115 protein-coding genes, 1 tRNA gene and 2 pseudogenes (1 of these 118 running past the window's edge) are annotated in these 111179 nt (G+C 60.7%); 52 read left to right on the forward strand and 66 right to left on the reverse strand.

What is annotated here, in order from left to right:
* Positions 1-118 precede the first annotated feature (118 nt).
* From SynNOUM97013_RS11885 to SynNOUM97013_RS11900, 4 genes are all read left to right on the forward strand, one after another.
* On the forward strand, positions 119-382 hold the full coding sequence (locus tag SynNOUM97013_RS11885) for a hypothetical protein (protein WP_186471197.1): 264 nt from the start codon (positions 119-121) through the stop codon (positions 380-382).
* Complete coding sequence (locus SynNOUM97013_RS11890; protein WP_186479965.1) at positions 383-1081, forward strand: ABC transporter ATP-binding protein; 699 nt, start codon at positions 383-385, stop codon at positions 1079-1081.
* A gap of 23 nt (positions 1082-1104) precedes the next feature.
* Positions 1105-1176, forward strand: a tRNA-Asn gene (locus tag SynNOUM97013_RS11895).
* 368 nt (positions 1177-1544) lie between these two features.
* A complete protein-coding gene (locus tag SynNOUM97013_RS11900; protein WP_186481621.1) occupies positions 1545-2342 on the forward strand; it encodes a response regulator transcription factor in 798 nt (265 codons plus the stop codon).
* 14 nt (positions 2343-2356) lie between these two features.
* Here SynNOUM97013_RS11900 and SynNOUM97013_RS11905 read toward each other — a convergent pair whose 3' ends face one another.
* Genes SynNOUM97013_RS11905 through SynNOUM97013_RS11915 form a run of 3 tightly spaced genes read right to left on the reverse strand, consistent with a single transcriptional unit; the run spans position 2357 to position 6317 of the window.
* Positions 2357-3319 carry a DNA polymerase III subunit delta' gene (locus tag SynNOUM97013_RS11905; RefSeq protein WP_186481622.1) on the reverse strand — a complete coding sequence of 321 codons (963 nt, stop codon included), beginning with the start codon at positions 3317-3319 and terminating at the stop codon, positions 2357-2359.
* The gene (gene tmk / locus SynNOUM97013_RS11910) at positions 3319-3960 is read right to left on the reverse strand and encodes a dTMP kinase (RefSeq protein WP_186479966.1); all 642 of its coding nucleotides are present in this window, start codon (positions 3958-3960) and stop codon (positions 3319-3321) included. The genes SynNOUM97013_RS11905 and tmk overlap by 1 nt, the downstream gene beginning before the upstream one ends.
* Before the next feature lie 2 nt (positions 3961-3962).
* On the reverse strand, positions 3963-6317 hold the full coding sequence (locus SynNOUM97013_RS11915) for a cation-translocating P-type ATPase (RefSeq protein ID WP_255442787.1): 2355 nt from the start codon (positions 6315-6317) through the stop codon (positions 3963-3965).
* A gap of 73 nt (positions 6318-6390) precedes the next feature.
* Here SynNOUM97013_RS11915 and SynNOUM97013_RS11920 point away from each other — a divergent pair, with 73 nt between their 5' ends.
* A complete protein-coding gene (locus tag SynNOUM97013_RS11920) occupies positions 6391-6912 on the forward strand; it encodes a photosystem I assembly protein Ycf3 (protein ID WP_186469458.1) in 522 nt (173 codons plus the stop codon).
* A gap of 5 nt (positions 6913-6917) precedes the next feature.
* Here SynNOUM97013_RS11920 and radA read toward each other — a convergent pair whose 3' ends face one another.
* Positions 6918-8315 (reverse strand): DNA repair protein RadA, encoded by a 1398-nt coding sequence (gene radA / locus SynNOUM97013_RS11925; protein WP_186479967.1) that lies wholly within the window; start codon positions 8313-8315, stop codon positions 6918-6920.
* A gap of 90 nt (positions 8316-8405) precedes the next feature.
* On the opposite strand from radA, the gene rpaB reads away from it, so the two are divergent.
* The 5 genes from rpaB to SynNOUM97013_RS11950 all read left to right on the forward strand — a co-directional run bounded on the left by rpaB (position 8406) and on the right by SynNOUM97013_RS11950 (position 13163).
* Positions 8406-9152: a response regulator transcription factor RpaB gene (rpaB, locus tag SynNOUM97013_RS11930; RefSeq protein ID WP_186479968.1), complete on the forward strand. Its 747-nt coding sequence runs from the start codon at positions 8406-8408 to the stop codon at positions 9150-9152.
* Positions 9133-10473 carry a phosphate acyltransferase PlsX gene (plsX, locus tag SynNOUM97013_RS11935; protein WP_186479969.1) on the forward strand — a complete coding sequence of 447 codons (1341 nt, stop codon included), beginning with the start codon at positions 9133-9135 and terminating at the stop codon, positions 10471-10473. Before rpaB ends, plsX begins: the two co-directional genes overlap by 20 nt.
* Positions 10474-10539: 66 nt before the next feature.
* Complete coding sequence (locus SynNOUM97013_RS11940) at positions 10540-11553, forward strand: beta-ketoacyl-ACP synthase III (protein ID WP_186481624.1); 1014 nt, start codon at positions 10540-10542, stop codon at positions 11551-11553.
* 27 nt (positions 11554-11580) lie between these two features.
* Complete coding sequence (fabD, locus tag SynNOUM97013_RS11945; RefSeq protein ID WP_186479970.1) at positions 11581-12477, forward strand: ACP S-malonyltransferase; 897 nt, start codon at positions 11581-11583, stop codon at positions 12475-12477.
* Between the two features lie 17 nt (positions 12478-12494).
* On the forward strand, positions 12495-13163 hold the full coding sequence (locus SynNOUM97013_RS11950) for a lysophospholipid acyltransferase family protein (protein ID WP_186481625.1): 669 nt from the start codon (positions 12495-12497) through the stop codon (positions 13161-13163).
* On the opposite strand, the gene SynNOUM97013_RS11955 is transcribed toward SynNOUM97013_RS11950, so the two are convergent.
* The 3 genes and pseudogenes from SynNOUM97013_RS11955 to SynNOUM97013_RS11965 all read right to left on the reverse strand — a co-directional run bounded on the left by SynNOUM97013_RS11955 (position 13142) and on the right by SynNOUM97013_RS11965 (position 14594).
* Positions 13142-13648 (reverse strand): YdcF family protein, encoded by a 507-nt coding sequence (locus SynNOUM97013_RS11955; protein WP_370586477.1) that lies wholly within the window; start codon positions 13646-13648, stop codon positions 13142-13144. The genes SynNOUM97013_RS11950 and SynNOUM97013_RS11955 overlap by 22 nt on opposite strands.
* Positions 13649-13890: 242 nt before the next feature.
* Positions 13891-14346 (reverse strand): annotated as a pseudogene (tsaB, locus tag SynNOUM97013_RS11960) (tRNA (adenosine(37)-N6)-threonylcarbamoyltransferase complex dimerization subunit type 1 TsaB); the annotation flags it as partial.
* Entirely contained in the window at positions 14343-14594 is a 252-nt protein-coding gene (locus tag SynNOUM97013_RS11965; protein WP_186479973.1) for a Ycf34 family protein, read from the reverse strand. The gene SynNOUM97013_RS11965 and the pseudogene tsaB, both read right to left, overlap by 4 nt.
* 49 nt (positions 14595-14643) lie before the next feature.
* Here SynNOUM97013_RS11965 and SynNOUM97013_RS11970 point away from each other — a divergent pair, with 49 nt between their 5' ends.
* Complete coding sequence (locus SynNOUM97013_RS11970) at positions 14644-15873, forward strand: CCA tRNA nucleotidyltransferase (RefSeq protein WP_255442788.1); 1230 nt, start codon at positions 14644-14646, stop codon at positions 15871-15873.
* Positions 15874-15937: 64 nt separating this feature from the next.
* Positions 15938-16366, forward strand: a pseudogene (locus SynNOUM97013_RS11975) (RNA recognition motif domain-containing protein).
* A gap of 70 nt (positions 16367-16436) precedes the next feature.
* Here the strand turns inward: SynNOUM97013_RS11975 and SynNOUM97013_RS11980 are convergent.
* Both SynNOUM97013_RS11980 and SynNOUM97013_RS11985 read right to left on the reverse strand, forming a co-directional pair.
* Positions 16437-16616, reverse strand: a complete 180-nt coding sequence (locus SynNOUM97013_RS11980) for a hypothetical protein (RefSeq protein WP_186479974.1) — start codon at positions 16614-16616, stop codon at positions 16437-16439.
* Between the two features lie 35 nt (positions 16617-16651).
* Positions 16652-17170 (reverse strand): cyclic nucleotide-binding domain-containing protein, encoded by a 519-nt coding sequence (locus tag SynNOUM97013_RS11985; protein ID WP_186479975.1) that lies wholly within the window; start codon positions 17168-17170, stop codon positions 16652-16654.
* Between the two features lie 77 nt (positions 17171-17247).
* On the opposite strand from SynNOUM97013_RS11985, the gene SynNOUM97013_RS11990 reads away from it, so the two are divergent.
* The 5 genes from SynNOUM97013_RS11990 to SynNOUM97013_RS12010 are packed head-to-tail and all read left to right on the forward strand — an operon-like array spanning position 17248 to position 22263.
* Positions 17248-18150, forward strand: coding sequence for an HlyD family efflux transporter periplasmic adaptor subunit (locus tag SynNOUM97013_RS11990; RefSeq protein WP_186479976.1), 903 nt, complete (start codon positions 17248-17250; stop codon positions 18148-18150).
* Positions 18147-19346, forward strand: coding sequence for an ABC transporter permease DevC (gene devC, locus SynNOUM97013_RS11995; protein ID WP_186479977.1), 1200 nt, complete (start codon positions 18147-18149; stop codon positions 19344-19346). Before SynNOUM97013_RS11990 ends, devC begins: the two co-directional genes overlap by 4 nt.
* Before the next feature lie 24 nt (positions 19347-19370).
* Positions 19371-20072, forward strand: a complete 702-nt coding sequence (locus SynNOUM97013_RS12000; protein WP_186479978.1) for an ATP-binding cassette domain-containing protein — start codon at positions 19371-19373, stop codon at positions 20070-20072.
* 11 nt (positions 20073-20083) lie between these two features.
* The gene (locus SynNOUM97013_RS12005; RefSeq protein ID WP_186479979.1) at positions 20084-21064 is read left to right on the forward strand and encodes an alpha/beta fold hydrolase; all 981 of its coding nucleotides are present in this window, start codon (positions 20084-20086) and stop codon (positions 21062-21064) included.
* Positions 21061-22263 (forward strand): MFS transporter, encoded by a 1203-nt coding sequence (locus tag SynNOUM97013_RS12010; protein ID WP_186479980.1) that lies wholly within the window; start codon positions 21061-21063, stop codon positions 22261-22263. The genes SynNOUM97013_RS12005 and SynNOUM97013_RS12010 overlap by 4 nt, the downstream gene beginning before the upstream one ends.
* Here SynNOUM97013_RS12010 and SynNOUM97013_RS12015 read toward each other — a convergent pair.
* The 10 genes from SynNOUM97013_RS12015 to pds all read right to left on the reverse strand — a co-directional run bounded on the left by SynNOUM97013_RS12015 (position 22236) and on the right by pds (position 32956).
* Positions 22236-22652, reverse strand: a complete 417-nt coding sequence (locus SynNOUM97013_RS12015) for a VOC family protein (RefSeq protein WP_186479981.1) — start codon at positions 22650-22652, stop codon at positions 22236-22238. The genes SynNOUM97013_RS12010 and SynNOUM97013_RS12015 overlap by 28 nt on opposite strands.
* 42 nt (positions 22653-22694) lie before the next feature.
* Positions 22695-23744, reverse strand: a complete 1050-nt coding sequence (locus SynNOUM97013_RS12020; protein ID WP_186479982.1) for an aromatic ring-hydroxylating dioxygenase subunit alpha — start codon at positions 23742-23744, stop codon at positions 22695-22697.
* A gap of 15 nt (positions 23745-23759) precedes the next feature.
* Positions 23760-24029, reverse strand: coding sequence for a hypothetical protein (locus SynNOUM97013_RS12025; protein ID WP_186479983.1), 270 nt, complete (start codon positions 24027-24029; stop codon positions 23760-23762).
* 5 nt (positions 24030-24034) lie between these two features.
* Entirely contained in the window at positions 24035-24802 is a 768-nt protein-coding gene (locus SynNOUM97013_RS12030; protein WP_186479984.1) for a MinD/ParA family protein, read from the reverse strand.
* A gap of 100 nt (positions 24803-24902) precedes the next feature.
* Positions 24903-26378 carry a TolC family protein gene (locus tag SynNOUM97013_RS12035; protein WP_186479985.1) on the reverse strand — a complete coding sequence of 492 codons (1476 nt, stop codon included), beginning with the start codon at positions 26376-26378 and terminating at the stop codon, positions 24903-24905.
* Positions 26379-26526: 148 nt separating this feature from the next.
* A complete protein-coding gene (locus SynNOUM97013_RS12040) occupies positions 26527-27468 on the reverse strand; it encodes a phytoene synthase (RefSeq protein WP_186481627.1) in 942 nt (313 codons plus the stop codon).
* A 2-nt stretch (positions 27469-27470) separates the two neighbouring features.
* Complete coding sequence (locus SynNOUM97013_RS12045) at positions 27471-28505, reverse strand: response regulator (RefSeq protein ID WP_186479986.1); 1035 nt, start codon at positions 28503-28505, stop codon at positions 27471-27473.
* On the reverse strand, positions 28505-28876 hold the full coding sequence (locus SynNOUM97013_RS12050) for a response regulator (protein ID WP_186479987.1): 372 nt from the start codon (positions 28874-28876) through the stop codon (positions 28505-28507). The genes SynNOUM97013_RS12045 and SynNOUM97013_RS12050 overlap by 1 nt, the downstream gene beginning before the upstream one ends.
* A 5-nt stretch (positions 28877-28881) precedes the next feature.
* Positions 28882-31506: an ATP-binding protein gene (locus tag SynNOUM97013_RS12055; RefSeq protein ID WP_186479988.1), complete on the reverse strand. Its 2625-nt coding sequence runs from the start codon at positions 31504-31506 to the stop codon at positions 28882-28884.
* Positions 31507-31534: 28 nt separating this feature from the next.
* Positions 31535-32956 carry a 15-cis-phytoene desaturase gene (pds, locus tag SynNOUM97013_RS12060; protein ID WP_186479989.1) on the reverse strand — a complete coding sequence of 474 codons (1422 nt, stop codon included), beginning with the start codon at positions 32954-32956 and terminating at the stop codon, positions 31535-31537.
* 109 nt (positions 32957-33065) lie between these two features.
* Between pds and SynNOUM97013_RS12065 the strand changes: the two genes are divergently transcribed.
* The gene (locus SynNOUM97013_RS12065) at positions 33066-33413 is read left to right on the forward strand and encodes an NAD(P)H-quinone oxidoreductase subunit M (RefSeq protein ID WP_186479990.1); all 348 of its coding nucleotides are present in this window, start codon (positions 33066-33068) and stop codon (positions 33411-33413) included.
* Positions 33410-34033, forward strand: a complete 624-nt coding sequence (locus tag SynNOUM97013_RS12070; protein WP_186479991.1) for a DUF3172 domain-containing protein — start codon at positions 33410-33412, stop codon at positions 34031-34033. Before SynNOUM97013_RS12065 ends, SynNOUM97013_RS12070 begins: the two co-directional genes overlap by 4 nt.
* On the opposite strand, the gene SynNOUM97013_RS12075 is transcribed toward SynNOUM97013_RS12070, so the two are convergent.
* Positions 34024-35025: a LysR family transcriptional regulator gene (locus SynNOUM97013_RS12075; RefSeq protein ID WP_186479992.1), complete on the reverse strand. Its 1002-nt coding sequence runs from the start codon at positions 35023-35025 to the stop codon at positions 34024-34026. The genes SynNOUM97013_RS12070 and SynNOUM97013_RS12075 overlap by 10 nt on opposite strands.
* Before the next feature lie 133 nt (positions 35026-35158).
* Here SynNOUM97013_RS12075 and SynNOUM97013_RS12080 point away from each other — a divergent pair, with 133 nt between their 5' ends.
* The 6 genes from SynNOUM97013_RS12080 (at position 35159) to SynNOUM97013_RS12105 (ending at position 42327) form a co-directional block, all read left to right on the forward strand.
* The gene (locus tag SynNOUM97013_RS12080; RefSeq protein WP_186481628.1) at positions 35159-35860 is read left to right on the forward strand and encodes an NnrU family protein; all 702 of its coding nucleotides are present in this window, start codon (positions 35159-35161) and stop codon (positions 35858-35860) included.
* Positions 35861-35894: 34 nt separating this feature from the next.
* Positions 35895-37907 carry an NAD(P)H-quinone oxidoreductase subunit 5 gene (locus SynNOUM97013_RS12085; protein WP_186479993.1) on the forward strand — a complete coding sequence of 671 codons (2013 nt, stop codon included), beginning with the start codon at positions 35895-35897 and terminating at the stop codon, positions 37905-37907.
* A gap of 103 nt (positions 37908-38010) precedes the next feature.
* The gene (locus tag SynNOUM97013_RS12090) at positions 38011-39678 is read left to right on the forward strand and encodes an NAD(P)H-quinone oxidoreductase subunit 4 (protein WP_186479994.1); all 1668 of its coding nucleotides are present in this window, start codon (positions 38011-38013) and stop codon (positions 39676-39678) included.
* 92 nt (positions 39679-39770) lie between these two features.
* Positions 39771-40145, forward strand: coding sequence for a lipopolysaccharide assembly protein LapA domain-containing protein (locus SynNOUM97013_RS12095; RefSeq protein WP_186479995.1), 375 nt, complete (start codon positions 39771-39773; stop codon positions 40143-40145).
* 56 nt (positions 40146-40201) lie between these two features.
* Positions 40202-41104, forward strand: coding sequence for a segregation/condensation protein A (locus SynNOUM97013_RS12100; RefSeq protein WP_186479996.1), 903 nt, complete (start codon positions 40202-40204; stop codon positions 41102-41104).
* Positions 41105-41148: 44 nt separating this feature from the next.
* Complete coding sequence (locus SynNOUM97013_RS12105) at positions 41149-42327, forward strand: NDP-sugar synthase (RefSeq protein WP_186479997.1); 1179 nt, start codon at positions 41149-41151, stop codon at positions 42325-42327.
* Here SynNOUM97013_RS12105 and SynNOUM97013_RS12110 read toward each other — a convergent pair.
* A complete protein-coding gene (locus SynNOUM97013_RS12110; protein ID WP_186479998.1) occupies positions 42308-43201 on the reverse strand; it encodes a methylenetetrahydrofolate reductase in 894 nt (297 codons plus the stop codon). The genes SynNOUM97013_RS12105 and SynNOUM97013_RS12110 overlap by 20 nt on opposite strands.
* Before the next feature lie 92 nt (positions 43202-43293).
* Between SynNOUM97013_RS12110 and SynNOUM97013_RS12115 the strand changes: the two genes are divergently transcribed.
* Positions 43294-43572, forward strand: a complete 279-nt coding sequence (locus SynNOUM97013_RS12115) for a response regulator transcription factor (protein ID WP_186479999.1) — start codon at positions 43294-43296, stop codon at positions 43570-43572.
* A gap of 218 nt (positions 43573-43790) precedes the next feature.
* Here SynNOUM97013_RS12115 and SynNOUM97013_RS12120 read toward each other — a convergent pair whose 3' ends face one another.
* The 9 genes from SynNOUM97013_RS12120 to SynNOUM97013_RS12160 are packed head-to-tail and all read right to left on the reverse strand — an operon-like array spanning position 43791 to position 51435.
* A complete protein-coding gene (locus SynNOUM97013_RS12120; protein ID WP_186480000.1) occupies positions 43791-44297 on the reverse strand; it encodes a CYTH domain-containing protein in 507 nt (168 codons plus the stop codon).
* A gap of 10 nt (positions 44298-44307) precedes the next feature.
* Positions 44308-45249: an NAD(+) kinase gene (locus SynNOUM97013_RS12125; protein ID WP_186480001.1), complete on the reverse strand. Its 942-nt coding sequence runs from the start codon at positions 45247-45249 to the stop codon at positions 44308-44310.
* 15 nt (positions 45250-45264) lie between these two features.
* Positions 45265-45597: an NADH-quinone oxidoreductase subunit NuoK gene (nuoK, locus tag SynNOUM97013_RS12130; protein ID WP_186480002.1), complete on the reverse strand. Its 333-nt coding sequence runs from the start codon at positions 45595-45597 to the stop codon at positions 45265-45267.
* A 19-nt stretch (positions 45598-45616) separates the two neighbouring features.
* Complete coding sequence (locus tag SynNOUM97013_RS12135) at positions 45617-46216, reverse strand: NADH-quinone oxidoreductase subunit J (RefSeq protein WP_186480003.1); 600 nt, start codon at positions 46214-46216, stop codon at positions 45617-45619.
* A complete protein-coding gene (gene ndhI / locus SynNOUM97013_RS12140; protein ID WP_186480004.1) occupies positions 46213-46866 on the reverse strand; it encodes an NAD(P)H-quinone oxidoreductase subunit I in 654 nt (217 codons plus the stop codon). Before ndhI ends, SynNOUM97013_RS12135 begins: the two co-directional genes overlap by 4 nt.
* A 56-nt stretch (positions 46867-46922) precedes the next feature.
* Positions 46923-48077 (reverse strand): NADH-quinone oxidoreductase subunit NuoH, encoded by a 1155-nt coding sequence (nuoH, locus tag SynNOUM97013_RS12145; protein WP_186480005.1) that lies wholly within the window; start codon positions 48075-48077, stop codon positions 46923-46925.
* Between the two features lie 24 nt (positions 48078-48101).
* The gene (locus tag SynNOUM97013_RS12150; protein ID WP_186480006.1) at positions 48102-49292 is read right to left on the reverse strand and encodes a citrate synthase; all 1191 of its coding nucleotides are present in this window, start codon (positions 49290-49292) and stop codon (positions 48102-48104) included.
* Positions 49293-49319: 27 nt separating this feature from the next.
* Positions 49320-49820: a histidine phosphatase family protein gene (locus SynNOUM97013_RS12155; RefSeq protein WP_186480007.1), complete on the reverse strand. Its 501-nt coding sequence runs from the start codon at positions 49818-49820 to the stop codon at positions 49320-49322.
* A complete protein-coding gene (locus SynNOUM97013_RS12160; RefSeq protein WP_186480008.1) occupies positions 49798-51435 on the reverse strand; it encodes a DUF3352 domain-containing protein in 1638 nt (545 codons plus the stop codon). The genes SynNOUM97013_RS12155 and SynNOUM97013_RS12160 overlap by 23 nt, the downstream gene beginning before the upstream one ends.
* Before the next feature lie 75 nt (positions 51436-51510).
* On the opposite strand from SynNOUM97013_RS12160, the gene SynNOUM97013_RS12165 reads away from it, so the two are divergent.
* Positions 51511-51861, forward strand: coding sequence for a rhodanese-like domain-containing protein (locus tag SynNOUM97013_RS12165; protein ID WP_186480009.1), 351 nt, complete (start codon positions 51511-51513; stop codon positions 51859-51861).
* Positions 51862-51956: 95 nt separating this feature from the next.
* Entirely contained in the window at positions 51957-52949 is a 993-nt protein-coding gene (gene hrcA, locus SynNOUM97013_RS12170; protein WP_186480010.1) for a heat-inducible transcriptional repressor HrcA, read from the forward strand.
* 87 nt (positions 52950-53036) lie between these two features.
* On the opposite strand, the gene trpB is transcribed toward hrcA, so the two are convergent.
* Positions 53037-54287, reverse strand: a complete 1251-nt coding sequence (gene trpB / locus SynNOUM97013_RS12175) for a tryptophan synthase subunit beta (protein WP_186480011.1) — start codon at positions 54285-54287, stop codon at positions 53037-53039.
* A 39-nt stretch (positions 54288-54326) separates the two neighbouring features.
* Complete coding sequence (locus tag SynNOUM97013_RS12180) at positions 54327-55286, reverse strand: class I SAM-dependent methyltransferase (protein WP_186480012.1); 960 nt, start codon at positions 55284-55286, stop codon at positions 54327-54329.
* Positions 55287-55325: 39 nt separating this feature from the next.
* Here SynNOUM97013_RS12180 and SynNOUM97013_RS12185 point away from each other — a divergent pair, with 39 nt between their 5' ends.
* On the forward strand, positions 55326-55652 hold the full coding sequence (locus SynNOUM97013_RS12185; RefSeq protein ID WP_186480013.1) for a translation initiation factor: 327 nt from the start codon (positions 55326-55328) through the stop codon (positions 55650-55652).
* 45 nt (positions 55653-55697) lie between these two features.
* Positions 55698-56345: an adenylyl-sulfate kinase gene (gene cysC / locus SynNOUM97013_RS12190; RefSeq protein ID WP_186480014.1), complete on the forward strand. Its 648-nt coding sequence runs from the start codon at positions 55698-55700 to the stop codon at positions 56343-56345.
* Here the strand turns inward: cysC and SynNOUM97013_RS12195 are convergent.
* The 3 genes from SynNOUM97013_RS12195 to purE are packed head-to-tail and all read right to left on the reverse strand — an operon-like array spanning position 56326 to position 58635.
* On the reverse strand, positions 56326-57408 hold the full coding sequence (locus SynNOUM97013_RS12195; protein ID WP_186480015.1) for an AI-2E family transporter: 1083 nt from the start codon (positions 57406-57408) through the stop codon (positions 56326-56328). The two genes, cysC and SynNOUM97013_RS12195, sit on opposite strands and share 20 nt — an antisense overlap.
* A 19-nt stretch (positions 57409-57427) precedes the next feature.
* Positions 57428-58048 carry an oxidoreductase gene (locus tag SynNOUM97013_RS12200; protein ID WP_186480016.1) on the reverse strand — a complete coding sequence of 207 codons (621 nt, stop codon included), beginning with the start codon at positions 58046-58048 and terminating at the stop codon, positions 57428-57430.
* Positions 58048-58635 carry a 5-(carboxyamino)imidazole ribonucleotide mutase gene (gene purE, locus SynNOUM97013_RS12205; RefSeq protein ID WP_255442790.1) on the reverse strand — a complete coding sequence of 196 codons (588 nt, stop codon included), beginning with the start codon at positions 58633-58635 and terminating at the stop codon, positions 58048-58050. Before purE ends, SynNOUM97013_RS12200 begins: the two co-directional genes overlap by 1 nt.
* A gap of 32 nt (positions 58636-58667) precedes the next feature.
* Here purE and SynNOUM97013_RS12210 point away from each other — a divergent pair, with 32 nt between their 5' ends.
* Together SynNOUM97013_RS12210 and bchM are read left to right on the forward strand one after the other, a co-directional pair.
* Positions 58668-59822, forward strand: a complete 1155-nt coding sequence (locus SynNOUM97013_RS12210) for an N-acetylglucosamine-6-phosphate deacetylase (protein ID WP_186480017.1) — start codon at positions 58668-58670, stop codon at positions 59820-59822.
* A 95-nt stretch (positions 59823-59917) separates the two neighbouring features.
* Positions 59918-60631, forward strand: a complete 714-nt coding sequence (gene bchM, locus SynNOUM97013_RS12215) for a magnesium protoporphyrin IX methyltransferase (protein ID WP_186480018.1) — start codon at positions 59918-59920, stop codon at positions 60629-60631.
* A 21-nt stretch (positions 60632-60652) separates the two neighbouring features.
* Here the strand turns inward: bchM and SynNOUM97013_RS12220 are convergent, their stop codons facing one another.
* From SynNOUM97013_RS12220 to SynNOUM97013_RS12230, 3 genes are read right to left on the reverse strand one after another with little or no spacing between them, the layout of a single operon-like run.
* Entirely contained in the window at positions 60653-61615 is a 963-nt protein-coding gene (locus tag SynNOUM97013_RS12220; RefSeq protein WP_255442791.1) for an RNA pseudouridine synthase, read from the reverse strand.
* A complete protein-coding gene (locus SynNOUM97013_RS12225; protein ID WP_186480019.1) occupies positions 61612-62325 on the reverse strand; it encodes a response regulator transcription factor in 714 nt (237 codons plus the stop codon). Before SynNOUM97013_RS12225 ends, SynNOUM97013_RS12220 begins: the two co-directional genes overlap by 4 nt.
* Positions 62326-62358: 33 nt before the next feature.
* Positions 62359-62868: a hypothetical protein gene (locus SynNOUM97013_RS12230; RefSeq protein ID WP_186480020.1), complete on the reverse strand. Its 510-nt coding sequence runs from the start codon at positions 62866-62868 to the stop codon at positions 62359-62361.
* A gap of 23 nt (positions 62869-62891) precedes the next feature.
* On the opposite strand from SynNOUM97013_RS12230, the gene SynNOUM97013_RS12235 reads away from it, so the two are divergent.
* Entirely contained in the window at positions 62892-64076 is a 1185-nt protein-coding gene (locus SynNOUM97013_RS12235; RefSeq protein ID WP_186480021.1) for a cysteine desulfurase family protein, read from the forward strand.
* A 69-nt stretch (positions 64077-64145) separates the two neighbouring features.
* Positions 64146-64895: a hypothetical protein gene (locus tag SynNOUM97013_RS12240; RefSeq protein WP_186480022.1), complete on the forward strand. Its 750-nt coding sequence runs from the start codon at positions 64146-64148 to the stop codon at positions 64893-64895.
* 8 nt (positions 64896-64903) lie between these two features.
* Here SynNOUM97013_RS12240 and rsmH read toward each other — a convergent pair whose 3' ends face one another.
* Entirely contained in the window at positions 64904-65821 is a 918-nt protein-coding gene (gene rsmH, locus SynNOUM97013_RS12245; RefSeq protein ID WP_186480023.1) for a 16S rRNA (cytosine(1402)-N(4))-methyltransferase RsmH, read from the reverse strand.
* Between the two features lie 44 nt (positions 65822-65865).
* On the opposite strand from rsmH, the gene SynNOUM97013_RS12250 reads away from it, so the two are divergent.
* Together SynNOUM97013_RS12250 and SynNOUM97013_RS12255 are read left to right on the forward strand one after the other, a co-directional pair.
* Positions 65866-67050 carry an NAD(P)H-quinone oxidoreductase subunit H gene (locus tag SynNOUM97013_RS12250; protein WP_186480024.1) on the forward strand — a complete coding sequence of 395 codons (1185 nt, stop codon included), beginning with the start codon at positions 65866-65868 and terminating at the stop codon, positions 67048-67050.
* Between the two features lie 181 nt (positions 67051-67231).
* Complete coding sequence (locus SynNOUM97013_RS12255; RefSeq protein WP_186480025.1) at positions 67232-69097, forward strand: hypothetical protein; 1866 nt, start codon at positions 67232-67234, stop codon at positions 69095-69097.
* Positions 69098-69121: 24 nt separating this feature from the next.
* On the opposite strand, the gene SynNOUM97013_RS12260 is transcribed toward SynNOUM97013_RS12255, so the two are convergent.
* Entirely contained in the window at positions 69122-69628 is a 507-nt protein-coding gene (locus SynNOUM97013_RS12260; protein WP_186480026.1) for a DUF6790 family protein, read from the reverse strand.
* 60 nt (positions 69629-69688) lie between these two features.
* Here SynNOUM97013_RS12260 and SynNOUM97013_RS12265 point away from each other — a divergent pair, with 60 nt between their 5' ends.
* A complete protein-coding gene (locus SynNOUM97013_RS12265; RefSeq protein WP_186480027.1) occupies positions 69689-70144 on the forward strand; it encodes a thioesterase family protein in 456 nt (151 codons plus the stop codon).
* On the opposite strand, the gene SynNOUM97013_RS12270 is transcribed toward SynNOUM97013_RS12265, so the two are convergent.
* The 5 genes from SynNOUM97013_RS12270 to menA are packed head-to-tail and all read right to left on the reverse strand — an operon-like array spanning position 70131 to position 73867.
* Positions 70131-70346, reverse strand: coding sequence for a hypothetical protein (locus SynNOUM97013_RS12270; RefSeq protein WP_186480028.1), 216 nt, complete (start codon positions 70344-70346; stop codon positions 70131-70133). The genes SynNOUM97013_RS12265 and SynNOUM97013_RS12270 overlap by 14 nt on opposite strands.
* 7 nt (positions 70347-70353) lie before the next feature.
* Positions 70354-70632 (reverse strand): TM2 domain-containing protein, encoded by a 279-nt coding sequence (locus SynNOUM97013_RS12275; RefSeq protein ID WP_186480029.1) that lies wholly within the window; start codon positions 70630-70632, stop codon positions 70354-70356.
* On the reverse strand, positions 70616-71905 hold the full coding sequence (locus SynNOUM97013_RS12280; protein ID WP_186480030.1) for an AMP-binding protein: 1290 nt from the start codon (positions 71903-71905) through the stop codon (positions 70616-70618). The genes SynNOUM97013_RS12275 and SynNOUM97013_RS12280 overlap by 17 nt, the downstream gene beginning before the upstream one ends.
* Positions 71905-72882, reverse strand: a complete 978-nt coding sequence (gene menC / locus SynNOUM97013_RS12285; protein WP_186480031.1) for an o-succinylbenzoate synthase — start codon at positions 72880-72882, stop codon at positions 71905-71907. The genes SynNOUM97013_RS12280 and menC overlap by 1 nt, the downstream gene beginning before the upstream one ends.
* 4 nt (positions 72883-72886) lie before the next feature.
* Positions 72887-73867 (reverse strand): 2-carboxy-1,4-naphthoquinone phytyltransferase, encoded by a 981-nt coding sequence (gene menA / locus SynNOUM97013_RS12290; RefSeq protein ID WP_186480032.1) that lies wholly within the window; start codon positions 73865-73867, stop codon positions 72887-72889.
* Positions 73868-73937: 70 nt separating this feature from the next.
* On the opposite strand from menA, the gene SynNOUM97013_RS12295 reads away from it, so the two are divergent.
* Positions 73938-75371 (forward strand): isochorismate synthase MenF, encoded by a 1434-nt coding sequence (locus SynNOUM97013_RS12295; protein ID WP_186480033.1) that lies wholly within the window; start codon positions 73938-73940, stop codon positions 75369-75371.
* Here the strand turns inward: SynNOUM97013_RS12295 and SynNOUM97013_RS12300 are convergent.
* From SynNOUM97013_RS12300 to grxC, 3 genes are read right to left on the reverse strand one after another with little or no spacing between them, the layout of a single operon-like run.
* The gene (locus SynNOUM97013_RS12300) at positions 75330-77348 is read right to left on the reverse strand and encodes a S9 family peptidase (protein WP_186480034.1); all 2019 of its coding nucleotides are present in this window, start codon (positions 77346-77348) and stop codon (positions 75330-75332) included. The two genes, SynNOUM97013_RS12295 and SynNOUM97013_RS12300, sit on opposite strands and share 42 nt — an antisense overlap.
* A gap of 36 nt (positions 77349-77384) precedes the next feature.
* The gene (gene gshB / locus SynNOUM97013_RS12305; RefSeq protein ID WP_186480035.1) at positions 77385-78308 is read right to left on the reverse strand and encodes a glutathione synthase; all 924 of its coding nucleotides are present in this window, start codon (positions 78306-78308) and stop codon (positions 77385-77387) included.
* Positions 78309-78344: 36 nt separating this feature from the next.
* Positions 78345-78599 carry a glutaredoxin 3 gene (gene grxC, locus SynNOUM97013_RS12310; RefSeq protein WP_186480036.1) on the reverse strand — a complete coding sequence of 85 codons (255 nt, stop codon included), beginning with the start codon at positions 78597-78599 and terminating at the stop codon, positions 78345-78347.
* Positions 78600-78702: 103 nt separating this feature from the next.
* On the opposite strand from grxC, the gene prfB reads away from it, so the two are divergent.
* The 6 genes from prfB (at position 78703) to SynNOUM97013_RS12345 (ending at position 82496) form a co-directional block, all read left to right on the forward strand.
* Positions 78703-79831 (forward strand): peptide chain release factor 2 gene (prfB, locus tag SynNOUM97013_RS12320; RefSeq protein WP_186481631.1). Its coding sequence is split into 2 segments (ribosomal slippage): positions 78703-78777 and positions 78779-79831, totalling 1128 coding nucleotides; the frame shifts between segments, so codons are not numbered across the junction.
* 2 nt (positions 79832-79833) lie between these two features.
* On the forward strand, positions 79834-80037 hold the full coding sequence (locus SynNOUM97013_RS12325) for a DUF3285 domain-containing protein (RefSeq protein ID WP_186480037.1): 204 nt from the start codon (positions 79834-79836) through the stop codon (positions 80035-80037).
* An 8-nt stretch (positions 80038-80045) separates the two neighbouring features.
* Positions 80046-80663, forward strand: a complete 618-nt coding sequence (gene ybeY / locus SynNOUM97013_RS12330; RefSeq protein WP_255442792.1) for an rRNA maturation RNase YbeY — start codon at positions 80046-80048, stop codon at positions 80661-80663.
* Complete coding sequence (locus tag SynNOUM97013_RS12335; protein WP_186480038.1) at positions 80641-81114, forward strand: diacylglycerol kinase family protein; 474 nt, start codon at positions 80641-80643, stop codon at positions 81112-81114. Before ybeY ends, SynNOUM97013_RS12335 begins: the two co-directional genes overlap by 23 nt.
* A gap of 3 nt (positions 81115-81117) precedes the next feature.
* Complete coding sequence (locus SynNOUM97013_RS12340; protein WP_186480039.1) at positions 81118-81726, forward strand: aminodeoxychorismate/anthranilate synthase component II; 609 nt, start codon at positions 81118-81120, stop codon at positions 81724-81726.
* Between the two features lie 26 nt (positions 81727-81752).
* Positions 81753-82496 (forward strand): MBL fold metallo-hydrolase, encoded by a 744-nt coding sequence (locus SynNOUM97013_RS12345; RefSeq protein WP_186480040.1) that lies wholly within the window; start codon positions 81753-81755, stop codon positions 82494-82496.
* A gap of 11 nt (positions 82497-82507) precedes the next feature.
* On the opposite strand, the gene SynNOUM97013_RS12350 is transcribed toward SynNOUM97013_RS12345, so the two are convergent.
* Entirely contained in the window at positions 82508-83611 is a 1104-nt protein-coding gene (locus SynNOUM97013_RS12350) for a histidinol-phosphate transaminase (RefSeq protein WP_370586479.1), read from the reverse strand.
* 147 nt (positions 83612-83758) lie between these two features.
* Between SynNOUM97013_RS12350 and SynNOUM97013_RS12355 the strand changes: the two genes are divergently transcribed.
* On the forward strand, positions 83759-85462 hold the full coding sequence (locus SynNOUM97013_RS12355) for a protein adenylyltransferase SelO family protein (protein ID WP_186480042.1): 1704 nt from the start codon (positions 83759-83761) through the stop codon (positions 85460-85462).
* Here the strand turns inward: SynNOUM97013_RS12355 and SynNOUM97013_RS12360 are convergent.
* From SynNOUM97013_RS12360 to mnmE, 5 genes are read right to left on the reverse strand one after another with little or no spacing between them, the layout of a single operon-like run.
* Positions 85459-86445 (reverse strand): asparaginase, encoded by a 987-nt coding sequence (locus SynNOUM97013_RS12360; protein ID WP_186480043.1) that lies wholly within the window; start codon positions 86443-86445, stop codon positions 85459-85461. The two genes, SynNOUM97013_RS12355 and SynNOUM97013_RS12360, sit on opposite strands and share 4 nt — an antisense overlap.
* A gap of 11 nt (positions 86446-86456) precedes the next feature.
* The gene (argS, locus tag SynNOUM97013_RS12365; RefSeq protein WP_186481633.1) at positions 86457-88244 is read right to left on the reverse strand and encodes an arginine--tRNA ligase; all 1788 of its coding nucleotides are present in this window, start codon (positions 88242-88244) and stop codon (positions 86457-86459) included.
* 60 nt (positions 88245-88304) lie between these two features.
* The gene (gene nadC / locus SynNOUM97013_RS12370) at positions 88305-89186 is read right to left on the reverse strand and encodes a carboxylating nicotinate-nucleotide diphosphorylase (protein WP_186480044.1); all 882 of its coding nucleotides are present in this window, start codon (positions 89184-89186) and stop codon (positions 88305-88307) included.
* Positions 89187-89228: 42 nt separating this feature from the next.
* On the reverse strand, positions 89229-90248 hold the full coding sequence (locus tag SynNOUM97013_RS12375; protein WP_186480045.1) for a TerB family tellurite resistance protein: 1020 nt from the start codon (positions 90246-90248) through the stop codon (positions 89229-89231).
* Between the two features lie 29 nt (positions 90249-90277).
* Entirely contained in the window at positions 90278-91669 is a 1392-nt protein-coding gene (mnmE, locus tag SynNOUM97013_RS12380; RefSeq protein ID WP_186480046.1) for a tRNA uridine-5-carboxymethylaminomethyl(34) synthesis GTPase MnmE, read from the reverse strand.
* Positions 91670-91758: 89 nt separating this feature from the next.
* On the opposite strand from mnmE, the gene SynNOUM97013_RS12385 reads away from it, so the two are divergent.
* Complete coding sequence (locus tag SynNOUM97013_RS12385) at positions 91759-92205, forward strand: DUF2062 domain-containing protein (protein WP_186480047.1); 447 nt, start codon at positions 91759-91761, stop codon at positions 92203-92205.
* Positions 92206-92241: 36 nt separating this feature from the next.
* Here SynNOUM97013_RS12385 and SynNOUM97013_RS12390 read toward each other — a convergent pair whose 3' ends face one another.
* On the reverse strand, positions 92242-94575 hold the full coding sequence (locus tag SynNOUM97013_RS12390; protein WP_186480048.1) for a bifunctional (p)ppGpp synthetase/guanosine-3',5'-bis(diphosphate) 3'-pyrophosphohydrolase: 2334 nt from the start codon (positions 94573-94575) through the stop codon (positions 92242-92244).
* A 57-nt stretch (positions 94576-94632) separates the two neighbouring features.
* On the opposite strand from SynNOUM97013_RS12390, the gene SynNOUM97013_RS12395 reads away from it, so the two are divergent.
* Both SynNOUM97013_RS12395 and SynNOUM97013_RS12400 read left to right on the forward strand, forming a co-directional pair.
* Entirely contained in the window at positions 94633-96240 is a 1608-nt protein-coding gene (locus tag SynNOUM97013_RS12395; protein ID WP_186480049.1) for an ABC transporter ATP-binding protein, read from the forward strand.
* A 90-nt stretch (positions 96241-96330) separates the two neighbouring features.
* Positions 96331-97566: a cellulose binding domain-containing protein gene (locus SynNOUM97013_RS12400; protein ID WP_186480050.1), complete on the forward strand. Its 1236-nt coding sequence runs from the start codon at positions 96331-96333 to the stop codon at positions 97564-97566.
* Positions 97567-97652: 86 nt separating this feature from the next.
* On the opposite strand, the gene SynNOUM97013_RS12405 is transcribed toward SynNOUM97013_RS12400, so the two are convergent.
* Genes SynNOUM97013_RS12405 through SynNOUM97013_RS12415 form a run of 3 tightly spaced genes read right to left on the reverse strand, consistent with a single transcriptional unit; the run spans position 97653 to position 99891 of the window.
* Complete coding sequence (locus SynNOUM97013_RS12405) at positions 97653-98648, reverse strand: RluA family pseudouridine synthase (protein WP_186480051.1); 996 nt, start codon at positions 98646-98648, stop codon at positions 97653-97655.
* Complete coding sequence (gene ylqF, locus SynNOUM97013_RS12410; RefSeq protein WP_186480052.1) at positions 98645-99511, reverse strand: ribosome biogenesis GTPase YlqF; 867 nt, start codon at positions 99509-99511, stop codon at positions 98645-98647. The genes SynNOUM97013_RS12405 and ylqF overlap by 4 nt, the downstream gene beginning before the upstream one ends.
* On the reverse strand, positions 99508-99891 hold the full coding sequence (locus SynNOUM97013_RS12415) for a universal stress protein (protein ID WP_186469550.1): 384 nt from the start codon (positions 99889-99891) through the stop codon (positions 99508-99510). Before SynNOUM97013_RS12415 ends, ylqF begins: the two co-directional genes overlap by 4 nt.
* A 101-nt stretch (positions 99892-99992) precedes the next feature.
* On the opposite strand from SynNOUM97013_RS12415, the gene pgk reads away from it, so the two are divergent.
* On the forward strand, positions 99993-101198 hold the full coding sequence (gene pgk, locus SynNOUM97013_RS12420) for a phosphoglycerate kinase (protein ID WP_186480053.1): 1206 nt from the start codon (positions 99993-99995) through the stop codon (positions 101196-101198).
* 112 nt (positions 101199-101310) lie between these two features.
* Here pgk and SynNOUM97013_RS12425 read toward each other — a convergent pair whose 3' ends face one another.
* From SynNOUM97013_RS12425 to SynNOUM97013_RS12450, 6 genes are all read right to left on the reverse strand, one after another.
* Positions 101311-101859, reverse strand: coding sequence for a HupE/UreJ family protein (locus tag SynNOUM97013_RS12425; protein ID WP_186480054.1), 549 nt, complete (start codon positions 101857-101859; stop codon positions 101311-101313).
* Positions 101859-102449, reverse strand: a complete 591-nt coding sequence (locus SynNOUM97013_RS12430) for a HupE/UreJ family protein (RefSeq protein ID WP_186480055.1) — start codon at positions 102447-102449, stop codon at positions 101859-101861. The genes SynNOUM97013_RS12425 and SynNOUM97013_RS12430 overlap by 1 nt, the downstream gene beginning before the upstream one ends.
* 1 nt (position 102450) lies before the next feature.
* Positions 102451-103467: a HupE/UreJ family protein gene (locus tag SynNOUM97013_RS12435; protein WP_255442796.1), complete on the reverse strand. Its 1017-nt coding sequence runs from the start codon at positions 103465-103467 to the stop codon at positions 102451-102453.
* A gap of 2 nt (positions 103468-103469) precedes the next feature.
* Positions 103470-104324 carry a peptidyl-prolyl cis-trans isomerase gene (locus tag SynNOUM97013_RS12440; protein WP_186480056.1) on the reverse strand — a complete coding sequence of 285 codons (855 nt, stop codon included), beginning with the start codon at positions 104322-104324 and terminating at the stop codon, positions 103470-103472.
* Positions 104324-106237 carry a DUF3604 domain-containing protein gene (locus SynNOUM97013_RS12445; protein ID WP_186480057.1) on the reverse strand — a complete coding sequence of 638 codons (1914 nt, stop codon included), beginning with the start codon at positions 106235-106237 and terminating at the stop codon, positions 104324-104326. Before SynNOUM97013_RS12445 ends, SynNOUM97013_RS12440 begins: the two co-directional genes overlap by 1 nt.
* Before the next feature lie 96 nt (positions 106238-106333).
* Entirely contained in the window at positions 106334-106789 is a 456-nt protein-coding gene (locus tag SynNOUM97013_RS12450; protein ID WP_255442797.1) for a hypothetical protein, read from the reverse strand.
* A gap of 87 nt (positions 106790-106876) precedes the next feature.
* On the opposite strand from SynNOUM97013_RS12450, the gene SynNOUM97013_RS12455 reads away from it, so the two are divergent.
* Positions 106877-107767: an NAD(P)-dependent oxidoreductase gene (locus SynNOUM97013_RS12455; protein ID WP_186480058.1), complete on the forward strand. Its 891-nt coding sequence runs from the start codon at positions 106877-106879 to the stop codon at positions 107765-107767.
* A 40-nt stretch (positions 107768-107807) separates the two neighbouring features.
* Here SynNOUM97013_RS12455 and SynNOUM97013_RS12460 read toward each other — a convergent pair whose 3' ends face one another.
* The gene (locus SynNOUM97013_RS12460) at positions 107808-108575 is read right to left on the reverse strand and encodes a hypothetical protein (protein ID WP_186480059.1); all 768 of its coding nucleotides are present in this window, start codon (positions 108573-108575) and stop codon (positions 107808-107810) included.
* Positions 108576-108629: 54 nt separating this feature from the next.
* Between SynNOUM97013_RS12460 and SynNOUM97013_RS12465 the strand changes: the two genes are divergently transcribed.
* Positions 108630-109724 (forward strand): glycosyltransferase, encoded by a 1095-nt coding sequence (locus SynNOUM97013_RS12465; protein ID WP_186480060.1) that lies wholly within the window; start codon positions 108630-108632, stop codon positions 109722-109724.
* A gap of 9 nt (positions 109725-109733) precedes the next feature.
* Here the strand turns inward: SynNOUM97013_RS12465 and SynNOUM97013_RS12470 are convergent, their stop codons facing one another.
* The gene (locus SynNOUM97013_RS12470; protein WP_255442798.1) at positions 109734-110828 is read right to left on the reverse strand and encodes a histidinol-phosphate transaminase; all 1095 of its coding nucleotides are present in this window, start codon (positions 110826-110828) and stop codon (positions 109734-109736) included.
* Positions 110829-110862: 34 nt separating this feature from the next.
* On the opposite strand from SynNOUM97013_RS12470, the gene SynNOUM97013_RS12475 reads away from it, so the two are divergent.
* Positions 110863-111179, forward strand: partial view of a pentapeptide repeat-containing protein gene (locus SynNOUM97013_RS12475; protein ID WP_370586428.1) — the 5' portion only. Its footprint extends 595 nt past the window's final position; only the first 317 of its 912 coding nucleotides appear in the window; the start codon lies at positions 110863-110865; the stop codon falls past the right edge of the window.

The following is a 111179-nucleotide window of genomic DNA, read 5'->3' on the forward strand; positions in this document are numbered from 1 at the left end:
GCGCCAGAGATTCTGTGGGCACCAAACGTGGAATTCCTGGCAGACATGAGTAGAAATGCCCACGGCTTCACCAACTGCTTCCATTCGCGAAGATGGCGGGAGCAATAAGGATGCCTCTGTGTACGTGATTGAGCTGGCTCTTCGCATGAGCCCCATGCCGGTGTCCGTGCAACGCAAGGAAAGTGAGGCTGCTGAGGCCCTTTACCAGCAGGTACGCACTGCACTGGAGCAGGGTCAACCTCGCCTACTTGAACTCACCTGCGAAAAAGTCGAAGGCAAACGCCTCAGCGTGCTCACCAGCGACCTGCTGGCTGTGCAGATCTACGAAAAGACAGCCGCTACAGGCGGCACCAAGCGCCCAGGGTTTTCCTTCGAAGCCTGAATGCCTGCGCAACACGGAGCAGAGCGCACGGGACTGCGGCTTGAACGGGTCAGCTACAGCTGGCCCTGCGGCACCCGTGCGCTCGATCGCTGCAGTTTCCAGATTCCCGGCCCTGGCCTATGGATGCTTGTGGGTAGCAATGGCAGCGGCAAAAGCACATTGTTTCGGATTCTGAGCGGCCTGATAAGACCCCAATCCGGACATATCGATTGCGGGCTTCGGCCGGCTTTGGTGTTCCAGAACCCAGATCACCAGCTCTTGCTCCCCAGTTGCGGCAGCGAAGTGCTTCTGAACCTGCCCCCCGGGCTCGATCGAAGCGTGCAGCGCAGCAGAATTCATCAACTGCTGGAACAGGTGGGGCTTGCGGGCATGGCATCACGCCCCATTCACACCCTCAGCGGGGGCCAGAAACAACGGCTGGCCATTGCTAGCGCCCTGGCCAGCGAAGCCAATCTGCTGTTGCTTGATGAGCCCACAGCACTGCTCGACCCCACCAGCCAAACGGCAATCCTCACAGCCGTCCAACAGCTGTGCCACCGATCCAGCAATCCCCTGACAGCGCTCTGGGTGACGCATCGGCTTGGAGAGCTCGACCATGCAGACGGTGCGGCACGGATGGAACGGGGGCGCGTCGGTTACTGGCAGAACGGTCCAGCTCTACGCCGACGCCTTGAACCCCTTGCCGGACGGCAGGGCTGAGGGGTAAGTTCTTTCCGTCACATTCCTCGGTAGCTCAGCGGTAGAGCGGTCGACTGTTAATCGATTGGTCGCAGGTTCGAATCCCGCCCGGGGAGTTTCAACATCAATAGACCGCGTCTGAATTGCTCAGGCGCGGTTTTTTTATTGATGAAATCAAATCCAACGGTCGACATCTCGTCCCCGAACCAAACGACAGCACGCGTGCGCGATGCCTCAAAAAAGCCCTGCGTAATGGATTTTCCGTCACAAAGCCGGACGGAAACCGAAGACTTTCTGTAGAGGCCAGCCCAGGCATCGATGGCCACAGAACCCCGAATCGCTTTCAGCGCAAGGGATCAGCAGCGATCTCACTCACCGCTGCTCAATCAAGGGATCAATGCAGGAGCAAAGGAACCTTGAGAGAATCTGTCAAGCAATGACGCGGCCTAACCACGTCCACCACGTTCTCTACGCCGGCAATTCGATGAAGCCCTGCATCCTGCTAATCGAAGACGACAGGGACATGCGCGAGTTGGTGAGTGGCCACCTGGAGCACAGCGGCTTTGACGTGCAAAGCGCTGACGACGGTATCAAGGGCCAGGCATTGGCTCTTCAGTACAGCCCTGACCTGATCCTGTTGGATCTGATGCTCCCCAAGGTGGACGGACTCACGCTTTGTCAGCGACTGAGACGCGACGAGCGAACGGCCGCAATTCCGATTTTGATGCTCACGGCCCTGGGCGGCACCAAAGACAAGGTGAGCGGTTTCAATTCGGGCGCCGATGACTACCTCACCAAGCCCTTCGACCTTGAAGAACTTCAAGTGCGCGTGAAAGCACTGCTGCGCCGTAGCGATCGGGCACCGGTGGGCACAAGCGGCAACCACCATGAAATCCTCAGTTACGGCCCGCTCACGCTCGTGCCGGAACGCTTCGAAGCCATCTGGTTTGACAAGCCGGTGCGTCTCACCCACCTGGAGTTTGAACTGCTGCACTGTCTCTTGCAGCGTCACGGCCAGACCGTTGCTCCCTCACTGATTCTGAAAGAGGTCTGGGGCTACGAACCAGACGACGACATCGAGACGATCCGTGTGCACGTGCGTCACCTGCGCACCAAGCTCGAGCCTGATCCCCGCAAGCCCCGCTTCATCAAGACGGTTTACGGAGCTGGTTATTGCCTCGAACTGCCAACGGGAGCGCAGCTCGAAGGTCTTCAGGATGTACTGGCCCAGGCTCGTCAGGATCGTGAACAAAAAGACCAGGAGAGTCGCGCCAGTGCCTGAGCCCTTCAGCGGCTTCAGACCTGGCTGAGATTGAGCAAGGCCACTTCCCAGGCCAGTCTGGGTTGAACGAACGACAACAGATGTTGACGGAGGCGATCAAGCCTGATCAGCAGTTCTTGCCGACCGTGAGCACGCCACAGATGCTGCTGCCACCAACCAATCAGCCACAGTTGCTGTTCGCCCTCCAGTTGATCGCTGAGGTCACGGGCTAGCGCCATCGCCTCGACCGGCGATGTCGGAATGGTTAGAAGCCGTTGCTTGAGTTCATCAGAAATGGACGTCCAGATCCGCACATGCTCCAGCAGCGCTCCCGGAGACCCCGCCGCCAGGGCCATCAATTCAGGCTGACCGGAGGCCAGAGCCAAAGCCTGCTGACCCTCCTGATTGGGAAGAGTCTCTAGGACCGAAGCCATGCAGGCTTCACTGAGCCGGGTGAAACGGATTTGCTGACAACGCGATCGAATGGTCGTGAGCAACCGTTCGGGCGCAGCGCTGAGCAGGATCAGCAGTCCATGACCCGGTTCCTCGAGCGTTTTCAACAGAGCATTGGCAGCACCTTCCGCCATTGCCTCAGGCTGCTCCAGGATCACCAGGCCCCTGGGAGATTCCAGGGGCTGCCGGGCCAGGAACCGACTCAACGCACGGATCTGCTCCAGCCGCACTTGCGGAGGTGTGCGACGACTCACGCCAGCAGCTTCCGCCTCTGATCGTGGGATCAACCGTCCCTGGTGGCTGTAGGTGGGCTCCACCCACAACAGATCAGGGTGATTGCGATCGTCCAAGCGGCGACGCTCGCGAGCGTCCGAACCACCGCCACTGAGCAGCCCCTCCAGAAAACGCTGGGCCGCAAGGCGGCGTCCAACCCCATCCGGACCACTGAACAAGTAGGCAGGAGCAAGTCGATCCTGGTCCAAGGCAGCCTCGAGAAGCCGTTGTGCCAGTGGCTGCCCCTGCAGATCCGCGAACAAATCCTGCATCAGATCCATCCCTGTGCCGCATTGGCCTCAACCTGCGCTCGGATGTCTTGCTGCACCTGATCTGGGGTGCGATCAGCCGCCACTGCAGCCCAACCGCGTTCGGCGGCCAGACTTCGGAATCCTTCAGCCACCCGGGCCAGGAATGCGGTTCCTTCCGCCTCAATCCGGTCAGCCGTCTGCGCCTGGCGACGACGAAGACTCACCGCGATGGGAAGATCCAGCCAAAGAGTGAGATCCGGTGATACGCCAGCCGTCGCGATCCGTTCCAGATCGCGAATGATCGACACATCCAAACCGCGGCCATGGCCCTGATACGCCAGGGTGGAACCACTGAATCGGTCGCTTAGAACCCAATCGCCCCGATCCAGAGCGGGCCGAATCAACTGCTCCACATGCTGAGCGCGGTCAGCCGCATACAACAGCAGTTCAGCGGTGGGGGAAGGTGCTGAAGCCTGGGGAGGATGGAGCAACAACTCCCGGAGGGCCTGCCCCAGGGGGGTTCCTCCTGGTTCCCGGGTGAGATGCAGGGTCGCTCCCTCGGGCATAAGGCCACTGACGGGCAACCATTGCGCCAGCTGCTTCAGCTGCGTGGACTTTCCGCAGCCGTCAATGCCCTCAAGCACCAGAAAACGTCCGGCCATGGTTAACGCAGACGAAGGCTCAGAGCATTCAGCACCACAGTCACAGAGCTGAGGGCCATCAGCAACGCTGCCAGCGGTGGGGAGAGCAGCAGATTGAAACCCGGTAGCAGAACACCAGCCGCGACAGGGAGAGCGATCAAGTTGTAACCAAAGGCCCAGAAAAGGTTCTGACGGATCTTGGCCATGGTGCGGCGGGCCAGGGTCAGAGCCTCCGGCAGCGCTTCCAGGCGATCTCCGAGAAGCACCAGATCCGCTGTGTCTTGAGCGATCTGGGTGCCAGTTCCTACAGCGATACCGAGATCAGCAGCAGCGAGAGCCGGGGCATCGTTGATGCCATCACCGACCATGCCTACGGCTTGCTTCGTTTTCCAGCGCTCGAGACGCTCGAGCTTCTGCGCCGGAAGCAATTGCCATGCCAGTTCATCATCGGTGAACCCAAGGGCCTGGCCAACCTGCTCAACCGCACGACGACGGTCTCCACTCAACATGGCCAAGGAGAGTCCCTGGGTGCGCAGACGCTGCAAAGCAACGACGGCATCCGGACGGAGACCGTCATCAATAGCGACCAGTCCAAGCGGCTCCTGATCCAAGGCCACCGCCACCAACGTCTGACCCCGCTCAAGCGCAGCCTGCACGACCTGCTGTTGAGCAGACGACCAGGCCACGCCTTCAGCCTGCAACCATTCAGGCGAGCCGACCCTGACTTCACCCTGCAGGGTATCCAGGGTTCCCTGCATTCCAGCCCCAGGGAAGGTTCGACTGGACTTCACAGGGAGAAGAGGGATGTTGCGCCGCTGAGCCTCCTGCATCAAGGCATGGGCCAAGGGGTGACGACTGGTCTGTTCCAGACTCGCTCCAAGCTGAATGGCACGTGCCGCGTCCTCCGTAACCAAGACGTCATCCACCAGGGGACGCCCCAGGGTGAGCGTGCCGGTCTTGTCGAACACCATGCGTTCGATGGAGGCGGCCTGCTCAATCACATCACCACCCCTGAACAACCAACCCTGTCGGGCGGCCAACCCTGAGGAGACAGTGATCACCGTGGGTGTGGCCAGACCCAGAGCGCAGGGACAAGCCACCACCAGCACAGCAATGGCGAGCTGCAACCCCAGGCCGAATGGCGTCTGGGCGCCAGCCCCGAGACCACCATGCAAGGCATGGCCGGAACCGTGATCCATCATCGCCATGGGCATCTCAAGCACCTGAGGCCAGAGACGACTTCCCAGCTGCCACCAGAACAGAAACGTCACCACCGCCAAGCTGACAACGCCATAGCAAAAACGCCCCGCCACGCGGTCCGCCAGGCCCTGGATCGGGGCTCGTCTTGCCTGAGCCTGCTCCACTAGAGCAATGATGCGCGCCAAGGCGGTGTCGCTGCCCACCCGTTGCACCTCCAACTCCAAAGTGCCCTCGAGATTCAGACACCCAGAACTGAGCTCGGTGTCCGGCTCAGCATCCAGGGGGAGCGGTTCCCCAGTGAGGCTGGACAAATCAACCGCTGATCGCCCCTCACGCACCACACCGTCGACTGGGATGCGATCGCCGGCCAAGAGCTGAATGCGTTCACCTGGGCGCAACAGAGACACCGGCACCTCCCGCACAGTGGCATCCGCCATCAGCAAACGTGCCGTATCGGGCTGCAGCGCTGCAAGCTCCTGCAGCGCGCGGCCGGTGCGTCGGCGCGCCCGCTCCTCCAGGAAGCGCCCCAACAGGACGAAACCCAGCAGCATCACGGGTTCATTAAAGAAACAGGGCCAGCCCACCTGCGGCCAAATGAGCGCCACAACGCTGGCCAGATAGGCGCTGCCGACACCCAGGCTCACCAGGGTGTCCATGCTCGGAACACCGCTACGGACCGCCTTCCATCCGCCGGTGAGAATCGAGCGTCCAGGCCCGAACAACGCCACTGTCGCCAGCACGGCATGAAACGGAAGGCTGCCGATCAGCGGCATCACCAGCGAACCTCCCTCAGCCAGATGGCCGAGACCAGACAGCAGCAGCAGCACCAAAGCCACCATCAGCTGACGCCACTGGCGCCACCACCCCCAGGCCTGTTCCGGCGAGTCGGTCTGGCCCACGAGCCCGCTCGGGCGCAACTTTGCTGGAAAACCTCTCTGCTGAAGTGCTTCCAGAACATCCTCAAGACGCTGAGGTGACTCCGGAGTGGTTTCACCTTCGAGGCGAAGCCAGGCGCTGCGAGTCACCAGATTGACGCTGGCATCCGCCACCCCAGGCTGATCCAGCAAGGTGCGTTCCACTGCGCGCACACATCCACCGCATTTCATCCCGTCGATATCGAGAAGCACCGCATGGGAGGGCGCAGATGCAGCAGATGCATGGGGTGCGGAAGCAGACACATCAACGGTTCACACCACACCACGCTAAGCAGTGCCCATTGGGTTCAGGATGGTGGCAACCGTCCGGCTCTCCGTGCCCCGCAGCAATCGCAACGACAACTTCATCGACAAGAGCTTCACGGTGATGGCCGATCTGATCGTGAAGCTGCTGCCGATCAACCCCAGAGCCAAGGAGGCTTACGTCTATTACCGCGACGGCTTATCCGCCCAGAACGATGGTGACTATGCAGAAGCGCTCGAGAACTACGAAGAAAGCCTGAAGCTCGAGGAGAACCCGATCGACCGTGGGGAAACCCTCAAAAACATGGCGATCATCTACATGAGTAATGGCGAGGAAGATCGAGCGATCGAGACCTATCTGAAGGCTCTCGAGGAGAATCCCAAGCAGCCGTCATGCCTCAAAAACATGGGGCTCATCTACGAAAAACGCGGTCGTATGGCTGAAGAGGAGGGCCGACGCGATGAGGCCGACGGTTGGCTGGATAAAGCCGCGGAGGCATGGACCCAGGCCGTGCGTCTCAATCCCGGTGGCTACCTGGACATCGAAAACTGGCTCAAGTCCAGTGGCCGCAGCAATGTGGATGTGTATTTCTGACGCGTTCAGGGTCTGTCGTCGTCAGGGTCGACCCCAAGCCCCAGCACAAGGGCTTCGGTGATCGATCCGGCCTCGAGCAGCTCCAGATCCAGCCTTGCGGCCACCGGACCAAGACCGCTTCCTTTCGGCACAACAGCACGACGAAACCCCAGCCGCACCGCCTCTTGCAGACGCAGCTCCAGCTGCCCGACGGGTCGAAGCTGTCCGCCCAGGCCGAGTTCACCCAGGAGCACGGTGCCAGCGGGAAGCGTGAGATCGCGATAGCTGGCGACCACAGCCGCGGCCACGCCGAGATCCGCAGCAGGCTCTTCCACATCCAGCCCTCCGGCCACAGCCAAATAGCAGTCGAAACGCGACAGCGGCAGACCCATGTGCTTTTCCAGCACCGCCAGAATCTGATGAAGTCGATTCACGGCGATGCCCGTGGCCGTGCGACGCGGACTGGCGTAGCTGGTGGTGCTGACCAGCGCTTGCAGATCCACCACCAGTGGGCGCGTGCCCTCACAGGCCACGATCGTGGCCACGCCGCTGGCCCGTTCGCCGCTGAGAAACAGCTCACTGGGGTTGCCGACCTCGGCCAGCCCCTGGCCCCGCATCTCGAACACGCCTAATTCATGGGTGGCACCAAAGCGATTCTTCACCGCCCGAAGCAGGCGATGACTGGCGAATCGATCACCTTCGAAGGTCAGCACCGCATCCACAAGGTGTTCCAGCACCTTTGGGCCAGCCAATACCCCTTCTTTGGTGACATGGCCAACCAAGAAGAGCGCCGTGTTCTGACGCTTGGCCAGACGCTGCAAGGACGCAGCACACTCCCGGACCTGAGCCACGGACCCTGGGGCACTGGAAAGGTCGGCATCATGCAGCGCCTGGATGCTGTCGATCACAGCCACGTCTGGCCGCAGCGCTTCCAGTTCCTCAAGCACCAACTCCAGATCGGTTTCCGCCAGAAGCTGGAGATCACTGCGTTCAGCCGTGAGACGTTGCCAGCGCAGCTTCACCTGCTGGGCTGACTCCTCAGCACTCACATACAGAACGGACCGGTCGCGGGCGATGGATGACGCACTCTGCAGTAGCAGCGTGCTTTTGCCGATGCCAGGGTCTCCCCCCACCAGCACCAGGGACCCAGGCACCAGCCCCCCGCCGAGCACGCGATCAAGCTCGTCGTAGCCACTAGGAAGGCGCTGCAAGGGTTGGTCACCAAGCGAGGCCATCGCCGTGGAGCGGCGAGGCTTCGGAGCGACCGCAGGATCAGCGACGGCCCGCCGTCGACGGCCGTCATCTTTCGGTGCTGTCTGCTCGACGAGCGAATTCCAACTTCCGCAGCTATTGCATCGCCCAAAGAACTGGCGGGTCTGGGCACCGCAGCTCTGGCAGACATAGAGAGTGACAGATCGGGGCACGTCGAATGATGAAGAAACTTGGCTGAACGTGAACGAATGAACCCGCCAATCACCTATTTGTGAGCACGAGTACCGCTTTTTGCCGGCGACATGACGGCCTCAGCACCTTCCAAAGAAACCATTCTCGTGGTGGATGACGAGGCCAGTATCCGCAGGATCCTCGAGACCCGCCTGTCGATGATCGGGTACAACGTGGTCACCGCCAGCGATGGGACGGAAGCTCTCGAGAAATTTCCAGACTGCAATCCCGACCTCGTCGTCCTCGACGTGATGATGCCGAAATTGGATGGCTACGGGGTCTGCCAAGAACTGCGTAAGGAATCAGACGTCCCGATCGTGATGCTCACAGCCCTGGGCGATGTGGCAGACCGCATCACAGGCCTTGAACTGGGCGCCGATGACTATGTGATCAAACCGTTCAGCCCCAAGGAGCTGGAGGCCAGGATCCGCTGCGTTCTGCGCCGCGTGGAAAAGGAGCAGGCTGCGGGCATTCCCAACTCAGGCGTCATCCAGGTGTCGGACCTGCGCATCGACACCAACAAGCGTCAGGTCTTCCGCAACGACGAGCGAATCCGTCTGACCGGCATGGAGTTCAGCCTTCTCGAGCTGCTGGTCAGCCGATCAGGAGAACCTTTCAGCCGTGGAGAAATCCTCAAGGAAGTCTGGGGATACACCCCGGAGCGTCATGTGGACACCCGCGTGGTGGATGTTCATATTTCCCGCCTTCGTTCCAAACTGGAAGATGATCCGGCAAACCCCGAGCTGATTCTCACGGCTCGCGGCACCGGCTACCTGTTCCAGCGCATCGTCGATTCCGTTGCCTCCGAAGGATCCTGACCACACCCCGGACGTTGCGCCGAGGATCAAAGCCCGTCGATCGAAAGCGGTGCGACGCCTGGTGATTTGGTACCGGCGCAACGCTGCCGTGACCAGCCTGGTGGATACAGCCACGACCTCAGCGAGCGCCGCAAGCAACGTTGCCGGTTCCGTGACCTCCATGGCCGGGACGGTGGTGAACAATGCGGGGAGCGTGGCAGGATCCGTGCTGCAGCCTGTGATGGATCCTCTGCGCCGTTTGCAGGGGGGCGTTCCCGGCCTGGACGAGCCCATTAACGACAACGACCGCGTCTGGGTGGCCGTGGACGGCATGGGCGGCGACCATGCCCCAGGACCGATTCTGGAGGGATGCCTGCAGGCAATTGAGCGCCTGGCGGTGAAGATCCGTTTTGTGGGCGAGACCGATCGGGTGCTCGAAGCGGCCACGGCAGCGGGCCTGGCGGAAGCGCTCAACACCGCCATTGATGCCGGTCATCTGGAGTTGATCACCAGCGGTCCCTCCGTGCAGATGCATGAGGAGGCCACGGTGGTGCGCCGCAAACGCGACGCCAGCATCAACGTGGCCATGGACCTCGTCAAACGCGGCGAAGCCCAGGCGGTGTACTCGGCAGGAAACTCCGGCGCCGTAATGGCCTCAGCGATCTTCCGACTGGGTCGCCTGGCGGGGATTGATCGACCAGCCATCGGGGCACTGTTCCCCACCAAGGATCCCGGGCAGCCGGTGCTGGTGCTCGATGTGGGCGCCAACATGGATTGCAAACCCTCCTATCTGCACCAGTTCGCACTGCTGGGGAACATCTACAGCCGTGACGTGCTGCAGGTCAGCCAACCTCGTATCGGCCTTCTCAACATCGGCGAAGAGGAATGCAAGGGCAATGATCTTGCCGTTCGCACCCACGCGCTCCTCCTCGACGAACCACGCTTCCACTTCGCGGGGAACTGTGAAGGCAGGGATGTGCTCTCAGGCGAATTCGACGTGGTGGTTTGCGACGGCTTCACAGGCAACGTGCTGCTCAAGTTTCTGGAATCGGTCGGCAGTGTGCTGCTGGGAGTCTTGAGAGCCGAGTTGCCGCGTGGACGCCGAGGCAAGGTGGGATCCGCGTTCCTGCGCAGCAACCTGAAGCGCATCAAGAAACGACTGGACCACGCTGAACATGGCGGTGCACTGCTGCTTGGCGTCAACGGCATCTGCGTGATCGGCCATGGCAGCAGCAAAGCTCTCTCGGTGGTCAGTGCACTTCGCCTGGCGCACTCCGCAGCCAGTCACGGCGTCATGGACGATCTCGCGCAGCTTGGAGCACAAGTGGCCTCAAAGGCCTGAGCGTTACCCATCCCAAGTTTGGGCTGCTGGGCTGTGATTGACTGACGCCACCGCTTGGATCTTCTCTTGGCTGGAGCATCACCGCACTCCCGAGGCGTCGCCCTAATCGGCTGCGGTAGCGCCCAGGCTGAACAGGTGATCAGCAACGACCAGCTGGGTCTGCGAGTTGAGACCAGTGACGAATGGATCCGGACTCGCACGGGAATCGGCAGTCGGCGGGTCAGCAGTCCCAAGGAAAGCCTCACAGACCTGGCGGCTCAGGCTGCGACTTCAGCCCTTGAGATGGCCGGCTGGTCGGCAGACACACTCGACCTGGTGCTGCTCGCCACCTCCACCCCCGACGACCTCTTCGGCTCTGCACCGCGTGTCCAAGCCGCCCTCGGTGCCCGCAATGCCGTCGCGTTTGATCTGACGGCGGCCTGCAGTGGTTTTCTGTTCGCACTGGTCACCGCATCCCAGTACCTCCGCACCGGTGCCATGCGCAGGGTGTTGGTGATTGGAGCCGATCAGTTGAGTCGATTCGTCGACTGGGACGACCGGCGCAGCTGTGTGCTTTTCGGCGATGGCGCTGGGGCCCTGGCCATAGAAGCCAGTGAGGAGGATGGGCTCCAGGGCTTCCTGCTGCGCAGCGATGGCGCCCGGGGAGGCGTTCTCAATCTGCCGGCTCTCGATACAGGATCCCCGCTTGCTGGCCAAGCGGAACACCGCCAGGGGGGCTACCGACCGATCGCTATGAATGGCCAGGAGGTTTACAAATTCGCCGTTCGCGAAGTGCCCGCCATCCTGCAATCGCTGCTGGACCAATGCGATGTCGGCCCTGATGAGATCGACTGGATGCTGCTGCACCAGGCCAATCAGCGCATTCTGGATGCCGTGGCCGATCGCTTCTCGATTCCTCACGACAAGGTGCTCAGCAACCTGGCCCATTACGGCAACACATCAGCGGCCACCATTCCCTTGGTCCTGGATGAAGGTGTGCGCGGAGGACGCATTCGCCCGGGCCACCTGCTAGCGAGCAGTGGGTTTGGCGCAGGATTGAGCTGGGGAGCGGCGCTGTTGCGTTGGCAGGGTCCCGCTTAGGCTCCCGGAACCATTGCGGCGGAGTGAATGTCGATTGCCTGGGTGTTTCCTGGTCAGGGGTCTCAGAAAATCGGCATGGCCGATCCGATCCTGAGCCTCCCCGGAGCTGAACAGCGCTTCGATCTGGCATCCCAGCTCCTGGGGCGAGATCTGCTCGCTATCTGCAGGGGGGAAGTCGCGGACAGCGTCACACCAGCCGATCTGAACGACACCCGCAACACCCAGCCGGCGTTGTTCGTCGTCGAATCCTTGATCGTCGATGAGCTACTTCGCCAGGGTCGTGAGCCCTCGCTGGTGGCCGGTCACAGTTTGGGCGAATTGGTGGCGCTGTATGCCGCTGGCGTCTTCGATGCCGCCACGGGCCTGGAGCTGATGCAGCGCCGCTCGGAACTCATGGCCACTGCAGGTGGTGGTGCCATGACGGCGGTCATCGGCTTTGACCGCGATCAACTGAATGGGCTTGTAGCCGAGACCGCTGATGTGGTGATCGCCAACGACAACAGCGAAGCCCAGGTGGTTCTCTCCGGCAGTCCTGAGGCTGTCGGCTGTGTCAGCGAGGCACTCACCTGCAAACGGGCCATCCCCCTGGCGGTGTCTGGGGCCTTCCATTCACCCTTCATGGCTGACGCGGCGGAAGCCTTCTCCGCACATCTCGACACGCTCACGTTCGCCGATGCGCGCGTTCCGGTGCTGAGCAACACCGATCCCACGCCCAGCAGCGATGGCAGCGAACTCAAACAACGGTTGCGCCAGCAGATGACCACCGGTGTGCGCTGGAGAGAAACGATGGAAGCCCTGACGGCCGCAGGGGTCGACACCCTGGTGGAGGTCGGCCCAGGCAATGTGCTCAGTGGCCTCGCAAAGCGTGCGATGCGTGGCGTCACCAGCCACCAGCTGGCCAATGCCGGCGATCTCGGCCTTTGAGCGTGCGCAACTCCAAGATCACAACCGCCGACGTTGCTGACGTCCGGGGGCTGCCTGCCCCGTCCCCAGGTGTTGTCTACTGGCTGGTGAGCTTCCTTCTGGTGTTCCCCCTCTTCCGATTGGTGTTCCGGGGACGCACCACGGGAAACGCGCGCGTGCCGATGCACGGTCCGCTCGTCGTGGTGGCGAACCATGGCTCCCACCTGGATCCACCCTTGCTGGGTCATGCCCTCGGGCGACCGGTGGCCTTCATGGCCAAAGCCGAACTGTTCCGGATTCCCTTGCTGGGTCGATTGATCCGGGCCTGTGGTGCCTACCCCGTTAACCGAGGTGCAAGCGATCGGGAGGCGATTCGCACCGCAACCGCCAAATTGCAGGAAGGCTGGGCCATCGGCGTGTTTCTTGACGGCACACGCCAACCCGATGGCCGCGTCAACACCCCCATGCCAGGCGCAGCTCTGCTGGCGGCCCGTTCCGGAGCACCGCTGCTGCCCGTGGCCATCGTCAACAGCCATCGTGCCCTGGGCAGCGGTCAAAGCGTTCCTCGGCTGGTGCCGTTGCATCTGCGCATCGGCGATCCCGTTCCGCCACCCGCGAGCCGACGGAAACCCGACCTTGAAGCCACCACACGCGAATTGCAGCGTCGCATCAACGCGATGCTCGATCAGGGTTCCGTGAACAGCTGAGGCCAGTGACGGCGCGCCCAAGGTTTGAGATCTTTGCCTGTCGCAACCCAGGCCACAGCTCGCAAACCATCGCCGAGACGCTTCCCCAGGCCTTCTTGGCGACAGTGCTCTGCGCAGCTCACAGGGATCCCCGTCAAACGGATCCCACGACTCCCCGCGACAATGGCTCCAACAGTCATGGCACGGGGCAAGTGATCTTCACTGGTCACGAGCAGAAGATGATGCACACCATCCCGGTTCAGCTCATCCACGAGTGACGTGAAATTGCCGAGGGTGTCTTGCGCGCGGTAATCAAGACGAACCCGGTCTGCCTCGAGTCCGGCATCCTGCATTAACCATTGGGCGTACTCGGGATTGGTCCCGCCACTCACCACCAGTGGGAGGTTCATGCGGCGGGCCAGATTCAAGCCAACACGCTCTCGATCGGCATCACCGCCCAACACCAGGATGCGCTGAGGCTCATGGTTGGTCAGCGCTGCCTCCATGAAAGGGCGCAAGGGACCCGCTACGCCTGCCGCCAGCAGAACTGCCGAGCCCAACAGCAACGAGCGTCCGCCCAGAGCCATCAAACAGGGCCCACTGGGGACGTGGGGTAAATGGGGAGAACTGGATCCCAGGGCCCAGGACACTGCATGTCATGGAAGGAACGGCACCAACGCAACAGCTGCATCACATCAGCTGGAACATCCACCGTCATGGACACAGCTGGAGAGGGCTGCTCATCAGGTCCGAGCAATCGCGGCACCTCCAGTTCGTCCGCCATCCCATCCACCATTCGATAGCGCCCTGCCACCTGCCCCCGACGGGGCAACGTCTGAATGATGGAGAACGGATCGCTCTGCTGAGACGCCGGGAGCTGTTGGCAGAGACGCGGAGCCATCAACGCAAAGCTGCTGATGCCATGCAGTGGAACACTGAGCTGCTGGGCCAAAGTTCGCGCCAGAACCACGGTCAGACGAGTGCCTGTGAAACCGCCAGGTCCGGTAGCGACAGCCAACCGGGTGATTTGCGACCACTGCTGCCTCGGCAGCAGATCCTGAACCGAGCCCACCAGTTCATTGGTGAGAGCGCGCCCCAAAGAGCGGCATTGCACCTGGGCATGATTGATGGACGAACGAGCGTCCACGAGAGCCATCCCAAGGGTGGGCGTGGAGCTGTGAAGGGCTAGCAACCACTCGCTCATCGTGGCAACTCCTGTCCAGGCCTGAGCCGAAGCCAACGGCCCGGATCGCACTCAAAGGAGCCACAGGCGCGCACATCCCATTCAACGCCAACCTGTGCATCAGGTAGATCCATCACACTGATGTGAATTCTGGGGTCAACGGGTTTCAGATCCGGAGTCTCCGCCAGGTGAGGGGCACCATGCTGCCTCTCCACAGCGTGATAGGCCTGGCATCGGTCCACCCAGCGGCAGTCCACGCAGATGCACATGCCTCCCCGTTTCGGATCGACACCCATTCTGACGGGGGACCCCACCGAGATGGCTGCTCAGCTCTGGCGCAGTCTCCAACCGGAACGCTGGCCGCTGAGCATTGACCAGCTCCCAGCTGGCGCGGTTCTGGTGGGTGGCGCGGTGCGTGACGGGCTGCTCGGACGACTTCCCGAGACTCCAGATCTTGATTTCATAGTTCCTGGACAGGCTCTCGCCAGTGCGCGCCGGCTGGCTCGGAAGCATGAAGGCGCCTGTGTCGTGCTGGATGCCGAGCGAGACATGGCTCGCATCGCCCTGAAGGGGTGGACCATCGACCTGGCCAAGCAAGACGGTGCAACGCTGAACGAGGATCTGCACCGACGCGATTTCCGCCTCAACGCCATCGGTCTCAAGCTGGACGGCACGACCCCGCGTCTGCTGGATCCCACAGGCGGACTGATGGATCTGCGCGAGGGAAGGATCGCTGCAGTGCGAGAAAAAAACCTTCAAGACGACCCCCTGAGACTGCTGCGAGGGGTGCGGCTGATGGCGGAACTCGGCATGAGCATCGACGCAATGACGCTGGAAATGATTCAGCGGAACCGGGAGTTGCTCAGACGTGCAGCCCCGGAACGAATTCAGGCCGAAGTGCTCCGATTGGTGGCCGCACCCGCCGCAGCTCGCGCGATCCAAACAACAAGGGAGATGGACCTGTTACAGCCCTGGAGCACGCAAAACAACACGGCGTTCTCCCCGTGGTCACCAGCGATTAACGAGGCTTGTGCACTGCTGACAACTGACGAACGTGCTCAAGCCCTTCCTCTGGCTCGACTCACGGCGCTGCTGAGCGACACTGGACTCAAGCAGCTCCGATGCAGCCGTCAACAGATGCATCGTTGTGCACGGCTTCGCCATTGGTGGATGCAGACGCTTGGGGACGAGCCCTGCATCCATCCCGACCAGCTGGCGGAACAGGATCGACTCGCGCTTCATCAGGACCTTGAAAACGATCTCCCCGCCTTCATTCTCGCCTTACCCGAATCAGAGCAAACGCACTGGTTGAAGCGGTGGAGAAACCCTCAGGATCCGCTGTTCCATCCACGACCACCCTTGGATGGCAACAGCCTCCAACAAAACCTTAAAGTGCATCCAGGCCCGACTCTGGGCGCGCTGATCAGACACCTGACTCTTGAGCGCGCGTATGGTCGTCTCACCAACCGCGAGCAGGCGCTCCAAGCAGCGCGATCCTGGCTGTCCCATCACCCGGTTTCGACCGCCCCGAATGGGTCCTGTGATTAACTGCCCTTGCAGCGACGACAACAATCGGCCTGACACGCAGTCTTTCTTTTTCCTTCCCCGTTTCATGAGCGTGCGTCTTTACATCGGCAATTTGCCGCAGAATTTTTAGAGCAAAGAGCTTGAAGCTCAGCTCGCCAGCGTCGGGGAGGGAATTCGCTTCAAGGCTGTTCTCGACCGCGAAACAGGTGCCTGTCGCGGGTTCGGCTTCGCCAACATCGACGACGAGAAAGTCGCAGATGCCGTGATTGAGCAGTTCAACGGCAAAGACTTCGGAGGCAATGCTCTTCGTGTCGAGCGTTCTGAGCGACGCGACAACAATGCTGGCGGGGGTCGCCGCGGTCAGAACAATGGTCATGCACCGGGCTCCGCACGCAAAGCTGTGAACAAGGTTGTTCACAGCGATGCCAAAGCCGAAGAAGCCCCCGATCCACGCTGGGCCGGGGAACTCTCCAAGCTCAAAGATCTCCTCGCCAACCAAAAGACTGCTGTCTGATCAGCCGATCAGCCAATGCATTAAAAAAGCAGGTCCTCACTGACCTGCTTTTTTTGTGTTGTTGTAGAGCTCAAGGAAGCAGAGCAGCGATACCGATCACGCCAACAAAAATCCCAAGAAATAAAAACCCCATTTTGGTCATCTTGGATTCATGGTCATCGACACCCTCTTCGACGGCTTCTTGCAGGTCTGATCGGAACTCATCGATCGCTTTCGCTTTTTCGGCATCGCTGGGGATCTGACGAGGCATCGGTTCGATTACGAAGGACAGGTGTTGAAGGCCAATCAGGCGCGATGGAAGAACCAATAAGACGCGCCGGCCAAAAGCACAAGCAGAATAATCGGCACAGCGATTGCAGCCATTCCGTTGTGGCTCTTCACGACACGCGATTCATGGGCCACCACAGCGTCGCGAATACTGACGTGCATCTCCTCACGGAGTCGCTCCAGATCAGAATCCAAGGAGGCGTCGTCGTAGAGAGACCGCAGGTGCTCAAAGGTGGATTTACCCAGCATCAGGCTTTTCTCTGGCTTGATGTAAAGGATCTCCATGAGCTCCTCTCTTGGAATCTCGACAAGCTGACAAGCCTTCGCGGCACGCGCGCTTGCGATTCGAGGACGGCTGTCGATGATTTCAACCTCGCCGAACACGTGACCGGGACCATGGGTGGAGTCGACGCCCTCGCCTGTCTCGGGGTACTGCGTGGTCATCTCGATCATGCCCGATTTCACGAGATAGATGGAACCACTGGCCTCTTCCGAGCGGTAGATGTAATCGCCTTTATCAACAGCGAACTTGCGCATTTTCGGGGACCAAAGCGGCGTCCATCTTATCCAGAGATGGCTTAAAATGCTGCGCCAAACCCGAATTAGGATCGACGATGGCGAGCCAGGCCAAAAATCGCCACGCACTCCGTAAGGGTCTCATCATCGCTGGAGTGGTTGCTGCTGGAGCCATTGGCTGGAGCGCGCTGAAACCAAAGCCCAGCCCTCCTCCTGTTGCCAGCCAACCCAAGCAGGTCACAGCGCTTGGCCGCCTCACGCCTGAGGGAAGCCTTGTCCCTCTGTCTATCCCCGCGGGGACCGCTGGAGGAAATGAAATCGTTGAGCGCTGGTTTGCAGGCGAAGGCGACACGATCACCAAAGGTCAAGTGCTCGTTCGACTGAGCAGCTACGACGAATTGCAATCGGCCCTTGTTCAAGCTGAATCCAAGTTGAAATCAACCGGTGCACTGCTGCCCTTTTTGAAAGTCAGCCAGAACCGTGGCAAGGAACTTTTCCAGGATGGCGCCATTTCCGAGGAAGAACTGGCAAAAACAACCGCCAGCATCCTGGAACGTCAAGCCGACGTCGCAGCAGCGAAAGCTTCTGTCGAGCAAGCACGCAGTCAACTGGCATCGGCTGAGGTTCGCTCTCCGCTCGACGGACGGCTGATCAGGATCTACAGCTGGCCCGGAATGAAGCAGACCGATGAAGGTTTGGCTGTTATCGGCCGCACTGAATCAATGCAGGTCTGGGCGCAGGTCTTTCAGACCGATGTGAATCGCCTGCGAATCGGTCAATCAGCAATTGTCAAAGCGGAAACTGGAGGCTTCGAAGGAGAAGTGCAGGCGACACTGAAATCCATTATCGGCAAGGTCTCCCAGAGAGACTTGTTTGCCGTAGCAGCCAACAACGACGTGAATGCTCGCGTCATTTTGGTGAAACTGGATATCGACCCTGAATTCCAGCAAGAGCTCTCGAAGCTGAGCGGCTTGAACGTCATCGTTCGCTTCAAACCATGAGCCAAATCTCATCTTGGGTCCACAGACTGAATCTCAACGACCTGCCTCTTGCCTGGTTGCAGCTCAAGCGACAACCGGTGCGCTACCTGGTTGCCGTCACCGGCATCGGATTTGCCGCTCTGTTGATGTACATGCAGTTGGGCTTTCAATCAGGCCTGCTGAAGAGCGCTACCAAGTTCTACAACGCACTTGAAACAGATCTAGTGCTGATCAGCCCTGCAACTGTGAACAGCGGCAGCTATCAGCAGTTCCCTCAATCACAGCTATTTCAAGCCCTGGGCGTGGAAGGAATTCGTGAAACAATTCCTCTTTATATCGCCAACATCAACGCACAACAACTTAACGGAATTAAACCAACATCCCTGAGGATGATTGGATACGACCCGGATCTCAAGGTTCTTGATGTTCCCGCTATCAACGAACAAAGCAATGAATTAAAAACTCCCGGCTTCGTTCTATTCGACACGCTTGGGTCAAGGATCAAAACCGGCCCGGTCGGACAAACCTTCAAAGCTGATGGTCCGCTGGACATGATCTCGTCAGACTTTGAAAAGACATTTAGAATCAAAGGGCTATTTGCACTTGGATCAACCTTCGTCGCCGACAGCAATTTGATTGGCAGCGAGGCAACAGCACTCCAGCTGGCATCAAGACAAATCAATCTGGGAGAAATTTCTCTCGGCCTGATCCGAGTCGACAAGCCTTCCAATATTCCAAGAGTTCAAAATGATCTTCGCACTCTCTATGGAGATGAAATTCAGGTTTTAACGAAACCAGAATTGATCAAACAAGAGAGAAACTATTGGAACAATGTTTCCTCTTTCGGAGTCATCTTTGGTTTTGGAACAATCATGGGATTGCTCGTGGGCGGCGTTGTGGTTTACCAGGTTCTGTACACCGACGTCAGCGATCATCTCAAAGAATACGCAACCTTGAAAGCGATGGGTTTTTCAAGCGAATTCATCCTCATCGTGGTGATCCAAGAAGCAGTTCTTTTGGGAGTTTCAGCATTTATCCCTGCAACCCTTGTCAGTGCGGTCCTTTATGCAGGCTTGAGTGCTGTGTCAGGCATTGAATTGCAAATGTCCCCTGACAAATCGCTTCTTGTCGGGGCTTTAACCATCAGCACCTGCGCCATTGCCTCTGCGATCGCAATTCGCAAGCTCAGTGATGCCGATCCCGCATCCGTCTTCTAACGCCATATGCACGACGACATCACGATGAAACCTGTCATCAGCACCCAAAACCTTTGCCACAGCTACGGGAAAGGGGAGCTAAGAACTGAAATTCTGCACAATCTGAATTTTGATGTGTACAGCGGCGAAATCACACTGCTTGTAGGTCCTTCGGGCAGTGGCAAGAGCACGCTTTTGACGCTCCTTGGGGCCTTGCGATCCGTCGAAGAAGGATCCATTCAGGTTCTCAACCAAGAACTCAATGGAGCCAGTGAAAACGTGCTGATGAAGACCCGACGCCGCATCGGGTTTATTTTTCAAAGCCACAACCTGGTGTCGTCGCTGACGGTTCTGCAGAATGTGCAAATTCTGCTTCAGCTCACCGAAACCAATCCGCAGAAACGTCGCGATAAAGCCTGTGAATTACTTGAAGCTGTCGGACTCAGCCATCGACTCAATCACTACCCAGAAGAGCTTTCCGGTGGTCAGCGTCAGCGCGTCGCAATTGCCCGGGCTCTAGCTCCAGAGCCGGAGCTCATTCTCGCTGATGAGCCCACAGCATCCCTGGACAGTCGTTCAGGTCAGGACGTGGTTGAACTGCTCGGCAAGCTTGCACGCGATCGAGGCAGTGCAGTGCTTCTCGTCACCCACGATCTGCGTCTTTTGAAAGATGCTGATCGCATCTGGGCCATTGAAGACGGCCGCATCAATCCCTGGGACGAATCCAAAAACAGCACGACCCACTAATTCGCGATCTCATGTCATCTCAGGTCACAACATCCCTTTCAGCATCATCCATTTACCCTCAGGAATGGCTGGGTGAGTGGAACTGGGGCGATCACAAGATCAGCATCGCCAGAACCTCAAACACCACCAATACCCAGACCGTCGTTCTGATCCATGGCTTTGGGGCTTGCAAGGAGCACTGGCGCCACAACGTTTCGGCACTGACCGCACAGTTCAATGTGGCAGCGGTCGATCTTCTGGGATTTGGTTCAAGCGACAAGCCTCAATCAAGACTTGCATCCGAGCCTGAAGAGGAACACAGCACGCTCTATTGCATCGACTTATGGGCGCAGCAGGTGGTGAGCTTTCTCGATGCCTACAAACTTCAACATGTGCAGCTTGTGGGCAACTCCATCGGTGGAGTCGTCGCACTGCGAGCAGCTGAAATACTTGAGACCCGATCCACACCTGCCAAAGGTGTTGTTCTGATCGACTGCGCCCAACGCGCCATCGACGACAAGCGTGTTTCAGAACAACCGCCGTTCCGTGCACTGGGCAGACCGTTACTCAAACAACTGGTCAGACAACGCTGGATCACCGGTCCCCTGTTTCGCAGCCTCGCGCGACCATCCATCATCCGCAAAGTTCTCAAACTCGCTTACCCCAGCGGAGCTGGCGTTGATGACCAACTGGTATCGGTGCTCCATCGAGCCACCACAGATCCGGGAGCGCTGGAATCATTCCGCGGCTTCATCAACCTGTTCCAGGACCACCTTGCACCAGAACTCCTGGAGCGGCTCACGACACCTGTGAGGGTCATCTGGGGAGAAGCGGATCCCTGGGAACCGGTGGAACAGGCGCAACGATGGACGGCATTCGAGAGTGTCTGTGAACTGAGAACAGTTCCTGGCCTGGGCCACTGCCCCCACGATGAAGCCCCAGACCAGATCAACCCGATCCTGCTCGACATGCTCTGCAACGCAATCAGCGACAGCACAGGAAAAGCCGAATGAACAAGCGCATCCTGCTCATTCTTTGCCTGGTGGTGGCCGTCGATTCCGCCAGCTTCGGCCTGCTCCTCCCAGTGGTTCCGTTCTTCGTGAATCAGCTGACGGGATCCTTCAATGCCATCGCGGTCACCAGTGTGACGGCGATCTATTCCGGCCTGCAGTTTTTAGGGGCCCCCGTAATTGGCCGGCTCTCGGACCGCTGGGGGCGTCGCGGGATCCTCACGATGGCCGTGGGCATCAGTGCCCTCGCTCTCATCGGCCAGGGGCTGTCCACTTCACTGACAATGTTGCTGCTGTTTTCAGCACTGAATGGCGCCTCATCAGGAGTCTTTGCGATCTCACAAGCGATGGTGGCCGACGCCGTTGAAGACCGAGACCAACGAACGGTGGGGTTCGGAGCCATTGGGGCTGCACTTGGACTGGGATTCATCATTGGACCAGGGCTTGGAGGTGCTCTCGGGGCATTGAATCCGCGCTATCCATTTGTGGTGGCGGCAGCCTTCTGCGTCATCAACGTGATCCTGATCCGCCTTCACCTTCCAGAATCACGCCAACAGAAATCTCCGTCAGATCTTGATCAGCAGCGCCAACCGAATCCATTACTGAAGGCGGGATCGGGCCGACTGCGCAAACTCATCTCCATTTATTTCCTCTTCTATCTGGGCTTCAGCGCATTCTCGGGAATCTTCGTGCTCGCAGCGAAGGATCGCTTCAACTGGGGCCCCCAACCCACGTCCCTGGTTTTGGTGTACGTCGGCGTGGTCGCTGTGATCGTTCAAGGAGCACTGCTACCGAAACTGCTGAAGCGATTGCGACCTGATCGCCTCTCGATGATCGGCCTCACACTTGTTGCCATCGCCATGTTTGGCGTCTCAAAGATCGAACAGGGCAGCAGTCTTTACATCACCCAACTGCTCTTTGCAGGTGGTGTCGGCCTGAGCACGCCAGGCCTTCGCTCAGCGATGTCGCTGTGCGTCTCAGAAGATCAACAGGGTGTACTGGGTGGGCTCACCCAATCTGTGGTGAGCCTGACATCCCTTATCGGACCTCTACTTGCCGGACAGATGTTCGAAAGGGCTGGCTACAGCGCAACATTTCAAGTCCAGGCCTACTTGGTGATTGGAGCCATCGCACTGCTCATCTCGATGCCGAGGATGCCGGCACAAACGACGCCTCAGGATGTGAAAACACCCTCGGCGTAACCAATCAGTTCGATTTGATGCCCATCTGGATCTGAGATAAACAGGGCGCGACAGCGAGGCCCATAGTCGAATCCCGTCACCAAAAGGCCACGATCCTCCAGTGCTTGTTGAACGATGGCCATCGCTTCATAAGTGACTCGGAAGGCAACATGTCGCATGGCGACAGTGCTGTGATCTGGAACAGACTTCAGCGGAACTGAATCAGAAGGAAATAAGTTCAGATAATTCCCTTCAGCCACACGAAGGAGATAAGGAGGTCCTTGCTTGAGACCTTCCATCGATGCAGGCTTGAATCCAAGAACGTCCTGATACCACTGCATCGATCGGTCAGGATCACTGACCGTGAGAGCAACATGATCAAGAGCTTCAATCGGGAGAAGAGTTGTCATTGACTTACGTGAATTGATAGAGAAAAACCAGCCGATTCAACCTCAGATCAGCAGACCGTCATTGCGCTTTTGGCGGAGCATGCGGCGAAGAGCCAAGGTCGACACATCACTGGCCACCAAGAGATTACCATGACCATCAAGATCAGGCATTGCTGGAGTCAGCGTTTCAACAGTGCGTTGATCCTCGGCCATGAATCGATCCACACGTCCTCGAGCGTTGCCATCAGCGAGTGGACTGCGCAGGAACGAACGGAAGTGACGCCATAAATTTCGAGTGGTGCCGTCATCCATGGGCACATGGGCGGTCATCAGCGAAATCTGGAAATCACCAAAGACAACCCGCACCAACGACACATTGGCCAACCAGAGCTGGATGTGCTGTTCACCAGCATCATCGGACTCCTGATCAACGTCTTTGTCATCGGCCTGGTTGAACCAGGCACGCAGACCACGCCCTTGGTCGGCACGGTAGTGACGATCGCGAGGTGCAATCACGCGTTCGTAGACGCTGTCATCGCGACACCACTGATCCACTGGCATCAACTGATCAGGGGCCATCGCACCAAAACTACCGCTGTGAACAAATGGAGCATGGGTCAGATCCATAAATGCTTCCAGCACACGCAACCAATGGGCTTGCCAGACAACGGTTCCTTCTAGAGAGCGCCAGCCACTGTCATCCGACTCTGGAATGGGGCCAACATCAGGCAAAGCAGGCAAGTCATCGGGAGCAGATTGTCCCTTTGGATCCCACCAGATCCAGATGTATCCATACTGCTCAAGACAGGGCAGCCCACCCAATGTGGCGCGACGTGGAATCGGATTGTTGTCGCCCTGCGCTGGAATCTTGACGCAGGCGCCGTCTGACTGGAAACACCAACCGTGGTAAGGGCATGCCAGACCCTCATCACCGACATTGCCCGCACTGAGGCTGGCTCCCTTGTGAGGACACCGATCAGGAACAACCGAAACTGTCCCGTCGAGGGATCGCCAGATCGCAAAAACCTCTCCATGGAAGTTGAGTTTCTGGACGCTGCCTTCAGAGACTGCCGAAGAGAGCTCAACGGCGTACCAGGTACGAATCAGCTGCATGAAAACGTTGATGGATCAGGGACCGAGATGCGTCTTCCAAAGGTCTGCGTCCTGGGACTGCATAAACCAACGCCGCTCACGCAAAGCGCAGAGAAGTTCGGAAGCGGATTCGCTCTCTAAGTCGAAGCCCCAATCACTGTCAAGACAGGTTCGCAACCCATCTGTACTGAGACCACGCCGAAGACCTTTCTTCAACAGGCGTCGGAGCGGAGCAGGCTCAAGCTCCACCATCAGCGCCATGGTGAGAGGCGTCCGTGGGAGTGCTTCCAAATCCAGTTGATCCACAGTGATCAATCGCCGGAAGACTCGAGCAGGACAGTCGCCAGGTCACGAACCGCATCTGACCACGCATGATTAGGAAATTCAAGAACGGCCAAACCACCGCTTGCCAACGTCAAAAGATCTTCACTGAGCGGAAGTATTGCCCCAATGGAAACCTCATAACTTTCCTGCATTCGTAGACGCACCTCATCTCGACTGAATTGACTGGGAAGTTTATTCATCACAAGTTGAATATTCATCACGTCAAGACGTTGAGCCACCTCAATAGCGACTGCAGTTCCCAGATAATCCTGACTATCTGGGCGCATCACCATGATGAGATGGTCAGCGATTGCAGCAGAAAGCAACGTTTCTTCATTAATCCCTGGGTGGGTATCCACCAGAACAAAATCAAGCTTTAAATCATCAGCGATGGCGAACATCGCATCATTCAGCTTTTCAACCTGATAGCCCTCACGAAGGAGTCGAGCAATTCGATCACTATCAAGAGAAGCAGGCAACAGAAAGATGTGACCCTTGGAAGACCTGACCGGGTCAGGTGTCACCTCATGCACACAATCGCGGATCTGCACATCCTCCTGTAAATAATCGTTCAGACACCGATCACCCTCAGAGAGAGAAAAATCAAACAGAACATGGATGCCTGGGGATGCCAGATCAGTGTCGAGAATGGCAACACGCTTACCCTGGAGCGCTAACGCTGTCGACAGGTTGGCCGTCAGGTTTGATTTACCGGTACCGCCACGGAACGAATGAACTGCAATGATCTGCGTCATGGTCAATCCGCCCTGAGGACGCAATGGGGAAAGAATTGGGTTTTACGTTACCTCGATATCAGCCCAGGAACCGCTTTGAACCTGGGTCTTGCAATTAGATTTAGTTCTCAGAATCAGACTGAGCCCTCTGGAGCACGGAACTCAAACCGACTGCAGAGAGTGGATCACCAACCTGAGCAAGCAAGTCAGGGTCATCTTGGTAGGACAAGCCGCTGGCACGTGCCAAGTTGACCAAAGCAAGGTTGTAATCAGCCAGTTGCTCGATGTAGGAACTCACAGCTTCCGTGAGATCCTGCTGTGATTGAACAACATCAGTGATCGTGCCATAGCCAGCATTGAATCTCTGGGACTGCAACTTGAGGGCTGACGAAGCAGCTTGCACTCGCCCCGAGGCGACAAGGACCGCTTCACGCCCATCGGTGGACTGTGCGAAATATTCGCGGACTTCCTCAATGACTGAATTGGTCGACTGACGAGCTGCCAGCTGTGCAGCAGCAGCACGCTTTCTCGCAGCCGCAGCATCCATCCGGGCACGGCCACCATCAAACCCAGTTAATTTGATCTGCAACACAGATTCCGAATTCCACAGATCACTACGACCAGTATCAACAATATAAGGTTCACCGCTATTTGGATAGCCTAAGTTTTTCGTCCAATAAAGTGAATTAACGAGCTCAATCGTTGGCCTGTAAATAGCCAGATCGATTTCCGCCTGTAGCTCGTTCTGCTTCATACGAGAAAGGTTTTTGACAATAACCTGTCGATATTCAAGTGCAGAGTCGATGGTTTCCTGCAATGAAGAAGACCACGAACCCAAGGGACTCAATGCCTCACTGGGCTTGATCTCCATCGAGCGAGGGTCATTCAGCAGTTGAGCCAACTGCGCTTGCGCGACCAATGAATCACGTTTCGCGTTAACGAGATTCACTTCATCCGTACGGAGCACAGTGATCTGCTTGGCAACATCAAGCTGAGAAGCCACACCAAGACGCTTTCTCGAATCTGCCAATTGCAGAAGCAGTCGATCATTCTCCACCAACTGACGACCAGTCACAATCGAAGCCAACGTGCGCTGAAGCTTGACGTAGGCTTGACGCGTCATCAAGGAGTAATCTCGACGGGAAATGATGTAGTCACTACCCGCTTCCTTGACCTGATATTTACCCTTCCATATCTGAGGACCTCGGGCAGGATCATAAAGCTTCCAATTCACATCGAGTGTTTGCACACCTTGCAAATAACTACTTGTGTAATTGCGAGCAAACAAATAGGAAGGCAATCCACTCACCGACGCGCCATCCGTATAGTCTTTATAAATTGACGTATCAACACCACTATTGGCGCCAGCATAGTTGTAGTAAGAATTCTGATTGTAATTACCAAAATTAAAATCTAGGCTGACCGTTGGCCACCATGTTGCGTAGTCCGAGCCGAGATCATCCTGGCTTGCACGGAATGCTTGATATTTTTCCTGAATGACGGGGTTGCGCTCTTGGGCCAGCTGGACAGCAGTGTCCATATCAAGGCGCTGTAGCGTCACGGGTGGGATCGGTGGCACAGGAGGTGCTTCGCCCACAGGCCATGACAACGAAACCGCCTCAATCTGTAGTGCATCAGGGGGTTCTGGCTCCTCCGCAACTACTGGCAATGGAGCCAGAGCCGCAAGCAATGAAATCAGGGAAAGTGCAAAAGAAGAGCGAGAGCAGTTCAGGAAAGACAAAGCACTATTGGGATTGAGACAACAGGAAGGAAAAGGGCAAGTCAATCAACTTCCTGTACTTGGGTACATAAGCACGATGGTTGAAGACGTCATATTGATTTTGCTCAATCCTGGACAAAATACCGCGATAGAGGCGAAGGGACGTCCAGACAGGCCAGCGTGCATCCGGAGCCAGGAAACGCACTCCCTCCTCTGATTGACGGAACCACTGACGCGCTCGATCGATCTGAAACGCCATCAATCGCTTCCACGAATCGTTGACGACACCCTCAAACAATTGCTCTTCCGTATAATCAAATCGATGGAGATCCTCTAAAGGGAGATAAATGCGGCCACGATGACGATCCTCACCGACATCCCTGAGGATATTGGTGAGTTGATTTGCGATACCCAAGGCAACCGCTGCACCTGAAGTATTGGCACCCGTACTCCATGGTGCTGAAGTGTAACCAGGGTCAACACCCATCACACGTTCAGACATCAGTCCGACAGTGCCTGCAACGCGATAGCAGTACAACTTGAGCTCTTCAAATGTAGAATAACGTGTCCAAGTGAGGTCCATTCTCATGCCCTCAATCATGTCGAGATAAGGCTGCAGAGGCTGATCAAAACGCTGAATCGTGTCGACCATAACTTGATCTAACCAATTCACTGCATGACCATCAAAGACAGACCGCGTATGACATTCCCACTGGTCTAAAAGGTTTAACAACACCTCCCGAGGCTTGCTCAATGCCTCAGGACTGTCCATGATTTCGTCCGTGCGACGACACCAGACGTAAATTGCCCAAATCGCCCGCCGTTTTTCGGGTGGCATGAGCATGGTGCCAAGGTAAAAGGTCTTCGCCCATTCCTCGGTTTCACAACGACAACGCTCATAGGCCTCATCCAATGGGATGAGGCCGTTTTCGGCCACCACCATCGAGACAGATGAAGCCGAGACCATGGTCAAGCCCCCCTCTGATGACGCCGCTGACGCATCAGACGTGCACGCTCGGAAAGCGTCTTAAAAGCAGGATCGTTGGTGATGGCTTTGACCTGTGTCGCAACGGTTTGGCGGCTGATTTTAACCTCTAGCTTCTTGATTGTCTCATGCAATGCGGAGTCTTTCTCCAGCAGGAGCGAAGACATCGATGCAAAATGCTGACGCAGCCTTTCAAGTGTGACTTCGTTGTCCTCAGAGGACGAAAGCTCTGACGCGAGTTTCTGAGCCGCAATCAACTGCGCCCTGATGGTCGCCTGAGTTGCCTTCAAGTGTTCGTAGAGAGCCAGATCTTCGTCATACCTAAATTTCTTGTCAAGCGAAGTACCAACTCGCGCACGCAAAAGTGTGAGATTACAAGGCTTGGGCAAATAATCCTCAGCACCATATTCAACGCATTCCACAACAACATTGATATCTTCTAAGCCAGAAATCATGATGACTGGAATCTGAGCAGTGGCAGCGGCTCCTTTAAGCAAACGCAGCACTTCACTACCATCAATACCAGGCATTTGAATATCGAGCAAAATCAAGTCAAAGGGTTGACTTGCAGCTTTATCAAGCGCAACTTCCCCACTTTCAGCAGTGGACACAATATGACCATCTCTGGAGAGAGTTTGAACAAGTAAATCACGATTATAAGGATCATCATCCACAACAAGAATGCGACCTTTGCGAAATTGCTGCTTGGGCTTCCGCTCATCATGCAAACGACGCGATGATTCTGTTTTCAACTGAATCACTGAGCCAGAGGAATCACGCGTCGCGTGATGACGCTCGCTCTGCAGTTCAGATTCCGTCAATCGACTACGAATCATCTCAAGCAAAACACGTGCTGATGTTCCGATCTTCGCCAGATCATCTGGATCGATTGCTTCACCAGCTTCGAGCTCTTCGGTTAAAAGCTCGCTGTAACCAACGATCTGGTTAATCGGGTTATAGAGATCATGACGGAGCAGCTTGTACTCGAGATTCTCCTTGGAGCTTGGATCAACAGCCATCAGACATTACCTCCGAGCAGTGTTTGGATCTTTTCGAGAAGGCGTGACAAGTCAATCGGCTTCGTATCGAAATCGTCACAGCCTGCATCAAGACAACGCTTGCGATCTTCAGCCATTGCATGGGCAGTCAAGGCAATGACAGGGATAGCCTTGGTTGCGTCATCTGACTTGATCGCGCGCGTGGCGTCATATCCATCGATCACGGGCAAGCCAATATCCATCAACACCAGGTCAGGCATAAGTGCTTTCGCTTTCTCGACCGCTTCCTGACCATCGAACGCGAATTGCACCTCAAAGCCCTTACGACTGAGCCTCCGCGACAACATATCGCGATTCAATTCATTATCCTCAACAAGAAGAATCGTCGTCATAGTTCCTAGGTCTCCTCCAGAGAGAGTGCCATCAATTCCTCAATTGAGGCAAGCATCACATCGACATTTGCGCCACTGACGGTCAGCCAACGAGACCCAACCGCTTCGAGTCGCTGCAAGGTGTCAGCGTCAAGTGAATTATCCGAGATTGCCACAAGAGGTAGAGCCTTGGGGTCAAATTCGACACGAATCGATTCAATGGATTGCATCGCCTTCGTTGCATCGCCAGAGAGATCCACAATGAGTAGGTGAGGAGAATCATCAGAGATTTCAGCCAGCAAGTGTTCTCCAGACGAATAGGAGCGAAGATTCCAGTGATGATCCTTGAGCATTCCTTCCACCAAACCCTTGAGACGAGGCGACCCATCCAGAAGTGCAACATCTGTCTGCGTGGCGTGGTCGTAATCCGAACGAATCCTTTGAAGGATGTGGTTTAAACGAGACCAATCAATGGGATGCTGCAAAGCTCCCGCTGCGCCCAACATCACGGAAAGCTCTTTGGCGTCATCACGACTCACAACAATGACGGGCAATGTCTTCAGTTTTTCATCGGCGCGAATTTTGGCAAGCATGTCCCAGCCGCTGAGCTGAGAAGAATGAATATCAACAATCAGAACATCCGGATCAGAAGATTTGGCTTGTTCAAGGCCAGCCTCACTATTTGGAGCACTCAAGACATCGAATGAAGCTTTAAGAAGGAAATGCTTGATCATCTCCAAGGAATGATCATCATCATCAACCACCAAGACACGCCCGCGCCGATCAACGACTTGCATCTCCACCCCATCATGATCAGAGGCATCAGCATTGAGCTGCGCTGATGACTCGGCGGCTGGGTAACGGGGGATTTTCATCGTGAACGTGCTTCCCTTGCCAAGAGCACTTTCAACCGTGATATCTCCACCCATCAAGCGACTCAACCTGCGACTTAACGACAGTCCAAGTCCGGTGCCCCCATAGCGACGCGTAGTGCTGGCATCTGCTTGACTGAAGTCCTTGAAAAGCTTCTCCAACTGGTCTTCAGACATTCCGATCCCAGTGTCGGAAACTCTGAAACAGACCCAGGGAATGTCTTGCGAATCACGTTCAACCTGAGCGGAAAGCCTGACAGTACCGTTTTCAGTAAACTTACATGCATTGCCGATCAAATTAATCAGAGCTTGCCTAATTTTTGTTGTATCTGAACGAACAAGATCGTCAGCATAGGTTGGCGTCTCGCAAATAAATTGATTGTTGTTTTTTTGCGCTAAAGGAGCAGCAGTAGCGCTGACCTCCTCAAATAAATCTCGCAAAGAAACATTTTCAACATATAGAGTCATCTTTCCAGCCTCGATCTTTGATAGATCAAGCACACCATTGATAAGACCAAGCAAATGCTTGCCAGATGAGAGTATTTTCTCCAAATCAACGACAAAATCTTCTGGTTCTAGATCCTCAGAATCTTCAATCAGCATCTCGCTATATCCGATAATGGCATTCATCGGAGTTCTGAGCTCATGACTCATATTGGCCAAAAATTCACTTTTCGCCTGACTGGCAAGAAAAGCAGTTTTCTTAGCTTTGTGCGCACGTTCGCTCTGCTCCTCAGCCGAAACTCGAAGCCTTTCAGCTTCGAGCAAAGAACGTTTCAATTGGCGCTCAAGCAAGAGCGTAAGAACCATGACCGAAAGCAGAACGAGCACAATCGGCAACATGGACTCGGTCACACTTCGAGCCGTTCGAGCATTGATCTCCGAGATGCTTGCGGCAACATAAATTTTATAGTTCCAAGGCTCAAACTGAAATGAGCTGATTCTGTAATCACCAGCTTTGACACCCTGAATAGAAGACTGACCAGTATCGACTTCAATGGAATCCACGATCGCTTGAGAAGCATCAATTGATCGGCCCTCCGTGACATACAAAAGCTTGCCCCTGTTATCAGCTAGTGCAAGAAAACCGGAATCACCAACCTTCGAGGACTGGATAATTCTGCCAATTCCGCTCAGCTCGCGAACCGGATAACCGACAGCAATCGCACCAACAATACGACCGTCAAACTCTTTAACAGGAACCGCTTTAGCGATATAAAGCTCACCCAGAAAATCTCCAGCACCAAAAAATGTTTTGCCTTGAAGCAATTGATTTGAAACCACACCTTGAGGGTCAAGCAATGACCCCTCCATCGACGCTCCGGACTCGGTTTTTAACGTTGTTGCAACACGAACGAAACCAGTATTATTCAACGCGAAAAGCGTGGCTTCCGCGCCCATATCTTTCTTCAGAATATCAAGAAAGACATCGATTTTTTTTCGACTCTCATCATCCCAATCGCCAAAGAAACGAAGCATTGACTTTCTCTCTTCAACACTTAATCGCCTCGACGAAGCCGTGTCTCCAGAAATAGCCAAAAAGGCAAGGTTTAAATCCGCAGACGTCTGCCTTTGATAGTCACTATCGATTAAGTCCAATTGTGCATCGATAGCGCTAACCAACTGCTCAGTACGTTCGTCGAAATATTCAGCGATACGACCTCGCAAACGCACAAACGTGAAGGCAACGGATCCTGCGATTAGAGACGACACCACCAACAGCCACGCGCGGGACAGCCGGCGAACCCGATCTGAACGAGATTCAGCCGGGCCGAGCAAGCGTCGTCGTAGTTGCCTAAGCATGGACTCAAGCAGTGACGGCCTGAGGTCGATCCGTCTTGGCACTGTTGGGAACCAACGGTGAAGTATCAACAGCGTTGGCACAGAGCTTGCCGCTCAGAACAGCACCCTCCATCGAGGCGAGATAGCGCTGCATCGTGTAATCGCCCGCGAGGAAGAAGTTTTTGATCGGAGTGGTTTGATCCGGGCGCAGCTGCTGGCAACCGGGAGTTGTTTTGTAAACGGACAACGGCGTCTTCACGACCTTGTATTTGCGCAGCATGGCGGGGTTGTCGCCACCGAAGTGCATCGGGAACAGCTTTTTGAGCTCACCCATGGTGGCCTCGATGATCTCCTCATCGGGACGGCCGATCCAGTCTTTGGCAGGAGCGAACACCAGCTCAAGCATCGACTTGTCGGGGTCTTCGTACTCCTTGCAGGTGATGCTCATGTCGGCGTAGACGCTCAGCAGAGGGGAGCGGCTGAACAACAGGTGGTCGATGTCAGTGAGCTTGCGGTCAAACCAGAGGTGGAGGTTGATCACGGGAACACCGCGCAGCCCGTCCAACTTCTTAAACACCGGCATCTGCTTCCAGGGCTCCGGCAACAGCAGCTTGAAGGGATCCACAGGCAGAGCACTCACGTAGGCATCAGCTGTGAGATCGAAGCTCTCCTTGCCCTTCACGCCACCGATGTGGAAGGCCGCCACCGAACCATCGGCATTGAGCTTGATCTCCCGCAGCGGACTGTCGAGATGCACCTCGCCGCCGAGGCTCTCGACGTAATCAACCACCGGCTGGCACAGACGCTCCGGCGGTGCACCGTCCAGGAAGGCCATCTTGGAGCCGTTCTTCTCCTGCAGGAAACGATTGAGCGCCGTGAGCACCACGGTGGCGGAGATTTCATCGGGATCGATGAAATTCAGGGCCTTGCTCATCGCCAAGAACACCTCATCGTTAACCCGCTCTGGGATGTTGTGGACCCGCAGCCACTCGGTCCAGGAGTATTTGTCACACTCTTCGACGTATCCCTGACCCCGGAGCATCGCAGGGACAAGGCCCAAACCAAAGCTGATTTTCTCAGGCCAGCTCAGCATGTCGTTATTGCCGAGGATCGCGGCCACACCATTCACAGGTGCTGGCAGATCAGGAAAATCAAAGCGGCTGTAAGTGCCTGGTTCGTCCTGCTGGTTGAAGATCATCGAATGGCTCTTCCACTGCAGACGGTCTTCGATGTTCAGCTCCTTGAACAGCTGCAACATGTTCGGGTAAGCCCCGAAGAAGATGTGCAGGCCGGTTTCGTACCAGTCGCCGTCCTCGTCTTTCCAGGCCGCCACCTTGCCGCCGAGCACATCACGGGCTTCCACCACGATGGGGGTATGACCAGCATCCGCCAGGTACTTGGCGCAGGACAGACCTGCCAAACCGGCTCCCGCGATGGCAACGCGCATGGCTTCTCATTACAAGTTGAAAACAACCTTAAAAGGAGGACTCTCCTCTTCGCTTCCTAAAGTCGCTACCAATCCGCCTGCGCGGTGGCACCACCGCTCCATTTGATCCATGGCCGAGACCCTGCTGAAAAGCACAACCCGCCACGTGCGTCTGTTCACAGCTCGCGTCGAAGCCGGAGATCTGGTGGCCGATCCCAGCCAGCTAACCCTCGACCTGGACCCGGACAACGAATTCCTGTGGCCTGACAGCAGCGTGGAAAGCGTGCAACAACGCTTTCGGGATCTGGTGAAGAGCTACGAGGGTCAGCCCCTCAGCGACTACAACCTGCGCCGGATCGGCACGGAACTGGAGGGATACATCCGCGAACTACTTCAGGCAGGGCAGCTCAGTTACAACCCTGATTGTCGGGTTCTCAACTACTCCATGGGTCTCCCCCGCACCCCCGAACTGCTGTGAGCCGATCCCCCTACGACCGATCTCGTCCCGGTTACGACCGACGGATGGATGACCGACGTCGCGATGAACCCCGTCGGGATGAACGCCGCGACCGAGGTGGTTACGGGGGGCCGCCACCGCCAAAAAACGGCGGCATCAGCCTCAACACCGGCACGATCGCTGTTCTGGCGGGTGTCTTGATCGTTGGTATCGGCATCGGCAGCGCGGTAACCAGCACCACCCAGGGCGATCAGGGCAACATCGCCAGCGCCCAACAGCTGGACATGGCCGTGCCGGATCCTGAGTTTTGCCAGCAGTGGGGAGCGAGTGCCTTCGTGATGGATATCGAGATGTACACCACGCTGAATCCCTCCACCAGCTTCGTCACCCAGCCAACCCTGCAACCAGGCTGTGTGATCCGCCGCGAGAACTGGGCAGTGCTTCGGAAAGAGGGGGCGATCACCTCCGCACAGGAGCGTGATTGCAAGCAACGGATGAACACCTTTGCCTACATCGGTTCTGTCCGCGACAAACCCGTGGTGCGCTGCGTCTACCAGACCGATATCAGCCAGAACAAGTTCCTCACCCGCGGTGTCGCTGACGACACAGTGGGCATCACACCAGAAGCCGATCAGTTCTGATCCTCGATCAACTCGTCCTCAGGCTCCTCATGAGGGGTGATCGCCGAACGTCCTTGGCGGAGCGGGCTGTCGGCACTGGCAAACACGGGGAGCACATCCCTTCGGAAGGCTTCGGCAGCACGGGAGCAGTAACGGGAAGGATTGGTGATCAGCTTGAGCTGACGCCGGACCTGTAGATCCACCACATTGGGTCGATGCAGCGTTCCGGCGGTGAGCTCCCGCTCAATGGACACCACCGGCAAGAAGGCCGCACCGAGGCCGGCCTGTACTGCATTCTTGATCGCCTCAAAAGAATTGAGCTCCATCTCGATGCGGAGACGCTGCACATCCAGACCGGATCGTCCGAGCAACTGATCCACCATCTTTCGGGTAGTGGATTGAGCATCCAAACTCACAAATCCGAGCCGATAGAGATCGTCCTTGCTGAGCTCCACTAGACGGGCGAGGGGATGCTTGACGGGAAGCACGAGAGCCAGCTCATCGCTTGCATAGGGCAAGACCTGCAGCAGTTCATTGAGCTCAGCCGGCAATTCACCGCCGATGATCGCCAGATCAATCTGACCGTTGGCCACGCTCCAGCCGGTGCGACGGGTGCTGTGCACATGCAGTTGCACTGCCACATCCGGATATTTCTGGCGGAACAGGCCAATCATCCGGGGCATCAGATACGTGCCTGTGGTCTGACTGGCGCCAACGAGAAGTGAACCGCCTTTGAGGTCATGAAGGTCATCCAGCGCCCTGCATGCTTCATGGCACTGGCTGAGGATGCGATCGCAGTAACTCAGGAGAAGGTGACCGGCTTCAGTGAGCTGAGCCTTGCGTCCACCCCGATCGAAGAGCGCTACCTCAAGCTGCTTCTCGAGGTTCTGAATCTGCAGACTCACCGCAGGCTGCGTGACGTAAAGGCTGTCAGCAGCTTTCTTGAAACTGCCCTCACTGACGATCGCCCGGAGGATGCGCAGCTGATCCAGGGTGAAGGGCAGATCGGCCATGGAGAGCTGCCTGGCAAACAGCAGAAGCTCAAAAACTGTAGGTGGCTTCCTGCCGGTCAAACGCCAGAATCACGGCTCCCGCAGCATCTCGTTGGCTGACGCAACAGCAGGTCTTCACCACAGCAGCCTGGTGATGTTCATGCTTCTGCTCATCTTCGCTGTGATTCACAGCGGAGGTGCCGCGCTGCGCAGTCGCGCGGAAGCGCGCATCGGTGCCAGGGCATGGCGACTGGTGTTTGCAGCGCTGAGCATTCCATCCGCTGTTGTGGTGATCGGGTATTTCCTTGCCCACCGCTACGACGGAATCCGCCTCTGGAACCTTCAGGGACTCCCCGGCATGGTGCCCCTGATCTGGGTCGTGACGGCCATCAGCTTCCTGTTCCTGTATCCAGCCACTTACAACCTGCTGGAAATTCCGGCAGTGCTCAAGCCGCAAGTGCGCCTCTATGCCACAGGGATCATCAGAATCAGTCGTCACCCGCAAGCCGTCGGGCAGATCCTGTGGTGCCTCAGCCATGCCCTATGGATCGGCAGCAGTTTCATGCTGGTGACCTGCGCTGGTCTGATCGGACATCATCTTTTCGCGGTATGGCATGGCGATCGCCGGCTGAAGCAACGTTTCGGCGATGCCTTCGACAAGCTCAAAGACGAAACCTCCGTGGTTCCTTTCGCTGCCGTCATCGAAGGTCGGCAGCAGATCATCTGGACCGAGCTGCTGCGCCCAGCCCAGTTGGGCATCGCCATCGCCGTGGGGGTGTTCTGGTGGGCTCACCGCTACATCCCCATCGGTGGAATGGCATTTCTTCACTCCAGGCTCGGAGAGCTGTTGAACTGAGCTGCCTACACTCGCTACAACCTGATTTGTCTGGATGCCCTCGGCTGCCGACTCCGCCTGGTTGATTCCAGTTCTGCCTCTGTTCGGGGCGTTGATCTCCGGCCTCGGCCTGATCAGCTTCAACCGAACCATCAACCGATTGCGCAAACCGGTTGCGCTGCTCCTGATCAGCTGCGTTGGAGCCGCTGCTGTGATCAGTTACGCCGTTCTGTTCGAACAGCTGGGAGGAGCCCCTCCTGTTGAGCATTTGTTCGTGTGGGCCAGTGCCGGAGACTTCACCCTGCCGATGGGGTACGTGGTTGATCCCCTCGCCGCCGTGATGCTGGCGCTGGTCACCACCGTGGCGCTGCTGGTGATGATCTATTCCCACGGCTATATGGCGCACGACAAGAGCTATGTGCGGTTTTTCACCTATCTGGCCATCTTCAGCAGTTCGATGCTGGGCCTCGTGGTGAGCCCGAACCTGCTCGAGATCTACGTGTTCTGGGAACTGGTCGGCATGTCGTCGTACCTGCTAGTGGGGTTCTGGTACGACCGGGATGGAGCGGCCCATGCCGCCCAGAAAGCCTTTGTGGTGAACCGTGTGGGCGATTTCGGTCTACTCCTGGGCATTCTCGGCTTGTTCTGGGCGACCGGCAGCTTCGGATTCCAGGGCATTGCCGATGGTCTTTCAGCCGCTGTGACCAGCGGCGTGGTGCCGGGTTGGGCAGCGCTGGCGCTCTGCCTCTTCGTGTTCATGGGCCCGATGGCGAAGTCCGCTCAGTTCCCGCTGCACGTTTGGCTGCCGGACGCGATGGAGGGTCCAACACCGATTTCAGCCCTGATCCATGCGGCCACCATGGTGGCCGCGGGTGTCTTTCTCGTCGCGCGCCTCGAACCCCTTTACAGCCAGTTCCCCAGCGTCGGCGTGTTCATTGCCGTCACCGGGACGATCACTTGCTTCCTGGGAGCCTCCATCGCCCTCACCCAGATGGATCTCAAGAAGGGGCTGGCCTACAGCACCGTTTCACAGCTGGGCTACATGATGTTGGCCATGGGCTGCGGAGCTCCCGTTGCTGGCATGTTCCACCTGGTGACCCATGCCTTCTTCAAGGCCATGCTCTTCCTTGGATCCGGTTCCGTGATTCACGCGATGGAGGACGTGGTGGGGCATGAACCTGTGCTGGCGCAGGACATGCGCCTGATGGGCGGCTTGCGCAAGAAGATGCCGATTACGGCGATCACCTTTCTGATCGGTTGCATTGCCATCAGTGGAATCCCTCCCCTGGCTGGCTTCTGGAGCAAGGACGAAATCCTCGGACAAGCCTTCCAAACCTTCCCTTTGCTCTGGGTTGTTGGCTTCCTGACGGCGGGCATGACGGCCTTTTACATGTTCCGGCTTTACTTCCTCACTTTCGAAGGTGAGTTCCGTGGCAACGATGAGGCCATGCAGGCCAAGCTCATGGCTGCAGCTGGCAAGAGCGTTGATGAGGAGCATGCGCATCACGCCGGAAGCCTGCATGAATCGCCCTGGTCGATGACGCTGCCTCTGGTGGTGCTCGCCGTTCCATCTGTTCTGATCGGCCTTCTGGGAACACCCTGGAATAGCCGTTTTGCCAGTTTGCTCAATCCCGAGGAAGCCATGGAGATGGCGGAACACTTCAGCTGGGGTGAATTTCTGCCCCTGGCCGGAGCCTCCGTCGCCATTTCAGCCGCTGGCATCTCGGTGGCCGTGCTGGCCTATGCCCTGCGTCGCATCGACCTAGGCGAGTTGGTGGCTGCTCGCTTCCCCAGCGTGAATGCCTTCCTGGCCAACAAGTGGTATCTCGATGCCATCAACGAGAAGTTGTTTGTACGAGGCAGCCGCAAAATTGCTCGCGAGGTGCTGGAAGTGGACGCCAAGGTCGTCGATGGTGTGGTCAATCTCACCGGCCTGCTCACCCTTGGCAGTGGTGAAGGACTCAAGTATTTCGAGACCGGCCGCGCGCAGTTCTACGCCTTGATCGTGTTCGGCGGCGTCATCGCTTTGGTGGTGCTGTTCGGTGTCCTCGGCGGTCCGATCAGCTAGGCAGGGCCGCTCCGGTTTGCCGGTGTGTGTGTCAACGCCTATCGACTGGATGCCACCACAGCCAGGATTTCTACACTCCAGGCAGTGGTGAAAGGCCTGATCCTTGCTGGAATTTGCTGTCAGCGCACCCTTTGATCCAGCCGCTGATATTGCGGCTGGCATCATTCCGGCCCAGTTTCCCTGGCTGAGTTTGTCCATCCTCTTCCCCATCGTGGGGGCGCTGATGGTGCCATTCATCCCAGATCAAGGTGAGGGTCGCCAGGTCCGCTGGTTCGCGCTCGGCATCGCTCTGATCACCTTTTTGATCACCGCGGGTGCTTACTTAACGGGTTACGACCCCAGCTTCAGCGGCCTGCAACTCTCCGAACGGGTGAGCTGGCTTCCCAATCTTGGATTGACATGGGCCGTCGGAGCTGACGGCCTCTCCATGCCGCTGATCCTGCTCACGAGTTTCATCACAGCCCTGGCGGTGCTGGCGGCCTGGCCGGTGACGTTCAAACCCAAGCTGTTTTTCTTTCTGATTCTGGCCATGGATGGTGGCCAGATCGCTGTGTTCGCTGTCCAGGACATGCTCCTGTTCTTCCTTGCCTGGGAGCTGGAGCTGTTACCGGTGTATCTGCTGCTGGCGATCTGGGGAGGGAAAAAACGTCAGTACGCCGCGACCAAATTCATCCTCTACACAGCAGGCAGCTCGCTGTTCATCCTGCTTGCAGCCCTCGCCATGGGCTTTATGGGAGGCGGTACGCCCAACTTCGAATACACCGTTCTGGCCCAGAAGGGGTTCAGCTCAGGGTTCCAGCTGCTCTGTTACGCCGGATTGTTGATCGCATTCGGGGTGAAATTGCCGATTGTTCCGCTCCACACATGGCTGCCGGATGCCCATGGTGAAGCCACCGCTCCGGTGCACATGCTGCTCGCCGGCATCCTTCTGAAGATGGGGGGCTACGCCTTGATGCGTTTCAACGCCGAATTGCTGCCGGAGGCGCATGCGCAGTTTGCGCCTCTGCTGGTGGTGCTCGGTGTGGTGAACATCATTTATGCCGCTCTCACCTCGTTTGCCCAGCGCAATCTCAAACGCAAGATCGCGTACAGCTCGATCAGCCACATGGGCTTTGTGTTGATCGGCATCGGCAGTTTCAGCGCTCTGGGCACCAGCGGGGCGATGCTGCAGATGATCAGCCATGGCCTGATCGGAGCCAGCCTGTTCTTCCTTGTGGGTGCCACCTACGACCGCACCCACACGCTTCAACTCGATGAAATGGGCGGAGTTGGACAGAAGATGCGCGTGATGTTCGCGCTCTGGACCGTGTGTTCGCTCGCCTCCCTCGCTCTGCCGGGGATGAGTGGATTCGTCAGCGAACTCATGGTGTTCACAGGATTCGCCACCGATGAGGCGTACACCCTGAGCTTCCGGATCGTGATCGATGGCCTGGCCGCGATCGGAGTGATCCTCACGCCGATTTATCTGCTCTCCATGCTTCGGGAGATCTTCTTCGGCAAAGAAAACGCCCAGCTCACCACCAACACCAACCTGGTGGATGCAGAACCCCGTGAGGTTTACATCATTGGCTGCCTGCTGGTTCCCATTATCGGCATCGGCCTTTATCCACGCCTGATGACCGACAGCTATCGAACGGCAATCGAAGCGCTGGTGGATCGCGACCTGGCAGCCATGGACGTGATCAGTCGCCCAACAGCGCCTTTGATCCGCAGTGGCAGCCTGGCGCCAGCCATGCTGCGCGCGCCCAGCTTGCCTAGCAGCGCAGATTGAGCGTAACGATCTTCGTCCTTTCCCATCTCTGAACAGACGCTGCGGCAGGAACTCCGTACGTTTTATTCATTGCTCCTGCTTTACCTGCAGACATGCGCCAGATCAACTTCAGCCTGATCTTTTTCTTCGGACTGAGCACCGTGTTCTTCACCTTGGAGAACACGGAAGCCACAACCGTGCGGGTGCTGCCAGGGCTGCAATACACCCTCCCTCTAGCGGCACTTCTCCTTGTGGCATCTGGCGTGGGAGCTGCCGCTGCTTGGTTGTTCGCCACCTGGAGCGGAATGCTGAACAACGTAGAGCGCTTCAGCAATGCCTCGGAATTTGAGGCACAGCAGGTGCGCATTCAGGAGCTGGAGGTTGATCTCAACCGCTACAGAGCCACGGTGGAGACGCAGCTTGGGCTGCTGCCATCAGCGGAAGCCTCAGACAGCAGCCATGACAGCCCCTCGATCGAGGTGAGTTGAAGGGACTGGCCCAAAGCGTTCAGGACCGGTACTTTTCCTGAAGATGGTCGGTGTTGGTGGCGGAAGCCGGGCTGAATCAAGGAGCTGATGCTGGTGCCAGGCTTGCCATCCGACTGCTTCAAGATGCCGCCCAACGGGGCGACTTGGATCCCTGGGACGTGGATGTGATCGCCGTCGTCGACGGTTTTCTGGATCAGCTGAAGCAACGCATCGAAGTCCCTCGGCAGGTGGCGGAAGCACTGCAACAGCGAGGTGGCAGTTACGAGCGTGATCTGGCAGACAGCAGTGAAGCGTTTCTGGCCGCGTCCGTGCTTGTGGGACTGAAGGCAGAAGTGCTTGAAGCCAGCACCTTTCCTCCAGAACCCGAACTCGAAGAAGCGTTTGACGCGGATTACGGCGATCAAGGCTGGCTTGATCCCAGTTTTGATTTGCCCCGGCACCCCGAACGCCATCTGCAACGCCGCCCAGTGGCCCCTCCGCCCCTGCGACGCCCCGTCACCCTGGGGGAACTGATTGAGCAACTGGAGTCCATCGCCGAACAGCTGGAGTCCGACGAGCTCGAGATGCGCAGGCGGCAGCGGCAAAAGCGCTACTCCAACAAAGAAGCGATCGCTCAGGTGGCCGCGCTCGCGCACCGGGAGAAGCTGCCGGAGACCACCGCGGCCATGGGGGTGTTCCTCAATGCCTGGGAAAACGCGCTGCAGTGGGTGAATTTCGAGAGCTTGGTTCTGCGCTGGAGTGAGGTGGCTGCCGACGATCTCGACACCGACCGGGTCGGGGTTTTCTGGGCGCTCCTGTTTCTCTCCTCCCAGGGTCAGGTGGAACTCGAGCAGAAGGGGTCACTACACGGGCCGATCCGACTGCGCCGGCTTCTTTCACCGGGATCCATGGCGCAGATGCCTCTAGCCAGCCTGGACGTGCCAGATGCAGCGCCGGCCGCGGGCGCGATGGCTGCCTGAGCACCCCTTTATGTTGGCTTATCCGACGTAAGCCTGTAACGCCGATGAAGGCGATGATCCTGGCCGCGGGCAAGGGAACAAGGGTTCAACCGATCACGCACGTGATCCCAAAACCCATGATCCCCATCCTGCAAAAACCAGTGATGGAGTTTTTGCTTGAGCTGCTCAAGGAGCACGGCTTCACCGAGGTGATGGTGAACGTGTCCCACCTTGCTGAGGAAATCGAGAACTATTTCAGAGACGGCCAGCGATTCGGCGTTGAGATTGCCTACAGCTTCGAAGGGCGCATTGAGGATGGAGAACTGATCGGTGACGCCCTCGGCTCAGCCGGTGGACTGAAGAAGATCCAGGATTTCCAGAACTTCTTCGACGACACCTTCGTGGTGCTCTGCGGAGATGCCTTGATTGATCTTGACCTCACCGAAGCCGTGAGGCGTCATCGTGAGAAGGGAGCACTTGCCAGCCTGGTCACCAAACGGGTTCCCAAGGATCAGGTCAGCAGCTACGGAGTTGTCGTCAGCGACACCGAAGGTCGCATTCAAGCCTTCCAGGAGAAACCCACCGTTGATGAGGCGCTGAGCGACACCATCAACACAGGCATTTATCTGTTCGAACCTGAAATCTTCGAGCACATTCCTTCCGGTGAGTCCTTTGACATCGGATCCGATCTCTTCCCCAAACTGGTGGAGCTAGGAGCTCCCTTCTATGCCCTTCCCATGGAATTTGAATGGGTGGACATCGGCAAGGTTCCCGATTACTGGCAGGCCATCCGCAGCGTGCTGCAAGGCGATGTGCGCCAGGTCGGCATTCCTGGCAAGGAAGTGCGTCCAGGGGTCTACGCCGGTCTGAATGTGGCCGCGAACTGGGATCGCATCGATGTGCAGGGTCCTGTCTACGTCGGTGGCATGACCAAGATCGAAGATGGCGCCACACTGATTGGTCCAACCATGATTGGACCCAGCTGCCACATCTGCGAAAGCGCCACGATTGATAATTCGATCATTTTTGACTACTCCCGCATCGGTGCCGGCGTACAGCTCGTTGAAAAGCTGGTGTTCGGTCGCTACTGCGTGGACAAGAACGGAGACCACTTCGACCTCCAGGAAGCAGCTCTTGACTGGCTGATCACCGATGCCCGACGGGCGGACCTGATCGAGCCTTCGCCACAGCAGAAAGCCATGGCTGAACTGCTGGGAACGGATCTCACACCGGCTGCGAGCTGAGTCCGGCCCTCTTCAACACCTCTGGGATCCGTTCCTCGGCCCTGACCGCCATCACGTGCACGCCCTGGGCGATCCCCAGGTATTGACGCACCTGTTCTGCTGCAATGGTGATGCCTTCCGAGGCAGGGTCCTCCGCTGCCGCCAAGCGGGCGATCAGATCCTCGGGAATGCAGGCACCCGGGACCATCCGGTTGATGAATGCTGCATTTTTTGCTGACTTGAGCAGGAACACCCCTGCCAGAACCGGTAGCTCCATGGGCGCGGCCAGCTCCTGACAGAAGCGCTCGAGCACACGCGGATCCATCACCATTTGCGTCTGCAGAAAGCGGGCTCCCGCCTCACGCTTGCGCTCCAAGCGACGGGTCAGACCTGACCAACTGGGGCAGTGCGGATCAGCCGCTGCACCCGCGAAGAGATCGGTGGGACCATCCGGCAGGTTCTCTTTCACAGGGTCCTCACCCCGGTTAAAAGCACTGACTTGCTTCAGCAGACGGATGGATTCCAGCTCATGCACTGGCCGGGCACGGGGCTGATCTCCTGCCTGCACAGGATCACCGGTGAGGCAAAGGAGATTGCGAATGCCAAGCGCATGAGCACCGAGTAGATCCGCCTGCAGCGCGATGCGATTGCGATCCCGTCCTGCCATCTGCAGTACCGGCTCGAGACCGGCATCCAGGAGAAGACGACAGACCGCCAGGCTGTTCATCCGCATCACCGCACGGCTGCCATCGGTGACATTGATGGCTTGCACCCAACCGCGCATGAGCTCAGCCATGGCCAGTGCATGGCTGGGATCACCGCCCCGTGGCGGCATCACTTCGGCAGTGATGGTGACGGAACCAGCCTCAAGACTGCGCTGCAGCGCGGAACCCAAACCCTTCAAACGCTTCTTCCGGTCACTATGGAAGATCGCCTGCCAGAAGCGAGTGCCTAGGATGGAGGGATGAACAGTGGTCGGTAGTCCGCATGGCCAGTGGCGATGGGCCTGATTCCTCGAATGTTTCGCTCTCCACGCGAGAGATCGAAATCATCGAGCTGGTGGCTGAAGGTCTCACCAACCAGGAGATCGCCGAACGGCTCACCATCAGCAAACGGACTGTCGACAATCACGTCAGCAATGTCTTCACAAAGACGGGCTCCAAGAACCGCGTCGCGCTTCTGAACTGGGCCATGGACCACGGCAAGATCTGCCGTGATGGATTCAACTGCTGCTTGCTTCCGGAAACATCCGACGACGCGACCTGACGGACAAGGGCAAGGGCATCGGCAAGTCCATTAGGGAACAACGTGCAAGCGACAGGTCGAACAGTTCGGCATAGGCCACACAGGCCTCACGATCGAGACCAATGAACCTCAGGATGCCGTCATCGTCGTAAAGCCCGTGCACGCGTCAATTCACCGCTCCCATACAGAAATCTAAAGGAAAGTGGAAGACTCTTGCAAGAGTGAAGATGCGGATCGCCCTATGCCAGATCCCACCCGTACCGCTGACGCGTCTGCGATGACCACTGACTGATCGGCTTGCGAGCCAAGGCTGCATTGCTCCAGCGACCGTCACCGGTGACCTCTTCGACACACCAGTCCGGCAGAGCCAGTGGAGCAGAAGCATTCGGCAACTCCACCTCTGCCAACACCAGGGGTGCGTTCTCGCCCTCAAAACAATCCAACACCCAGTCACCGCCAGGAAGAGCGAGGGAATAGCGGGTCTTGACTAACCGATGGGGAGCAAGGGCCCACAGGGCCTCAGCATCGGCAGACGGAAGGTCATACTCGAATTCATGGCGGGCGATCCCATCGGCCGGTGCCTTGAGCGTGAGCCATGCCCGGCCATCGGCCCGCAGACGCATGCGCACCGTGATGCCTTGCTCGCTCGATGCCAGATAGCCCTGACGCAAGGGCTGGGGCTCACCGGCGTGTTCACGCCAGCCGGAACCCCTGACCAGAAAACGACGTTCAATCTCAAGAGGCATCGCAGTGTGCTCAGTTGGGCGAGGGCATGCTGTCCACGAGACTGCCCGCCCAGTGCAGTTTGCGCGCCAAAGTGCGGTAGTAGGAAGGCGATTGCTCCAACTGAACCATCAGCGCGTGATGGGGAGCCCGTTGAATGACACAGCATTCACCTGACGACAGCACAGGGCCGCTGGCTCCATCTTTCCAAAGCTTGACTTCGCGATACCCCTCGCCGAGAGGCCAGATCACCAGACGCGCCCTCGGGGGGAGCACCACAGGACGACTGGACAGGCTCATCGGACAGATCGGACTGACGATGATGGCATCAATGCCGGGGTGAAGAATCGGGCCACCGGCGGCAACGGCATACCCCGTGGACCCCGTCGGCGTGGCCAGGATCAGACCGTCACCGCGGACTTGATCTACCACTTCCCCATCAATTTCCAATTCCAGGGTGCAGGTGGGCGCGAGATCCTCCTGATAAGGCCGCAGGTAAAAATCATTCAGAGCCCAGTGCCGCTCTGGCCCACCCTCTGCATGGTCCGGTCGTCCGGAGACCGGACAATGCAGATCGTCACCACGATGCACAACGGCCTGGAGCATCATGCGACGCTCCATGGCGAAGTGGTCATCCAACAGTCTCTGCCAGAGGCCCTCTCGACGCAGCTGACCTGGTTCATGGGTCAGGAAGCCCAGATGGCCGCCGACGTTGAAACAAAGGATGGGCACGTCATGCACGGCCAGATGGCGGGCCGCACCGAGCACGGTGCCGTCGCCACCCAGGACAACCGCCAGGTCTGGCAAAGCAGGCTCTGATGCCAGCAGCCCCGGGTAGGGGTCAGCAGTGAGACCACTCATGGCCACGGCGACCGTCACACCGAGCTTTTCAAGCGCCGCGGCACAAGAGCGCGCTTCCTTTTGTGCCAAAGGACTTTCAGCCCTGTAAATCAGCCAGACCCGTTGCAGACGCATGGCATGGGCGCTGCCCTACCAGCGCAGAAGGTTGAAGCGTTCCATGTCCACTGTGACGCGGTTGCGGTAGAGCGACAAAAGAATGGCCAAACCAACAGCGGCCTCGGCAGCAGCAACAGTGATCACAAACACCGAAAACACCTGTCCACGGATCAACTGACCATCCACATAGGAGGAAAACGCCATCAAATTGATGTTGACGGCATTGAGCATCAGTTCAATGCTCATCAACACCCGCACGGCGTTACGGCTGTTGATCAAGCCCCAAACACCAGTGCAAAACAGCACCGCTGCCACCAGAAGGTAGGCCTCAAGAGGAACAGAACCGGATAGCAGCTCAGCGAGCATGACGGAAGGCAGTGAAGGATCAGGAAGGGGGTTGGTCCACCAGGAGTGGCGTGCGTGCTTTCTCGATCAAACCCTGATCAACCGATTCACCGGTGCCGGGATCAACCGATTGCACATCACGGCGGGCGAGAACGATGGCACCGATCATGGCCATCAGCAGCAGGACGGACGCAAGCTCGAAGGGAAGCAGGTAATCGGTGAAGAGATGCTCACCGATCCGAATGGTGGCGCCTTCCCCAATGGGCTCCGGACCTTGAGCCCAAGGTGTGGTGACCACCACGCGAGTCAAGAGAGCAAACAGACCTGCACAGACACCACCGGACAGCAGGCGCCGGGTTGTCAGGCCAGGAATTGGTGCCAGGTCTTCCCGTTTGTTCACCAGCATGATGGCGAACAAAATGAGAACGTTGACGGCCCCCACATAAACCAGGACCTGAGCTGCCGCAACGAAACTGGCGTTCAGAAGCAGATAGAGCCCGGCAACGGCCAGAAACACACCACCCAGCAGGAAGGCTGAGTAAACAATGTTGCTGAGCAGCACCACCCCCAGAGCGCCCAGTACAACCACGGCACTGAGGACCAAAAAACAGATCAGCTGCGTAGAGGCTGCGATCGTCATTCGGCACTCTCCTTGCGAGCGGTAGATGCTGCTGATGATTCTCCTCCATCCGTGGCGGAGCCGGTGGAGGAGTTCAACGAAGCCAGCACCTGATCAGGTCGCTGGCCGGCACGCGGACGCTCAGGATCGACCCCGTGGGGATCCATTTCACCTGCCGGCAAGTAAGCGAGCTCACGCAGCGGCTGGACGGAAGGATCGGTGGTGACGCTGGTGGGAAGACGACCAAGGGCGACGTTGTCGTAATTGAGGCTGTGACGGTCAAAGGCCGCCAATTCATATTCCTCGGTCATCGAAAGACAGTTGGTGGGGCAGTACTCCACACAGTTGCCGCAGAAAATGCAGACCCCGAAATCGATGGAATAGTTGCGAAGCTCCTTCTTCTTCGTGGCCTTGTTCATCACCCAGTCAACGACCGGAAGGTTGATGGGACACACCCGCACGCACACCTCGCAGGCGATGCACTTGTCAAACTCGTAGTGGATCCGGCCCCGATAACGCTCGGAAGGGATGAGCTTTTCGTAGGGGTATTGCACCGTCACGGGACGGCGCTTCATGTGATCGAACGTGACCGCAAGACCCTGGGTGAGATTGCGTGCCGCATCGACCGCATCTCGGGTGTAGTCACCGACCTGTTTGAGGAAACCGAACATGGCCTGAGGGAGAGAAGACGGAGATGCCGTTGGACACTGAGACTAAGTACTAAAACCTAACCGCCGAACGCGACAGGGAAGGCCAGCTTGAGCGCTGCCGTGACGAGCAGATTGACCAGGGCCAGAGGAAGCAGGAATTTCCAGCCAAGATCGAGAAGCTGGTCGATGCGGACACGAGGGGTGCTCCAGCGCAGGAGAATGGCCACGAACACCAGCAGATAGGCCTTCAGCACGGTCATCACAATGCCGGTGGTACCGGTGATCACCTGCACCAGAGGGGCATCTACGGACTGTCCCAGCCAGCCGGCCAGCCATTCCACTGGAATGGGGAAGCCCCAGCCGCCCAGATACAGCACTGAAACCAACAGCGCTGAGAGCACCAGATTGATGTAGCTGCCCAGATAGAAGAGGGCAAATTTCATGCCGGCATATTCAGTCTGGTAGCCGGCAACCAATTCCTCTTCCGCCTCGGGGAGGTCGAAGGGGAGGCGTTCACACTCCGCCAGGGCACAGATCCAGAAGATCAGGAAGCCAACGGGCTGACGCCAGATGTTCCAGCTGAGGATGCCAGCGCCGGTCTGCTGACCGACGATGTCGACCGTGCTGAGGGAGTTGCTCATCATCACCACGGCCAGCACAGCCAGAGCGAGAGGGATCTCGTAGCTGATCGATTGCGCCGCGGCTCTGAGTCCACCCAGCAGGGAATATTTGTTGTTGGAGGCATAGCCACTCATCAGCAGGCCAATCGGCTGAACGCTGCTGAGGGAGATCCAGAGGAAGATGCCCACGCCGACGTTGCTAATGAGCAAGTTCTGACCGAAGGGAACGATCAGCCAGGACAGGATCACCGGGACGACCACGAGCACCGGGCCGAGGGTGAACAACAAGCTGTCGGCTCGGGCAGGAATGATGTCTTCCTTGACCAGAAGCTTGAGGCCGTCCGCGAGGGGCTGGAGAACGCCGAGGGCACCGGCGTATTCAGGGCCGATGCGCTGCTGAACTGCCGCAGAGATCTTGCGCTCCAGCCAGACGGTGACCAGCACGCCGACCACCGCCGCCACGAGCACCAGCAGCATTGGGAGAGGCAACCAGATCAGACGAGCCGCCTGTTCAGAGAGACCAAACCCTTCCAGGGCCTGGCTGAAGCTCCGTTCAAGATCAAGGCCTGGACTGACCAGTGCCGGTGCGCTGGTGGCGAAGAGGGTCACCATGTGCAGAGGTTTGATGGACGTAACTTAAGGGCTGGCGGTTGAAACGCGGTCGTCTGGAGGCGTCCATTGACGCAATCCACTGCCGGTGTAGATCTGCGAAGGCCTGAAGATTCGATTGGCCCCAAGCTGCTCCCGCCAGTGAGCCAGCCAGCCAGCCACACGGGCAATCGCGAAGACCGGCGTGAACAGATCCCTTGGGATTCCCAGCTTCCGATACACGAGTCCGGAGTAGAAATCCACATTGGGATAGATCCCCTTTGGACCAAGACGGGTCTCCGCGGCCTCCTCGAGCGCCCGGGCGACGTCGTACATCTCATCGTGGCCAAAGCGCGCAAACATCTCCTCAGCCAGAGATTGAAGAATGACGGCCCTGGGGTCCTTCACGCGGTATTCGCGATGACCGAATCCCATCACCTTGCGTTTGCTCGCCCTGGCCTCATCGAGGTAATCGGCAGCGCGATCGGAAGTACCGATCTCCTCAAGCATCGCGAGCACATCTTCGTTGGCACCACCGTGGAGAGGACCCGCCAGGGTTCCAACGGCAGAAGCCACCACGGCATAGGGATCCGTGAGCGTGCTGGCCGTGACGCGGGCACTGAAGGTGCTGGCATTCAGGCTGTGCTCAGCGTGCAGGATCAGGCATTGGTCGAAGATCCTTGACGCCAGGGGATCCGGCTCACGTTCCGTGAGCATGTAAAGGAAATTGGCGGAGTAGGCCAGATCATCCCGGGGCTGGATCGGGTCCTGGCCTTTGCGGATCAATTGAAAGGCCGCCACCATCGTGGGGATCTTGGCGATCAGCCGCACCACCGCGTCATAGATGTACTGCGGGTCGTCGATCGCCCGGCGCGAATAGAACAGCCCCAGGGAAGCGGCACTGGACTGCAGCGCGTCCATGGGGTGGCCACTGGCCGGGAAGCACTTCATCATGTCCCGCACCCGGAAGCTGACCCGCCGGTGCATCTGCACTTCGTGCTCGAAATCGCGCAGTTGCTGCGGTGTCGGCAGCTGCCCCCAGATCAGGAGATAGGTGGTTTCCAGAAAACTGCAGTGGGCTGCCAGGTCATCCACGGGATAACCGCGATAGGACAAACACCCTTTCTGGCCATCGATGTCACAGATGGAGGATTGGGTGGCAGGAACCCCCTCCAGTCCAGGACGAAAGACAAGACCCGTGCGCTCATGGCGGATTTCGGCACCAGCGTTTTGACTCACCAACCCCCGCTTCTGCTCAAAGTCAACTTAGACGGAGCGCGGAAACAGAAGCCGTGGCCTGAGCAAGGCCTGCAGATCTGCCATCCCACGGGGATCCTTGAGATCAGCGCACCAGCGCAGATGACAGAACCCCGCCTTTCGTAGGCGCACCCCGCCGGGCCGAGCGCCCATCAGTGCTGAAGCGAGGTCACCCAGGTCTGGCTCATGACCGACCAGCAGGCAGCGGCCTTTCAGCCCCCGCAGAATCCGCCACGGATCACCACCTGGGGCCAAAGCGTCAGCCATCTGAAGCGAAGGCGCCAACCCAGCCTGAACAGCCTCCTCAGCAGTCTCCATGGCTCGCCGGTAGGGACTGCTGATCAGTCGATCAGCCTCAACCCCCAGCCGTCGCAACTCGCGCACCACAGCACGGGTGCGCAAGCGACCTCGATCGGTCAAGGCACGATCCGGATGATCGCGGCCGTTGACACGCCGTTCAGCGATGCCATGACGCAGAAGCAGAAGATTAACCGAGCTGGAGTCGGGCACGCAGTCGCAGGCTGCTCACCCTTCCATCCTGGACAGGCTGATCCTGTTGGTCAGCTCCCCCAGCAATCGCCAGCCCTTGGACAGCCGGTAGAAGAGAGCGACCGGCCACCCCTTGCACCAGCTCCCATGGCCGCCACTCACCCAAATGATCTCGACTGGGTGAAGCGGCCAGTGCGAGCCGCTGCTCCAACGGAATCTGACCGCCGTCCTGGAGTTGCTGCAGCTGCTGAAGCCGCTGGTTGAGGGTGCCTCCCTCAGCGCGATGACGCAGGCCGTCCAGCGTCTCGCCCCACCACGACACACCGGATTGGCGTTCCAGCGCCACGGCCAGTTCAGCCTGGAGGGTCTCCGCACCATGACGACGCTGTCGGGCCAAACGTGTCCAGACCTGCAACGGTTGTCCGTCACTGGCCAGGGTCGACGCTGAAAGTCCCAGGCCCTGCAAGCGCTCATCCACCCGATCGGACTCGGGACGATTGGGGCGCGTGCCGAGAATCCAGCCCTCACTCCCCTGCTGCCACAGAAGCGGACCGTCATCCAAACCGATCACAGCAGCAGCAGCACCGCTGTCAGCAGAGGCCAACGCTTGCTGGATGACGGGCGCGATCCACTGCGCCATCGGTCCATCAGACTCAGTAGAGACCACGGCTGCCGGATCCGCCAGCACAGCCAGGGCATCAGCATCGCCGCCCGCGGAGCGCAGCAAGGCGTCAGCCTCGGATCCCTTGGTCGCCAGGGGGATCACCGCTTGGCGGAAACGCACCACTGCATCCATCGCCAGATCGGAACTCTGGGGAGACAGAACAGCCACCATTCCCTCCAAATCCGGCCGGGAGGTGATGGCGCTCGGCACACCGAGCCATCGATCCATGGCAGGAGGCTTGGCGGTGAGGATCGCTGCACCCCGCCCGAAGCGCTGCAAATCCGACACCAGTTCAGGATCGCCAAGCTGGTGCTGACTGTCCAGCTGGGAGACATCCAGCGCCTGTTCAAGCGCACCGCGTCCAGACGCCAACAACAACAGATCGTCGTCAATCAACGCCGTGGCGATCGGCTGCGGATCTCGGCCGAGCAGGGCACCACGACCACTGATCAGGCCCATGCCGCGGTAACGGGAAATCTGCAGATCGGTCCCTGCAAGGCTCCGGGTTTGCCAAAAGCGCTGAAGAAAACGCTTGGCCCCGTCTTCATCACGGCTCGACAGCGCCAGCACCCAACTGTCGGAGGGTGGAGCACCGACCTGAGAGGAGGGTGCCTGGAGCACCGCCAAGCTGACCTCAGGACCAATCCAGCCCGCCAGTTCACTGCTGAAGTCAAGCCCCGCCAGAGCAAACGCTCCATCGCGCAGCTGGCGGGTGCTCTCATTGACCAAACGGCGCTGACGCACCGGCGCGACGGCCTGGGCATAAGCCGGAACCTGCCGTGGATCCACAAGCCAGTGGAGCGTCAGCGCAGCATCCCGTGGCATGAAGCGTGCGGCCCGCGGCAACGCGAGGGGTTGGTCGACGATGCGAAGCGGACTTTGACGCGCCATGGCCGACCACACCCCCAGCGCAAGGGTGAGCAGCACCATCGCCGTAGCGGCCAGGGCCAGCAGGAACGAACGTCCCTTCATGAACGGACGGTGATGCGGTTGGGTTCATCTTCATCCATCCGCGGGGGATCGCCAGTCCAACGCCAAACTGAATCCATGAACGGACAAACCCCCAAGCCCCTGAAAGCGACTGAATTGAAGGCCTGGCTGACCAACAGCCCTGACCTCACGCTGGTCGACGTGCGCGAAGACCAGGAACTGACGATCGCGCCGTTCCCCCACACCGTGGAGCACCTACCCCTCAGCCAAGCGGAGGACTGGATGGGCAGCATCAACAAGACGCTTTCAGGAGATGGCCCCGTGGTGGTGATTTGTCACGCAGGAGTGCGCAGCTGGAATTTCGGCTGCTGGCTGCTTCAGCAGCAACCTTCAAGGGAGGTCTGGAATCTGGAGGGCGGGATTGATGCCTGGAGCGTGACGGTCGATCCGTCCGTTCCCCGGTATTGAGGCCCGTGCGAAGGTTTTGAAGACCACATCTTCATGACGAGAGGAATCCCGAACAGGGAATTCTCCTTACGATCGCTGCCAATCAGGTGACTGCTGTGGAGCTGCTGCCCCGACGTCAACAGGAGGTTCTGCAGGCCACGGTGCACCACTACGTCGACACCATCGAACCGGTGGGGAGTCGCACTTTGGTACAGCGCTTCGGCATCAAAGCCAGTTCGGCCACCGTGCGCTCCGCCATGGGCGCCCTGGAACAACGGGGCCTACTCACCCAGCCCCACACCTCAGCAGGACGGGTTCCCAGTCCCCAGGGTTATCGGCACTACGTCGACTGCCTGTTGCCGGAGCCGGGTGCCGGAGCCCAGCACCTCGAGCGTGAGCTCACACAGCTCAGCCTGCGTTGGGCTGCCCTCGACGATCTGCTGCTGCAACTGGCCAAGCGCCTCAGCGACTTCACAGGCCTCATGAGCCTGATCACGCCACCGCAACGCTCCCAAAGCCAGCTGCGTGCCATCCGTCTGGTGCCCAGCGAAGACCGCCTGCTGGTGATGGTGGTGGCGGACTCCAGTCAGGCCCATCACCTCAATCTGCGCCTACCCCACGGCAGTGCCCATCAGGTGAAGGCCCTAGAGCGATGGACTGACGACCAACTGAAGGGCAGTGGCCAGCTTGACTGGAACTGCCTGCCTCAGCAGCTGCAATCCTGCGGCCAGGCCCTCCACGATGCGCTGCAGAGCCGGGATCCCCTGCGCGGCCCCGGTGACCAAAGGGCCCTAGTGCACGGCGTGTCGCGTCTGGTGGCTGAACCGGAATTCAGTGACAGCGATCGGGTCAGACCACTGCTGGAATTGATGGACAGCAACCCGGCGGCTTTCGCTCCCAGCAGACAGGGCTTTGGCGGCCGTGTCTGGATTGGAGGAGAGCACCCTCAAACAGCCTTGCAGCACTGCTCAGTGGTGCAAGCGAGTTACAGAAGCGGAGATGGAAGCACCGGCCAAGTTGCCCTAATCGGGCCGATGCGCATGGCCTATGCCACAGCTCGTGCAGCCGTGACGTGTGTCGCAAGGACCCTCAACCATCTGCTGAGCTGATGGGGTAGAGAGCAACAGCCGAGGATTCAAATGATCACGGCGAGCCAGTGGTTCTGGACTGCGTGATCGAGTCCATCTCTCCACCGGTCAGAGAGCGTCTCCCAAACGCTCCGCAACGGCATTGACATCCTTGTCGCCGCGTCCGGAGCAATTGATCACCAGTTCCGTGCCATCGGCCAGGGTGGGACAGAGGGTTTCCAGCCAGGCAAAGGCGTGGGCGGTTTCCAAGGCTGGAATGATTCCCTCCAACCGACTGACCAGCTGCAGGGCCTCCAAGGCTTGCGTGTCAGTGACAGCGCCATATTCAGCACGGCCGATCTCACGCAGGTAGCTGTGCTCGGGACCGACACCGGGGTAGTCCAATCCGGCACTGATCGAATGGGCTTCCTGAACCTGCCCGTCCTCATCCTGAAGCAGCAGGCTCATGGCACCGTGAAGAACGCCGACGCGGCCTTCGGTCATGGTGGCGGCATGACGCCCTGTGGCCACGCCATCTCCAGCGGCTTCAACGCCGATCAGGCGCACATCACGGCATTCCACAAATGGGTGGAACAGGCCCATGGCATTGGAACCACCACCCACACAGGCCATCAGCACGTCCGGGAGCCGTCCGAACGCCTCACGGCATTGCGCCCGGGTCTCTTCGCCGATCACGGCATGGAAATCGCGCACCAACATTGGATAAGGGTGTGGCCCAGCCACAGAACCCAGGATGTAGTGGGTGGTTTCCACATTGGTGACCCAGTCTCGGATGGCCTCGCTGGTGGCGTCCTTCAACGTTGCGGTCCCTGCCGTCACCGGCTGGACCGTGGCACCGAGAAGACGCATGCGGAACACGTTCAGCGCCTGACGGCGCATGTCTTCAGCACCCATGTAGACGACGCACTCAAGCCCGAAACGGGCGCAGACCGTGGCAGTAGCCACGCCATGCTGGCCAGCGCCGGTTTCGGCGATGATCCGCTTCTTGCCCATCCGCAGCGCCAGCAATGCCTGCCCCAAGGCGTTGTTGATCTTGTGCGCGCCGGTGTGATTCAGGTCTTCACGCTTCAACCAGATGCGTGGGCCACCATCGGCTCGGCGGTAGTGGGCGGTCAAACGCTCCGCTTCATAAAGCGGGGTAGCGCGACCCACGTAGGTCTTGAGCAGCCGGTTCAATTCGGTGGTGAAGGCCGGATCCTTCCAGGCCTCTGCCGCGGCCACCTCCAGCTCGGCAAGCGCTGGCATCAGGGTTTCGGGCACGTACTGCCCACCAAAGCGGCCGAAGCGCCCGGAGGACGCTGGCCGAGAGGTCACGGCCAAATCCTGGGCAGTGGGCTGAGAAGGCAGGGTGCTGGTCACGAATGCAGCTGACCGCGTGACGGCCGTTGAAGCGTGCGATCAGCGTAAGCAGGCGATCACGCGATGCCGCGGATCACAGGCGCTGATCTGCAGATCATGAAAGCCGGCCGCCTTCAACGCCGCTTCCATATCCAGGTTGAAGTACTGCTCGATGTACGGCTCAGTGCTCTTCAACAGCGTGGCCACGGCGGCGGGAAGACGCTGCAGCACGGACGACGCAGGGTCCTGATCCACCATCACCAGCGCACCGCCGGGACGCAATAGACGGGCGGCCTCAGCCAACACCGCATGGGTGGCCTCCTGCGGCAGTTCGTGGCACACGAACTGCAGGCTGATCAGATCAAATGAGTCTTTTGGCAGACCTGTGTCCTCCGCTGCCGCATGCAACCACCCATCAACGAGCCCATCCGGGTCTCGCACGCGGGCCACGGCCAGCATGTCCGGTGACAGATCCAGTCCCTGAACGCGCGGACGGGGCTCCTGACGGTCGTCCGCTCTCTGATGCAGCCAGCTGGCCAGATGCTGCGTGCTCACCCCGACTGAACAACCCAAATCCAGCACCTGCTGCATGGATCCATCAAGCAGGGGAGTAACGGCACCATGGATCGCATCCCGCAAGCGCGTCTGCGCCAGATCCGGCGACAGCACCTCTTCGGGCCAGATGCGCAGTGCCATCGCATCGGTGGCCTGTTCGGCTTCGGCAGCGGCCTGCCAACAGAGATTGCCCTGCTCGTAGGCATGGAAGCGAGCCAAGTAGTACTGAGGCGGCTGCAACCCAGCCATGACGGAACTGGCACGCAATGACGCGGCCGCTTCATGCAACTCACGGCGTCGGGCACGCCAGGGGATGCCGTTGCGTTCCGCCGTCCGGATGATCAGCTGGCGAGCCTGAAAGAAGAGCGGACGCCGCAGCAAGCCAATGCTGATCAACCGTTCGATCCAGCGGCCGAGCCCTTGACTGGAATCAGCCCATTGGGGTGAAGGTGCGGAGTCGGTCATCACAGGGACGGCAGGATGGTGGGCGGATGGATCAAAGCGATGCCCAAAGGAGGTTGGCAGGAATTCAGCAGCGCCGACAGTCTGAAGCGACCAAGCAACCCAGCGGCTGACTCCACCCCGAAGGCGCAGCAGATGGTGCGCGTACAGCCCACCCGAGGTGGCAAAGGTGGCAAAACCGTCACCGTGATCCGGGGACTCGAATTGGATCAGGCCGGCTTCAAGAACCTGCTCAAGAAGCTGAAGACACGCATCGGCAGCGGTGGCACGGCCAAGGATGGCGTGATCGAACTGCAGGGCGATCAGGTGGATCTCGCGCTGGAGCTGCTCACCAAGGAGGGCTATCGACCCAAGCGCGCCGGTGGTTGAGGGACAATGGCGGACCGAGATGGCGGATCGAAACCGCCGCAACCCATGACCGCTTCCTCCAGTTACGGCCAGCTCACCAACCAGGGTGCGTCAACCAACATCGCCTGGCACCACGCCTCAGTTGACAGGCAGGCCCGTGCTGGCCAGCGGGGACATCGCAGCGCGATTCTCTGGTTCACCGGTCTGAGCGGTGCTGGCAAAAGCACCCTGGCCAATGCGGTGAACCAGGCGCTGTTCGAGCGAGGGCTGACGACTTACGTGCTCGATGGCGACAACATCCGCCACGGCTTGTGCAAAGACTTGGGCTTTTCCGACGCGGATCGTGAAGAGAACATCCGCCGCATCGGGGAGGTGTCGAAACTGTTTCTGGATGCCGGAACGATTGTTCTGACCGCCTTTGTATCGCCGTTCCGGGCCGATCGCGACAAAGCCAGGGCCCTTGTGGCCGAGGGGGATTTCATTGAAATCTTCTGTTCCGCCGACCTGAGTGTCTGCGAAGAGCGCGACACGAAGGGGCTATATGCCAAGGCCCGCGCCGGTGAAATCAAGGAATTCACAGGGATCTCCAGCCCTTATGAGGCACCCGAAACGCCAGAACTCTCTGTCGACACCGGTGCCGCCGATTTGAACGCCTGTGTGGAGCAGGTGGTGAACGCACTGATCTCCAGGGACATCATTCCGACCCAGAGCTGAATGCCCCGGACGCCAGGGGAATCCCCTGGCGCGCGGCCCAGGCATCCACAAGCGTTTTGAAGCTGCTGGCGACAGGCACCGCCAGCAACAAACCCAGCAGTTCGCCGAACCCATAGAGATCTCCTGCCTTTGCACCCAAAGGCAGCGCGATCAGCAGCCAAGCCGGTTGCAACCCCACGATGCTTCCCATCAATCGGGGCTGAATGACCTGGTCGACAATCTGACCCACCAGGATGGCGGCCACCAGAATCTCAAGCCCTGTGCCCAGGTCCTGGAAGGCCAGCAAAGCACTGACCGCAACGATGGTGAAGGCGCTGGCATAGGGGATCAGCGTGGTGAAGCCGATCAGCACAGCAAACAGAACTCCGTAGGGAATCTGCAGCACGGTGAAGACGACGATCTGACCCAGGGCCAAGATCAAGGCCAACAACACCTGACCAGCGAAATAACCACGGAACGTACGCACCATGGTGCGCACCACCAGATCGCGCCAGTCCTGCGGCAACCAGCGGGCAAGACCTGCCGTAATCGCCTCACCACCGAGCAGAAAAAACACCGCCAGCACCAGCACGATCACGGTGTTGATCGTGGTGCCAAGGGTGGCCCCGAGGATGCCCAGCAACCTCTGGCTCAACTGACTGGCCAGGCGGCTCAGGCGAGTGAGCAGGTCACTGCTGAGATCACCGAATTCACTGGGTAGTCCACGCTCTACGGCCCAATCCTGCAAACGATTGACCAGAGCCTCCGACGACGCCAAAAATCCGGGTAAGGCATTGATCAGCTGGCCGAGCTGATCAATCAGCAGCGGCACGAGCGTGACACCGGCGAAAACCAACGCACCGATGGTGAACAAGGTCACCATCACGATCGCGAGCCAGCGAGGCAGGCCTCGCCCCGTGAGCCAGCGGCAGGGGATGTCGAGCAGGAAGGCGATCAGTGCCGCGGTGAGGAACAAACCCGGGAACGGCGCCAGAGGCAACAGCAGCTGACGAAGGACATAGAGGTTGAGGGTCAGCAACGGCAGGGCCAGCCCCCATCGCATCCAGGCCGGCCAGGTGGTCATTGCTGCACTGCGGCGATGTTCAAAAGGGGCTGAGCTTGGAGGAAGCGTTCACGTAATGGCACCAGAAAGCAAGCCAGGCTGCAATGCCCAGAAATTTCGCCCCCTCCTCGAACAGCTGAACCGTTTCGTAAGACGCCGGGAACACTCCCTGGAACGCATCAATCAACACGGATGAACCCAGCAGGATCACTGCGAGAACAAATGAATCGCCTCCGAACCGTCTCAAGGCTCCGCGAAAGCGAACCAACAACAAAACGCTGAACACCGCATAGGTGACGTAAAGGAATGACTCGCCCAGATAACGGTCATGGACCAGGAACATGTCATCGAGACAGAGCCAGAGCGAGAAGCCACCACCACAGAACGCGAACTGTCGGTGCACCACAGATCCTTTGATCTGACCAGTGGACGCAGCGAACAAGGCGATCGCCGCTGCGGCCATCCAGAGCAGGTAACCGACGCTTGAGAGAAAGCCCTGGCCGAGTGGCGCACCACAATCCTGAGCCAGATCACGGAGCACCTTGGTGGAACTGATGCCTTCCGCCGCACTCCAGCTGAGCGCGACTCCGTAGATCACAGCCGCCGGCAACAGCGCCTTCAGCAACGTGGGGCGCAAGGTGGATGATTGGCCGCGTCGCATCAGCGCATCTGGTCGAGATAGTCCTGACTGCCCAACTGCATCAGGCGGGCGTCCTTGGTCACCACCGTGTCATGAAGCGTCTGGCGATAGGTCTCCAGCCGTTCAGCCAACGCCCCGCCCTCCACCGCAAGAATCTGGGCGGCCAGCAATCCGGCATTCAAACCACCGCCGATGGCCACTGTCGCCACTGGGATCCCGCCCGGCATCTGCACGATGGAGTGGAGGGAATCAACACCGGAGAGTGCACGGCTCTGCACCGGCACGCCGATCACCGGCAAGGTGGTCAGAGACGCCACCATCCCCGGTAGGTGAGCGGCGCCTCCAGCACCGGCCACGATCACCTTGAAACCTCGGGTGCGAGCCTGCTGGGCAAAAGCCACCATTTCCAAGGGCGTGCGGTGGGCCGAGAGCACCCGCACCTCGACGCTGATCCCCAGCTGCTGCAGGATCTCGACGGCCGGATGCAGGCTGGGGAGATCGGAATCACTGCCCATGATCACGGCGACCTGTGGCGTGGCTTCTGAATCGGAGGAGACGGAGGACGACACGGGAGCGGGCAAGAACCAGGTGGACAGCAAGACTGCCATCGTCCCGCACCGGCATCAGCCGGACCACCTGCATGCGTCGGATCACTGATGTACGGCTGCCGCAACGTCCCGGGCACCGGGAGGGCACCGGACTGCACTGGCTGACCGTCGATGATCAGGGACGGATCGCTGCCGCAGGTCCCATGCCGTCCGGCAGGGCAATGGAGGGCGAAAGCTGGGCAGGAGACCGCCTGAGCCCCAGAGGCATCGACCTGCAGATCAACGGGGGACTCGGACTGGCATTCCCCGAACTTGAGGGAAGCGATGTTCCAAGGATTGAACAGCTCCTGGAGCTGCTGTGGCGCGATGGCGTGGAGGCGATTGCGCCAACACTGGTGACTTGTGCCGTGGAGCCTCTGCGCCGTGCATTGACAGTGCTGCGTGAGGCGCGCAATAGGCACCAACCTGGACGGTGCCGCCTGCTGGGGGCCCATCTGGAGGGACCCTTTCTGGCGGAAGCACGCCGTGGCGCCCACCCCGCCGAACACATCGCCGCCCCGAGCCTGCAGGCCCTGGAGCAACGCATCAGTGGTTTCGAAGCTGACATCGCCCTGATCACCCTGGCGCCGGAACAAGCAGGCGGTGAGCAGCTGGTGCAACATCTCGGCGCACTGGGAATCACGACGGCACTGGGTCACAGCACGGCCGATGCCGACCAGGCTGCACAGGCCTTTGATCAAGGCGTGCGCATGCTCACCCACAGCCTCAATGCCATGCCGGGCCTGCACCACCGCGCCCCAGGGCCGGTGGGAGAAGCCTGCAGGCGAGGCAATGTTGCCCTGGGCCTGATCGCGGATGGCGTGCATGTTCACCCCACCATGGCGGTGCTGCTGCAACGCCTCGCAGGAGATCAACTGGTGCTGGTGAGCGATGCCCTGGCGCCCTATGGACTCGACGATGGCGAGCACCGCTGGGATGAACGGGTGCTGCTAGTGCATGACGGCACCTGCCGGCTCGAGGACGGCACACTCGCGGGCGTCACGCTTCCGCTGTTGGAAGGAAGCTGCCGTCTAGCCCGGTGGAGCGGTGATGCAGATGGGGCGATCTGGGCCGCCACCATGGCGCCACGTTTCGTTCTCGATCCATCCGGCGCTGAGCCACAGCTCATCGGCACCACCTTGAACAACCTGCTCCGCTGGCATTGGAACGCGCAGGATCAACAGTTGAGCTGGCAAGAGGCTGCATAAACCAAGCGCTGCTCAGAAACAAGCACTGCTGAGAACAGAACGCTGCTCTCGAACGAGAAGCTGCGTAGGATCCCGCCGACGCAAACCCTTCCGCCATGGCCCCCGATCAACTGCTGGAGCAGAAACAGGCCGAGAAGAAAGAGGTGAAGGGCTATTTCGAAACCACCGGTTTCGACCGCTGGAACCGCATTTACAGCGACAGCGATGACGTGAACAAGGTGCAGCGCAACATTCGCATCGGTCACCAAAAGACCGTGGATGAAGTGCTGGCCTGGATCAAGGAGAGCGGTGAACTCAGCGACGTGAGTTTCTGCGATGCCGGCTGCGGCGTGGGCAGTCTCAGCCTGCCGCTGGCGACCATGGGTGCCGGCTCGATCAACGCCAGCGACATTTCCTCGGCCATGGCCGAGGAAGCGGAGCGCCGGGCCCGTGAGGCCGGCCTCGACATGGCAAAGCTGAACTTTTTCGCCAGCGACCTGGAAAGCCTGAGCGGCTCCTTCCACACGGTTTGCTGCCTAGATGTGTTCATCCATTACCCCCAGGAGCCTGCAGAGGAGATGGTGAAACACCTCTGCAGCCTCACCGAAGAGCGGCTGATCGTGAGCTTTGCGCCCTACACGCCTTTGCTGGCGCTGCTGAAGGGCATTGGCCAGCTGTTCCCCGGCCCCAGCAAAACCACCCGGGCTTACACCTTGAAGGAAGACGGCATCGTCAAGGCGGCGGAAGCCTGCGGTTTCAAGCTGGTGCGCCGCAGCCTGAACAAAGCCCCCTTCTACTTCTCCCGCTTGATCGAGTTCCGCAAGGCTTGAGTTCTCGCTCCAGGTCGCCGTTCATCCAAAGGACGCGCCTGGTTCGCAGCACAAGGACAGGCCATCCAGAGACAAGCGCCAGGCATGGAGCCGGTATCCGCCGTCTCCTGGCGTGGCCTGTTCGTTGATCTGTTGGTTCTGCAGATAAAGGGGATCGCCGAGCAGGGGAGATCCCAACTGCGCAAGGTGGATTCGAATCTGATGTGGACGTCCTGTGGTGATGGCGACCTGCAGGCGATCACCCTCTGACGTTCGCTCTAGAAGGCTGACTTCGCTGTGGGCTTGCAGACGCCGGCGAACGGTCACGGCGGCTGGAGGCTCCGGCCCCCACACCCAGCCGAGCAGCGGGTGGGGCCTTTCGATCACATCGGTGTCCACCCGCAACGTCACACCGGGGTCCAAGTCGTTCACTCGGTGCGCCCAGGCCTGATAGAGCTTGCAGCTACCACCATCCGGCCGGAACGCGCGCGACAGCCTGGCGCGGGTTTCGCCACGACGCGCGCACACCTGAAGACCGGAGGTGAAGCGTCCCAGCCGATGGACAGGTTTGGGCACCTGCTCCTCACAGGCATCAAGGCAGCGCTGAACCAGCAACCGCTCCAAAGTGTGTTCCAGGAAGCCACCCCCTGGCATCACCGGCAGACCGGAGGGCTTATGGATCACCAGCACGTCGCCGTCATCGTGAATCACGTGCCAGGAGTCGGGGATGGCCGGCTCCACCCATGGGGGGCGTGACCAGTGCAACTCCGCCGCAGCGGGCAGTGGCTGATCACAGGCCAGAAGCGCGCCATTGAGGCGAAGTTCGCCACGTTGAATCCTCTGTTTCCAGTCCTCAATCGACGAATGACGATGGCGGTCCGCCAGGAGTGCAGACACCATCTGTCCTTGCTCGCGCTGACCGGTTCGGTCGCTGTAGGTCCAGCCCTGATTGAGCGCCGCTGGACGCCATCCCTCGGCGGATGCGTCCTGCGTGGGAGGCGTCACTCCACCAGCCGATGCTGCAACGCGTAGCGCACCAGTTCCGTACGACTGGAGGTTCCGGTCTTGATGAAGAGCCGACTCACGTATTTCTCCACGTTGCGAATCGATGTTTCCAACTGACGCGCGATCTCCTTATTCATTAAACCTTCAGCCACCAATTGGAGAACACTCGCTTCTCTGGGCGTGAAATTGTGCTGCACAGGTTCCGTGGAAGGCAGCGCTTCCGCCTGGGCCAGCAACGATCGAATCTCAGTGATCTGTTTGGCCATCTGACCCATGTCGGCATCAGCAAAACGCGCAGCCTCCTGAAGCAAGCGTTGCTGCCGTTGAGCCACGTTGCTGACGCGAGCCACCAACTCATCCGGGTCGAAGGGCTTGGGGATGTAGTCATCCACGCCGGCGAGATAGCCCTGAGTGCGGTCCGCGGTCATGCCCTTGGCCGTCAGAAAGATCACCGGGGTGCCGCCAAGACGTTCATCGGCCCTCAGTTTGTTGAGCAGTCCGTAGCCATCCAGGCGCGGCATCATCACATCGCTGATGACCACATCCGGCAGCATTTGCTGGGCTTTGGTGTATCCGTCCTCGCCATCAACGGCGGTCGTGACATCAAAGCCCTCGTCTTCGAGGTAGGCCTGCACGGCAGAACGCAGACCCGGTTCATCGTCCACGAGCAACAGACGCACCGGAGGCTGATCAGGCTGGGATGTGGTCATGGCCAGACCTCGTCTTGGCGGAATCTAGAGGCGTCATGGTGCTGGCAACCGCAACACTTCCTCGGATTCAATCAACTGGGTCGAATAGCCGAGTTCTCTGGCCTGCTCGCCCAGAGTTTCCGGTTCCTTGCCGGCCAAGGTGGGGTGACAGGCCGCCCACCACACCAGATGATCCTCACGGGTTGAGAGGCGCAGCGGCCCACCGGGATTGAGCTTGCGGATGTAAATCGCGTCGTTGTCACGGGTCATCCGCAACGGTTCCTCACGACTGCAACTCACCGATTCGGACGGAACCACGAGATCATCGGCGTATTCCTGCCACAACTTGAATCGCCTGAGCTCAGGATCCGCTGGGTCGCGGTTGATGGCAAAAATTCCGAGGGTGTATGCATCGGCACCATCACGTTGATCCAGGACCACAAGGTCCACAGGACGCATGGCCTTCATCTGTTCCAGCAACGACTCACGATCAACCGGAACGGCGTGAACAACACCAGAAGCCATCAGCAGGCTCAGACTGGAGATCCAATGAATGGCACGCATCGCGACAGAAAGCGACTCATCCCATGCTGCCAACCCCTGCCGAAGGATCGCTCAACAACGGTGTGATCAACCTCGACCATCAGGCCACCACCCCCTGCCATCCTGCCGTGATCGAGGCGATGGAACCCTGGTGGCGAGAGCAATGGGGCAATGCCTCAAGCCGTCAACACCGCCTGGGGCTTACTGCAGCCGCAGCCGTGAGCTCCGCCAGGAACACCCTGGCCGACAGCCTCGGAGTCGAAAGCGACGAGGTGATCTTCACCAGTGGCGCCACCGAAGCCAACAACCTGGCCCTGCTCGGCCACGCGCGGTTTCGCGCCCGGACCGCTGGAGGCCCTGGGCACTTGATCAGCGTGGCCAGCGAGCATCATGCGGTGCTCGATCCCCTGCAGCAACTCAGACAGGAAGGCTTCGAACTGACGCTGCTCACGCCCAGGCCCGATGGCCTAATTGAGACGACACAACTGGAACAGGCCATCCAGCCGAATACGCAACTGGTGAGCGTGATGGTGGCCAACAACGAAATCGGTGTGATCCAACCGGTACAAGAGCTGAGCACGATCTGCCGCAACCATGGGATCACGATGCACACGGATGCGGCGCAGGCCTACGGGCATCTACCGGTGAACATGCAACACCTGGGCTGCTCGCTGCTCAGTGTTAGCGCCCACAAATTCAACGGTCCCAAGGGAATCGGGGCTCTCGTGGCACGGAAAGGGACCGGTCTTGACCCCCTGTTCTGGGGCGGAGGTCAGGAGCAAGGGCTACGTCCGGGAACCCTGCCTGTGCCATTAATCGTGGGACTGGCTGCCGCCGCGACCCTGGCGAAGGCGGATCAGGCGGCCAGGCTGACACGGCTCGGCGCCCTGAGGGATCAGCTCTGGCATGACCTGAAGCAGCGCAACCCTGGTCTCCTGCTCAACGGCACGCTGCACCCACGCCTCGCCCACAACCTCAACATCACCGTGCCGGGAATCTCTGGAAGCCGCCTGCAGCGGGCGCTGAAATCCCAATTGGCCTGCAGCAGTGGCTCAGCCTGCAGCAGTGGGGCTCCCTCCCATGTTCTGCGTGCGATCGGGCGCAGTCGCACCGAAGCAGAAGCCTCGCTGCGACTGAGCCTCGGCCGCGACACCACAGCAATCGACATCGAGCGTGCCGTTGCAGTACTCACAGAAACGATTCAGGCAGGTGCGACGGGCCGGCCTTGAAGCCCCATCGATCAAACGTGGAAAAAGCTGTCAAAGCGGCTACGTTCCGCCCAGGATCGAACGTTGCTCATGACCGAGACCCCAGCTGGCAAGAGACTTCACGTGCTGAAAGCTGTGGAGGATGGCTGGAGCGCCTTCATACGGGCACCTTGGCCTTTCGTGCTGTTCGCACTGCTGTACGGCGTGTTGGCAATCCTGTTCCAGCTGCTGCCCGAGTTCCTCCTCGACATCACGACCAATCCCTCAGTCAGTGCCGCGGTGATCAGCCTGATTGTCTCGATGGTGGGCAGCGTCCTGATCAGCCTCTGGGGAACCATGGGCTTGATCCGAGGCGCCTGGAAAGCACTCGACGGGGAGAAGCTTGGCTTTTCAACTATGACGCGCTGGGACGGCGATGCCGCAGGGCGCCTGTTCATCAATCAGATCGTTCTGATCATCCTGGGCCTGATTATCAGCGGCATCAGCCTCGCCTTAATGGTGGCCCTGTCGCAGGCCAATGAGGTTCTCGGCTACATCCCTTTCATCACGGCAGCCGTGGTGTTCATCTATCTGATGGTGAACCAGACCTTCCTGCCGTTTCTTGCTCTTCTCCAGGACGAGCCACCCTTGAGCAACCTTGGACGCGGTCGGGAGGTGGTCGATCCATCCTGGCGATGGGTGCTGCTGCTACTGATCGTGGAGATGGCGATTCTGTTGATAGGCATGGTGTTGTGCGGAGTGGGTCTGCTCGCTGCTTTCCCAGTGACGCTGTGTGTCTCAACGGCGGCCTACCGGCAACTGTTTGACGACACCGACAACACCGGCTTCCTCGCCGAGTAGGTCCTGCTTCAGTCAGGCAGTCGACGCCTGGCCAGTCGCAGTTTTGCACTGCGACTGCGGGCATTCAGCTCCTGTTCAGCCTCGCTGGCCACCAGAGGCTTGCGGGTGATGCGCTGCAGGCGTTCATCGGTGAGGAAAGCCGTCTTGACCCGTCTGTCTTCCAGGGAATGAAAGCTGATGATCGCCATCACCCCTCCTGGCTGAAGCCAGCCGGGGGCTTTCTCTAGCAGCTGATCGAGCACCCCGAGCTCATCATTGACGGCGATGCGCAGGGCCTGGAACGTCCGGGTCGCTGGATGAATGCGCCCGCGGCGCGCCTTGGGGGGATAGCAACCCGCGACGGCATAGGCCAAGGCGGCTGTGCCGTCGTAGGCGCCACGTTCCTTCAGATCCGCCTTGATGCGACGGGCAATCCGCCTGGACAGTCGCTCTTCGCCGTAGCGAAAGATCAGATCGGCCAGGTCAGACTCCTCCAAGCGCGCAATCAACTCAGCGGCCGTTTCAGCACCCCCTCCAGGGTTCATGCGCATGTCGAGGGGGCCATCCAGGCGGAAGCTGAATCCCCGTTCCGCCACATCCAGCTGCGGACTGCTGACCCCGAGATCCGCCAGCAGCAGTGCGACCGGTGCGGCAGGGGTGTAATCCGCGAAATTGGTGGCCACGATTGTGACCCGATCGGCATGGGGCTCCAGACGCTGGGCCGCTGCGACTCTGGCCGTGGCGTCCTGATCGAGGCCCACCAGATGCAGCGCTGGATAACGATCCAACAGCAATTGGCTGTGCCCACCACCGCCGAGCGTGGCATCCACAAACAGACCGCTCTGCCAGTGATCACTGGGGTCCTGAGCCAGCGTTTGCAGAAGCGGTTCCGCCAGAACTGGCACATGGGTGAAGGTCTGATCGGAGCTGAAAGGCTGATCGGGCATGGGTCCTTCCTAAGATCCCGTCACCAACGTTGTTCCTCGGCCCCATGACGCAGCTGGAAACGCGCACGGAGCCGATGGTGGTCAACTTCGGCCCGCATCACCCGTCCATGCACGGGGTGCTGAGGCTGGTGGTGACGCTCGACGGCGAAGACGTGGTGGATTGTGAGCCAGTGATCGGCTATCTCCACCGCGGCATGGAGAAGATTGCGGAGAACCGCACGAACGTGATGTTCGTGCCCTATGTGAGCCGCATGGACTACGCGGCAGGCATGTTCTACGAAGCGATCGTGGTGAACGCTCCGGAAAAGCTGGCCGACATTCCCGTCCCCAAGCGCGCCAGTTACATCCGGGTGTTGATGCTGGAACTGAACCGCATCGCCAATCACCTGCTTTGGCTTGGCCCCTTCCTCGCCGATGTCGGTGCCCAGACGCCTTTCTTCTACATCTTCCGTGAGCGGGAGATGATCTACGACCTCTGGGAAGCCGCCACGGGTCAACGCCTGATCAACAACAACTATTTCCGTATCGGTGGTGTGGCCGCCGATCTCCCCTGGGGCTGGCTTGAAAAATGCCGCGATTTCTGCGACTGGTTCGGCCCGAAGATTGATGAATACGAGAAGCTGATCACCAACAACCCGATTTTTCGTCGCCGGATTGAAGGCCTGGGTGTGATCGGCAAAGAGGACGCGATCAACTGGAGCCTGTCAGGGCCGATGCTGCGTGCCTCCGGGGTGCCCTGGGATCTGCGCAAGGTGGATCATTACGAGTGCTACGACGACTTCGACTGGGATGTGGCCTGGGAGAAGGAAGGTGACTGCTTCGCCCGCTATCGGGTGCGGATCGAGGAGATGCGCCAGTCCCTCAAGATCCTGCGCCAAGCCTGCGACATGATTCCCGGTGGCCCGACCGAAAATCTGGAAGCCAAGCGCATGGCGGAAGGCAAGGACAGCGAATTCGCCGGCTTCGACTATCAATACGTGGCCAAGAAAGTCGCCCCCACCTTCAAGATCCCCAACGGCGAGCTCTACACCCGCCTCGAATCAGGCAAGGGTGAGATCGGCGTGTTCCTGCAAGGCAACAACGACGTCACACCCTGGCGCTTCAAGATCCGCGCGGCTGACTCCAACAACCTGCAGATCCTTCCTCACATCCTCAAGGGACACAAAGTGGCCGACATCATGGCGATCCTGGGATCGATCGACGTGATCATGGGGTCGGTGGACCGCTGATTCAGTGATTCACTGATTGTTCGTCGTCCTCGACAAGTCCCTTCAGCAAGACAGTGAACACTGGCCGACGTGCTCACGCGAAGCGTCGTGATTTAGTCCACAGAGAGGATAAAAAAAAGATGAAACAACGAACAGCAAAATAAGCCGTTCCTAGTCTTAGAAGAGTGATTTTCATCCGTGAATGTCAGTTCTCAGAGGACATTTACTGTCAAGCAACCAAGGCATTCAAAGCGAGAACGTCAATCTCTACGAGATTCCTGAGTCGACATCGGAAAAATCCAGGCTGATTGCATCGACATCCAGTGATGCCGCCGGCCTCTTTGCTTTTGAGGATGTCAATCTTTCCTCCAAGCGGACCTATTACATCTCAGCCAATGACGGCACCAACCATCTTCTGGGATTACTGCGAGACAGTGACACGAAAAACCTGATCGTCAACGATCTCACTACAGCCGCAGGCGCCTACACCTTCAATCGATTCATCGATGGCGAAGCCCTGAGCGGAAGCGCCGCCTCCGTCCGCTCCGGTTGGATGACTTACCAAAACCTGGTCAATCCAGACGGCAGCATTGCAAACGTCGCCAGCAACAATGCTGCAACAGCTGAGCGACTGAATTTACTGGGCAACATCAATGCGGCAGCCATCAGAGATCTGACTTTTCGAAAGACACTCTTTGAGCTCACATCCCCAAGCGAAGGAGAAATCAATCAAACCAATCTTGAGGCCCTTGCATCGATCGGAACGAATCCTGCCAAGAATGCCAGGAAACTGTTTGAACTTGCCGAAACTGCTCCGGCGATTTATCCCGCCGATCGTGAGTCAATTTCACAACGCGACTCATGGCTTCTGTATTTCGAGCATTTCGGAGCTGCCGACGAATCAGAGTCTGTGTTTTTCGGCCCTGGGAACATTGCCATTGATCGCAATGGCGACTTATGGATTGCCAATAACTTCAGGCCTGGAACCGAAGACTTAGACCCCCCACTTCCAGGCAACACCCTGCCTCGCATGCAACCGAACGGCGAATTGACCGGAGGCGAACCCCTTCGAGGTGGCGGAATCTATGGATCTGGATTCGGCGTCAGCATTGACCCTCAAGACCGAGTTTGGGTTGGAAATTTCGGTTTCGGCACCTCGAAAATTCCTTTGCGCGGCAACGGAAACAGCGTGTCGCTGTTCTCCAGTGAAGGCAAACCACTGTCTCCGGGCCGATCGTTTTTCGTCCCTCCCCGCCAACCATCCGGCGGCTTCACCCAGGGTGGCCTGCTTGGCGTGCAAGGCGTGACCAGTGATCAAGATGGCAACATCTGGATCGCAAGCTTCCGAGACACACGCAAAAACCCAAGCAAGATCGTGGTTTATCCAGAGGGCCAACCCCAACGGTTTGACAGCTACCAACACCCTTCCTTGACCTCACCATTTGACATCGCCATCGACCAAGATGGCGATGCCTGGGTGAGCTACCGCAGCGGCGGAAGCAACAAACAAGGCGGCATTGGCCAATACCGCTTCGACGAGAAAGACGGCATCCGCCTGATCCAAACCATTGAGTCTGAAGAGCTCAATGTTCCCTTTGGCGTGGCAACTGCAACGGATGGATCGGTCTGGGTGGCCAACAACGGTGGATCGCCGTTCTATCGATCCAACACCGTGAGCAGGATCGATCCGATCACAGGGAACCTGGATACCTTCTCAATGAACACGAAACAGGATGCAGGCCCTTGGGGCATCAATCTGGATGGCGAGAACAACGTTTATGTCGCCAACTTCGAAGAGCTCTCAATCTCCGTTTTGAAGGGATCCAAGGTCGATTCCCGTGACGGCCAAAAAGTTGGAACGGCACTCTCACCCAAGGGCGGATACAACTTTGATGACAACATCATGCGACCGACTGGTCTGGAGGTCGACAGCGCCGGAAACGTCTGGATCACCAACAACTACAACTCCGATGCTCAGGACTTCGGCCAGAAAAGTGTGTTTCAGGCCATAGGCCTGGCCGATCCCGTCGTGACGCCACTCATCGGTCCCGTGGACCCGCTGTTTTGAGCGCAACGGATCAAGTCAGGACGATCAGGTCAGCCGCCGGCGTTCATGCCGGCTGAACCACAACAGCAGCACCACCACCACTGGCGTCAGCAGATCGGTGTAAAGCACGCTCCCCGCATTGGAGGGTGCCTGATTGTTGTCGACCACAAGCGACACCACATGACCAACGCCGTCGGCGAAGTACCAGCTGCTAAAAGCGACCATCGCCGCCAGCAGATAGTCGCGTTTCCGATACCAAAAGCTGCTGAAACCAAGAATGCTCACAGTGAGATTGGCGTAGGCCACCTCGAACTGGAAAGGACTGTTGGGCCAACCGATCTGCTCGGCGATGAACGGAGCGAACAGCAGATGCGCGATGAAGCCGTAAAGACCCGCAACCCCCATCACCCAGAAGGCGATCCAGAGCAATGACGCTTCCGACCAACGGCTGACGCTTCCCTGCCTTCGGGTCTGCAGGGCACCCAACAACAGGGCCAGCACCAACGTCCACACCCCTGTGTCTTGAAGCAAAAAGCGCACAAGCCCTGCCATTCGCTTTGTGATGCACTGGTGCCAAGGTGACAGTGCGCTGCCGTGATGACAACAGCCGTGATGACGTCACCCACCTGGTTGCAACTGCACCGTGTGGTGCGCTTCGGCGACACCGACGCGGCCGGCGTGATGCATTTCCATCAACTGCTGCGCTGGTGCCACGAAGCCTGGGAAGAAAGCCTGGAGGCCCAGGGCATTGCCGCCGAAGCGGTGTTCCCCGGCTGCCGCGACCAGGAACGCTGGCCTGACGTGGCGTTGCCGGTGGTGCACTGCCATGCGGACTTTCTCAGACCCGTGCATGGCGGTGATCAACTGAGCGTGCACCTGAGCCCACAACGGCTGGATCCCAGCAGCTTTGAGGTGCAGCACCGATTTCTGCTGGGGGATCAAGATGTGGCCCGGGGATGCATCCGCCACGTCGCCATCAGCACCGCGACACGACGGCGCTGCACCCTGCCCGACACGATTGAACGCTGGCTGGAAGCCGCCCAGATCGGACGGATCAGCGAACTTTGAGACGTTGATCACCAGCCCGTGGACGGGGTGAGCGTCCCAAAGCCCACACCAGAGCAGTGATCTGCACGGGCAGCATCGCCATGGCCAGCATCAGGGGATGGAAGCCGGCATGACCCTGCTGCGACCACAGCCAGCCGCTGATGCCGGCCGCCACCACAAGCCACAGGGTTGGGAGTGCACTGGGCAAGCGCTTCGTTGGCATGGTCAGCTCAGAACCATTCCTGCTGATGATCGAGATAAGTCTCCCGGAATTCGTCGGGAGTTTTGGTGAGGTAAATGACCCCCTCAATCAATCCGATCAGAGACATCACACCAGCAGCAAGTCCGCAGGTGATGACACCGCCGGCCACTCCCACCAGCAACATAACGATGCCGGCCTGGTTGTACCCCAACACAAACTTGTGCACCCCCAGTGCACCGAAAAAGATGGCCAGCAGTCCTGCAGCAAGCTTTTTGTTGCTGACTTCCGTATCAGACAACGTCGACATCCTGTTCCTGTTGCTGAGCTGATTGTTGCGAGAGCAGCCAGGTCTGCCAACGCCGGCGATCCCACTTCCCTGCCCGCGAAGGCGCCAGATCCGCACAGGGCACCCAGCGCCGTGGTCGTTCGGCCGCAGGCCAGCCAGACACCAACGCCCTCAACGCATCCATCCCCGCAGGCACTCGATCAGGGGTCGACCAGCGCACCAGGGCCACCAATTGCGCCCCCCACTCGGGATCGGGCAGCCCGAGCATCAGCACCGCTGAGAGGGGCAATCCAGCCCGATCCGCCAGCGACAGCAGACGATCCTCCAGTTGCTCAGGGAAGACCGTGACGCCACCGGACTGCAACGCACCATCGCGGCGACCCACAACCTGCAGATCAGGGGCGACCTGAGCGTCGCCAAGTGTCGCCAGATCACCGGTGCGCCACCATCCCTGCTCATCCACCAGCGCCTGGAGACCACCGGTCGGATCAAGCCTGGCCACAGCCAGGCGGTCACAGTGCACGGCCAGTGCTCCATCGGGATCCAGCCGCAGTCGCACACCCTCGAGAGGCTGGCCGCAGCTGCGATGGCCGGCGAGGAAAGCCTGCGGGGTCTGAACCGTCACCATCGCCGCAGTTTCTGTGGCGCCGTAACAGGGGGCCAAGCGCAAACCCGCCTGGCGGGAGAGCGCCGCGAGATCCATCGGCAAAGCGGCTCCCCCAACCCAGATGACGTCCATGGCCTGAAGCCAGCTGCAGCCCTCGGGGTGAGCCAGCAAGCGCCGCAATTGTGTGGGCACCAGCGACAGAAGCATCGGACGCTTCCGCCAGTCAGGGTGCTGGCGGCAATGCACCTGCAGAACAGACGGCTGCTTCATCAGCTCAGGCGCCAGCCAGCCATGGCGTGCTCCCCACTGACGCGCGCGCCACCAGGGCATCAGTCCACTCACATGCTGAAAGGGCAGGGGATTCCAGACCAAACAGGTCTCGGGATCCAGCCCCAGCCGTTGCAGCCATCGGCCACACACTTCAGCTGAGCGTTCGAGATTGGCGAGCGGATGCAGACAGAGCGAGCGGCCACCGCTGCTGCCACCGGTCGACAGCACCAGACCGGGTCCCTCAGGCCACAGCGCCGACGGCTGCTGAAGCGTGGGCAGTTGCTCCTCCCCTTGAAGCGCCCCCTCTTGAGGCCCCACCAACCGCACCCAGCCCCGGCACTGCAGCAGCTCCAGCAACGCCGTGGCCGTGCGCTCCGGAGCTGCAAGATCGCAAGACAAGGTCACCCAGTCGTGCATCAACACGCTCCTCCAGCGGCCGCCCAGACCTGATCAGGCTCCGCACTGAACAGGGGACCTTCAGGACACCAACCGGGCGCCAGACCAGGCGCTGCAGGTGTTGGACCCTGCCATTGCAGTCGCGACAACAGGGCCAACCAGCGGAACCCGATGCCCGTCTCAAAGGCGGTGCTCAGCATCAGCCGAGGCCGGCCCTGCTGCAACTGCCGCAACAAGGCTCTGGGATCGCCTTCCAAAAGGGGGCGTCGCACTTGCCATCCCTGCCACTGCTCACGCCAAGCAGGGTGCGCCTGCAGGGACTCATCCAGGGCCACGGGAAGGCGTTTAGCCAGCCGATTCAGACCATCCAGATCATCCACCGCGAGGGGCTGCTCCAACCATTGCAAACGCGGATCAGCGGCCAGCACCTCCACCCAGCGGTCCGCCTCCGCACGGTTCCAGCCGGCATTGGCATCCAGGCGCAGCCGCGCCGTCGCAGGGAGGCGTTCCAGCAACTGGTGGAGCAGCAACCATTCGAGCTCTGGATCCGCCGCCGCCACTTTCCATTTGACGGTGATCCCCGGCGCAGCCACCGGTGACGCCAACAGGCGTTCAAGCTCCGGCAGCATCGACGATCCAGCCGGCAGCAGATGCGCTGCAGGGGGAGCCGGATGCCATGGACCCAGATCAGCGTCCAGTTCAGCCAGGGCAGCGCCAACCGCAAAAGCGACGGCTGGCGGCAGCTGCGGCAGCACAAGCTCCAATTGGTCGCGGTTGACCCCAAGCTCGGCCGTCTTCTGCCAGTCAGCCAGGGCCTGCTCACAGGCCTTGCGCGCCTGTGGCTGCAAGGGAGCCACCTCACCCCAGCCCACACGTCCTGTCTGCGAGCAGACGATGCGCAGCAACCAGCCGTCTCGCTGTTGCCAGGAGCCAGTGGCAGTCGTCAGTGGACGGGACAGCAGGAAGCCATAGGGACGAAGCGCCAGAGAGAGCCCCATGCGGTCAGGGGCTCCCAGCGATCGAGGAACCGAACCAGGGCCCCATCGCCAAACCGAGGCTCAAGCCAAGTCCATTGAGGCCCTGAAAACGCAAGGCGAGAAACTTGCTGCCCTGGATGCGTTCCGGCTCAGCGTGATGGCTGCGCAGCAAACGAATCAGTGCTGCAGCCGCGGGTAGTCCCAAAGCTCCAAGCAACGCAGTCGGAGGCCAATCGCCATGGAGCACGGGAGTCCACTCCAACGCCAGGGTTCCCGCAACGAACCAAGGCACCAGCGCCGACGCCCGTGCGGTGCCCAGACGCACCACAGGGGACTGCTTGCCGTGGGCCGCATCCTCCTCAACCTGATGGAAATGCGAGCAGAACAGCACCAGCGAGGTGGCCAGAGCGGGACCCGATCCCAGCAGTAAGGCCACATCCCATGGCACCGCCGCCCATGCAGTGGTCTCTGCTGCGGGAGCCACCACCAACAGCGCAGCTGCTGTGGCAAAAGGGCCAAAGGCCAGCCAGCAGAGCGGTTCACCCAGACCCAGATAGCCGAGGCGGAATGGTGGTCCTTGGTAGAGGTAGCCGATGCCGCAGCTCACCAGCACCAGCGCCAGCACCGAAATGCTGCTCTGAAGAGCCATCAGCAGCATCATCAGCAGGCCAGCCAGGAGCACCAGGGTCGACAGACGACGGACCGGACGGCGACGACCGAGCAGGGCCACCACCGAATGGGGCTTGGCGGTGGTATCGATCCCGGTATCGGCATCAAACAGGTCGTTGCTGAGGTTCTCCCAGAGCAACAACAGCACCGCTGCCAGCAGAAATCCAAGCGCCTGGCCCCAGCGCACCGGCAGCCCCACTCCAACGCGCCAGCCAACCGCGAGAAGCAGCGGCATGACCGCAACGGAGTACATCGGCCATTTGATTGCGGCTTTCCAAAGATGCCGCCGCTCAGCGCGCGGGGAGTGAAGGGTTGCAACAGCCTGGCGATCTTGCATGGACTGGGCGCACTCAGCCCGCTTCAAGACCCATACATTTGAGCAGTCCCCTGCTCGATCTGCTGACCGGATGTCGGCCGCACCCCACGACAGCTGCGTTGCGATGTCCTTCAGCGACTTGCTGGAGCGAGCACAACGCGCATGGGCGCAGCGCTCCCTTGAGGATGGAGTGCTGAGCCTGGCGCTGCCGGTGCAGGGCCTCGACCCCCTGCACCAGCTGGTGGATCTGGAGGCGCACGACCCCTTCCGTTTTCTGTGGGACAGCGCGCCGGGGCTTTGCCTAGCGGCAGCAGGACGCTGCCATCACCTGGAACTGTCCAGCGCCAAACGCTTCGAACTGGCGCAACGCTTCAGTGATGTGACTCTGGGGCGGATTCTGGATGGCAGTCCAGACGCACCGGCGCAGGCGCGCTCACGCATTCTTCTCGCGTTTTCCTTCTTCGAGCAGACCGGCGAGCAGCAACCCCAGGGGGGCATGCCCTCAGTGCAGGCGGTGCTGCCCCGTTGGCAGCTCAGCCGTCATGGGCGCCAGGGATGGCTGCGCGTGCATGGCGTGGCTCAACAGGCCAGTGATGTGCGCACGCTGACGGAATCGCTGTGGGTGATGGCGGAACGGTTGCGTTCCCGGCAGCACGCCAGGACTCCATCCATGGACACCGTGAGCGGCAGCATCACACCCGGAGCCTGGGAGCAGAACTACACGCCGGCCCTGGAACGCGGCCTGGAATTGGTTAACAGCGGTGAACTGCACAAACTGGTGCTGGCGGTACGCCAGACGGTCAGCCTCAAGGAGCCTCTTGATCCGCAACCGCTGTTGCAGCGGCTCCGCCTTCAGCAGGCGGGCAGCTGCCGCTTCCTTTGGCAAAAAGACGCCCACGACAGTTTCTTCGGCGCCTCGCCAGAGCGACTGCTGAGCCTGCGCAACGGTCAACTGCGCTGCGATGCTTTGGCCGGCACCGCGGGCAGGAACGACCAGGCGGACGCGTTGCTCAGTTCGGACAAGGATCGTCGGGAGCATGAACTGGTCGCTAAGGCGATCACCGACCACCTGATCGATCGCGGGCTGCAGCCACGACGCCCGCGACGCCCCCAACTGGCCCGTCATGGGCAACTGGTGCATCTGCATACCCCCATCACCACCTCGGCCCCGGGACAATCCCCGCTTGCCCTGGCCGGCGTGCTGCACCCGACACCGGCAGTGGCCGGTCTGCCACGGCGCGAAGCCATGGGGTGGTTGCGCAGCCTCGAACCGTTCGACCGGCAGGGCTATGCCGCTCCGATCGGCTGGATCGACAGTGCGGGGGATGCGGAATTGCGCGTTGCCATCCGCTGCGGACATGCCCATGGCACGCAACTCGATCTGACTGCAGGTGCCGGTCTGGTGCGCGGATCCGTGGCCGACCGTGAATTGCAGGAAGTAGGACTGAAACTCACGGTGCTGGCGGATCAGCTGGATCTGATGTCAGGGAGTCGGCAGGGAACGCAATCGCCATTGCATCGATGACTGGTCCAGGGTCGTTCCAAACGGTTCAGCCCTGCCGCCAAGATGCTCGCTGAGGAAGGCCTCCTGGAGCGCGGTCATCGCCAGCGCATTGCGTGGATTGGCGAATCCGTGACCTTCATCGGGGAACACCACGAAATCAATCGGCAGATTGCGTTTCGCCATCGCGGCCGCAATGGCCTCACTTTCGCTGAGCTTGACCCTGGGGTCATTGGCGCCATGCCCCAGCAGCAGCGGCCGCTGAATCCGGTCCACGTGCTGAAGCGGTGAAATGGCATCCAGATCCACCGTCCCCACACCGATCATCCGCTCGAAATTGATCCGGAGGGATTCCCAGTAGGGGGGAATCGAATCAATCAGGGTGCGCAGATTGGACGGACCCACCTCAGCGATGGCGGCAGCGAACAGCTCCGGATCGCGGGTGAGACCAGCCAGCGCGGCATAGCCCCCGTAGGAGGCCCCCATGATCGCCACGCGATCAGGGTCGGCGATCCCTTCATCGATCGCCCAGCGGACGGCATCCACCAGATCGTCCTGCATCGCGGCATACCACTCGCCTTCGCCCGCCAGGAGATGCTGCTTACCGAATCCGGTGGAGCCGCGGTAGTTCACGCTGAGGGCGTGGTAGCCACGATTCGCCAGCAACTGATGGGTGGAGCTGTAACCCCAGAAATCGCGCGCTTGAGGCCCCCCATGCACCAGCAGCACCAAGGGCTGGGGCTCCATTCCTGAAGCCAGCGGTGTGCGGGTCAGGTAAGCCGGCAGGCGCCGACCATCTCTGGCCCGCAGGTCCAGGCTCTCCATCGGTGCCAGCGCGTAGTCGTCGAGCCTGGGCTGCACGGAGAACAGCTTGCGGATCTCATCTGCCTCCCGTTCCCAGAGCCAATACTGAGGCCCCTGACGATCGGACCCAATGGCCACCAGCCAGCGACGCCCCTCCAGATCTTGATCGACCACCGCAAAGTCGTTGGCCCCTGCCAGCTGCTTCAGCCGGGCCAGGTCAGGCTCCACGGCAGGATCCAACACCACCAGGCGAGAGCGAAGATCCACTTCCTGAAGGGCGGTGGGAACTCCCGTTTCGAGATCACTCAGCGCCACGCCCAGGGCACCGGCCGATGATCGATGCACCACTTCGGGAATGCAGTCGCTTCCGCAGGTCTCCAGCTGCTCGCGGCTCCAGCGCACCAGGCGCGGCAGATCGTCACCGGTGCTGAGGACGCCGTAGAGCCATTGGCCATCGCGGCTGAAGCCTCCAGGGCCCGAGCCGGTGATTGTGTCGTCGAAGTCGAACCGCAGAAAGGAGCGCCATTCCGACTCACCCGGGAGGCGCAGCTCATGGGCACTGCCACCATCAGGCAGCAGCTGCGAGCGAATCACGGGATTCCAGGCACCATCGATCCACAGAATCGAGACGTCGCGACCGTCGTCGGTGGATTGGTAAAGGAGACGACGCTCGCCAGTCTCCACTTCAATCACATAGGTGTCGTGATAGCGGGGATCACGATCGTTCAAGGCCACCAGCAGCTCATTGGGGGCCTCCCGATCGGCCCCGATCCAAACCGCCTTCACCCCTTGGGGCGGCGTCAGGTCCTTGCGCTCACCGGTGCGAGGGTTGATTCGCACCAGAACGGTGTTCTCATCGCCATCACCATCCCGGGATGAAATCAGGAAGCGGCCGTCGGCCGTCCAGTACCCCGGCCTTTGAGGACGAGCCCGCTGCTGGGTGAGCACCCTGGCTGGAGCTTGGCTATCCAGATCGCGGACCCAGAGATTCAGCACGCCCTGATCCGGGGCCAGATACGCGATCCAGCGCCCATCTGGGCTGAGATTGACGCTCATGATCTCCGGGTTACCGAAGAGCACCTCCCGAGGAATGAGCGGTGGCAACTCGCGGGAGCGAACTGCAGAGCCAGCAGTCCAGGCAGTTCCGGCGAGGCCAACCAGAAGCGCCGCACCCCAGCACAGTCCTCGTTTCAGCACAGCGCTCCTGCCCGGTCAGCCCTTCATTGTGATCGCTCAGATCAGATCACGCAGGCGCTCGAGCACTTGATCCGCCAAGGGCTGATTCATCAACCGCTCCACCTCGCGAATGCCCGTCGGACTGGTGACGTTGATCTCGCTCAGCATCCCGCCGATCACATCAATCCCCACGAAGAACAGGCCTTCGGCACGCAGCGCAGGGGCCAGAGCGGCACAGATTTGATGCTCCCGTGACGTCAGTTCCGTGGCTTCGGCCTGACCTCCCACCGCCAGGTTGCTGCGGAATTCACCGGCGGCCGGCCGGCGGTTGATGGCACCCAACGGCTCTCCATCCACCAGCAGGATGCGCTTGTCCCCTTCACTGACGGATGGGAGGAAGCACTGCGCCATCACCGGAAGGCGCTCCTGCTCGGTGACCAGTTCCAGCAGAGCTTTCAGCCCCGGGGCCTGCGCGGACACGCGGATCACACCGAGACCAGCACGACCGCCCAGAGGCTTGAGCACGATTTCGTTGTGCGTTTCAGCAAAGGCGCTGAGCTCCTGAACGCGACCCGACACCAACGTTGGAGCCATCCAGCGGCTGAAGCGCAGCGCGCCGAGCTTCTCGTTCCAGCTGCGCAGCGAATCGGGGCGATTGAGCACACGCACTCCAGCGCGCTCAGCCACATCCAGCAGATGGGTGGCGTAGAGATACGCCTCATCCACAGGCGGATCTTTGCGCATCCAGATCACCTGGAAGGTGGCCAGCGGAAGACGCTCACGCTCACCGACGCTGATCCATGGGTCCGGTTGAACCGGTGTAGCCATGGCGAGCGGTTCATCACCCAGAGCGATCAGATCCGCTGGCGTGCAGGCCCAAACCTCCAGGGAGGCACGACTCGCGGCCTGCATCAGGGCAGCCGTTGAATCCTTGAGCGGATTGATGCGATCCAGAGGATCCAGCACGAACAGGTGACGCATGAGCAACGGTCGTGTCAGTGGGATCGAGTAGGGAAATCAGGAGAGCAGTGCATCGAGCTCACCGGCTCGCTCCAGGGCATGCAGATCATCACAACCACCGATATGGCGGTCATCGATGAAGATCTGCGGAACACTGCGACGGCCATCGCCCCGGGCAGCCATGGCGTCACGGCCCGGCTCATCCCCATCCACGGAATGCTCGGTGTAAGCGACACCCTTGCGATCCAGAAGCTGTTTGGCGCGCACGCAGAAGGGGCAGGTGCGCCAGGTGTAGATCTCGACGCTCGGCATGGGGCCTTCAACGGGGGACCTGAATCCTATTCAGCACCGGTCGGCAACCCCGGATGCAGCATTCCGCACTGATAACGTCGCGACACCCGTCCAACGCACTCCGTTGCTCGACCTCACCGACTTCAAGCGCGACCTTTCCGAGCTCACTGACCGCCTGGGCAATGCCCAGGACTGTCTTTGACGTTCCTGCACTGAACGCACGACAGCAGGACCTCGAACAGCTCGCCGCACAACCGGATTTCTGGGACGACCAGCAGAACGCCCAGAAGCAGATGCGACGCCTCGATGAGGTGAAAGCGCAACTCCAGCAGCTCACGTCCTGGCAGGGCGCGGTCGGCGATGCCCAGGCCACGCTCGAGCTTTACGACCTGGAGCCCGACGACGACATGCTTGCCGAAGCCCAGGGTGGCCTCGATCAACTGCGCAAGGAGCTAGATCGTTGGGAGCTGGAACGTCTGCTCAGCGGTGAATACGACAAAGAGGGAGCGGTGCTCTCGATCAATGCCGGAGCCGGTGGCACGGATGCTCAGGACTGGGCTCAGATGCTGCTACGGATGTACACCCGCTGGGCAGAAGACCAGGGCATGAAGGTGTCCGTCGACGAACTCAGCGAAGGGGAGGAAGCGGGAATCAAGAGCGCCACGATCGAAATCGAGGGTCGCTATGCCTACGGCTACTTGCGCAATGAGAAAGGCACCCATCGCCTGGTGCGCATCTCTCCGTTCAACGCCAACGACAAGCGTCAGACCAGCTTCGCGGGCGTTGAGGTGATGCCCAAGCTGGAAGAAGAAGTCGACATCGACATCCCTGAGAAGGATCTGGAAGTCACCACCAGCCGCTCCGGCGGTGCCGGCGGTCAGAACGTGAACAAGGTGGAAACCGCCGTTCGCATCCTGCACATCCCCACAGGGCTCGCGGTGCGCTGCACCCAGGAACGTTCCCAGCTGCAAAACAAAGAAAAAGCCATGGCCTTGCTCAAGGCCAAGCTGCTAGTGATTGCCCAGGAACAGAGGGCGGCAGAAATCGCCGACATCCGTGGCGACATCGTGGAAGCGGCCTGGGGTAACCAGATCCGCAACTACGTGTTTCACCCTTATCAGATGGTCAAGGATCTCCGCACCCAGGAGGAGACCAACGATGTGCAGGCCGTGATGAACGGCGAGCTGGATTCCTTCATCCAGGCTCTGTTGCGCCAGGGTGTGGACAGCCCAGGACAAGACGACGAGAGCTGACCATGAGCGACAAGCCTGAAGCGATCGCCACCCCGGCCGACGCCCCAACTACCACCACACCCCCGCCCAGCTTCGTGAAGCAGGCCATGCGCAACATGGTGCGCAAAGGCAGCAAGAGCCTGTTTCACTTCGGACTGACCGCAGCCGGTTTCATCGGCTTCATCCTGGTGGTGGCCTGGCTTGGCAGACCCACACTGCCCCAGTGACATCAGCCGTGACATCCGCACCGCTGCCCTCGGCCGATGCCCCCAGCTTTGCGCTGGATCTGGCCTTCACACCGGCCGACATGAGCCTGGTGAAGGCGATCGCTGGCAGCGCCGAGCATCAACGGCTCTGCTGCGGCGAAGCCTGGGATGCAACCCTGCGACTCTGGCTCCGCCACCTTGCCCAGACCGGTGGTGACGCCGTGCCCGAGCCCCTGCTGAACTGCGAAGAAGTCTGCCTGGGCCTGCAGTTCGTCAATGACGAGGAGATCGCCGAGCTGAATCAACGCTGGCGCAACAAAGCCAGTGCCACCGATGTTCTCTCCTTCTCAGCGCTGGAAGCCGAGATGCCCCTTGAGGGCGATCCCAGCGTGGAACTCGGGGACATCATCGTGTCGGTGCCGACTGCGGAACGCCAGGCGCTGGAACAGAACCACAGCCTGGAGCGGGAGCTCTGCTGGCTGGTGAGCCATGGGCTGCTGCATCTGCTGGGATGGGACCATCCCGACGACGCCTCCTTAATGACCATGCTGCAGTGCCAGGAGCAGCTGCTTGCCATGGCCGGTATGGTTCATTCCCATGGTGAGATCGACTGTGAATCAGCAGATGAAATCACTGCTGGACCCTGAAGACGAAGCATCGGTGTCTGAGGAGATCACCCAGCGCGGCACCCGACGTGCCCACCACGCCGCCCATCGCGGAGCCTGGAAGATCGCGGGCGACCTGCCCTCCAGCTTCCGCTATGCCGCCCAAGGCCTGGGCTACGGCTTCGTTAGCCAACGCAACTTCCGCATCCACGTCAGCATCGGCAGCGTGGTGTTCGGCCTGGCGCTCTGGCTGGGGCTTCCCTCGATTCAACTGGCGGTGCTGGTGCTCACAGTGGCCGCCGTGCTGGTGCTCGAACTGCTGAACACCGCCATCGAGTCGGTGGTGGATCTGGCCATCGGCCGGCGGTTCCATCCGCTGGCGAGAATCGCCAAAGACTGTGCCGCCGCCGCGGTTCTGGTGGCCGCGATCAGCTCGCTGGTGATCGCGCTACTGCTGCTGCTCCCTCCCCTGCTCTCTCGTCTCAGCCTCTAAGCGATGCTCCTGGTCATCGACAACTACGACAGCTTCACCTTCAACCTGGTGCAGTACTTCGGCGAGCTGGCGGCGCAGCATCCCCTGGCCGCGGAACTGCGCGTGGAGCGCAACGATGCCTTGACGGTGGCTGAGATTCGCGATCTGAAACCGGACGCGATCCTGCTCTCACCGGGCCCCGGCGATCCCGATCAAGCCGGCATCTGCCTGCAGGTGCTGAAGGAACTCTCTCCAGCGATTCCCACCCTGGGCGTCTGCCTGGGCCATCAGGCCCTCGCCCAGGCCTACGGCGGACGGGTGGTGCGCGCAGCCGAGCTGATGCATGGCAAAACCTCACCGGTGTTGCACCGGGGCGAAGGCGTCTTTGCCGGGCTGCCGCAACCGCTCACAGCCACCCGATATCACAGCCTGATCGCCGAGCGGGAGACTCTCCCGGAGTGCCTCGAGGTCACCGCCTGGCTCGAGGACAACACGGTGATGGGACTGCGCCACCGGCAGTACCCCCATCTCCAGGGCGTGCAATTCCACCCCGAAAGTGTGCTCACCGAGGCCGGGCACAAGCTGCTGGCCAACTTCCTGCGTCAGGCCGAAGCCCGGGTTCAACACTGCTAACTTCCTGGGCCAGCGGCCTCTCCTCCATGACTCTCCTTCCGCAGCGCCAGGGTCCTGGACGCACCGTGAGCGCTCTTGCCGCCGGGTTGACGCTGGGCGTACTGGTCGGAATGCCCGGTCACACCGGAGGAGTGTCCATCACCAGCTACGGCCACAGCGCCCTGTTGATTCGCGGAGGTGGCCAGTCGGTGCTGGTGAATCCCTTCCGGGCTGTGGGTTGTGCCAAAGGCCTGGCCGAGCCGCGCGTCAGCGCCACGGTCACCCTGGCCAGCTCAGAACTTCCCGACGAAGGAGCCCGCCTCGGCGGTGGGACCTACCTATCGAAGCCAGGCTCCTATCGCGTCGGCGGCCTGGATCTGGAAGGTTTCGCCGCTCCCCATGACCGCGTGGGCGGACGCCGCTTCGGGGACGCCACAATCTGGCGCTGGCAACAAGGCGGCCTGAACTTTGCCCACCTGGGCGGAACCGCAGCCCCCCTGAGCGGGGAGGACAAGGTGCTGCTCGGCCGGCCGGATGTGTTGATCCTCGGCGTGGGAGGCGGCGGCAAGGTGTACGACGGCGAGGAGGCCGCGGAGGTGGTGCGTCAGCTCAACCCCAGGCGGGTGATTCCTGTGCAGTACGTCACCGGCGATGCCCCGGCAGGATGCGACCAGGGGGGCGTTCAGCCCTTTCTGGATGCCCTGCGTGGCGCCGAAGTGCGCCGCGTAGGACCGAGCCTGACCCTCCCCGGCACTCTGGGGGACGGAACCGTGGTTGACGTGATGCGCTGAGTGGGCAGCGCTCAGCTCTCGAGCTGCGCGTAGGTCGTCCAGAAACGCTGCATCTGTTCGAGGGTGCCGATGCTCACACGCAACGCACCATCAATCTGTGGCTTGCCGGCCATGCCGCGCACCAGGATGCCGGCGCTGCGCAGCTGCTGCTCCACGGCTTCGGCCGATCGCCGCGGCCAGACCAGCAAGTAGTTACCACCGTCGCAATGGAAGACGGCACCAGATTGCGTTAATTGCGAAACGAGATAGTCTCGAGCACGTGCCACCTCAGCCACATAGTGATCGGTGTAGTCCTGATCGCCCAGAGCTGCAAACGCCGCTGTTACCGCCAGGCTGTTGACGTCATAGGGACCGGTGACCCGGCTGACCCGGTCGACCACCCCCGCGGCACCGATGGCAAATCCCATGCGCAAACCAGCGAGACCGGCGGTCTTGGCCAGGGAGCGCAGCACCAGCAGATTGGCGTGGACATTGAAGTCCACCTTGGGCAGCACACTGTCGCCGGTGAACGCCTCATAGAGCTCGTCCACCACCAGCAGGGTGCCTGGCGCCGCCGCGGCCAGCTCCAGCACCTGCTCTGCGGGAACACGGGTGCCCGTGGGGTTGTTGGGGTTGCAGAGCATCAAAATTTTTGGCCTGCGCTGCAGGGCCGTGCGCATCGCCTCCAGCGGAAAGCGAAAACCCGGAAGGTCATGGGGCAGGGCCTCGATGGCCATCCCCTGCATACCCGCACACGGGGCGTAATAACCGAAGGTGGGACTGGTGGTCAGCAGCGTGTCACCGGCCGATCCGTAGGCATGGATCACCGCATGGATCGCAGCATCCACACCGTTGAAGAGCCCCACCTGGTCGATGGTCAGGGGATGGGCAAGCCCGGCTGGCGAGGCCTGCAGGTTGGCGATTAAGGCCTCTCGTAATCCGTCATATTCCGGGTACACCGCGACCTGATCAGCCGGGTAGGAGCGAAGCGCCTCCGTGACCGCAGGGCTGGGACCAATGGTGTTCTCGTTGAAGTCGAGACGCAGCAGACCCCGGCGCCCCTCCAGAGGCGCGCTGTAACCCCGAAGGCGTTCCACATCGGGACGAGCTTCGGGAGCAGGAATCGGTTCAGGCATGGCCATCAGCGATGAATCGCATCTCCTGGAGGGTGGTGCCGAAGCAAGGCAAAGAGATGAACCACCCCAAACTATTCACAGCCACCCAACAGAGCGCAGCGTCAGCCTGTGCCCACCGATGATGCAAGCACTGCAGCAATCGGCCGGATGACCGCCAGCTCCAGCGCATCGACGCCAGCCACCACCTCCAGCTTCGCTGAGTTCGCTCAGCAGGTGGATTACTCGCTGATGCGGCAACTGCGGCCCGATCCGCAGTCCACTCCGGATGGACAGGATCACCGCGCACGACAAGTGCGTTCCGGCCACTACGTGCCAGTGACGCCGACACCGCTTCCCAATCCCGAGTACATCGCCCACAGCCCTGAGCTCTTCGCTGCGCTGGGCTTGGACGAAACCCTGGTCCACGACGGCGACTTCCGCAGTGTGTTCTCCGGCGAGCTCAGCCACATGAGCGAACCGATGCGCCCCCATGGCTGGGCGACTGGCTACGCCTTGTCGATCTACGGCACGGAATACGTGCAGCAGTGCCCCTTCGGCAATGGCAACGGCTACGGCGATGGGCGCGCCATCTCCGTGGTTGAAGGGGTGTTTGAGGGTCAGCGCTGGGAGATGCAGCTGAAGGGCGGCGGACCGACGCCCTATTGCCGTGGTGCTGATGGTCGGGCTGTGCTCCGGTCGAGCGTGCGCGAATTCCTGGCCCAGGAGTTCATGCATGCCCTGGGGATTCCCACGTCCCGCTCCCTGACGCTTTACGTCTCCCACGACGAGACCGTGCGTCGCCCCTGGTATTCGGGCGCCTCACCCTCCATGGACCCCGACATCCTGGTCGACAATTCAGCGGCGATCACCACGCGAGTGGCGCCATCGTTCCTGCGGGTGGGTCAGCTGGAGCTGTTCGCACGACGGGCCCGCAGCGAAGCGCACCCTGAGGCCAATCAGGAGCTGGAGATGATCGTGCAGCATCTGATCGAGCGGAATTACAGAGAAGAGATTGATGGCGCCCTGCCGTTCCCGGCGCAGGTGGTGCAGCTGGCGCGGTTGTTCCGGGAACGCCTAATCAGCCTGGTGTGCCATTGGATGCGCGTGGGCTATTGCCAGGGCAACTTCAATAGCGACAACTGCGCCGCCGGCGGCTTCACCCTCGACTACGGACCGTTCGGCTTCTGCGAACTATTCGACCCACGCTTTCAGCCCTGGACCGGCGGGGGAATTCATTTCTCCTTTTTCAACCAACCGAAAGCGGCGGAGACCAACTACCGAATGTTCTGGTCAGCGCTCAAAACGCTGCTGAAGGATTACCCCACCGAAACAGCGGAACTGGATGCACTGCATGCAACCTTCAGCGAAGCCATCAAGGCCGAACTGGATGCCATGTGGGCTCGCAAGCTCGGCCTGGCCAGCGTGGCTCCGGAGCTGATCGGCGATCTGCTGCAGCTGATGGTGGCCTCAAAGGCGGATTACACGATTGTTTTCCGTGAATTGGCATCCCTGCCCAACGAGGTCACGCCGCTGAAGCGGGGCTTCTACGTACCCAGCGATGCAGAGCTCGAGGCGCAATGGAACGCCTGGCTGAGGCGTTGGCACCAGCAGCTGAGTGGCAGTGGCGAACCCGAAGAGATCGCCGCTGCGATGCGACATACCAATCCCGCCATCACCTGGCGCGAATGGTTGATCGCCCCGGCCTATGAGCAGGCGGCTCACGGTGATTACAGCCTGGTGCGCGAACTGCAGACGGTGTTCCGCAACCCCTATGAACCGCTCTCAGCCGAACTCGCTGATCGCTACGACCAACTGCGACCACGGGAGTTCTTTGGCGCCGGAGGCATCTCCCACTACAGCTGTTCGTCTTAAAGGCGCGTGATTGGGAGGAGTTCCAACAACTGCTCCCGATCCATCCCGGCCATCACAGCGAGCGATAACAACACACGCGCTTTCTGGGGGTTGAGCACACCAGCCGGGAGCAAGCCCAATTGGGCATCATGCTCAGCAAGATGCACAGGCCCAGACCCGCAGCGGTTGGCCCGCAGCATCAGCGGCCGCGGGCTAGCCCATGCCTCCAACACACGGCATTCGCCAGCTGACAACTGGCCGGCGCCAGTGCCAGTGAACACCAGGCCCGCAACACCGGCATTGAGACAGGCGCTCAGCACAATTGGCTCAGGCTCTACGCAGCCGTAAACGATCGGCACCTGGGGCCATTGCTCCGGTAAATCGAGCCCAGCGAAGGGCACATGCCGAGGTCCGCTCGCCATTGGCAGATGAACGCCAACGTCGTCCACCCAGCCCAACGGCCCTCTGCCGGGACTGGCGAAGGCCCCCACCCCCTGGGTGGCCACCTTGGTGACATCGCGAGCGCCATGGATCTGGCCATCCATCACCACCAGCACACCCTGCCCACGCGCCTCCGGGCTGACTGCCACATGCACCGCCTGGAACAGATTCAATGGCCCATCGGCACTGAGAGCTGTGGCCGGGCGCATCGCTCCCACCAGCACCACCGGTCGACGGTCATCAATGAGCAACTGCAGCAACCAGGCGGTTTCCTCGAGGGTGTTGGTGCCATGGGTGATCACCACTCCGGCTAGCTCCGGGTTTGTCGCGAAGGCAGCGCGAATGCGCCGCACCAAGGCACGCCAGTGCGCAAACAGCAGGTCGGCGCTGTCGACGTTGGCGACTTGCTCCACAGTGATCGCCGCAAGGCCCTGCAGCTGGGGCACCGCCGCCACCAGGGCATCGCCCCCAAAAACGCCCGCGGTGTAGTCGTTCAGCGTGGCGCTGTCGGCTGCACAGCCGGCAATGGTGCCACCCGTGGCCAGCAGCAGCAGCCGGGGCAAGCCGGATCTGCTCACATCCGCTCCAACGTGGCAATGCCGAGCAGGCCGAGGCCGGCCTTGAGCGTGTCGGCGGTGAGACGGCAGAGGGCCAGGCGCGAAGGCAGCGCCTCAGCGTCAGCCTTGAGTACGGGCACCTGGTCGTAGAAGCGGTTGAACACCTGGCTGAGCTCGAACAGATAGCTGCACAACCGGTTGGGGAGCAGCTCCTCCTCCACCTCGGCGATCACGGCATCGAACTTGAGCAGCTCCCGCACCAGGGCCCACTCCTGGGGCTCGCTGAACTGGAGTTGGTCGGCCGCCACATCGAGATCGCCACCCTTGCGAGCGATCCCGGCAATGCGCACCACCGCGTAGAGCAGATAGGGAGCGGTGTTGCCCTGGAGGGCCAACATGCGATCGAAGGAGAACTGATAATTGGTGATCCGGTTCTGGCTGAGGTCGGCGTATTTCACCGCCGCCAAACCCACGGTGCCGGCCACGTGCTGGATGAACTCCTCCGGCTCGCTGCGCTCCTCCTCCTTGAGGCGCGAGCGCAGGTCCGCCTCCGCACGTTCCACGGCCTCATCGAGCAGATCCCGCAGACGCACGGTGTCACCGGCGCGGGTCTTGAGCTTCTTGCCGTCTTCCCCTTGCACCAATCCAAAGGGCACGTGCTCCAGGCGAGCGCCGTCAGGGATCCAGCTAGCCCGTTCGGCCACCTGGAACACCCCTGCAAAGTGATTGGCCTGACCGGAATCGGTCACGTAGATCACCCGACGGGCCGCATCGCCATCAGGGGCCTCTGCGAACCGGTAACGAATCGCAGCCAGGTCTGTGGTGGCGTAATTGAAGCCACCATCGCTCTTCTGAACGATCACCGGTAGCGGTTTTCCGTCCTTGCCGCTGACCCCCTCCAGGAAAACGCACTCCGCACCGTCATCGGTGACCAGCAAACCCGTCTGCTTCAGCCCATCGATCACCGCCGGCAAGAAAGGGTTGTAGAACGACTCCCCACGTTCGCTGAGGCGAATGTCGAGCCGGTCGTAGATCTTCTGGAACTCGCGCCGCGACTGATCGCAGAGGAGACCCCAGGCCTTCAACGACAGAGGATCACCACCCTGCAGCTTCACCACCTCCTCGCGGGATGTGGTCTGGAACGCCTCGTCATCATCGAAGCGCTTCTTCGCCTCGCGGTAAAAGGCCACCAGGTCACCGAGGTCGATGGCATCCGCGGTGTCGAGCGCTTCGGGAGCCACCTGCTTGAGATGGGTGATCAGCATCCCGAACTGGGTGCCCCAGTCGCCCACATGGTTGAGCCGCAGCACCGGGTGCCCACGGAACTCCAGCACCCGCGCCAACGAGTCACCGATGATCGTGGAGCGCAGGTGCCCCACATGCATCTCCTTGGCGATGTTGGGACTGGAGAAGTCCACCACCACCGGCGCCGCGTTGCTCACCGCCGGCACACCAAGCCGTTCGTCCCCCAGCCGTGCCGACACCTCCTGGGCTAGCCGCTCTGGACGGATCGTGAGGTTGATGAAGCCAGGCCCGGCGATCTGAGGGTCCAGACACAACTCGGTGAAAGCCGCATCCGCTTGCAGCTGCTCCACGATGGCCGTCGCGATCTGGCGCGGCGCCTGCTTCAGCGGCTTGGCCAGGGGCAAGGCACCATTGGCCTGGAAATCGCCGAATTCCGGCTTGCTCGCTGGCGCCAACTGGGGATCCAAACCAGCCTCCCCTGCCTCAGCCCAGGCCTCGGGGAAGGCCCGTTGCAAGGCACCACGCAATTGGGTTTCAAGGGCGTTGGCGATGCGCAGCATGGACAGCAGCGAGAAATGCAATCCGCCTGATCATCCCCCGGCACGGGCAGCGCCCGGCCATCAGTCCTGACCCGCCGCACTGAAGCGCATGCTCAGATCCAGCCAGGCACTGCGTGTCACCGGAGCACTGGTGGAAATCAGATCGATGCCGGTGGCCGCATAAGCCTGCAACTCGGAAGGCTGAATACCGGAGGCCTCCAGCACCACCGCACCTGGCTGAGGCCGCTGCAGGGCGAGCTGACGCAAGCGAGGCACGAGCTCGCTCAGCGCCTCAGGACGAAACTCGTCGAGCAACACACCATTGGCACCGGCGGCCACTGCCGCCATCGCTTCCGTCTCGGTTTCCGCCTCAACAATCACCTGAGCCGGCCAGGGAGCTGCAGCACGTACGGCCGCGATCGCCGCCTCGACGCCTCCGGACCAGGCCAGATGGTTCTCCTTGAGCATGGCGGCATCATCGAGGCCGAGGCGGTGATTCACACCACCGCCGCAGCGCACGGCGTACTTCTCCAGCACCCGCAAGCCTGGGGTGGTCTTGCGGGTGTCGGCAAGGCGCACGCCGCTTCCCTGAAGTTGCTTCACCAGTTCCGCCGTGGCCGTGGCGATGCCAGACAGACGCATCGCCAGATTCAGCGCCGTGCGCTCTGCGGCCACCAACGCCGCCGCCTCGGCCTCCAGATTCAACAGGCGTTGCCCTGGGCTTACCGGGTCACCATCGGCGACCAAAAGCTGCACGCTGGCAGCGGGATCGAGCAGCCGAAACACAACATCCAGCAGCGAACCGCCACAAAACACCCCTGACGCCTTGCTGATCCAATGCGCCCGGCAGCGACCGGGGGGCAAGGCAGGGGCACTGAGATCACCGCGACCAAGATCTTCCTGCAGCCAGTCACGCAGTTGTTGCTGAAGAGCTGGCGTCAATGGCAGCGATGCGGCGCTCATTCTGAATTCAGCGTGATGGACCCATGGGCAGCTTGGCTCAGCTCATTGCGGCCATTCGGGCTCCCTGCCACGAGGACGCACGTTGAAGCGTTCACGCACCTGATCAAGGGGATCGGCGAAATGCTCCCAGGGATTGATGCCAGCGATCAGATCCGCCGTGACCGAAGTGCCATGCTCAATGCCCGCAAACAATCGGTCCACATCCAAGGCCTGCCGCTCCCCTTGGATGAAGGGGGTTGCCCCAAACCCCAACTCAAATTCAGCCAGAGCGAACAACACGACATAAAAGGGATCGAGGCGCTCAAATCCGGCCTGGAAACCGAGCACAGCGCCCTCTTCAGCAGCGGTGGTGCCGTAACCGCCCAGCACGTGACAGCAGTCGTGGTGCATCACCGGCGGCGGTGGTCCACCGACCTCCCCAGGAAAGCCGAAGTGATTGCGGTCAATAAACGTGGCATAGGCCCGACCAAAGCTGCCTGGCGGATAGTCCCGTAAGGCTTGATAGCGCTCAGCCATGACAGGGTCTCCTTGCGCCAGCAGAACCCTCGCGACTGCCAAGACCCCACGCAATCCCTCCTGCTGGAGGGTGACTTTCACCGCAGAGCCCATGAAACCGCGCCGCGCGATATCCAGTCGAATCAGACCCAGACGCTGATCCATCACCTGCTGAAACGTCCGCACTGGGGCGGGGTCAACCTGCATCGCCGCAGCGGCTTGCTCCAGAAGTTGTAGTTGCCTTGCCGAAGGCTCCCCATCGAAGAGGGCGACCAAGGTCATGCCACGCAGGATCCGCTCACGCCACTGGGGATCAGAATTCGCCGCCCGCACCTGCTCGGCCAACATCTGCGGCGTTATCAGAGGCAACGACTCCAGCGCCACATCAATGCGAAGCAAGTGATCGCGAACCCCACATATGGCCGCCAGGGCCCTAGGGGAGGGGTCTCCGTCACAACGGGCGATCGCCAGGAGCGCTGCCAAACCGGCTTGCCCGATGACTTGGCGCTGTTCGAGGGGCACCGCGACGTTGAAATCAATCACGCAATCCACGTCTTGGCATCCCATGCTGAGATGTGGAAGTCACGGTGTCAGCCCTACTTGCCGATACAGAAGCGGGAAAAGATCCGGTCCAGAACCGATTCGGTGAGCTCTTCGCCCGTGATTTCACCAAGGCTGTGGATCGCCTGACGCAGATCAATCGTCCAGAAATCCCAAGGCAAACCATCGGCCGCCACTTGCTCACCGCGCTGCAAGGCATCTGCAGCCGCGGCCGCCAGATCACCCTGGCGCTGATTGAGCGCCACCAGCAAGGCGCCATCCGTGAGCGCACCGCAGCGTTCCAACAGGCCCTGCACCAGCTCTGCCTCGCCAACACCGGTGGCTGCACTGAAGCGCACATCGGCATGCCGATCGTCTGCGGCCACTGAAGCTGCCGAACCCTCCCCTTCCACCAGATCAGCCTTGTTGCCAACACGCAACCAGGGGACCCCTGCGGGAATGAGCTGGCGCAAGCTTTCGTCGTCAGCCGTCCAGCCGACACTCAGATCGAAAAGCAGCACCACCAGATCGGCGCTGACCAAGGCATCGTGGCTCCGAGCAATGCCCATCTGCTCCACCGCATCCTGCGTGGCGCGGATGCCCGCGGTGTCGAGCAGCGTGATCGGCACGCCCTCCAGCACGATCTCGCTTTCCAAAAGATCGCGAGTGGTTCCGGGAAGATCGGTCACGATCGCTCGCTCGCGCCGACTGAGGCGATTGAGCAAGGAGCTCTTGCCCACATTGGGACGACCGACCAGTGCCACCCGCAACCCCTGGCGCAAAGCGACACTGCGTTGCCCGTCCTCCACGAGCTGCAACAGCGCACGTCGCACATCCAGCAGCTCCTGCAGCAACGCCACCGCATCGAGGGGCGGAAGATCCTCTTCGAAATCCACCCTGGCCTCCAGTTCACTGAGCTGGTCGAGCAGCCGTTGCCGCAGCGCTTCAATCCGCTGCTGCACGCCACCATCCACGCCCGCCATCGCCAGCTGAGCGGCTCGCTGACTGCGCGCGGCCACCAGGTCGCTGATCGCCTCGGCGCGGGTGAGATCGAGACGACCATTGAGCACCGCCCTCTGGCTGAACTCCCCGGGCTGGGCGCGACGAACGCCGGGCTGAGCCAGCACCTGTTCCAGCACGCGCTGGACGGCCATCACACCGCCGTGGCAGTGGATCTCCACCACGTCTTCACCGGTGAAGCTGCGCGGCGCCAGCATCAGCAACACCAGCACTTCATCGATCCGCTCAGTCCCTCCCTGGGCGAGCACATGGCCGTACAAGACGCGATGGCTCTCCCAGGGCTGATCCCCCGGGATGCAGGTCACCGCGCGCACCGCGTTCTGGGCCTGAGGACCCGACAGACGAATCACTGCAATGCCGCCCTGACCGGGCGCCACGGCCGTTGCCACAGCCGCAATCGTTAGGCGCTCCCCGTTGATCTCCTGCATCACAGCGGCGCAGCGGCCCCTTCTTTCTCCTTCCTACGATCACATCCCATTTCTCGAGGCCAAGACCACTGAGCACTTCTTGGGGCCGGATGCTGCGTCGAACGCGGAAGCGGTTGCAACAGGGGCTGCAGTGGCTGTGGGAGCAGGAGGGAACACCGGGCCAGAGAGCCCGGGGGCTCGCGGCCGGAATCTTCTGCGGCTGCTTTCCGATCTTTGGCCTGCAAACCCTGGCGGGCATCACGTTGGCCAGCGTGGTGCGCGGCAATCACCTGCTAGCAGCAGCTGGCACCTGGATCAGCAATCCCTTCACCTACGTGCCGCTGTATTGGTTCAACTACCGCATCGGGGCCTTGTTCCTGGGCCCCGGAAGTCAATGGTCCGGTCTGGACAGCCTGCGCCAGGAGGGCTTCGGTGCAACGGGGTGGAGTGTGCTCAGCCGCTTGCTGTTGGGGTCCACCATCACCGGGGCCATCTGCGCTGCACTGGGCTGGTGGCTGAGCCTGCGATGGCTGCGGCAGCAACGACGCAGCTCTTGAGCGGCAACGCAATGGCTGACAGGCAAGGCATAGCGGTCAGTTGCCGCAGTTGCGCGCAATGTCGATCACATCAGCCATCGAACGGATCTGGTGCATTGTGCGCTGCAGTTGATCAGCACTGGCGAGCTCGAGGCGGAGATCGATGCGAGCTGGTCGGCCATGACTGGTCTTCACGCGCGCATCGCTGACGTTGATGCGGCCATCGGACAAGCGCATCAGGATGTCTTTGAGGATCCCCACCCGGTCGATCACCTCGATACGGAGCTGCGCCGGGAAGCGCTGCCCTTGGGTGGCAACATCTGGGTTCCAGCGCACAGGCAATCGCCGTTCGCTGGGAATCGCCTCCACATTGGAGCAATCCTGACGATGCACGGTGATGCCGTGGTTGCCGAGGGCGACGGTGCCGACGATTGCTTCACCCGGCAAGGGGCTGCAACAGCCGCCGAGGCGGTAGTCAAGACCTTCAACGCCGAGGATCGGTTCGTCCTGTTCAGCGCCGGATCGGGGAGTGCCGCTTTCAGCTTGCTCAACGAGCTGACGGGCGACATCTTCATTGGTGAGCGGCTCCTCTTCGGCAGCCGTCTGCAGGCGAATCTCCTCGCGCAAACGGTTGAGCACCTGATGGAGCGTCACGGCACCGAAACCAAGAGCCGCAAGCAGATCCTCCGTGCTCTGCAGATTGCAGCGCTCGGCGACGCGCGTCATCGCCTCGCTGTTCAGCAGAGAGTCGAAGCCGCTGCGCCCCAGCTCCCGCTCCAGCAGATCCTTGCCCCGCTGAATCGTTTCATCGCGATGGCTGCGCTTGTACCACTGACGAATGCGATTGCGCGCCGTGGGAGTGCCTACGAAGTTGAGCCAATCAAGACTGGGATGCGCCGTCTTGCTGGTGAGAATGTTGACGAAGTCGCCGTTCTGCAGGGGTGTTGAGAGGGGCGACAGGCGATCGTTGATGCGAACGCCATGGCAGTGATTGCCCACTTCGGAGTGAATCCGATAGGCGAAATCCACTGCCGTGGATCCCTTGCGCAGGCCGACCACTTCCCCTTTGGGAGTGAACACGAACACCTCCTCGTCAAAGAGGTCTTCCTTGATGGACGCCAAGTAATCGTTGTGATCGTCGGCACCGCCTTCCTGTTGCCAATCAACCAGCTGACGGAGCCAGTTGAACCGCTCGGTGTCGCCACCCGCAGCCGGTGAGCCGCCCTCTTTGTATTTCCAGTGGGCCGCGATGCCGAATTCCGCCACGCGGTGCATATCGAGCGTGCGGATCTGCACTTCGATCGGGCGATGACGGCCAATCACAGCCGTGTGCAACGACTGATAGCCGTTGGGTTTCGGCAGACCGATGTAGTCCTTGAAGCGCCCGGGAATCGGACGGAAGGTGTCATGCACCACGGCCAGAGCCCTATAACAGGCCTCAACGCTTGGCGTCAGGATGCGCAGGGCAGCCACGTCGTAGATCTCGTGGAACGCCTTCTGCTGGCGTTCCATCTTGGTCCAGATGCCATAGAGATGCTTCGGCCGACCGCTCACCTCGCAGTTCTCGAGCCCAACGGCGGAGAGGCGATCACTGAGCAGCTGAACGGTGACACCCAAACGCTGCTCGCGCTCACTGCGCTTGGTGGCCACCTCTTGCTGAATCTCGCGAAACGCATCCGGCTCCAGCAGCTTGAAGGAGAGGTCCTCGAGTTCCCACTTGAAACGACCGATGCCAAGACGATTGGCAAGGGGGGCATAGATCTCTCGGGTTTCACGCGCAATGCGCTGACGTTTTTCTTCCCGCAGCGCCCCGAGTGTTCGCATGTTGTGCAAACGGTCGGCGAGTTTGACCAACACCACGCGGATGTCACTGGCCATTGCCAAGAACATCTTGCGCAGGTTTTCCGCCTGGGCCTCGGTGCGGGTGGTGAAGTGAATTCCGCCAAGCTTGGTCACACCCTCCACCAGCTCGCGCACCTCAGGGCCGAAGTGGCTCTCCAGCTGTTCCGGCGTGACATCGGTGTCTTCCACCACATCGTGCAGAAAGCCCGCCGCAATCACACTGGCGCTGGCACCGATATCCCGCAGCAAGTCAGCCACCGCCACCGGATGAACGATGTAGGGATCACCGCTGGCTCGGAATTGCCCCTCATGCAGCTGAAACGCGAAATCAAAGGCCGCCGCCAGCAGTGCCTCTGCATCCGTCGGGCAACTGTGACCAATCCCAGGCGGAACATGGTCGATGCACTCCCGCAACCAGGGCGGCAGTTCGATTCCGTAATCGTCGGCGGACCGGATGGGACGGTCCCTCAGCGCCACTAAACCGCAGGCGGGGGCTGCGGATCCTCCTGGAACCTGCGATGCAGCCGTCGCGGAGGTGGCGTTCAGCATCCAGCCGGTCAAGTGAATCCATGGTATGTAGCCGTGAGCCCCTGCGCTTCTCCTGCGATGAGTCCCGCACCAGACGCTGTGCTGGAGATGAGCCACTTCCGACTGCGCTATCCGAGCAGCCAGAGCTGGACGCTGGATGGCCTCGACCTGCGCCTCCAGGCGGGAGAACGACTGGCCTTGGTCGGTCCCTCAGGCTGCGGCAAGAGCACGATCGCCCGCGCTGCCCTTCAGCTCCTGCCCCCTGGCAGCCAATGCTCAGGAGATCTAAGCCTGATGGGATGCGATCCACGCGGCCTGGCGCTGCCGGAGCTTCGATCCCTGCGCGGCGAGTCCGTCGGCCTGGTGTTCCAGGACCCGATGACACGACTCAATCCCTTGATGACAGTGGGGGATCACCTGCTGGATACCCTGCGCGCGCACCGGCCGGACATGAATCCATCGGAACGTCGCCATCGCGCCCAAACACTGCTGGAACAGGTGGGCATCGGCGCCGGCCGCTTCCGCGCCTATCCCCATGAGTTCAGCGGCGGCATGCGCCAACGACTGGCCATTGCTCTAGCCATTGCCCTGCGCCCTCCGCTGGTAATTGCGGATGAACCCACCACAAGCCTGGATGTGGCCGTCGCCGGCCAGGTGATGGCCGTCCTGCGGGACCTCTGTGACGAGCTGGGCAGTGCGCTGCTGCTCATCAGTCACGACCTGGCCATGGCCAACCGCTGGTGTGAACGAATGGCCGTGATGGACGGCGGCAAGGTCGCCGAAATCAACAGCAGCGATGTGGTTCTCACCTATCCCAGCTCCAGGGTGGGTCAGCGTCTGCTCTCTGCCGCACGCGCACGGGAGGGCAGCCAAACACCCGCGGCTCCAGAGGCCGACGTGGTGCTGGATGTGCAGGAACTGCGCTGCTGGCACAACCTGGGGGGCCTGCCCTGGAGGCCCAACTGGCTCAGAGCCGTCGACGGCATCAGCTTTCAGCTTCAGGCGGGCGAGACCCTGGGTGTGGTGGGGGGCTCCGGTTGCGGGAAAAGCACCCTCTGCCGAGCCCTGATGGGACTGACGCCCATCCGTGGCGGACAGGTCAAGCTGCTGGGGCAACCGCTGCTGCGTCTGCAAGGGAGCGAAGAACGCCAGGCACGACGAACGATCCAGATGGTGTTTCAAGACCCACTTGCTTGTCTCAACCCAGCGATGACCGTGGCAGAAGCCATTGGCGATCCGCTGCTGATTCATGGGCTGGCCTCGCCGGCCGAAGCACGCCGTCAGGCCCGGGACCTGCTGGAACGCGTGGGGCTGACGCCAGCGGAACGGTTCCAGAACCGATTGCCGCGGCAGCTGTCAGGAGGACAGCAACAGCGGGTGGCGATCGCACGCGCCCTTGCCCTGGGACCGAAGGTGCTGATCTGCGATGAAAGCGTGAGCATGCTGGACGCTGAAATCCAGGCCGAAGTGCTGGCGCTGCTGCGCCAACTGCAACAGGAACTCGGGCTGGCCATGATCTTCGTGACCCATGACCTGTCCGTCGCCAGCGGCTTCTGCCACCGACTGCTGGTGCTGGATCGGGGGCATGTGGTGGAGGAAGGACCAGGAGACCGACTGCTGCATCAGCCGCAGGCGCAGATCACCCAGACCCTGGTCGAAGCCTGTCCACGTTTGCCCGAAGCCTGACGGTCACCCGCGGTCACATCACCCACCCCAGGCAGTCACGGGTGAGTCATCAGCCTCCGTTGAACTGAAGGCTGCCTGGATTCCTGTGACATGGACACCATCCACCACGAGCACGCGTCAGCCGGCCATACGCACCACGGCAGCGCCGATTCCGATTTCATTGACATCACCGCCTGGGGAAGCTTTCACGGCTCGAATCACAACTCCGAACACAACGAACTGGTAGGCGGCCGGACACCCATCACCACGGAAGCACTCGTTGCCTACAACGGCCTGCGTGCCTTTGCTGGGCTCGAGGCGGTTGCCCTAGACGATGTTGGGCGGTGGGCCTTCGCCGAAGGACTCACGAACAATTCCCAGGCCTGGGGGAACGATTTACTTGGAGTCGGACTCTGGTATGCCATGCAGGGCGCCAAGGTCGGCTGGATCGCGGACAACTCCTATCGCCCCCAGCTGCTTGCCGATCTGCAACGCACCGCACGCCTCGGCAGCAGCGAGGCGGTGATGACCATGGTGCGGGAGGTCAGCCATGACGGTTTCGCCGATTTTCTGATCAACCAAGGCCTACAGGAGGCCTTCATCAACACGCTCAAGATGGAGCCCCACTACGGCGGATGGATGCATGGCCGCACCCACGGCTTCCTCCCGATCGAAAGCGGTGCCATCGCCCATGACATCAATCACCTGACCGTTCTCGGCTGGGATCAAAACCAGCCATTCATGAACGACACCTTCGATTGGCCGCAATGGCCGGCACTGGAGGTGAGCGATAACAGAGTGATCAACTATTTCCAGAGCATGGTTGCCCTGGGAGCCCCTCTCGAAAGCAACCTCGATGGTCTGGGGACCGGCGCACCTGCACCACCAACCCAACCTCAACCTGACAGTCCCCCACCAACCGGGGTCAGTGACGGCGAGGTCAGCGACGAGGAGCCCTGGGTGGACACCAACCCGGAATCCACCACCAATCCGGACCCAGTCACCGGAGTGGATGTGGAGGTTGGCGGTCAACTGTGGTGGGGAGGACTGACTGCATCCCTCGAGGTGACCAACACCAGCGACCAAACCGTGGAGAACTGGGGCGTGCAGTTCTCCAGTGACCATCGCTTCTATGGCGAAGCCTGGGGCGTGAACGTGGACACTCAGGCTCTGGAGGATGGCGGATACCTCTACGAAGTCTCAGGCCTCGACTGGGGGCAGACCCTGGCGGCTGGCCAGACGATCCAGGTGGGCTTCAACGCGCTCACAGGAATCACGGAGAACGTCAACATCCCACTCACCGAAGCTCTGTTGGTTGCCGACGGCAGCGCCATGACGGTGATCTGAGGTCCTGGCCAACGATGCCATCGCCAGGAGTGAAGACGACGGCAGCCACGTCAAGCTGAACAGCATCTGGCTGTGCCAGTAAGGCCTCACGCAGCGCGACGCCTGAGGACGGACAAAAGTTTCTCCATCACCGGCGGGACCGGAGCTTCAAACAGCATCCGGTCCCGTGTGATCGGGTGATCCAGCCCCAGCTGAAAAGCATGCAGGGCCTGTCCTGGCAGCTCAATGGGCAATTTGCGGCAACGGCTATAGGTGGGGTCCCCCACCACCGGATGGTTCATGTGCGCGCAATGCACACGAATCTGATGGGTTCGGCCCGTGTCGAGCTTGAAACGCAGCAACGAGTAATCACCAAGTCGTTCCTGCAAGCTCCAGTGCGTGCAGGCGTAACGCCCGTTCTCACCGCTGACCACGGCGTATTTTTTGCGATCGGCGGGATGACGGCCGATGGCCCCCACGATCGTGCCGCTGTCTCCTGCAGGCACCCCGTGCACCACCGCCAGATACTCCCGTGAGGCGATGCGCTTCTGGATCTGCACCTGCAGCTTCACAAGCGCTTCCTGAGACTTGGCGATCACGATGCAGCCCGTGGTGTCCTTGTCCAGGCGATGCACGATCCCCGGCCGCAGCTTGCCACTGATCCCCGGCAGGTCCGGACAGTGATGCAACAGGCCGTTCACCAGGGTGCCGTCCTTGTTGCCCGGCGCCGGATGCACCGTGAGGCCTGCCGGCTTATTGATCACGATCAGGTGCTCATCCTCAAAGAGCACATCCAGATCCATCGGCTCTGGTTTCAGATAAGGCAGCGGTTCCGGTGGAGGCATCCACAGCTGCACTTCATCACCGGTGCGCAGTGGCGTCTTCGCCTTGCCGGTCTTGCCGTTCACCCGCACGTAACCGGCATCGATGAATTTCTGAATCCGGGCACGACTTTGCTCCGAGCGCTGACTGACGAGCCAGCGGTCCAAGCGCATCGGCAGCGGCTTGGGATACGTCAGGCTCACAAGCTCGCCCTCTCCCTCCCCGAATCCATTAGTGAAGGTCTCCTCAGGCAGGGGCGGCCGTCGCCAGGCAGGGCTCATGCAGGCAACTCCAGGGCAATGCTGCCCAAAGCCGATTTGCGGAAGTCATCCAGCAGCCGCTGCGCCATCCGTGCCGTATCGGAGGAGGTGTGGCGCTGCGCCACCGCCTCGAGCCAGAGGGCTGGATCGTCTGTCGCTCCGGCCAGGGCCGTGCCGTAGCGTTTTTCCAGCACCGAAAGAGCCACTCCGGATGCACCCTCCGGCTCAAGCGCTCGGAGCTGACGCAGAAAGGCCTGGGCCACCAGCTCACCGTCGTAGGCCGCCTGACCGATGTCATCACACAGGGCGAGATGCAGCGCCGCCTGCTGGTCATCCAGACGCGGAGGCAACACACCCGGTGCATCCAACAGGTCGAGATCCTGGCCGAGACGCACCCAGCGCAGCGTGCGCGTCACCCCGGCGCGTCGGGCGCTGGCCACCACCTTCTGCTTCACCAATCGGTTGATCAACGCCGACTTGCCCACATTGGGAAATCCCAGGGTGAGCGCCCGCACCGGCCTGGGGCGCATGCCACGGTTACGCCGCCGTTCGTTGAGCTGGTCACCAGCGCGGATCGCGGCCTGCTGCACCTGCTTGACCCCCGTGCCGGCTTTGGCATCACACCACACCGTGCGTTGCCCCTTGGCCTTGAACCAGGCCTCCCAGGCCAGGCGAGCGTCAGCCGTGACCATGTCGCGACGGTTGATCACCAGCAGGTGCTGTTTGCCCTTGATCCAACGACTGAGGTGGGGGTGCCCGGTGGCCAGAGGGATGCGCGCATCCCTCACCTCAATCACCAGATCCACCTTGTCGAGATTGCGGCGCAGCTGCTGTTCCGCCTTGGCGATGTGGCCCGGATACCACTGAATCGGCGGCGAACTCACGGCACCACCAGCACTGGACAGGGCGCGAGCTGAATCACCCGCGCTGCGGTGCTTCCGGCTTCGGCTTCAAGCTTCACGCCGCGCGTCCCCATCACGATCACATCCACATTCAACTCATCGGCCACATCGCAGATCACAAAGGCTGGCTTGCCCTCACGCTCCACCTCGTCGCAGGCCACCCCTGCCTGTTCAAAACGCTCCCGCGTCTGCGACAACAACGCGGCCACCGCCTCGTGGTCGTGCATTTCCGGGCGTTCGGGCTGCACCACCGAGAGCAGCACCAGCCGGCTGCTGTGACTGCGCGCAAGCTCTAACGCCTTGCCTGCGGTCTCCAGAGCCTGACGGCTCTGGTCAATGGGAAACAAAACGGTCTCGAACATGTCCAAGTCCTACGGCCAACGCCCCTGCTGTCAGTCCTAGCTCCGGGACCGCAGAACTCGTATTAATCTCACCGCGTTTTCTTACCGCACGACACAACCCTATGGCGAAGCGTTCCCTGGCCAGCCTCTCCGGCGCCGACCTCAGCGGAAAGCGTGTTCTCGTGCGGGTTGACTTCAACGTGCCCCTGAATGACGCCGGCGCGATCACGGACGACACCCGCATCCGCGCTGCCCTCCCCACCATCAACGACCTGATCGGCAAGGGCGCCAAGGTGATCCTCTCCGCCCACTTCGGTCGCCCCAAAGGCCAGGTGAACGACGCCATGCGCCTCACGCCTGTGGCTGCACGCCTGAGCGAACTGCTGGGCAAGCCCGTGGCCAAGACCGACAGCTGCATCGGCCCCGACGCTGAAGCCAAGGTGGGCGCCATGGCCGACGGCGACGTGGTGCTGCTGGAGAACGTGCGCTTCTTCGCAGAGGAAGAGAAGAACGAAGCCGGTTTCGCTGAAAAGCTGGCCAGCCTGGCTGAGGTGTATGTGAACGACGCCTTCGGCGCCGCCCACCGCGCCCACGCCTCCACCGAAGGCGTGACCAAGTTCCTCAAGCCTTCCGTCGGCGGCTTCCTGATGGAGAAGGAGCTTCAGTATCTGCAGGGTGCCATCGACGCTCCCAAGCGCCCCCTGGCCGCCATCGTGGGCGGCTCCAAGGTGAGCTCCAAAATCGGCGTGCTCGAAGCGCTGATGGACAAGTGCGACAAGATCCTTGTCGGCGGCGGCATGATCTTCACCTTTTACAAAGCTCGCGGCCTGGCCGTCGGCAAGAGCCTGGTGGAAGAAGACAAGCTGGAACTGGCCAAGGAGCTGGAGGCCAAGGCCAAAGCCAAAGGCGTGGAACTGCTGCTTCCCACTGACGTTGTGCTGGCCGACAACTTCGCCCCCGACGCCAACAGCCAGACCGCGCCTGTGACCGCCATCCCCGACGGCTGGATGGGCCTGGACATCGGCCCCGACTCCATCAAGGTGTTTCAGGACGCCCTGGCCGATTGTCAGACCGTGATCTGGAACGGCCCCATGGGTGTTTTCGAGTTCGACAAATTCGCCGCCGGCACCAACGCCATCGCCACCACCCTGGCCGACCTGAGCGCCAAGGGCTGCTGCACGATCATCGGCGGTGGTGACTCCGTCGCAGCCGTTGAGAAGGCTGGCCTGGCCGAGAAGATGTCCCACATCTCCACCGGCGGTGGTGCCAGCCTCGAACTGCTGGAAGGCAAGGTGCTGCCTGGCGTGGCCGCCCTCGACGCCGCCTGATCACCGGCCGCATGGCGGCGTCACACCGCCCGAATCCTCAACCGATTCAGCCGCTCCTTCAAAGGGCGGCTTTTTGCTGGGCGGTCGTGTGTTGATCAGGCTTTGAAGTTGATCAGGCTTTAAGCAACAGGCCGAGCGACAGCAGCCCTGCGGCAGCGATCCAACTGCCAGCCACACGCACCGCCATGCGAAAACCAGTGCTGTGGGTTGCCGCCACCTGAGCACTGATCAACACCGACAACACCGCCACGGCACTGACCACCCCCAACACATCCAGGGGCAACCCGCTCGATGCGGAGGGCATCGTGAACCCGTTGATCAGACCAAAGAGCAGACCGGAGCCAGCCACCGTGAAGGCGAGCAGCTGCACCGACAGGCGCAGTGACAACGCCACCAGCACACCCACCGCGGTGAACAGCACAGTGGAGAGCAACGCCAGCGTGAGATCCAGGCCCCAACGCTGACCGATCGCAAGCCCGATCCACCAGCTCAACGGCAGCAGCGTCAGCAGCAGGCGACCTCCCTGAGGACCCTGCTGACCGGCGAGCAACGCCAGACCCAGCACCAGCAACAGATCCGATGGCGTCAGGAACAGGTGCGCGATGCCGTCGTAGAAGCCACCGAAACCGGTCTGCATCAGGTGCGCAAACAACAGGGGCATCACGCGGCTCCCACCTGGATCAACGACCAGACCCCAACCACTGCGATCACGGCACCGACCACCTGCAGCAGGCGATGCCCCCAGGCCAGACGCCGCGCTTCACCCAGGCCGATTCCCACCAGATGGAGCAAACCGGTGGCAGCAACGAAGGCCAGGCTGAACAGCAACGCATCAGCACCATCCGGAAGCTCCACGCCGTGGGCATAACCGTGAAACAAGGCAAACAGACCCACCAGCACGGCAGCCAGCGCGAGCGGCAGGCGCTGCTGCAGCATCACCAACACCCCCAGCACCAGAGCCGACAGGGCAATGCCGGTCTCGACGCCGGGCAACGGCAGATCGAGCAGGCCCATCAGGCCACCGAAGGCCATCACCATCGGGAAGGCCACGGGCAGCAGCCAGATTGCCGGCGCTCCCAACACCGCACCCCAGAGGCCGACGGCCACCATCGCCACCACGTGATCGATGCCGGTCACGGGATGAAGCAGGCCAGCCATCACGCTGCCGGCTCCACCCTCCGGCACATGGGCCAAGGCAGCCGAGGGAAGCAATGACAGCAGCAGAGCCAACAGCAACCAACGCCAACGCATTTCAAACACCTCCTTTGATCAGGGACACCGTGGTCTCAATCGTCCAGTAAGCACCGGCACAACCGATGGTCCAGGCGGGAACGCGCCGGACCCAAAGAGGCCAGCGGATCTGCAGCTGTCGGAACGCACGCTCCAGCGCCAGCACCAACACCACAAACACGTCTTGACCGATCTCGATGCCCACGTTGAACAGCAACAGGGCCAGCAGCAGTTCGTGATGCGGCAAGCCCAGCTCCGCGAGCCCACGGGCATACCCGAAGCCGTGCAAAAGCCCGAAACCGCAGGCCAGCACCCAGGGATGACGGAGCGTGAAACTGGTCTGTCCACGCATGAACCGCACCACTTCCGTGCCGATGAACAGGATCGACAAGGCGATGGCTGCATTCAGTGGTGCTGCGGGCACCTGAACGATGCCGATGGCAGACACCGACAGGGTGATGCTGTTGGCGAGCGTGAATGCCGTGACGGTTTTCAGCAGCATCCATCCATCGCGCACGATCAGCACAAGACCCAGCAGCAGCAGCAGGTGGTCGACACCCAGAAGGATGTGCTCGATCCCCAGGCGCAGATACGACCAGACGCCGGGTTGCTGATCCGCCTCGGAGGCGGTGGGAATGACCGCTTCGGGCTGCTCCGGTTGGATCAACAGGGTCTGCAGCGCTTCCGTCTGCCACGGGCGCACCCGCAGCAGCACCTCCGTGCCGGCGGAGGCCAACCCATCAATCCTGATCACGCGACCTTCCAACGGCTGACGGCAACTGAGCTCGGCCTCGTAGACGAGGGCCGTGGCCTCCTGACGGCTGTCGGGTGCCCCCTGCAGGGCACAGTCTTCGGGGAAACGTGGTGCGATTGGTAGCCGTTGCCCCTGCAGCAGCGGCAACTTCCAGAGCACCTGATAGGTGCTGGCACCTGTGGCCTGCAATTCGAGAAAACCAGGGAACAGGTCGTGGGCTGCAACCAACCGCGGCATCAGCAGGGCCACGACCATCAGCAAGGGCAGCAGAACGCGACGCACCATGGTCAGAACTGGGGCACGCGCACGCTGTAACGGGCCAGCAGATCGCGGTAATAGCTCTCCTGATGCTCCTGCCGCTGCACGTCTTGCCAGTCACGCAAGACGCCATCACGCACATGATCCAGGGGCGGGAGTTCAGCGGGGACGATGGACGACACGCGCACCAGATGAATGCCGTAGGCCGAGCTGATCGGACCGACCCAGCGGCCCTTCGGTTGTTGTTGCAGGGCGTCGGTGAAGGTGGAGCCGAACTGCGCCAGCAATTCACTGCGGCTCTCGCCCTCCCTGCTGGCTGAGACCATCGCCAGGGGGTCCCCCAGGGACGACGGATCAGCTGCGGCATCACCCTGGTTGAGCTGAGCCAGCAACGCCTCGGCATCACGCGTCAACTGCTCACCCCGGCGGGATGGATCAAGGAACACCTGCTGGAAGCTGAAGCGGGGCTCGCTGCTGAAACGCTCCGGATGGGCCTCGAGATGGGCCTGCAGCTGCTGATCGCTGGGGGTTGGCAGGGGCTGCTCGCCATGGCTGACGAATTCCATTTTCTGACGCAACCGGCGACGCACGATCGTGTCGTTGCGATCCAACCCAAGGGCCATCGCCTCGCGCACGAACACCTCCGTGCGCACGTGTTCATCGAACAACCGCTCCAGCTCCTCCTGCGAGGGGGGACGTTGCCAGGTGCGTGCAAACGCCTGGACCATGGCCACCGCTTGGTCGTTGCTGACAACGATCTGCGTGTCTCCCTTGGGAGCCTTCGCATCCAAGGCTCCCTGCAGACCAAACAGGCCAGCACCCACGATCAGAAATGGAACGATCGGTTCCTGAACCAGCGTGCGCAGTCGATCAGGCCAGGACATCAGGAGGGGTTGTACCAGATCGGGCTGGTGTAAGCCCGCTCCTGACTGGTGTACGGAGCCGTTGCAGGCATCTCGTCGTAGAGGTTGTAGTTCTTGCGGTCATAGGCGAGCCAGGTCGGTGTGGGGATCTCGATGACACGGACGTAATAGAACGCCTTCTGGCTGGGATCGAACGCAGGATCCTTCCAGTAGCCCGTCAAGGTCGGAGCGCCAATGGTGTTGGTGTAAGTGGCCTCACGCTCATTCACGCTCGAACCGACCGATGGCACCTTGCCGTCGGCACCACGCATGCGCTGATCCGGATCACTCCACGACACATCGAACACCTGTTCATGGGTTTCGCCATCGGCATCCAGCCAGCCCTTGACCACCTGAATCCGATCGAGATTGGCGCCATCCGGATCCTTCCGGGCCTGCACCAGCAAGGAGGGAATCTGACCCTCGCTGGCCGCCATCAGATCACCACCCATCGGCACCCCATCGGCACAGACCTGCTGGGCCCAGTCCGCCGCCTTGAGCTCCTCACCGGTGTAGTCGTACCCGCCGTAGACACGGACGGTGAGGCGGGTGCCACTGGTGCCGAACACCTCCTTGCGCGCCATCGCATCCCAGAGGGCCGTGCGGGTGTTGCCGGAAGCCCAGACCCCAGCAAGACCGGACGCCCCCAGCTGCAGGGCGGTGAGGTCGAGGGAGGCATCCTTCGCGGACTTGATCAGGACGTCTTTCCAACGCTCGGGGCTGGGCTCCAGCATCGGAGCCTTGCCCCACCAATTGTCTTCAGCGGTGGAGGGAAGGCTGGAGTGGGAGTCGGTGGAGCCGACCATCCCGAACTTGAACGGGTTCACGCCAAGCTGCTGCTCGAGCTGCAGACCTTGCCTTAGGGCTGCACGGGCGTACTCATAGGGGTACATGTCCGGCGTGATGGGTTTGGTGCCGCCCAGGTTGGTGTGATCGACAATGTTGAAGCCAGCGAACTCGTCTTCCGGCGACAGCAGCGGGTGGGTCTCTCCGGTGCCCTTGGCCTGCGTCACCTCCACCAGCGGCTCAAAGCGATGGCGCATCCGGGCGTAATCGGCATCAATCGGCTCGCCGGTTTTTTGATGACGCGGCAGGAACATGGTGCCGCTGGAGAGGTTGCCGTTGTGGGGGATGGCCAGCACCCGCCCACCGGTGTTCTCCTCGTAGTAGTTCATGAAGGCCCAGAGATCCTCCACGTCTTCGGAATCAAAAGCGGAGAACGGCAGGATCTGATCCGCCAGTGCCTTGTTGTCGCGGAAGACGACCACCCGGTGGAGATTGCCGCCGCCAGGTTGGCTGGTCCACTCGTAGCCAATCAAGGTGCTGAACTTGCCAGGAGCGTTGTATCGCTCCGCCACCTCGGTGTTGTATTCCCAGACGCTGCGCATGTAAGCGTCATTGGAGATCAGGGCGTCGCGACCACCACCCATCTTCTGGACCAACAAGTTGAAGGCTTCCAACCCCTTGCCTGCTTTCAACAGGTCGTTGAGCTGTTGGCCTAAGGGTGATTTGAGCAGCTCAGGATCCGACTTCTCCATGCCCTGAGCAAGGCCCAGGTTTTCGGCATGATCGGCCACCACGAGAAAGTCGAGCGGTCGCTTCAAAGCCGCCTGCTGACCGGAATTGCTGGTGACCGTTTCACCCCTGGCAAAGCGATAGGCCTCGTCGAGTCCCAGCTTGGTGCCCGCCAGACCGGCGTCAGGCGACAAGGCCGTGTGGAGGTGGGTGTCACCGAAGTAAGCACGGTTGCCACTGGCGCACTGCGGGTCCTCGATCACCGACGATGCCGCGGCCTTCGACTCCAAAGGAGTGCCAGGTCCACTGGTGCAGGAGGACAGGCCGGAGGCCAGAGCGATAACGCCGGTGAGGGCCAGAGCACGAACACGACTGGGCATCACCTTCTCTCGTGATTCAACGCTCAGGCTGAGCAAAGACGCTGATCAAGGCAACGCAACAGCGGCGGATGGCTTCCAAACTTTGCACTGATGGGATCAGCCCCAGTGCGGCTCGCCCCCGAAGGATCCCTGGGAACGGCGTGATCGACGTTCCGGCAACAACGGCAGACCCAGACGACGGCGTTCCGCATTCATCACCTGCTGTCCCTCACGGAACAGGCGGCGCAAGGCTTGCCGTTGCTCCTGCTTGCAAGCCCGGAAGGCGTCGGTCGTGCGTGCACGCTCCGTGCAGTCCCGTCCTGAATTGAGCAAGGCCAGGCGTTGGTCATAGCTGTCGAGCTCCCAGCGGCGACGGGTCTGAAACAACTGCTGCTTCTGGGCATCAGTGAGCGTCCCATCACGCTGCCCGGCCACCGAATCGGCAGGCCCCATGCCCTGCTGCAGCGTGGCCGCTGCAAACGCCACACAAGGAATCAGCAGCGCCTTACGCCAGCGATGGGTGAGCACCATGACGAGCCAATGGGGAGAACTCCCCCAGGTTGCTGCGGTCAAGCGGCCCAGATCTGACTGAACCGCGCGCGAGATGTGACGGAATCCGACCCACCGGCCGCCAGGATCGATCGCAGATGGCCTTAACCCATGCTCACCTCAGACCTGACGCCCCCGGCTTCCCTGGCCTGCATCGGCCTGGGGGCTCTGGGGTTACCCATGGCGGCCAACCTGCAGGCCGCCGGCTACGACCTGCGCGTTCACACCCGCAGCCGTACGGCCGAGTCCGATGCATCCCTGGTTGGCGCCACCCCTGCCCGCGCTCCCGCGGCAGCCGTGGTCGGCTGCAAAGCGCTGTTGCTGTGCGTCAGCGACGACGACGCAGTGGAGTCGGTGCTGTGGGGTGAGCAGGGCGCAGGGCCGGCACTGGCCCCCGGAAGCCTGGTGATCGACTGCTCGACCATCAGCCCGGCCACCGCCCGAGCGATGGCTGATCGGCTCGCCGAGCGGGAGGTGCAGTTCATCGATGCCCCGGTGACCGGCGGAACCGAAGGCGCGAAAGCCGGCCGACTGAGCGTGCTCTGCGGCGGCGACATCAGCAATCTGGAGCGAGCCCGACCCGTGCTGGAGGTGATCGGTGGGTCGATCCACCATTTCGGGGCCGTGGGCAGCGGACAGCAGGTGAAGGCCATCAACCAGGTGCTGGTGGCCGGCAGCTATGCGGCAGTGGCGGAAGCGATCGCCTTAGGGCAGCACCTGCAACTGCCGATGCCCGCCGTGATTGAAGCCCTCCGCCATGGGGCCGCAGGCTCCTGGGCCCTTGAGCATCGCTCCACCGCGATGCTCAACGACCACTACCCGCTGGGCTTCAAGTTGGCGCTGCACCACAAGGATCTGAGCATTGCCCTCGAGGCAGCACAGCAGGCTGGCCTGCACTTGCCGATCACCCAAGCCGTGCAGGAACAGGAGCAGGCTTTGATGCAGGCCGGCTTCGGAGACGCCGATGTGTCGGTGCTGCGCCGCAGCCTGCCTGAGGCGTGAGCCAACGCACGCCAACCGTTGCGCCTCAATGCGCCATCACTCAAGGCGTGAGTTGCTGGCGATCGTCGACCACCTGCACCTGTTTGCTCACGGTGATCACGCCATCGGGATGCACGAGCAGGGCGGCCCAGGTTTGAACGCCGGGCTGAAACGGCGCCTGCACCGATTTGAACAGGCCACCTCCACCCAAGGGAGCTAACTGGATGATCGGGCTCTTCTGCGCCAGCACCTGCTCCGCAGTCACCGCCGTGAGCCCCCCGGCCAACAGAGCCTTACCGAGGGGTTCATCGACCACCACATCGACGTCGTAACGCGAGCCGGTCAGCACCGTGTCGGGAATCATCAACGAGATCGGCAGCGGCTTCTTGGCACTGGTCAGCACCGACTGGTCACTCAGCACCTGCTGCCCTGTGATCAGCCCAGCCTTGGTGGAGAGCGCCAGGCGCTGATAAGCACGGAAGGAATAGCTGAGTCCATCCTGTTGACGCGTACCCGTCACCGCCAGCTGCACAGTGGGCCTGCCATCCTCCATCGCCTCGCCAGGACTGACCCGCCAACGGGTTTCTGGGAAGCGGCTGCTGAAACGCCGAAAGCTGTCGAGCAGGGTCGCCGCCTGCTCGGGATCCATCAACGCCGATAACGCTTCGACGTTGTCATCGGCATTGAGAGCCTGCTGCAGTTGCGTGCTGAGCGCTGCCGCATCGGCACTGACCGACCAGGCGGGCTTGCCAAGCAGCAGGGATGCACCGGTGAGCACCGCAGCCTTTGCGATCAAGGACGCCAATGAGGCTCGCGAACGCGGAACCATGGATCAGCCTCTGCAGTCGAACTAAGTTAGGCCGCGCTTCCAAGGTCCGCCGCCATGCCCCGGCTTCTGATCGCCGCCAGTGGCACCGGCGGACACCTGTTTCCCGCCCTGTCCGTGGCCGAAGCCCTCCCCAGCCCCTGGAACGTGCGCTGGCTGGGTGTTCCGGATCGGCTCGAAACCGAGCTGGTGCCTGAGCGCTATGGGCTGGTGACCGTGAAAGCTGGCGGGCTCCAGGGCCGGGGCTTGCGCAAGTTGTTTCAGCTGATTCGGCTGCTGGCGGCCAGCCGCGATGTGCGCCGCCTGATTCGCCGCGAGCACATTGATGCGGTTTTTACCACCGGGGGTTACATCGCTGCGCCCGCAATCCTCGGGGCCCGCTGGTGCGGCGTGCCCGTGGTGTTGCATGAGTCCAATGCCATTCCGGGCCGAGTAACGCGCTTGCTGGGAAGCCACTGCACCCGGGTGGCCGTCGGGTTGGATGCGGCCGTCCCCCGGATTCCAGGCTGCACCGCCGTGGTCACCGGCACCCCGGTGCGGGAAAGCTTCCTGCATCCGCAACCCTTGCCGGATTGGGTGCCAACAGGAGAGGGGCCCCTACTGGTGGTGATGGGCGGCAGCCAGGGGGCTCTGGGCCTCAATCGCATGGTGCGGGTGCTGCTGCCGGAGCTGCTCAGCCAGGGCTGCCGGGTGGTGCATCTCACAGGCAGCAACGATCCGGACGTGAACAGCATCGAGCATCCCGGCCTGGCGGAACGCCCCTTCAGCGACGCGATCCCGGCCTTGCTGCAACACGCGGATCTGGCCATCAGTCGTGCCGGTGCCGGAAGCCTGAGCGAACTGGCAGTAAGCGGAACCCCGACGATTCTGGTGCCCTTCCCCCAGGCCGCCGATCGCCATCAGGATGCCAACGCAGCCTGCGCGGCCGCCCTTGGCGCAGCCGTGATCGTGCATCAACACGACCCCGACCACCCCGCGCTGCGCGACACCTTGCACCGGCTGCTCAAGCCAAGGTTGCGTGACGCCACAGCCGGCGACGATGCCGCACCGGCCGCAAACCCCCTCCCGGCAATGGCTACCGCCATGCAGGCCTTGGCGGTGAAGGATGCCGATCAACAGCTTGCGGATCTGCTGCAAACCCTGGCGGCCTGAAATCAGGCGTCAGCCGAGCTCAACTGCCAACGCCCGCAGAATGCGCCGATTGCCTCGGCGGTTTTGCAGACCGATGCGCAGCCATTGCTCCCCGAGCCCTTCGAAGGATCGGCAGTCGCGCAGTAGCACCCCACGACGGGCAACACGCTCCCGCAACTCCACCAGGGACGCATCACTGCGGATCAAGCAGAAGTTTGTGCTGGAGGGCATCGGGGTGATTCCCGGCAACTGCATCAGCTGGTGCTGGAACCAGGAGCCTTCATCCGCGACCCAGGCTTCCACTCGCCGCGACCAGCGCTTGAGCCCGGGCCGATCAGCGATGACGGCCTGCCCGGCAGCAAGCGCCAGGCCATTCACCGGCCATGGATCGCGCCAACGTTGCCAGCGCTGCAAGCGATCTGCCGCGGCCACGGCGTAACCGAGCCGCAAGCCAGCCACTGCCAACAGCTTGGTGAGGCTGCGGATCACCACCAGATTGGGATGAGTGGCGACCAAGGGCAGCAGCGATTGCTGCTCACCCCCAGGGACCAAGGGAAGGAAAGCTTCATCGCAGATCACCAACGCATAGCGATCCAGCAGACGTTCCAGGGACGACCGGCTCCAGAGCTGCCCCGTGGGGTTATGGGGATTGGTGAGCCAGAGCGTGCCCACACGGCTGTCGGAATCCAGCGGTGTCGGGAAGGCCTCGGGTCCGGATCCCGTCCAGTCGAGACGGAGGGGCAAGGAGCAGACACCTGCGTCCCAGCAGGACAGAGCACGGCGGTAATCGGCAAACCCCGGTTGGGGCAGACCGCTGATCCCATGCGCCGCTGCATCCCGTGCGGCCCAGGTGAACAGCTCTGCTGCTCCATTGCCCGGCAAAACGCAGGCGACATCGACGTCATGCCAATCGGCGATGGCCTGGCGCAACGCAATCTGACTGCGATCCGGATAGTCACGCAGTGCAGTGCCGGCGATCGCGCGCCGCAACGCTGCACGCATCACGCGGGGCGGCTGAAAGGGCACTAACGATGCACTGGCATCCAGCAGCTGATCTGCTCGAAGGCCAAGGCGTCTGGCCTCCTGACTGAGGTTGCCCCCATGCGGTGGAAGGCCGCTGCCCACGATCAATCCACCCGACAGATCTCCATCCTGCCCAGTGACGCTCGACGCAAGCCACCGGGACCGATACAACCCGAAGGATCGCTGCGCTGCTGAGATGCCAGCCCACGATGGGACTCCGCTCCGGATCAACACCATCCGGATCAACACCATGTGGGCATCGCTGATGCTTGGTGGACTGCTCGGTCTTGGAGCAGGGGCCGCTCAAGCCAATGAAGCGCTGCTTCAACTCCTGCAGGAACGAAGCTGTCGCGGATGCCGGCTGGCCGATGTGGACCTCGTCCATGCAGACCTACGCGATGCCGATCTGCGTGAAGCCCGGCTGATGCGTGCCAACCTCAGCCGGGCCCAACT

Origin of the sequence: Synechococcus sp. NOUM97013, from assembly GCF_014279815.1 — a bacterium.
Lineage (GTDB): Bacteria > Cyanobacteriota > Cyanobacteriia > PCC-6307 > Cyanobiaceae > Synechococcus_C.

Excerpts from the sequence above, each read along its gene's own strand:
- SynNOUM97013_RS12325 (WP_186480037.1), top strand. The coding sequence starts at position 79,834 with ATGAGCGACAAGCCTGAAGCGATCGCCACCCCGGCCGACGCCCCAACT.
- SynNOUM97013_RS12040 (WP_186481627.1), bottom strand. The coding sequence starts at position 27,468 with ATGGTCTCGGCTTCATCTGTCTCGATGGTGGTGGCCGAAAACGGCCTC.
- SynNOUM97013_RS12080 (WP_186481628.1), top strand. The coding sequence starts at position 35,159 with ATGTTCATGCTTCTGCTCATCTTCGCTGTGATTCACAGCGGAGGTGCC.
- SynNOUM97013_RS12185 (WP_186480013.1), top strand. The coding sequence starts at position 55,326 with ATGCCCAAAGGAGGTTGGCAGGAATTCAGCAGCGCCGACAGTCTGAAG.
- SynNOUM97013_RS12260 (WP_186480026.1), bottom strand. The coding sequence starts at position 69,628 with ATGGCAGGGCTTGTGCGCTTTTTGCTTCAAGACACAGGGGTGTGGACG.
- SynNOUM97013_RS12015 (WP_186479981.1), bottom strand. The coding sequence starts at position 22,652 with ATGACAACTCTTCTCCCGATTGAAGCTCTTGATCATGTTGCTCTCACG.
- SynNOUM97013_RS12250 (WP_186480024.1), top strand. The coding sequence starts at position 65,866 with ATGACGCAGCTGGAAACGCGCACGGAGCCGATGGTGGTCAACTTCGGC.
- SynNOUM97013_RS11890 (WP_186479965.1), top strand. The coding sequence starts at position 383 with ATGCCTGCGCAACACGGAGCAGAGCGCACGGGACTGCGGCTTGAACGG.
- SynNOUM97013_RS12020 (WP_186479982.1), bottom strand. The coding sequence starts at position 23,744 with ATGCAGCTGATTCGTACCTGGTACGCCGTTGAGCTCTCTTCGGCAGTC.
- devC (WP_186479977.1), top strand. The coding sequence starts at position 18,147 with ATGAGCCAAATCTCATCTTGGGTCCACAGACTGAATCTCAACGACCTG.
- SynNOUM97013_RS12010 (WP_186479980.1), top strand. The coding sequence starts at position 21,061 with ATGAACAAGCGCATCCTGCTCATTCTTTGCCTGGTGGTGGCCGTCGAT.
- ndhI (WP_186480004.1), bottom strand. The coding sequence starts at position 46,866 with ATGTTCGGTTTCCTCAAACAGGTCGGTGACTACACCCGAGATGCGGTC.
- SynNOUM97013_RS12045 (WP_186479986.1), bottom strand. The coding sequence starts at position 28,505 with ATGGCTGTTGATCCAAGCTCCAAGGAGAATCTCGAGTACAAGCTGCTC.
- SynNOUM97013_RS12295 (WP_186480033.1), top strand. The coding sequence starts at position 73,938 with ATGTCGGCCGCACCCCACGACAGCTGCGTTGCGATGTCCTTCAGCGAC.
- purE (WP_255442790.1), bottom strand. The coding sequence starts at position 58,635 with ATGGCAGTCTTGCTGTCCACCTGGTTCTTGCCCGCTCCCGTGTCGTCC.
- rsmH (WP_186480023.1), bottom strand. The coding sequence starts at position 65,821 with ATGCCCGATCAGCCTTTCAGCTCCGATCAGACCTTCACCCATGTGCCA.
- SynNOUM97013_RS12200 (WP_186480016.1), bottom strand. The coding sequence starts at position 58,048 with ATGCGACGCGGCCAATCATCCACCTTGCGCCCCACGTTGCTGAAGGCG.
- SynNOUM97013_RS12465 (WP_186480060.1), top strand. The coding sequence starts at position 108,630 with ATGCCCCGGCTTCTGATCGCCGCCAGTGGCACCGGCGGACACCTGTTT.
- mnmE (WP_186480046.1), bottom strand. The coding sequence starts at position 91,669 with ATGCAGGAGATCAACGGGGAGCGCCTAACGATTGCGGCTGTGGCAACG.
- SynNOUM97013_RS12275 (WP_186480029.1), bottom strand. The coding sequence starts at position 70,632 with ATGTCGACGTTGTCTGATACGGAAGTCAGCAACAAAAAGCTTGCTGCA.
- SynNOUM97013_RS12050 (WP_186479987.1), bottom strand. The coding sequence starts at position 28,876 with ATGACGACGATTCTTCTTGTTGAGGATAATGAATTGAATCGCGATATG.
- tmk (WP_186479966.1), bottom strand. The coding sequence starts at position 3,960 with ATGGCCGGACGTTTTCTGGTGCTTGAGGGCATTGACGGCTGCGGAAAG.
- SynNOUM97013_RS11905 (WP_186481622.1), bottom strand. The coding sequence starts at position 3,319 with ATGCAGGATTTGTTCGCGGATCTGCAGGGGCAGCCACTGGCACAACGG.
- SynNOUM97013_RS11965 (WP_186479973.1), bottom strand. The coding sequence starts at position 14,594 with ATGTGCATCTGCGTGGACTGCCGCTGGGTGGACCGATGCCAGGCCTAT.
- SynNOUM97013_RS12165 (WP_186480009.1), top strand. The coding sequence starts at position 51,511 with ATGAACGGACAAACCCCCAAGCCCCTGAAAGCGACTGAATTGAAGGCC.
- SynNOUM97013_RS11990 (WP_186479976.1), top strand. The coding sequence starts at position 17,248 with ATGGCGAGCCAGGCCAAAAATCGCCACGCACTCCGTAAGGGTCTCATC.
- SynNOUM97013_RS12075 (WP_186479992.1), bottom strand. The coding sequence starts at position 35,025 with ATGGCCGATCTGCCCTTCACCCTGGATCAGCTGCGCATCCTCCGGGCG.
- SynNOUM97013_RS12225 (WP_186480019.1), bottom strand. The coding sequence starts at position 62,325 with ATGACCACATCCCAGCCTGATCAGCCTCCGGTGCGTCTGTTGCTCGTG.
- SynNOUM97013_RS12195 (WP_186480015.1), bottom strand. The coding sequence starts at position 57,408 with ATGACCACCTGGCCGGCCTGGATGCGATGGGGGCTGGCCCTGCCGTTG.
- SynNOUM97013_RS12000 (WP_186479978.1), top strand. The coding sequence starts at position 19,371 with ATGAAACCTGTCATCAGCACCCAAAACCTTTGCCACAGCTACGGGAAA.
- nuoH (WP_186480005.1), bottom strand. The coding sequence starts at position 48,077 with ATGGTGACCCTCTTCGCCACCAGCGCACCGGCACTGGTCAGTCCAGGC.
- SynNOUM97013_RS11955 (WP_370586477.1), bottom strand. The coding sequence starts at position 13,648 with ATGGAGGCAGCGCTGACCAACCATGAGCCTCAGCGCATCCTGGTGTTG.
- SynNOUM97013_RS12135 (WP_186480003.1), bottom strand. The coding sequence starts at position 46,216 with ATGACGATCGCAGCCTCTACGCAGCTGATCTGTTTTTTGGTCCTCAGT.
- menC (WP_186480031.1), bottom strand. The coding sequence starts at position 72,882 with ATGGGGCTCTCTCTGGCGCTTCGTCCCTATGGCTTCCTGCTGTCCCGT.
- SynNOUM97013_RS12280 (WP_186480030.1), bottom strand. The coding sequence starts at position 71,905 with ATGCACGACTGGGTGACCTTGTCTTGCGATCTTGCAGCTCCGGAGCGC.
- SynNOUM97013_RS12385 (WP_186480047.1), top strand. The coding sequence starts at position 91,759 with ATGCTGCGTCGAACGCGGAAGCGGTTGCAACAGGGGCTGCAGTGGCTG.
- SynNOUM97013_RS12230 (WP_186480020.1), bottom strand. The coding sequence starts at position 62,868 with ATGCGTGCCATTCATTGGATCTCCAGTCTGAGCCTGCTGATGGCTTCT.
- SynNOUM97013_RS12430 (WP_186480055.1), bottom strand. The coding sequence starts at position 102,449 with ATGCGTTGGCGTTGGTTGCTGTTGGCTCTGCTGCTGTCATTGCTTCCC.
- argS (WP_186481633.1), bottom strand. The coding sequence starts at position 88,244 with ATGCTGCGCATCGCCAACGCCCTTGAAACCCAATTGCGTGGTGCCTTG.
- SynNOUM97013_RS12005 (WP_186479979.1), top strand. The coding sequence starts at position 20,084 with ATGTCATCTCAGGTCACAACATCCCTTTCAGCATCATCCATTTACCCT.
- SynNOUM97013_RS12125 (WP_186480001.1), bottom strand. The coding sequence starts at position 45,249 with ATGCGTCTGCAACGGGTCTGGCTGATTTACAGGGCTGAAAGTCCTTTG.
- SynNOUM97013_RS11985 (WP_186479975.1), bottom strand. The coding sequence starts at position 17,170 with ATGCGCAAGTTCGCTGTTGATAAAGGCGATTACATCTACCGCTCGGAA.
- SynNOUM97013_RS12435 (WP_255442796.1), bottom strand. The coding sequence starts at position 103,467 with ATGGTGCGTCGCGTTCTGCTGCCCTTGCTGATGGTCGTGGCCCTGCTG.
- SynNOUM97013_RS12335 (WP_186480038.1), top strand. The coding sequence starts at position 80,641 with ATGAAATCACTGCTGGACCCTGAAGACGAAGCATCGGTGTCTGAGGAG.
- nuoK (WP_186480002.1), bottom strand. The coding sequence starts at position 45,597 with ATGCTCGCTGAGCTGCTATCCGGTTCTGTTCCTCTTGAGGCCTACCTT.
- SynNOUM97013_RS12095 (WP_186479995.1), top strand. The coding sequence starts at position 39,771 with ATGCGCCAGATCAACTTCAGCCTGATCTTTTTCTTCGGACTGAGCACC.
- SynNOUM97013_RS12350 (WP_370586479.1), bottom strand. The coding sequence starts at position 83,611 with ATGCCTGAACCGATTCCTGCTCCCGAAGCTCGTCCCGATGTGGAACGC.
- SynNOUM97013_RS12265 (WP_186480027.1), top strand. The coding sequence starts at position 69,689 with ATGACGTCACCCACCTGGTTGCAACTGCACCGTGTGGTGCGCTTCGGC.
- SynNOUM97013_RS12210 (WP_186480017.1), top strand. The coding sequence starts at position 58,668 with ATGCGTCGGATCACTGATGTACGGCTGCCGCAACGTCCCGGGCACCGG.
- SynNOUM97013_RS12355 (WP_186480042.1), top strand. The coding sequence starts at position 83,759 with ATGACCGCCAGCTCCAGCGCATCGACGCCAGCCACCACCTCCAGCTTC.
- SynNOUM97013_RS12105 (WP_186479997.1), top strand. The coding sequence starts at position 41,149 with ATGAAGGCGATGATCCTGGCCGCGGGCAAGGGAACAAGGGTTCAACCG.
- nadC (WP_186480044.1), bottom strand. The coding sequence starts at position 89,186 with ATGAGCGCCGCATCGCTGCCATTGACGCCAGCTCTTCAGCAACAACTG.
- SynNOUM97013_RS12460 (WP_186480059.1), bottom strand. The coding sequence starts at position 108,575 with ATGGTTCCGCGTTCGCGAGCCTCATTGGCGTCCTTGATCGCAAAGGCT.
- rpaB (WP_186479968.1), top strand. The coding sequence starts at position 8,406 with ATGACGGCCTCAGCACCTTCCAAAGAAACCATTCTCGTGGTGGATGAC.
- SynNOUM97013_RS12030 (WP_186479984.1), bottom strand. The coding sequence starts at position 24,802 with ATGACGCAGATCATTGCAGTTCATTCGTTCCGTGGCGGTACCGGTAAA.
- fabD (WP_186479970.1), top strand. The coding sequence starts at position 11,581 with ATGTCGATTGCCTGGGTGTTTCCTGGTCAGGGGTCTCAGAAAATCGGC.
- menA (WP_186480032.1), bottom strand. The coding sequence starts at position 73,867 with ATGCAAGATCGCCAGGCTGTTGCAACCCTTCACTCCCCGCGCGCTGAG.
- SynNOUM97013_RS12160 (WP_186480008.1), bottom strand. The coding sequence starts at position 51,435 with ATGAAGGGACGTTCGTTCCTGCTGGCCCTGGCCGCTACGGCGATGGTG.
- bchM (WP_186480018.1), top strand. The coding sequence starts at position 59,918 with ATGGCCCCCGATCAACTGCTGGAGCAGAAACAGGCCGAGAAGAAAGAG.
- SynNOUM97013_RS12390 (WP_186480048.1), bottom strand. The coding sequence starts at position 94,575 with ATGCTGAACGCCACCTCCGCGACGGCTGCATCGCAGGTTCCAGGAGGA.
- SynNOUM97013_RS12340 (WP_186480039.1), top strand. The coding sequence starts at position 81,118 with ATGCTCCTGGTCATCGACAACTACGACAGCTTCACCTTCAACCTGGTG.
- SynNOUM97013_RS12120 (WP_186480000.1), bottom strand. The coding sequence starts at position 44,297 with ATGCCTCTTGAGATTGAACGTCGTTTTCTGGTCAGGGGTTCCGGCTGG.
- SynNOUM97013_RS12405 (WP_186480051.1), bottom strand. The coding sequence starts at position 98,648 with ATGAGCCCTGCCTGGCGACGGCCGCCCCTGCCTGAGGAGACCTTCACT.
- SynNOUM97013_RS12445 (WP_186480057.1), bottom strand. The coding sequence starts at position 106,237 with ATGCCCAGTCGTGTTCGTGCTCTGGCCCTCACCGGCGTTATCGCTCTG.
- pds (WP_186479989.1), bottom strand. The coding sequence starts at position 32,956 with ATGCGCGTTGCCATCGCGGGAGCCGGTTTGGCAGGTCTGTCCTGCGCC.
- SynNOUM97013_RS12425 (WP_186480054.1), bottom strand. The coding sequence starts at position 101,859 with ATGCCCCTGTTGTTTGCGCACCTGATGCAGACCGGTTTCGGTGGCTTC.
- cysC (WP_186480014.1), top strand. The coding sequence starts at position 55,698 with ATGACCGCTTCCTCCAGTTACGGCCAGCTCACCAACCAGGGTGCGTCA.
- SynNOUM97013_RS12085 (WP_186479993.1), top strand. The coding sequence starts at position 35,895 with ATGCCCTCGGCTGCCGACTCCGCCTGGTTGATTCCAGTTCTGCCTCTG.
- pgk (WP_186480053.1), top strand. The coding sequence starts at position 99,993 with ATGGCGAAGCGTTCCCTGGCCAGCCTCTCCGGCGCCGACCTCAGCGGA.
- SynNOUM97013_RS12065 (WP_186479990.1), top strand. The coding sequence starts at position 33,066 with ATGGCCGAGACCCTGCTGAAAAGCACAACCCGCCACGTGCGTCTGTTC.
- grxC (WP_186480036.1), bottom strand. The coding sequence starts at position 78,599 with ATGCCGAGCGTCGAGATCTACACCTGGCGCACCTGCCCCTTCTGCGTG.
- SynNOUM97013_RS12235 (WP_186480021.1), top strand. The coding sequence starts at position 62,892 with ATGCTGCCAACCCCTGCCGAAGGATCGCTCAACAACGGTGTGATCAAC.
- SynNOUM97013_RS12345 (WP_186480040.1), top strand. The coding sequence starts at position 81,753 with ATGACTCTCCTTCCGCAGCGCCAGGGTCCTGGACGCACCGTGAGCGCT.
- SynNOUM97013_RS12400 (WP_186480050.1), top strand. The coding sequence starts at position 96,331 with ATGGACACCATCCACCACGAGCACGCGTCAGCCGGCCATACGCACCAC.
- gshB (WP_186480035.1), bottom strand. The coding sequence starts at position 78,308 with ATGCGTCACCTGTTCGTGCTGGATCCTCTGGATCGCATCAATCCGCTC.
- SynNOUM97013_RS12440 (WP_186480056.1), bottom strand. The coding sequence starts at position 104,324 with ATGTCCTGGCCTGATCGACTGCGCACGCTGGTTCAGGAACCGATCGTT.
- SynNOUM97013_RS11900 (WP_186481621.1), top strand. The coding sequence starts at position 1,545 with ATGAAGCCCTGCATCCTGCTAATCGAAGACGACAGGGACATGCGCGAG.
- SynNOUM97013_RS12240 (WP_186480022.1), top strand. The coding sequence starts at position 64,146 with ATGACCGAGACCCCAGCTGGCAAGAGACTTCACGTGCTGAAAGCTGTG.
- SynNOUM97013_RS12180 (WP_186480012.1), bottom strand. The coding sequence starts at position 55,286 with ATGACCGACTCCGCACCTTCACCCCAATGGGCTGATTCCAGTCAAGGG.
- SynNOUM97013_RS12255 (WP_186480025.1), top strand. The coding sequence starts at position 67,232 with ATGTCAGTTCTCAGAGGACATTTACTGTCAAGCAACCAAGGCATTCAA.
- SynNOUM97013_RS12455 (WP_186480058.1), top strand. The coding sequence starts at position 106,877 with ATGCTCACCTCAGACCTGACGCCCCCGGCTTCCCTGGCCTGCATCGGC.
- SynNOUM97013_RS12115 (WP_186479999.1), top strand. The coding sequence starts at position 43,294 with ATGGCCAGTGGCGATGGGCCTGATTCCTCGAATGTTTCGCTCTCCACG.
- SynNOUM97013_RS12415 (WP_186469550.1), bottom strand. The coding sequence starts at position 99,891 with ATGTTCGAGACCGTTTTGTTTCCCATTGACCAGAGCCGTCAGGCTCTG.
- SynNOUM97013_RS12395 (WP_186480049.1), top strand. The coding sequence starts at position 94,633 with ATGAGTCCCGCACCAGACGCTGTGCTGGAGATGAGCCACTTCCGACTG.
- SynNOUM97013_RS12375 (WP_186480045.1), bottom strand. The coding sequence starts at position 90,248 with ATGGGATGCCAAGACGTGGATTGCGTGATTGATTTCAACGTCGCGGTG.
- SynNOUM97013_RS12270 (WP_186480028.1), bottom strand. The coding sequence starts at position 70,346 with ATGCCAACGAAGCGCTTGCCCAGTGCACTCCCAACCCTGTGGCTTGTG.
- SynNOUM97013_RS11970 (WP_255442788.1), top strand. The coding sequence starts at position 14,644 with ATGGCTGCTCAGCTCTGGCGCAGTCTCCAACCGGAACGCTGGCCGCTG.
- SynNOUM97013_RS11980 (WP_186479974.1), bottom strand. The coding sequence starts at position 16,616 with ATGCCTCGTCAGATCCCCAGCGATGCCGAAAAAGCGAAAGCGATCGAT.